Origin of the sequence: Paracoccus niistensis, assembly GCF_042432925.1 — a bacterium.
Taxonomy (GTDB): domain Bacteria; phylum Pseudomonadota; class Alphaproteobacteria; order Rhodobacterales; family Rhodobacteraceae; genus Paracoccus; species Paracoccus niistensis.
The window spans coordinates 53,497-166,307 of record NZ_JBHLWE010000041.1; the positions used below are offsets into that span (position 1 = coordinate 53,497).

Genomic DNA, 112,811 nt, shown 5'->3' on the forward strand with positions numbered 1-112,811 from the left:
ACGGCGATGCCCATGTCGATCCGCGCCAAGAGGTCGAAGCGGTCGTAAAGCCGCAGCACGCCCATGGCGGTCGGCCGCGCGGCCAGCAGGGCGGCGGTCGCCCCCAGGGCCAGCAGCGCCGCCCCGTCGCCCACCGCGCCCATCCAGTGCGCGGCAAGACCCGCAAGCGCCACTCCCACCACCGCCGCCACCAGCCCCAGCGCCAGATCCGTCACCAGCGACAGCCAGACCAGCCGCTCGAAGCGCTCGTGGTCGCCCGCCTCCAGCGCCTCGGCGCCATGCTTGATCACCACCTGCCAAGGCTCGGGGTGCAGCAGGCGGGCGATGCTGCGGGAGTAGGCCTCGACCACGGCCAGCACTCCCAGGCCCGCGGCGCCGAGGGCACGCGCCGTCAGCGCCAGTGACACCAGCCCCAGGACCGCGATCACCGCCTGGGACGAGCCGACCCAGGCCAGGTTGTGCAGCAGCCTGCGGCGCATCCCGGCCGGGGAAGGGGAAGCCGCCCGCGCGCTCATCGGTCGCCCGCAAGTTCGGCAAGCCAGGCCTCGACCGCCGGGATCCCGTCGCCGTCGGGATCGGCCCAGGGGTCGTCGGGCCGGGCAGGGCGCAGACCGGGGTGGCTCTGCTCGAAGGCGTCGGGCAACAGGTCGCCGTCGCGGTCGGGCGGCGGCGCGGCCGAGGCGATGGCGGGCCAGCCTCCGGCCTGGTCGGGCTGGTCGATGACCCGCCCTTCGCAGCGCGCGAGATCGTTCAGGATGCGGCGGTCCAGCGAGTCGCGGTGCCCCCCGCCGGGCAGCACGTCGCCCACCCGTGCGGGCAGGGTGCGTTCAAGCGTGGTCGCCGCCACGGGTCTCATCGTCATGGGCGGGGGCAGGGGCGCGCGATGCACCAGCGCCGGTCCGTCCAGGATCGGGATCGCGCGACGGGGGCCGCAGTCCTTCTGGCGGAAGGCGAGGTTGCCTTCTTCCCAGACCGAGATCGGGTTGCCCCCGATCCGGGCGATCACCTCGACCGCCGTGCCCGCGCGGGGCGTGGTGGACTGGCCCGTCAGCGCGAGGTTGCCCACATAGGCGATCCGCGTTTCGCCCAGCAGGTCGTAGAATTCGCCGAACTGGCTGATGGGATCGTAGAAGATGTTGTTGATGATCTCGACCGGTCCGATCGCCGTCGCCTTGACGTCCGGGTTGCGGTCGCGGTGATGGGCGAACAGGTTGCGGATCAGGCTGATCCGCCCGCACCGGGGATTGCGCCCCTCGTCCGAACAGATCAGCGCGCCCTTGGAATGCGCGCCCTCGGGATGGTTCGCCCGGTCTAGGCTGTAGGCCAGGATGCTGTCGGCCAGGGTGATGTCGCTGGCGGTGGCGCCCGAGACATGGATGTTGAAGGTCTCGTCGCTGGCAAAGGCCATGGACAGGTTGCCCGCATAGACACGGCGGGCGTTTTCCACCGTCAGCGCGTCGATGTTGGCGCTGGTCTTGCCCCCGGTGCCGGGGCGCAGCTTGAGAAAGCGGATCACCACGTCCGTCGCGTCCTTGACGACCAGCGGCCCGTGGTCCGATCGCCCCAGCCGCAACTGGATGCCGCCTCCCGGCGCGGTCTGGCCGGCGACGTAGACGTTCGAGCGGACCATGATTGGCCGGCTCAGCGTGATCGTGCCCGCCACGCGGAAGATGCAGACGCGGGGGCCGCTGGCCTCGGCGCAGGCGCGCAAGGAGCCCGCGCCGCTGTCCGCCAGCGAGGTGACGCCGATCAGCCGCCCGCCGCGCCAGCCGCCCGCCTCGGCGCCATGGCCGACGGCGCCCGGAAAGGCGGGCCGGGCCGCGACGGTGCCGGGCAGCAGCGCAAGCGCCGCCGCGCAGGCAAGGGCCAGGGGGCGCAGCCGGTGCCTGCGCCAGTTACGCGTATTCATAGCCCGCGCCGTGGTTGTGCTGGCGATAGCGGCGCGGCTCGATGTCGTTGACCACGGTGCCGCCCACGACGATGCCCGCGCGCTCGAGCTTCTGGATGGTGGCCTGCAGCGCGCCCTCGGTCGTCTGGCCTGCGCGGACGACCACCAGCGCCTCGTCGGCGATGGTGCCGAAGCGCACGGCATCGGCGCTGGACAGCGCAGGCGGCGTGTCCAGAACAACAAGGTCATAGTCCTCGCGCATGTCGGGCACCACGCGGGCCGCGAAGGCCGAGATCAGGCGGCTGGTCCAGCTTGTGCCCGCCGGAAAGCTCAGGACGTCCAGCCGCTCGAAGTCGGGGACCGGGCGGACCGCCTCGCGCCAGGAAGCCGAGCCGTCCGCCAGCGCGGCCACGGGCAGCCCTTCGGCCTGGACATGCAGGATGTCCGAGGCGCCCGCGTGCTGGCTGTCGAAGTCCAGCAGCAGCACGCGCAGCCCGTCCAGCGCGGCCGACGCCGCAAAGGCCGAGGCGATGGTGGACTTGCCCTCGTCCTGCGCGGCCGAGGTGACCATGACCAGCTTGGGCGCGTCCGAGTCGCGCCGCTGGCTGGACCAGATCGTGAAGAACGAGCGCAGCGACTCGGAGAAGCCCGAGCGCGGAAAGCGCCGCAGGAAGCCGACGGGATCGTGGCGGCGCGCCAGCACGCCCCGGCGGCGGACATGGGGGATCGTCGCCAGGTTGGGCCTGCCGCTGATCTGGGTCGCCTGCGCCCCGTCCTCGACCGTCCGCTTCAGCGCGCCGCGCAGCAGCGCCAGCAGGAAGCCCAGCACCAGCGAGGCCGCCAGCACCACCGCCAGCGTCGCGCCCCGGTTCGGCGCCGCGGGGGCCACCGGGATCTCGGCCTTGGAGATCTGGCGCGCGTCGGCCTGCACGATGTCCTTGCGCGGCTCGATCTCGTTCAGCCGCTCGATGGCGGTCTGGTAGCGGGTCGACAGCAGGTCGAGGTAGCGTTCCAGCCGGTTCTTCGCCAGGTCGTTGCGGGTCCGTTCGTCCAGCTGGGACCCGAGCGCGGCGATCTGGTCGCGGATCTGCCCGGCCTCGGCGCCTTGGCCCTGCCCGTCGGCTTCCAGGTTCGCAAGGACCGATGAAAGGTGGTTCAGCTCGCGGCGCAACTGCACCGGCAGGTCCGCGTCGTCCAGCGCGCTGGTGCGGATCAGCTCGGCCAGCTCGACCTCTTTCTGGGACAGTTCCTCGCCCAGGGCGTTGACCTGTCCGCGCAGGTAGGCGACCGAATTGTCGATGACCTTGGACTGGTCGCGCACCGAGGTTTCCACGAAGTTCCGCACGATGCCGTTGGCCAGCCGGGCTGCCGTCTGGGGGTCCTGCGCCTCGGTCTGGACGGTGATCACGAAGCTCTCGCCCGCGCGGTGCACGCTGTAGGAGGCCAGCAGGTGGTCCACCACCATCCGCTTCCAGGTCTCCTTGTCGGGCGCTGGCTGGTCCTTGGGGCGGGGCAGGAAGGTCTGGTTGTCGAACAGGTCCAGGTTGGTGGCGACCGTCTGGGCGAAGTTGCGCGACCGCAGGACATCCATCACCGTGGCGATCCGGGCGCTGTTCAACTCGTAGCTTTCGAACTGGGCGTCGATCTGGCTCAGCCGGACCTCGGCGTTGGTCAGCTCCATCGCGGCCTGGGCGCGGTAGATGTCGGGCTGGACCGACAGGTAGCTTGCCGTCACCGCCAGCGTCGTCGCGCAGATCGCCACGATCAGCCAGATGTTGCGGCGCAGAAGGTTGAGGATGTCCTCGGCCCGGAAGCCGCCGCCCGGCGGGGCGAACTGGCTCGGGACCGGGCCCTCGCGCATCGGTGCATTCATGCGACGGCCCCTTGTTGGCTGGGTGCGGCGCGACGGATCAGGGCGTCGCGGTAGGCGGTTTCATGCAGGTCGACGTAGTGAGGCATCGACATCAGGGCGATCATGCGATCACGCCCGCGGCGGCCCAGTTCGGCCCGTTCGGACGGGGACAGCGACAGGATCCCCGCCGCGGCTTCGGCCATGGCCGCGCTGTCGCGCGGAGGGCAGATCGCGCCCGCCTCGCCCACCAGCCAGCGGCTGTCGCCCACGTCCGTCACCACCGCCGGCACGCCCGAGGCCACCGCCTCGGCCACGGCCAGCGGCATCGATTCGCCCCAGGCCGAGGACAGGACATAAAGGTCGAACCCCGGCACCAGCGCCGGGATGTCCTGGCGCGGGCCGATGGCGGCCAGCCGGTCGGCGATGCCCTCGGCCGCCGCCTGCCGCGCGGCGGGGCCGCCGGGCTGGCCTTCGCCGATGACGACGCCGTGGACATCAAGGCCCCTGCGGACCAGCGCGGCAATGCAGCGCGCAAAGGCGGCATGGTCCTTCATCGGGTGGTTGCGGCCGACGCTGCCCACGATCAGCCGCCCCGGCGGGATGCCTGCCAGCGCGGCCAGCCGTGCCCGTGCCCCGGGGTCGGGCCGGAACTCGTCGCAGTCGATGGCATTGGGAATCAGCCGGTCGCGCGCGCCCGACAGCCCCTGCGCCCGGTGCTGGTCGCGCGCCACCCTGGAACAGTAGGTGATCACGTCCGCCCGGCCCGCCAGCCGCCTGAGCGCCGCGAAGACCACCCGGGTCATGCGTTTTTCCCGGCGCGGATCGGCCAGCGAATGATGCATCCCCCACAGAAGCCCGATGTCCCCGCGCCGCGCCGCCAGCACCGCCAGCGTGCCGACAAGGCAGCCGTGATACATCCAGCCGTGCAGCACCTGGGGGTCATGCTCGCGAATCAGTCGCGCCAGCCGCATCACGCCCGCGGGCAGTCCCGCCGCGCCTGCGACGTCCAGGGTCCGCACCGGAACCCCAAGCGCCGCGATCTGGGCCGCCAGGGCCCCCGGCGGCATCATCGACACGACCACGTGCCCTGCCCGGGCATCCCCCAGCGCGCGCAGATAGCGCAGCAGCATCATCTCGGCCCCGCCAAGCGCCGTTCCCGTGATGACATGCATGACCCGGGCTTCGGACATCGGCAGTTCTCCGTGCGGCCTAGAAACAGAGTCGTGCCTGCACATTACGCTGTTGCGGTGTTTCGCCAAATACAATTCTTGAAATTGTGCATATCTCTGATCCATGATGATTTGCATGGATGTTCAATCCCTCGAGGGTCAAAGGAAGCCAATCTGTCGGGAATTAAATCCTGAGTTGAACTCCCCTCTTTAGGGAATCTTGGTAATTGAATTGGATGGTGGCGTTTCGCAATGGCGAGATGGCAAGAACTGCTTGTAGCCTGGGCACTGCTGGTACTGACCCTGCCGTTCCGGCTGCTGACGGCCGGGCTTCTGCTGGCGCATCTGGGCCGGCCGCTGATGTTCCGCCAGCCGCGCGTGGGGCAGGGCGGGCGCGCGATCCTTGTTCCCAAGTTCCGCACCATGTCCGAGGCGCGGGGTCCCGACGGCCAGCTTCTGCCCGACGCGCAGCGGCAGACCCCTGTCAGCGGCGTCGTCCGGCGCCTGCGGCTGGACGAGCTGCCGCAGCTGGACCGAATCATCGCGGGCGACATGGCGCTGGTGGGACCGCGCCCGCTGCTCGAATCGACCCTGCGCGGCTTCGGGGCGCTTGGGGTGATTCGCAACTCGGTGCGGCCCGGACTGACCGGCTGGGCGCAGGTCAGCGGCAACACCCGGCTGAATGACGACGAGAAGCTGGCGCTGGACCTGTGGTATGTCGCCCACCGCAGCCCGGGGCTGGACCTGCGCATCCTTTGCGACACCTTGGGCGTTGCCCTGCGCGGCGAGCACCGGCACGAGGAGCGGCTGCGCCGCGCCCAAGCCTGGCTGCGCGACCAGCAGACCGACGGGCCACCTGAAATGGGGATGGCGGGGGCCATGTCGTGATCTCGGTCTTCGTGGGCGCGGTCGAGGGCTCGGCGCTGGCGCTGGCGGCCCTGTGCGAATCGGGCCATGCGCCCGCGCTGGTGGTCACGCTGCCCCTGGAAAGGGCCGGGGCTCACTCGGACTTCGCCGACCTCGGCCCTCTCGCCGCGCGCCACGGGGTGCCGGTCCACCGCACGGCCCGGACTTCGGCCCCCGAAACGCAGGATGCGATCCGCACGCTTTCGCCTGACGTCATCCTGGTCATCGGCTGGTCGCAGCTGGTCGGACCCGAGTTCCGTGCGATTCCCCGGCTGGGCGTCCTGGGCTTTCATCCCGCCGCCCTGCCCCGGATGCGGGGGCGGGCGGTGATCCCCTGGCACATCCTGTCGGGCCAGCGGCAGGGCGGCGCCACGCTGTTCTGGATCGACGAGGGCACCGACAGCGGTCCCATCGCCGCCCAAGCGGTGTTCGACATCGACCCCGACCGCATGACCGCGCGCGAGCTTTACGACCGCAGCGTGGCCGCCATGCTGGCGCTGCTGCCGCCGCTGATGGAGGCGCTGGCGCGGGGAGAGCGTCCCGCCATCCCGCAGGACCACGCCCAGGCCACGATCTGCGCCCGCCGCCGCGCGCAGGACGGGATCATCGACTGGCAGCGTCCCGCGGCCGAGATCGAGCGGCTGGTCCGCGCCGTCGGCCCGCCCTATCCCGGCGCGCTGACCGCAGGCGCGGGCGGCCCGATCACGGTCGCCGCCGCCCGGCTGCACCCGCGCGAGGGCTATTTCATCGGCCTGCCCGGGCAGGTGCAGGACCTTGACGGAAGCGCCCTGACGGTGATGTGCGGCGACGGCCGCTGCCTCGATCTTCTGGAATGGAGCGGCGCGGCGCCGCGGCGGCACGAGGTACTGGGGGGCCCGCACGATGGGATTGCTTGACGACAAGGGTCCGGTGCTGGTCCTCGCCCCGCATCCCGACGACGAGGTCCTGGGCGTCGGCGGCACCATGGCCCGGCTGGCCGAGGCGGGCGCCGAGGTCCATGTGGCCATCGTCACCACCGGCCGCGCGCCCCGCTTTTCGCCCGAGCAGGCCCAGGGCGTGCGGGCCGAGGCCGAGGCGGCGCACCGGGCGCTGGGCGTGGCGCAGACGCATTTCCTTGACTGCCCGGCGGCCGAACTGGGGGAAATGGCCCATGCCGACCTGAATGCCGCGATCGGCGGGCTGGTGCGCGCGGTCGATCCGGTGACGGTCTTTGCCCCGCATCCCGGCGACATCCACCTGGACCACCAGCTCTGCTTCCTGTCGGCACTGGTCGCGGCCCGCCCGCACCAGCACCACTACCCCCGCCGGGTCCTGGCCTATGAGACGCTGTCGGAAACCAACTGGAACGCGCCCTACCTGACCCCGGCCTTCCTGCCCAATCTTTTCGTGGACATCTCGGCCACGCTCGACCGCAAGCTCGACGCCTTCGCCCTGTTCGCCAGCCAGCAGCGCGAGCCGCCCCACGAACGCTCGGTCGCCGCGCTCAGGGCGCTGGCGACCCTGCGCGGCGCGACCGTCCACCGCGCCGCGGCCGAGGCCTTTGTCGCAATCCGTCTGGTGGAGTAAGCCATGCATCGAACCCGCTTCTGGCCCGAATACGACGAGGAACAGGTCGAGGCCGTGGCGGCCGTGCTGCGCTCGGGCAAGGTCAATGCCTGGACCGGCCCCGACGTCGCGGCCTTCGAGCGCGAGTTCGCGGATCACGTCGGCACCGCCCATGCCATCGCCATGGCGAACGGCACGGTGACGCTGGACGCGGCCCTGCGCGCGCTGGACCTGCGCCTCGGCGACGAGGTGATCGTGACGCCCCGCAGCTTCGTCGCCTCGGCCAGCTGCGTGCTGCTGGCGGGGGGCGTGCCGGTCTTCGCCGACGTGGACGCGGACAGCCAGAACATCACGCCCGAAACCATCGCACCCCTGATCACCCCCCGCACGCGCGGCATCATTCCCGTCCATCTGGCCGGCTGGCCCTGCGACATGGAGGGCATCATGGCCTTGGCCGCGCGGCACGGGCTGTGGGTCATCGAGGACTGCGCCCAGGCCCATGGCGCGGCCATCGGCGGGCGGCCCGTGGGCGGCTTCGGCACGCTGGGCTCCTATTCCTTCTGCCAGGACAAGATCATGACCACGGGCGGCGAGGGTGGCATGATCGTCACCGACGACGACGCCCTGTTCGACGAGATCTGGAGCTTCAAGGACCATGGCAAGGACCGCGCCTTGGTGTTCCAGAAGGACCCGGCCCCCGGTTTCCGCTGGCTGCACGCGGCGGGGCCGGGGACCAACCTGCGCATGACGGCGCCCTCGGCCGCGCTGGGCCGGGTCCAGTTGCGGCGGCTGCCCGAATGGCGGGCGGCGCGGGAACGCAATGCCCTGCGGCTGGCGGCGGCGCTGGAGGGCACGGACCTGCTGCGCATCCCCATGCCGCCCGATGGCATGACCCATGCCTGGTACCGCTTCTATGCCTTCGTCCGCCCTGAACGGCTGGCCCCCGGCTGGGACCGCGACCGCATCCTGGCCACCATGGCCGCGCGCGGCCGGCCGGTGCTCACCGGCAGCTGCTCGGAAATCTACCGCGAGGCGATCTTCGCCCCGCCCGGCCTGCATCCGCCCGAACCGCTGCCCGTGGCGCGGGCCTTGGGCGAGACGAGCCTGTGCCTGCTGGTCGATCCCACCTGGACCGAGGACGAGCTGGACGCCGTCGCCTCGGCCCTGGTCGAAACCTGCGCCGAGGCGGCCGCCTGACCGGCCGCCCCGGGACTTTGTCGATCGAGGGCTCGGGCGCATGCTGTCGCCCGGCCCGTCCCGATCTCAACGGGGAGGGAACTGCCGATGACGAGCGAGGTGGTTGACCGGGCATCGGTTGCGGCGCCCGAAGACGAGGCCGAGGTCCGGGGGCATCTGCCCTTGCACGCGCTGTTCTTTTCCCCCGGCCTGATGCTGCCCTTCCTGCTGATCGCGGCGGCGCTGGCGGTGACGGTCTTCGCCTCGGTGCAGCTGTGGCGGATGGAAGCGCGCCCCCTGCGGGACCCGGTGGCCGACATGCCCCGACTTTACGTCCAGGCGGCGGTCGAGGCCCTGCGGCTGAACGAGGTCGCGGAGGACCATGCCCAGAACCCGGCCGCCCGGCAGGAGTTCATCCGCCGGTACCACCTGCTGCTGCGCCGGCTGGACCAGCTGGAGCCCGTGCTGCGGGACCGTTCCGCCGCTGCCGCGGCGCTGGACGACGAGATCGCCGCCGCCATCACCCAGTTGCGGGACCGCGACCCGGCGCGCGTCGTTTACAGCGGCGGCGACCTTGCAGACCTTGCCGCCCGGCTGACGCAACTGGAACGGGCGCTCAGTCGGGCCGGGGCGCGGGTGCAGAGCGCCCACGAGGCGCAGCAGGTCGAAAGGGCGGGGCAGCTTTACCGCATTCTCGTGCTGGGGGCGGCGGCGGTGCTGGCGGGGCTCGTAGGTCTGGCGTGGCTCGTCCTGTGCCTTCTCTGGACACTGCGCCGTGTCCAGGACGACCGCAGGCTTCAGCGGGATCTGCAGCGCGCCTGCGACTCCGCGGCCTATCTGCGCAACATCGCCGCCGTGATCGCGCACCAGATGCGGTCGCCCCTGACGGTGATCGACAGCGCCGCACAGCGGATGCTGTCGCGTGCCGATCTGGCCGAACGCCCCCAGGACAGCGCGGCCCTGCTGCGGATCCGGCGGCAGATCAGCCAGGTGCTGCATTTCATGGATCAGGCCATGCTAGCGGGCGCGGTCGAGGGCGGTGCACCCTCGATCCACCCCCGCCCGGTCCCGTTGCAGCAGCTGATCGCCATGATCCTGGCACACGAGGGGATGGGGGAAGGGCGCCAGCGGCTGGTCCTGCCGACGGACGCGGCAGGGCTGCGCCTCCTCTGCGATCCCGGCCTTGCCTTTCACGCGCTGGCCAACCTGGTCGAGAATGCGCTGAAATACTCGCCCAGCGGCAGCCCGGTCGAACTGCGGGCCGCAGAAGCGCAGGGAATGGCCGTCATCTCGGTCATCGACCAGGGCGCGGGTGTTCCTCCGGCGGACCAGGACGCGATCTTCCAGCGCTTCTGGCGGGGCGAACGCGCAGTGGGTCATCCCGGCAGCGGCGTCGGCCTGTGGCTGGCCCGCAGGCTGGCCGAGATCCAGGGCGGAACGATCCGCGTGGCCAGCGACGGACAGCACGGTGCGCGCTTCGACCTGGTGCTTCCGTTGGCCGAGGCCGGAACGGGAGCCCCGCATGTCAGCCCCGACCGGCCCGTGCGGCCCGGCCCGTCAGAGGTGCGCCGTGGCCGCTCCTGAGCGCCCCGGCCCGGCCAGGGGCGAGGAAGAGCGCGCCCTCATCCTTGTCTGCGAGGACGAGGCGGACCTGCTCGAGGATCTTTCGGCGGTGCTGACCGAGGCGGGCTATGACGTTCTGGCCGAAACCAGCGCCGAGGCCGCGCTGGCCCGGCTGGACAGTGTCCGCGCCGACGTGATCCTGTCGGACATCACCCTGCCCGGCATCGATGGCATGACCTTCCTGCGCCGGGTGCGCCAGACGCGGCCGGACCTGAACGACGTGCCCTTCATCCTGCTGACAGGGTTTGCGGACCGCTCGGACATCCTGGCCGGCAAGCGGGCGGGAGCCGACGACTACCTGGTCAAGCCGGTGGATTACGACCTGCTGGTGGCGGCCGTGGACGCGCAACTGCGGCTGGCGGCGCGGATCGCCACGGTCCACGGGCATCCCCATCAGGACGATGCCGTGGCGGGGCTGGTGCGGGCGGTGAACCGGCTGGACTTCGGGCTGGTGCTGCTGGACATGCGCGGACGCATCTGCTTCTCGAACCGCGCCGCGCGGCGGCTGTCTCAGGAACTTTCCCCGCCGACGCGCAACTGGCTGCGCCATGCCATCGGCGAGGCCGACTACATGCAGTCCATCAACGCGGCCTATGACAGCCTGCGCCAGGGCGGCTGCCATCATTCGGCCGCCGTGATCAGCCAGGATCTTCCGCAGGACAACTGGAGGCTGGTCGTCCTGTCCGACCTGGGCTCGCTGCCGGTCCGGCCGGGCGATCCCATGATGATGGCGCTGATCCTCGGCTTCGACGCGGCGCGGCGGCTGGGCGTCCGCCTTATCGCGCAGGCGGCCGGGCTGACGGCCGGCGAGGCCGCGGTGGCCGAGCTTCTGGCCAGGGGGCTGCGGCTGAAGGACATCGCGGACCAGTTGGCGATCAGTCTGACGACCGTGAACTTCCACCTCCGGAACATCTTCCAGAAGACCATGACATCGCGGCAGGCTGACCTGATGCTGCTGCTGCGCAGCGTGCCCTTGGCTGAATGCCCGCATTGCACCGACCCGAAGGGTCAGGCGGGTCCCCCGTTTCGGCCGACGGCCTGAGGCGCAGGCCTGCAAGGACGCGGTTGTCCTCGCAGGCCGGAAGGACGCTCAGTTCGTCGCGCCGCTGGTCGCGGCAGAGCCGCCGGGGGCCGCGGGATCAGGGCTGACGGTTTGCGTGGCGCCGCCCGTGGGAAGGGCGGGGCAGCCGATGCTGGTCACGGGGTCGCATTGCCCCTCGATCCCCGTATCCTCGCGTTCCGCCGTTTGGCCCTGGCGCTCGGGCAGGGGCGGCACGCCGGCCGGGTTGGCCGTGGGGATCGAGGTCGAGGTGCCGGGCAGGGGGTTGCCGCGCAGCGCGGTCGGCGAGCCGTCGGGACCGCCTGTCAGAGCGGGCAGCATCAGGTGGGGATCGGCAGGCTCGCCCCCGCCCGCTGCGGGCGCGGTCGGAACGGCAACGGCATCGGGCTGATCGGGCGCGGGATTGTCGGCCACGGGCGCGGTTGCGGCGGGCGCGTCGGGTGCGCCGCCGGCAGGTGCCGGAGCGGTCTGCTGCGCAAGGACGGGCGTGGCCAGCAAGGCCGCCATTGCTGCCGGACCCAAGAGACGAGACATGGTGACCATCGCTTCCTTCTCCTTCCCAGAGGTTGTTTTCCGGGCAACGCGCGCCCCTGCCCCCTTGTTCACCGGAACAGGAAAACAGGCAGGATTTCGCGCAAGCCGGACCTGATTCCACAACCAGAGGGCAACCTTCCCCGCCCTGCTGCCTTGATCCAGATCATGGACCGGGGCCGCCGCGTGGGCCCATGTCATGCCGAAAGATGGAATGGAAGGAATCGCCCATGACCGCATGTCAGATCTCGCGCCGCAGCTTCATGCAGGCAGGTGTCGTGGCGGTGGGGGCCCTGGGCGCCGCCCGGCTGATGAACAGTTCGGCCCTTGCTGCGATCGATCCCAACTCGCACGGACAGCGGGTGTTCCACGCCACGCATTTCGGTCCCTTCGAGGCGGTTGTGCGCGACGGGCGCATCACCTCGATCTCTCCGGTGACCGAGCTCGACCACCAGCCCACCGATATGCTGATGCTGGGCACGGTGGATCGCGTTTATGACGAAAGCCGCATCCTTTACCCGATGGTGCGCAAGTCCTACCTGGACGGCTGGCAGACCGGCGACACCAAGCCCGAGTTGCGCGGGCGCGAGGAGTTCGTGCGCGTCGATTGGGACACCGCGCTGGCGCTGGCCGGGAACGCGATCCTCAAGACCATCGAGGAAAACGGCAACGAGGCGATCTTCAGTTCGTCCTACGGAGGCTGGGCCAATGCCGGGTCCTTCCGCCCGAACGTCATGCAGCAGCGCTTCTTCAACCTGATCGGCGGCTGCACCATCACCCAGGGCGACTTCTCGGCCGGGGCGAGCCAGGTCGCGTTGCCGCACATCATCGGCGACATGGAGGTTTATTCGCCCCAGACCGCCTGGGAGGTCGTGCGCGACAACACGCAGGTCTTCGTGCTGGTCGGCTGCGATCCGATCAAGAACAACCGAATCGAGTTCACGGTGGCCGACCACGGCATGTACGGCCCTTGGGCCGAGATCCGCGACGCGGGCTGCCGCTTCATCTCGATCAACCCGCAGCGCACCGCCTCGGACTACTACCTGAACGCGGACTGGGTGCAGATCGTCCCCAACACCGACATCGCGCTGTTCCTCGGGATGGCCCATCACGTTCTGGAAAAGGGGCTGGAGGACAAGGACTACATGGCGAAATACACGGTCGGGGCCGACCGCTGGATCGCCTATGTCCAGGGCCAGGACGACGGCACCCCCAAGACGCCCGACTGGGCCGCCGCCATCACCGGCATCCCGGCCGACAGGATCCGCGAGCTGGCCGAACTGTTCGCCGGTTCGCGCACCCAGTTCGCGGGCGCCTGGTCGCTGCAGCGCGCCCACCACGGCGAGCTGACCCACCACGCGATCATCAACTTCGCCGCACTCGTCGGCAAGATCGGCAAGCCGGGCGAGGGCGTGGGCTTCAGCTGGCATTATGGCAACGGCGGCATGCCCCAGTCGGGCCAGCCCACCCCCACGGGCCTGTCCTCGGGCAAGAACCTCGTGGACAAGCTCTGCCCTGCCAGCCGCATCGTCGAGATGCTGGAGAATCCGGGAAAGGAGTTCTTCTACAACGGGCAGACCCGCACCTATCCCGATGTGAAGATGATCTACAACGCGGGCAACAACTTCGTCTCGCACCAGCAGGACCTGAACCGGCTGCTCAAGGCCTTCGGCAAGCTGCACACGATCGTCAGCCAGGATATCTGGTGGACGGCCGCGGTGCGCTGGGCCGACATCGTCCTGCCCGCCTCGGGCACGATGGAGCGCGACGACATCTCGGTCGGCGGCACCTATTCCAACGACAAGATCTACGCCATGAAGAAGGTGATCGAGCCGCTGGGCGAGTCGAAGAGCGACTACGAGATCTTCGAGGCGCTGGCCGACAAGATGGGTCTTTGGGCGCAGTTCACCGACAGCCTGGACTTCATGGACCACATCCGCGCGGCCTATGAACGCTCGGGCGCGTCCAAGACCACGCCCTTCGATGAGTTCTGGGAAAAGGGCTACGCGCTCCAGCCCGCCCCGCCCGAGGCGCGCAAGTGGGTCCGCCACGGCGCCTTCTACGAGGACCCCGAAAAGAACCCGCTGCACACGGTCTCGGGCAAGATCGAGATGTTCTGCAGCTCGATCGCCGACATGAAGGTGGCCGACAACCCCGGCATGCCCGTCTGGCAGGAGCCGCTGGAATACCTGGGCAATGCCGGGGAAGGCCAGCTGCATGTCGTGAGCCCCCATCCCTGGTACCGGCTGCACAGCCAGATGGACAACTCGGCCCGGCTGCGCGAACTTTACAAGATCGACGGGCGCGAGCCGGTGCGGATCAACCGCCAGGATGCCGAGGCGCGCGGCATCGCCGACGGCGACCTGGTCGAGATCCGCAACGAACGCGGCGCGATCATCGCAGGCGCCGTGCTGTCGGACGACATCATGCCGGGCGTGATGTCGCTGTATGAAGGGGTCTGGCCGGACCTCGACAGCAAGGGGCGCTGCAACTCGGGGCAGATCAACTGGATCACCTCGGAGCGTCCGGCCTCGGGGCTGACGCAGGCGACCATCGCCAACACCTGCGTGGCCTCCGTCGCCAAGTGCGAGGATGCGGAACGTCCCAACCAGGCCTATCAGCCGCCGGCGATCCTGACCGACTACCAGTTCGCCGCCGTGGACGAGGGCGAGCTGGGGCTGGACCGCGTCGCGGGGCTGGTCGAGGCGCTTTACGAGAACATGGAGCCGGGCGAGCGCATCTTCTACCAGCGCTGCACCGTCTGCCACGGGCCCCGCGATCCGAAGGGCTTCACCCAGCTGCAATGGCGCGGCATCACTCCGTCGATGTTCCCGCGCGCGGGCCTCGACGAGGAGGAAGCGGCCCTTGTCACCGACTTCCTGATGCGCAACGCCGCGGACGCCCCCGTGCCTGCCGCCAACTGAGGCGGGCAGCCGACAGGGAAAGGCCGGCCGCACTGGCCGGCCTTTCGCCTGCATCTGACGCTGCGGCAGGCGGGCTGCCCCGGATGAACCAATTCCCTTCCCTGCCGTTGCAGGGAAGCGTCAGGCAAGGTTGACGGCAGCTTCCTGTTTCTTCACCCCTTTCCTGAGACATGCAGCTACCCGGGCACGCCGCCGGGCAGGGGAGAAGGGATTGCCGGGAATCGACCTTCATCACGCCTATCCGCAGCTGTTCTCGCAGTCCGAGGCGGAACTGGTCACCTCCCTTCAGGGGCCTGCGGCGACCGTCCGGCCCCGGCACAAGCTGGCGCAGGCCGGGGTGTCCGTGACCGCCTGCTCGTATCTGCTGGAAGGTTTCGCCGGCCGCTATCGCGCCGACCACCAGGGGCGGCGGCAGCTTCTGGGCCTGCTGATCCCCGGCGACTTCGTCGACCTGCCGACCTGCCGGCTGGGCCACAGCGACCACGAGATCGAGGCCCTCGCCCCCGCCACGGTCAGCGCGCTGCCCCATGCAGCCATCTCGGCGCTGCGGCAGGATGCGCCCGACCTTTACGACAAGCTGTGGCAGGTCACGCTGCTGGACGCGGCGGTCGAGCGCTACTGGACTTTCCGCAACGGGCGGCTCACCGGGCGGGCGAGGATCGCCAGTCTTTTTGCCGAAACGCTGGTCCGGCAATATGCGCGCGGGCTTTGCGGACTGAACGGCTGCCCTCTGCCCATCAGCCAGACCGACCTGGCCGAGGCCTGCGGCATGACCCCGGTCCATGCCAACCGGATGCTGGGCGAGCTGCGGCAGGAACGGATCTGCCTGTTCCTGGATGGCCGGGTCGAGGTCATGGACCTGCCGCGGCTGTTTCGGCAGGCGCAATTCGATTGGGACTACCTTTACCTTCCGCCCGCCACCGCCGAGCGGCTGTCCCAGGTGGCGCAGGGCGGCGCCATGACCGCACCGCAAGGCCGCCTGCGACAGGTGGCCGCCCAGTCCTGATAATTCGCCCTTTGGGGGAACCCCAGGCAAGACCGGGGCCTTCCCTTCCCGCAGGCGCAGCCCGCGCCTGCGGAGCCATAAGGGGGTGCAGCCATGAGCCAGAAGCGAATCGATCCCGAATCGCAGCAGGATCCTGACACGCCTCACTACGGGGGACCTGCCGGCGGCTGGGGTTCGATGGAAGGCATCAGCAAGGTCCTGGTAGGCCAGCCGCCGACCGCCGCCGTGCTGGACACGCTGCGCCGCCAGAACAAGCCCAACGGCCACATGTGCACGTCCTGCGCTTGGGCCAAGCCGGCCAAGCCCCACCTGGCCGAGTTCTGCGAGAACGGCGCCAAGGCCACGATCTGGGACCTGGACCGGCGCACCTGCGACCCGGAGGTCTTCGCCACCCGCACGGTCGAGGAACTGCGCGAACTGTCCGACCACGAGTTGGAGTCGCTCGGCCGCCTGACCCACCCGATGCGCTTCGATCCCGGCGCCCGCCGCTATGTGGAAACCACCTGGGACGAGGCCTTCGCGGGCATCGGCGCCGCCCTGCGCCGGATGGACCCGAAGTCGGTCGTCTTCTACACCTCGGGACGCGCGAGCCTCGAGACATCCTTCATGTGGCAGCTTTTCGCGCGCATGTACGGGCACAACAACCTGCCCGATTCCTCGAATATGTGCCACGAGACGAGCAGCGTGGCACTGAAGAAGTTCATCGGCTCGCCCGTCGGCACCTGCGTGCTGGAGGACTTCGACCATTGCGACCTGATGCTGTTCTTCGGCCAGAACACCGGCTCGAACAGCCCGCGCTTCCTGCACACGCTTCAGCAAGCCAAGCAGCGCGGCTGCACCATCATCACCTTCAACCCCGTGCGCGAGGCGGGCCTGCTGCGCTTCCGCAATCCCCAGCAGATCACCCAGATGCTGGGCGGCTCGACCGAGATCTCGGACCTTTACCTGCAGGTGCGGCCGGGCGGCGACATGGCCGCGATCCTGGGGCTGATCAAGCGGGTGCTTGAACTTGAGGCGGCCGAGGGCGGCATCCTCGACCACGGCTTCATCGCCGAGCACACCACCGGCTACGAGGCGCTGAAGGCCCATGCCGAGGCGACGGGCTGGGACGAGATCGAGGCGCTGTCGGGCCTGTCGCGCGACCACCTGCGCGAGGTCGGCACGGCCTATGCGCGGTCCAAGCGCGTGATCGCGATGTATGGCATGGGCCTGACCCAGCATGTCCGGGGCGGCGAGACGCTGGGAATGCTGGTCAACCTGATGCTTCTGCGCGGGAATCTCGGGCGGCTGGGGGCGGGGATTTCTCCGGTTCGGGGGCATTCCAACGTGCAGGGGCAGCGCACGGTCGGCATCTCGGAAAAGCCGGAACTGGTGCCCTTGGACGAGATGGGGCGGATGTTCGGCTTCACCCCTCCGCGCGAAACGGGCCACACCACCGTCGAGGCGGCCGAGGGCGTCATCGACGGCTCGGTCAGGGGCTTCCTGCAGATGGGCGGCAACTTCGCCATCTCGATCCCGGACTCGGGCCGGGTCAGGAAGCATTGGGCGGAACTGGACCTGATCGTCAACGTGGCCACCAAGCTCAACCGCTCGCATCTGCTGCCGGGGCGGGAAACCTGGCTTCTGCCCTGCCTCGTGCGGTCCGAGGAGGACGAGCAGGTGTCCGGCCCTCAGGTCGTGTCCATCGAGGATTCGCTGTCCCACATCTATGCCTCGCTGGGCCGGAACGAGCCCGCGGCGCGAACGCTGCTGTCCGAGCCCGCGATCGTGGCAGGCATCGCCAAGGCCACGCTCGAACCGAACCCCGACGTCCCTTGGGACGACTGGGTGGCCGACTATTCCCGTGTCCGCGCCTGCATCGAGGCGCTGTGGCCCTATAAGTTCAAGGACTACGAGCGGCGGATGCATGAGCCGGGCGGCTTCTACAAGGGCAATGCCGCGCGGGAACGCCGCTGGCAGACGGAAAGCGGCAAGGCCGAGTTCTCGGTGCCCGATGTCAACTCGGGGCTGAACCGGCCGCTGGGGCAGGGCGAATACACGCTGGTCACGCTGCGCTCGAACGACCAGTTCAACACCACGATCTACGGTTTTTCCGACCGGCTGCGGGGGCTGTCGGGCGACCGCATGATCGTGCTGATGAACCCGGCCGAGATCGCGCGGGCCGGACTGGCCGAGGGGCAGAAGGTGCGTCTGGTCTGCGCCGAGGAGGACGGCCATCCGCGTGGCGTGGCAGGGCTGACGGTGACGGCCTACGACCTGCCCGACCATTGTGTCGCGGCCTATTACCCCGAGGTGAACCCGGTCATTCCCGTGGGCCTGCACGACCGGATGTCCAAGACCCCGGCCTACAAGGGCGTGCCCGTGCGGCTCGAGGCGATGTAAGGCCATCGCGCGCCGGGAGCCTGCCCCGGCGCGCGGGTCGTCACAGCGCCACCAGCAGCAGCAGGCCCACGGCCACGATCCCCGCGATGATCACGATCGAGGCCCGGCCCGGCCCGCGCTTGTCGTTGCCAAAGTCGGGCGCCCGCTGGCCCGCCTGCGCGCCTTGGCCGCGTTCGAGGCTGCGGGCCATGGCCACCTGCTGGGGCGTGTTGGGCGTGCCTGCCGCCTCGTCATCCGTGCCCAGCGGCGAAGCCGCGGGGTCAGGGTAGCTGACCTTGTCCCCGGTCAGCCCCTGGTCGATGTCCTTCTTGAGCAAGCTGGGGTTTCCCCGCTGTTCGCCAGTGTCGTTCACGAGAGCCATCCGATCCTGCTGTCTGTTGCCTGATGCCATGCCGCCCGGCCGACGGCCGGAGGTCCGGTGAAGTCCTGCGCCCGTGGCGCGTTCCCGTGTCAGTCAACGACTTTGCCCCGGCAAACGGTCCCTGCCCGTGCCCGAAAATGAAACGGCCGCCGCGAGGGGGATCGCGGCGGCCTTGGTTCCTGTGGTCGGCAGCGCCTCACCCCGGCGGGCGCAGGCCGAGGGCGCGGCCGAGGCGGGAATGGGCCAGTTCTCCGATCAGCCCGCGGCGGAACAGCATGACGCAGACCATGAAGACCAGCCCCGTGATGATCGTCACCGGGAAGGCCGAGGTCGCCAGCAGGTTCTGCAGCGCGATCACGATGCCTGCGCCCAGGACCGGGCCCAGCAGCGTCCCGATGCCGCCGATCAGCGTCATCAGCACCACCTGCCCCGACATGTGCCAGTCCACGTCGGTCAGCGTGGCGAACTGCATCACCAGCGCCTTCAGGCCCCCGGCCATGCCCGCCAGTGCCGCCGACATCACGAAGGCGCCCAGCTTGTACTGCGCCGTCGCATAACCCAGCGAGATCGCCCGCGGCTCGTTTTCGCGGATCGCCTTCAGGATCATGCCGAAGGGTGAGTTCACGAAGCGCCAGATCAGCACCAGCCCCAGCACGAAGACCGCCAGCACGAAGAAATACATGGTCATCGTGTCGTTCAGGTCGATGAACCCGAACAGATGGCCGCGCGGCACGGCCTGGATGCCGTCCTCGCCGTGGGTGAAGGGCACCTGCAGGCAGAAGAAGAAGAACATCTGCGCCAGCGCGAGCGTGATCATGGCGAAGTAGATGCCCTGCCGGCGGATCGCGATGGCCCCGATCACCACGCCCAAGGCCGTGGCGCCGAGGACACCCAGCGCCAGCGCGAACTCGGGGTTCCAGCCCCAGACCTTGGCGGCGTGGGCCGTGAAATAGGCCGCCCCCCCGAAGAAGGCCGCGTGGCCGAAGGACAGAAGGCCCGTGTAGCCCAGGAGCAGGTTGAAGGCCGCCGCGAAGAGCGCAAAGCACAGCATGGTCATCGCGAAGACGGGATAGACCACAAAGGGCGCCCCGATCAGCACCAGCGCGCCCAGGGCCAGCAGCACCAGCTGCACGCCCCGGCCCATGGTCGGGACCGAGCCGGGTTCGGAGGTCGAGATTTCGGATGTCCTGGCCATCTCAGGCCTCCTTTCCGAACAGGCCCGCGGGGCGCAGGATCAGCACGATCGCCATGATGACGAAGATCACGATGTTGGAAGCCTCGGGGTAGAAGACCTTGGTCAGCCCCTCGGCGATGCCCAGCAGGTAGCCGGTGACGATGGCGCCCATGATCGAGCCCATGCCGCCGACCACGACCACCGCGAAGACCACGATGATGATGTTGGAGCCCATCAGCGGCGAGACCTGGTAGATGGGCGCCGCCAGCACGCCCGCGATGGCGGCAAGCCCCGCCCCCAGCGCATAGGTCAGCGTCAAAAGCATCGGCACGTTGATCCCGAAGCTCTGCACCAGGGTCGGGTTCTCGGTCGCCGCGCGCAGGGTCGCGCCCAGACGCGTCTTCTCGATCAGCGCCCAGACGGCAAGGCAGACGATCAGCGAGGCCAGGATCACCCATCCGCGATAGATCGGCAACACCATGAAGCCCAGGTTGACCGCCCCCGTCAGCGCGGCCGGGGCCGCGTAGGGCTGGCCCGAGGCGCCGAAATACCAGCGCATGGTGCCTTCCAGCGTCAGCGCCAGGCCGAAGGTGAACAGCAGGCCGTAAAGATGGTCGAGCTGATAAAGCCGCGACAGCATCGTGCGTTCGAGGAGCGCGCCGAAGGCGCCCACCACCAGCGGCGCCAGGATCAGCGCGAACCAGTAGTTCAGACCCAGCCAGTTCAGCGCCAGGAGCGCCACAAAGGCGCCCAGCATGTATTGCGCGCCATGGGCGAAGTTGATCACCCGCAGCAGGCCGAAGATCACGGCCAGCCCCAGCGACAGCAGCGCGTAGAAGGACCCGTTGATCAGCCCGATGAGGATCTGGCCCATGAAAGCCTGGATCGGGATTCCGAAGATCATCGTCATCTCAGACCCCCAGCGTTTCGTGCAGCATGTCCATGCGGGCGTCCAGCTCTCCGACAGGGAATTCGTGGGTCATCACGCCGTGGTCCATGACATAGAAGCGGTCCGCGACCCTGGACGCGAAGCGGAAGTTCTGTTCCACCAGCACCACGGTCATGCCGCGCGCCTTGAGCTCGCGCAGCACCGCCCCGATCGCGTCGATGATGACGGGCGCCAGCCCCTCGGTCGGCTCGTCCAGCAGCAGGCAGCGCGCACCGGTGCGCAGGATGCGCGCCATGGCCAGCATCTGCTGCTCGCCCCCCGACAGCTTGGTGCCGGGGCTGTTGCGGCGTTCCTTGAGGTTCGGAAACAGCGCGTAGATCTCGTCCAGCGTCATGCCGCCCGGCGCCACCACGGGGGGCAGCATCAGGTTCTCGTCCACGGACAGGGTGGCGAAGATGCCGCGTTCCTCGGGCACGAAGCCCAGGCCCGCCCGCGCGGTGCGGTGCAGGGCCATCGCCAGCACGTCCTGGCCGGCAAAGGTGATCTGGCCGGTCCGCTTGCGCACGATGCCCATGATCGAGCGCAGCGTCGTGGTCTTGCCCATGCCGTTGCGGCCCAGGATGCAGACCGTCTCGCCCTCGTTCACCTGCATGTTCACACCATGCAGGACGTGGCTTTCGCCATACCAGGCGTTCAGCCCGGCCACGTTCAGAAGCGCGCTCATGCTTCGGTCCCCATGTAGGCGGTGCGCACGCGCGGGTCGGCGGCGACGGTGGCGTAGTCGCCCTCGGCCAGGATCTCGCCCCGCTGCAGCACGGTCACGTGGTGGCAGATGTCGGCCACGACCGACAGGTTGTGCTCGACCATCAGCACCGCGCGGTGGCGGGCGACCTCGCGGATGATCTCGGCCACGGTATGCACGTCCTCGTGCCCCATCCCGGCCATGGGTTCATCCAGCAGCAGCACCTGCGGGTCGAGCGCCAGCGTGGTCGCGATCTCCAGCACCCGCTTGCGGCCATAGGACAGGTCGGCCGCGCGCACGTCGCGCCAGGGCGTCAGGCCCAACTCGTCGATCAGCACCTCGGCGCGGCCATTGAGCACGTCGAGCGCCCCGAGCGAGCGCCAGAACTGCACATGCAGTTCCGCCGGGCGCTGAAGGGCGACGCGCACGTTCTCCAGCACCGTCAGGTGCGGAAAGACGGCCGAGATCTGGAACGAGCGCACCAGCCCCATGCGGGCGACCGCGTCGGGCTTCATCTTCGTGATGTCGGTGCCCAAGAGCGTGATCTGCCCCCGCGTCGGCTGCAGGAACTTGGTCAGCAGGTTGAAGACCGTGGTCTTGCCGGCCCCGTTGGGACCGATCAAGGCGTGGATGCGGGCGTGGTGGACATCCAGGTTCACGTTGTTGACCGCCGTGAACCCCGAAAAGTCCTTGCCCAGACCGCGGGCGGACAGCACCACCCGCGGTTCGTCGTCATGCAGGACGTCCGTCATCCGGTGACCAGCGGGCAACCCGACTCGGCAGGCTTCATGTAGGCCTCGGCACCGGGGATCGTGGCACGAACATGGTAATAGTCCCACTCGCCCTTGCTTTCCTCGGGCGACTTCACCTGCATCAGGAAGACGTCGCTCATGAGGCGGCCGTTCGGGGCGACGGTCGCGTTGCGGGCGAAGGCGTCGTTGATCGTCATGCCCTTCAGCTGCTCGGACACCTTGGCGGCATCGTCGCTGCCTGCGGCCTCGATCGCCTTGAGATAGGACAGCACCGCCGAGTAGGTGCCCGCCTGGACCATGGTCGGCATCGCGCCGGTCCGTTCCTTGTAGCGGTTCCCGAAGTCGCGCGACTGGTCGTCGCGGTCCCAGTAATAGGACTCGGTCAGGTACAGACCCTGCGCGGCCTGCAGCCCGAGGCCGTGGACGTCCGAGATCATCAGCAGCAGCCCGGCCATGTTCTGGCCCGCCTGGGTCAACCCGAACTCGGCCGCCTGCTTGATGGCGTTCTGGGTGTCGGTCCCGGCGCTGGCGAGGCCGACCACCTTGGCGCCCGAAGCCTGGGCCTGCAGCAGGAAGGCCGAGAAGTCGGTCGTGTTCAGGGGGTGGCGCACCGAGCCCAGCACCTTGCCGCCCGCGGCCTCGACGGTCTTGGTGGTGTTTTCCTCGAGCGAATAGCCGAAGGCATAGTCGGCGGTCAGGAAGAACCAGCTGTCGCCGCCCTGCGCCACGACGGCGCTGCCGGTGCCCACGGCCAGCGCATGGGTGTCATAGGCCCAGTGGAAGCTGTAGGGCGTGCAGGCCTTGCCGGTCAGTTCCGTCGTGCCGCCGCCGGTGATCATGGTCACCTTGTTGCGCTCGCCCGCCAGGTTCTGCACGGCCAGCGCCACCGACGAGGTGGTCAGGTCCATGATCGCGTCCACCTGCCCGGCATCCAGCCATTCGCGGGCGATGGACGAGCCCACGTCCGCCTTGTTCTGGTGGTCGGCCGCGACGATCTCGACCGGCATGCCCAGAACGGTCCCGCCGACTTCCTCGACTGCCATCTTCGCGGCCTCGACCGAGCCCAGTCCGCCCAGCGCCGAATAGGCGCCCGACTGGTCGTTCAGGATGCCGATCTTGACCTTGCCGTCCGAGACTTCCTGCGCCGTGGCCGTGCCAGCCAGCAACGCCGCCGTGGCAGCGGTGACATACAGAAACTTCATGTTTTCCTCCCGATTCTCCCCGGGCCGCTGGCTGCGGGGCAGCGCATTCCTTGCGCCCTTTCTGTTCTCTCCGAACCGGATGATTGCCGCAGTTCATGTGCGAAGCAAGACGTTCGGACGATGAATTGTGCGAATGAAACAGGGCCGGGCATACCCGGCCCTGCAGGGTCGTTCTATTGCACCAGCGGGCAGCTCGATTTCGCCGGGTCCAGATAGGCCTGATCGCCCGGAATCGTCGCCTTGACGGTGTAATAGTCCCACTCGCCGCTGCTTTCGGCGGGGGTCTTCACCTCCATCAGGTAGACGTCCGAGATCATGCGACCGTTCGGGCCGACCCGGCCGCTTTCCGCGAAGGCGTCGCTGACGGGCAGTTCGCGCATCTTGGCGGCGACGGCTTCCGTCTCGTCGGTGCCGGCGGCCTCGATGGCCTTGAGGTAATGCAGCACGCCCGAATAGGTGCCTGCCTGCACCATGTTGGGCATCTTGCCCGTGCGCTCCTTGAAGCGGTTGGCGAATTCGCGGCTGGCCTCCGTGCGGTCCCAGTAGAAGCTTTCGGTCAGCGTCAGCCCCTGTGCCGTTTCCAGCCCCAGCCCGTGCACCTCGGCCAGGGTGAACAGCAGCCCCGCCATGCGCTGGCCGCCCTGCACGATGCCGAACTCGGCCGCCTGCTTGATGGCGTTCTGGGTGTCGAGCCCCGCGTTCGCCAGCCCCACAACCTTGGCGCCCGAGCTTTGCGCCTGCAGCAGGAAGGACGAGAAGTCGGTTGCCGCCAGCGGATGACGGACCGAGCCCACCACCGTGCCGCCCTTTTCCTTGACCACGGCGCCGGTGTTTTCTTCCAGCGAATAGCCGAAGGCATAGTCGGCGGTCAGGAAGAACCAGCTGTCGCCCCCGTCCTCGACCAAGGCGCCCCCGGTGCCCACGGCCAGCGCATGGGTGTCATAGGCCCAGTGGAAGCCATAGGGCGAGCAGGCCTTGCCCGTCAGGTCCGCCGTCGCCGCCCCGGTCACGAGGTCGATCTTCTTCTTCTCGGCGCTTAGCGCCTGCACGGCCAGCGCGACCGACGAGGTCGTCAGTTCCATGATCGCGTCCACCTGCTCGGTGTCATACCACTGGCGCGCGATGTTGCTGGCAATGTCCGGCTTGTTCTGGTGGTCGGCCGAGACGATCTCGACGGGCGCGCCCAGGACCGTGCCCCCGAACTCCTCGGCCGCCATCTTCGCGGCCTCGACCGAGCCCAGGCCGCCGAAATCGGCATAAACGCCCGTCTGGTCGTTCAGGATGCCGATCCTGACCTTGTTGTCGGAAACCTCGGCCCAGGCCGGCACGCCCAGCAGGGCCGCGACCGCGACCGATGCGAAAAACCTCGCCATGTTCTTCCTCCCTTGTCTGGGTGTCTTGCGCAGCTATTCCCGCGCAGCCCCGTTCCTCCGCCGCGCAGACTGTCCAATGCGCGTTCCGCTGGCAAGCGCCCGCAAGCAGCCTGGGCAGGATTCCCGCTGCAAGTTTAAGCGTTTGGGAAGGGGATACCCCAGGGTTGCGGGAACCGGATGGCACCTTTGGCCGCTATAATCCTCAGCCGCCCCGGCCAAGGGGCATCAGCTTCGCGCCCGTGCACCGCCCGAGGCGCCACAGGAAAGAAGGGAACCTTCGATGGTCAGGACGATGATTTCCACGGCGCTGGCGGCCGTTCTTCTTGCCGCGCCCGTGCAGGCGCAGGACGTGGGCGAGATCGTGGGCGGCATCGCCCGGCAGTATCTGCAGCAGGAACAGGACCGCGCCGCCTTTGCGCAGGCGCAGCAGACGAACTCGCTGTCGGCGTACCAATCCTACCTGCGCCAGTTCCCCAATGGCGCCTATGCCGAACAGGCGCGCGAGCGCGTGCGGCGGCTGGGCGGGACCGTGGCAACCACCGGCAGCCAGTCGAGTGCGGGCAGTGCCTCGCTGTCGGCCGACCAGCGCGTTGCCATCCAGCGCCGCCTGAACGCGCTCGGCTACAATACCAACGGGCTGGACGGCAGCTTCGGTCCCGGCACGCGCCGTGCCATCTCGCTGTGGCAGCGCGACCGCAACTATCCCCAGACCGGCACCCTGACCTCGGCCCAGGCGACCGAAATCCTGCAAGGGCGCGCGCCCGCTGCAAGCGGCTCGGCGTCGAACACGGGCGCGGCTGCGGACGGGGCCCCCGCGCGGGCCGAGGCGGCGCTGAACCTCAGCCGCCAGCAGCGCGCGGCCGTGCAGGCCGGGCTGACGCGGCGCGGCTTCGACACGCGGGGGGTGGACGGGGTCTTCGGGCGCGGCACCCGCAACGCGATCGCGGCCTGGCAGCGGGCCAATGACCTGAATGCGACGGGCTATCTGACCGGCAACCAGTTCGAGCGCCTGACCGCGCGCTGATCCCCCGGAAGGCAAGGGCCGCCCCGAAGGGCGGCCCTTTCTTTGTTTCAGCCCGCCAGGTCGCCCGACAGCAGGTAGGAGGGCAGGTTCTGGAAGGACACCGGCCGCAGGAAGCGGCGGATCGACAGCGTGCCAACCGAGGTCGCGCCGAAGTTGGTCGAGGCCGGATAGGGTCCGCCATGGACCATCGCGTCGGCGACTTCGACGCCTGTCGGGAAGCCGTTGGCCAGCACACGGCCTGCCTTCTGCGCGAGGATCGGCAGCAGGCGGCGGGCGAGGTCCGCATCCCCGGGATCGGTATGCAGCGTCGCGGTCAGCTGGCCGGGGAAGCCGCGGGCGATCCGCTCCATGTCCTCGGGCGAGCTTGCGCGGACCACCAGACCCAGCGGCCCGAAGACCTCCTCGGCCAGGTCGTCCTCGCCCAGGAAGGCGTCGGCGGTGGTTTCGTAAAGGTTGGGCGAGGCGTTCCGCTCGGCGCTGTCGGTGGTCAGCACCGGCTTCACCGCGTTGGACTTGCCCATGCGGTCCACGCCCTGCCGATAGGCCTGGGCGATGCCGTCGGTCAGCATCGTCTGGGGCGCGACCTGTTCCAGCGCGGTGCGGGCGGCGGCGATGATCCGGTCGGCGTCCGGGCCGTCCATCACCACGGCGATGCCGGGGTTGGTGCAGAACTGGCCCGCGCCCATGGTCAGCGACCCGGCCCAGCCCTTGCCGATCTCCTCGCCCCGCGCGGCGGCTGCCTTGGGCAGCACGAACATCGGGTTCACCGAGCCCAGTTCCCCGAAGAAGGGGATCGGCTCGGGGCGCTGGGCGCAGAGGTCGAACAAGGCCCGGCCGCCCTGCAGCGAGCCGGTGAAGCCCACGGCCTTGATGCGGGGGTCGGTCACCAGCGCCTCGCCCACCTTGCGGTTGCCGCCCTGGATCAGGCTGAAGACGCCCTTGGGCATCCCGGTCTTCTCGACGGCGGCGAGGATCGCCTCGGCCACGATCTCGCCGGTGCCGGGATGGGCGGAATGGCCCTTGACCACGACCGGGCAGCCCGCCGCCAGCGCGGCGGCGGTGTCGCCGCCCGCAGTCGAGAAGGCCAGCGGGAAGTTCGAGGCGCCGAAGACCGCGACCGGGCCGATGGGCATCTGGATCATCCGCAGTTCCGGGCGCGGGGCCGGGGCGCGGTCGGGCAGGGCCGCGTCGAGGCGCCGGTCGAGGTAGTCGCCCTTGCGGATATGTTCGGCAAACAGGCGCAGCTGGCCGGTGGTCCGGCCGCGCTCGCCCTGCAGGCGGCCTTCGGGCAGGCCGGATTCCTGGGTGCCGATCTCGGTGATGGCCTCGGCGCGGGCCTCGATCTCGTCTGCGATGGTTTCAAGGAAGCGGGCGCGTTCCTCGCGCGTGGTCGCCGCATAGGCGTCGAAGGCCCCGGCGGCGGCGGCGCAGGCGCGGGCGACCAGATCGGGGGTGCCCACCGCGAAGTCATGTGCCGGGCCATGCGCGGGGCTCGACCTGAACGTCGCCTCGCCCGCGACCCATTCGCCGCCGACCAGGTGCTTGCCGTGAGGGGTGAAGCCTGACATCCGAGGATCCTTTCGCTTGTGCCGCCAGCTAGGGGGGAACGCCCGGTGCTGGCCGATGCAAGGACACATCCCCCGCCCGCGCCCCGGCTGCAAGGGCAGGGAAGCGGCTTTTTCGACCGGGGCCTTGCGGGCCCCGCGCCTAGATCCCGCGCATCAGGCTCGGCACCTCGCCGGGCAGCTCGCGGGCAAGAAAGCCCATCATCCCCAGCCGCTCGGCCAGCCGCCGTCCCGCCTCGCCATGCAGCCAGACGCCCCAGCAGGTCGCCTCCCAGGCTGGCATCCCGCGCGCGCAGAGGCCCGCGATGATCCCGGTCAGCACGTCGCCCGAGCCGCCTGTCGCCAGCCCCACGCCGCCGCCGCCATAGACGATCAGCTCGCCGTCGGGGCTGGCGATCACGGTGGTCGCGCCCTTGATGAGCACCACCGCCCGCAGCCTCCGGGCCTGTTCCAGCACCACCCTCTCGCGGTCGGTTTCGATTTCCTCGGCGGAAAGGCCGGTCAGCAGCGCCATCTCGCCGACATGAGGGGTCAGGATCGCGCCGCCGGGCAGGGCGGCGATGGCTTCCTGCCGGTCGATCCCGGCGCAGACGGCGGCCGCGTCGATGATGACGGGGGCGCCGCCCGCATGGGGCAGCAGCGCGTCGAGGATCACACCCCCGGCCCCGGTCGTCCCCACGGCAGGGCCCAGGGCCAGGCAGTCGCAGGGGGCGAGCTTGTCCGTGATGGGGCTGCAGTCGGCGATCTCTCCGTCAGGGTCCGTGGGAAGGGCGAAGATACCGGATTCGGGCATGGCCATGCCGGTCGGGATCGCCAGGGGCTCGGGCAGGGCGATCTGCACCTTGCCCGCGCCTGCCCTGAAGGCGGCGGTGGCCGTCAGCGTCAAGCCGCCCGGCACCAGAGCCGAGCCGCCCACCAGCATCACCCGGCCGCGGCTGTTCTTGTCGGTGTCCTCCGGATGGACCGGCAGCGGATGGCGGCGCAGCCAGGCCGAGTCCAGAACCTGCGCCCCGCTCATCCCCGGTGCCCCACGATCGGGTCGGGTTCGCGGGTGACGGGGGTGTGCTCGGCCTCCATCGGCGCGGTCACGTTGTAGCGGACCAGCGCCATGCCGCCGTCGGTGCCCTCCTCGCCGGCTTCCCAGCGGTATTCGGTGATGGAACAGTTGGCCACGTCCCCCTCGCGGTCGATGGCAAGGATCTCCTGCTCCGTCAGCCCCTCGATGACATAGCGCAGGCAGAGGACGACGACCTGGTGCGCCACGATCATCACCCGGCAGCCGCCGTGGTGCAGCCCGACCGTGTCCATCAGGGCCCGCAGGCGGAAGATCACGTCGCACCAGCTCTCGCCTCCCGGCGGGCGGTGGTAGAACTTGCCCAGGCTGGCACGCAGCTCGGCCTGCTGGGGATGTTCCGCGCGGATGCCGAGGCCCGTCAGGCCGTCGAGGATGCCGAATTCCTTTTCCCGCAGCCGCTCGTCCAGGTGGATGCGGGTGCCCTCCGGGCAGCCCCCGGCCTCGCGGAACAGGCGCGCCGTTTCCATCGCCCGGAGATAGGGCGAGGCGAGGACGACGTTCGGCCGCCCTTCCTCCTTCCCCTGCGAGAACCAGTGGCCCAACGCGCGGGCCTGCTGCTCGCCCAGGGGGGAAAGCGGCACGTCCACGTCCCGGCCCGTCAGGTCGATCCGGGGCAGGCCCTGCTGATAGGCGAAGTCGCGCGCCACGTTGCCCGCGCTTTCGCCATGCCGCACGATCCACAGCCGCTCGGGCCATCTTGGCGTCATTGTCGTCCCCCGTATCCGTCTGACGGACAACACGGGCGGGTGCCTTCGGGTTGCGCCATCGTGATGCTTGCGTCGCGGGGCAGGATGGCGCACCAACAGCGCAGAGCCGGACGAACCGGCCAGCAATCCCCTGCGCTTGCCCGCGGCCCAAGGACGAGGAGCAGCGCCAGAACCGACAGGATCAGGACCATGACGCTTTCGTTCTCTGCCCGCGCGCTGCTGCTGGCCTCGGCGCTTGCGCTTGCCCCGGCGGCTTACGCCGAAACCCCGGCCGACACGCTGGTGGTCGCCGCCCAGATCGACGACATCATCAGCCTGGACCCCGCGCAGAGCTTCGAGTTCTCGGGCAACGACGTCACCCAGAACCTTTATGACCGGCTGGTCGATTTCGACGCGCTGAACCTGTCCAAGGGCTATCAGCCCAGTCTCGCCGAAAGCTGGCAGATGAGCGAGGACGGGCTGACCCTGACGCTGACCATGCGCGAGGGCGTGAGTTTCCAGTCGGGCAACCCGGTGCGCGCCGAGGATGCCGCCTGGTCGCTGCAGCGCGTGGTCAAGCTGAACAAGGCTCCCGCCTTCATCCTGACCCAGTTCGGCTTCACGCCGGAGAACGTGGACCAGATGATCACGGCCGAGGGGCGTACGCTGACCATCCGGCTGGACAAGCCCTACGCGCAGTCCTTCGTGCTGAACTGCCTTGCTGCCAGCAATGCCGCCGTCATCGACAAGGAAACGGCGATGGCCAACGCGCAGGGCGACGACCTGGGCAACACCTGGCTGTCCACCAACGGCGCGGGCTCGGGTCCCTACAGCCTAGCCGCCTGGCGCCCGAACGAGGTCGTCCAGCTTGTCGCCAACGAGAACTACTGGGGCGGAGCGCCCGCGATGAAGCGGGTGATCGTGCGCAACGTGCAGGAATCCAGCGCCCAGCGCCTGCAGCTCGAGGCCGGCGACATCGACGTTGCGCGCAACCTGACGCCCACCGACGTGGACGCCCTGGCGGGTAACCCCCAGATCAAGTTCAGCGAGGAGCTGAAGGGCCGCATCCTCTACATGGGGCTGAACCAGAAGGACCCGCTGCTGTCCCAGCCGCCCGTGATCGAGGCCATGAAATACCTGGTCGATTACGCCGGGATGGAGGCCTCGTTCCTGAAGGGGCAGTGGAAGACGCACCAGGCCTTCCTGCCCGAGGGCTACCTTGGCGCGCTGGAAGAGAACCCCTGGACCTATGACATCGAGAAGGCCCGCAAGATCCTGACCGACGCCGGAATCACCAGCGGCACGGTCACCACCAAGGTGCGCGACATCCGCGAATACCTGGACGTGGCGCAAGCCCTGCAGAACGCGATGGCCCAGGTCGGCCTGACACTGGAGATCGAGCAGATGACCGGCGCGCAGGTGCTGGACGCGTATCGCGCGCGGCAGGTGCCGATCTTCCTGGGCGAATGGGGCCCGGACTATGCCGACCCGCAGACCAACGCGGGGACCTTTGCCTATAACCCGAACAACGCGGATGACGCGGGGCTGACCGGCATCCTGGCCTGGCGCAACGCTTACGCGGTGCCGGCCGACATGAACGCCACCGTCGAGGCGGCGGTCGTGGAACAGGACACCGAGAAGCGCCGCCAGATGTATGTGGACCTGCAGAAGCGCTATCAGGCCGAGGCGCCGATCATCCCGCTGTTCCAGCGCGTCGCGCGGGACGGGATGCAGGCCAACGTGCAGAACTGGTCCACCGGCGGCTCTGTCATCAGCGCGCCCTACAAGCAGGTCACCAAGGGCGAGTGATCCGGTGAGCCTGGACACCACCCAAGTGCCGGGGCCGCAGCCCCGTCCCCGCAGCCCCGCCTGGCGGCGGCTGCGCGGGGCGGGCGGCGTGCTTCTGTCGCTGGTCCTGACGATGCTGGGGCTGCTACTGGTGACCTTCATCATCGGTCGGGTCATGCCGATCGACCCGGTGCTGAAGGTCGTGGGCGAACGCGCAACCCAGGCCCAGTACGAGGCGGCGCGCCAGGCCATGGGTCTTGACCAGCCGCTGGTTGTCCAGTTCCTGACCTATATCGGGGATGTGCTGCGGGGCGACTTCGGCCGCTCGATCTCGACCGGGCATCCGGTGGCCGAGGACTTGCGCCGCGTCTTTCCCGCCACGCTGGAACTGGCAAGCCTCGGCACGCTGATCGGTGTCGTCATCGGCGTGCCGCTGGGCGTGGTCGCGGCCGCCAACCGGGGGCGCTGGATCGACCAGGTCGCGCGTGTCGTGGCGCTGGTCGGCTATTCGGTTCCGATCTTCTGGCTGGGGCTGATGGGCCTTCTGGTCTTCTACGGCATCCTGGGCTGGGTCGGCGGGCCGGGGCGGCAGGGCATCCTGTTCGACGGCATGGTGGACACCCGCACCGGCCTGATGCTGCTGGACACGGCGCTTGCGGGCGATTGGCCCGCCTTCCGGGACGCCTTCAGCCACATCATCCTTCCCGCGAGCCTCCTGGGCTACTTCAGCCTTGCCTACATCAGCCGCATGACGCGCAGCTTCATGCTGGAACAGCTGTCGGCGGAATACATCACCACCGCGCGGGTCAAGGGCCTGCCGGAATGGCGAGTCGTCTGGAGCCACGCCTTCCGCAACATCGCCATCCCGCTGATCACCGTCATCGCGCTGAGCTTCGGCTCGCTTCTGGAAGGCTCCGTCCTGACCGAGATCATCTTCAGCTGGCCCGGCATCGGCAGCTACATCACCAAGGCGCTGCTGGCGGGCGACATGAACGCGGTGCTGGGCGGCACGGTCGTCGTCGGAACCTGCTTCGTGGTGCTGAACCTTTTGTCCGACATCCTGTACCGCGTCCTCGACCCGAGGTCGAAATGAGCGACGTTTCCCTGCGCGACTGGCTTCTGACGGAAGCGCCCCAGACCCGGCGGCAGGCGCGGCTGGGGACCTTCTACCAGGGCTGGCTGGTGTTCCGGTCCAACCACCTGGCCCTGCTGGGACTGGTGATCCTGGTCCTGCTGGTGGGCACCGCCCTCTTCGCCCCCTGGATCGCGCCGCAAAGCCCCTTTGCGCAGGACCTGGCCGACCGGCTTCAGCCGCCGTCCGCGGAACATTGGTTGGGCACCGACGCGCTGGGCCGGGACATCCTGTCGCGGCTGATCTGGGGCTCGCGCATCACGCTGTTCATCGTCGGCACGGTCGCGCTGATCTCGCCCCTGATCGGGCTGCTGATCGGAACGATCGCGGGTTTCGCGGGCGGCTGGGTGGACCAGGTCCTGATGCGGATCACCGACATCTTCCTGGCCTTTCCCAAGCTGATCCTCGCGCTGGCCTTCGTGGCGGCCCTCGGCCCCAGCGTCACCAACGCCGTCCTTGCACTGGCCCTGACCGGCTGGCCGCCCTACGCGCGGCTCGCGCGGGCCGAGACGCTGACCATCCGCAACGCCGACTTCATCGCCGCGGCGCGGATGCAGGGCGCGTCCGCCCCGCGCCTGCTGATCCTGCACATCTGGCCCTTGTGCCTGTCCTCGCTGATCGTTCGCGTCGCGCTGGACATGGCGGGGATCATCCTGTCGGCGGCGGGTCTGGGCTTCCTCGGCCTTGGCGCGCAGCCGCCCGCGCCGGAATGGGGAGCCATGATCTCGGACGGGCGGACCTATATCCTCGACCACTGGTGGGTCGCGGCCATGCCGGGGATCGCGATCTTCCTTGTCAGCCTCGCCTTCAACTTCCTGGGCGACGGGTTGCGCGATGTCCTGGACCCCAAGGGGGCGGGCGAATGAGCGCACTGCTGTCCGTCCGCGACCTCCGCGTAAGCTTCCCGTCGAGGCAGGGGGTGTTCGAGGCCGTGCGCGGCGTCTCTTTCGACCTCGGGCGCGAACGCCTGGGCGTGGTGGGCGAAAGCGGCTCGGGCAAGTCCATGACGGGCCGCGCGATCCTGGGCCTTGTCCGCCCGCCAGGGCGGGTGACGGCGCAGGCGCTGACCCTGGGCGGTCAGGACATCCTGAACCTGCCGGAACGCGAGCGGCGCCGTATCCGGGGCCGCCGCATTGCCATGGTGATGCAGGACCCCAAGTTCAGCCTGAATCCTGTCATGCGCGTGGGCGACCAGATCGTCGAGGCCTACCGCCTGCACAGCGGCGCTGGCCGCGCGGCTGCGCGCCTGAAGGCGCTGGAGATGCTGGAGGCCGTCCGCATCCGCGATCGCGAGCGGGTCTTCCAGTCCTATCCGCACGAGGTTTCGGGCGGCATGGGCCAGCGTATCATGATCGCCATGATGCTGGCCGCCGGCCCCGAGATCCTGATCGCGGACGAGCCGACCTCGGCGCTGGACGTGTCCGTGCGGGCCGAGGTGCTGCGGATCATGGACGACCTGGTGCGCGACCGGGGCATGGGGCTGATCTTCATCAGCCACGACCTGAACCTTGTCGCGCAGTTCTGCGACCGGGTGCTGATCATGTATGCGGGCCGGATCGTGGAGACGCTGGCCGCCCGCGACCTGCACGCCGCGCGCCATCCCTATACGCAGGGATTGCTGAACAGCCTGCCCCGGCTGGACGCGCCGGTGGAGCGCCTTCCCGTGCTGGAACGGGCCGAGGAATGGCGCGAGAGGCCGCTGGTCGATGCCTCGATGACCGAGGCTCTGCCCGGGGGTCTGCGTTGAGCGCCCCCATCCTGTCGGTCCAGGGCCTGCGCGTCTGGTTCGGCCATCCGCCCGACCGGGTGGACGCCGTGCGCGGCGTGGACCTTGTGGTGAGCCGCGGCGAAAGCTTCGGGCTGGTGGGTGAGTCCGGGTCGGGCAAGTCCACTGTCCTGCGCGCCACCGCGGGCCTTGCCCCCGACTGGTCGGGCCGGGTCGAGGTCTCGGGCGAGACCCTGTCGGGTGCGCGCCGCAGTCCCGCCTTCCATCGTCGCGTGCAGATGGTCTTCCAGGACCCTTATGCCAGCCTGCACCCCCGCCACACGGTGGACCGGGTACTGGCCGAGACGTTGACGCTGCAGGGCATGGACGACATCGACCGGCGGATCGTGCGCCTGCTGGACGACGTGGGATTGGGGCGCGGCTTCCGCTTCCGCTATCCGCACCAGTTGTCGGGCGGCCAGCGCCAGCGCGTGGCCATCGCCCGGGCGCTGGCCGGAGAGCCCGAGCTTCTGCTGCTGGACGAGCCGACCTCGGCGCTGGACGTGTCGGTGCAGGCCGAGATCCTGAACCTGCTGACCGACCTGCGGGCCGACCGCGGGCTGACCTACCTGATGGTCAGCCACGACCTTGCCGTGATCGGGCATCTCTGCCAGCGGCTGGCGGTGATGCAGGCGGGCGAGATCGTGGACCGGCTGGAGGTCGCGGACCTGCGGGCGGGCCGGGCGCAGAACGCCTATACCCGCCACCTGATCACGGCCTCGCAGTACCAGCGGGCCTGAGCCCTCAATCGCCCCGGCGCAGCGCGGGCAGGCCTACGCCCGTCGCGTCGAAGCCGCCGTCCACGGCGAGGGTCTGGCCCGTGACGAAGCTCGCGTTCTCGGAACACAGGAAGACGATCCCCTCCGCGATCTCGCGCGGCTCGCCATAACGGTTCAGCGGGATGGCGTCGTAATAGGCGGCGATGATCTCGGGCGCATGAACCGCCATCGCCAGCTTGGTGCGGACGGGGCCAGGGGCGATGCAGTTCACGCGGATGCCCATCTCGCCCAGTTCGGCGGCATATTGCTTGGTCAGGTGGATGACGGCGGCCTTGGAGGTGCCATAGGCCACCCGCAGCGTGGACGCCCGCAGCCCCGAGATCGACGCGATGTTGACGATGGCGCCCTTGGTCTCGGCCAGGGCCGGGGTCAGCGCCTGGGTGCACAGGAACACGCCGTCGAGGTTCGTGGCCATCACCTCGCGCCACTGCTCGAAGCTGACCGAGGGCGCGCGGGAAAACAGCGCCACGCCCGCGTTGTTGACCAGCGCGTCGATGCGGCCGAAGCGGGCCAGCGCCTGATTGCGCATCCGGTCCACCTGCTCGGGGATGGAGACGTCGGCCACGATGGGATGGACGCCCTGCAGCGTGCCCGAGGCAGCGGCCAGTTCGTCCCCGTCGCGGTCCACCATCGCGACCTGCCAGCCGCGTTCAAGGAAAAGCTCGGTGGCGGCAAGGCCGATGCCGCGCGCGGCCCCGGTGACGAGGGCAACTTTGGTGGTCATGGTCAGTCCTTGGATGGTTCGATCAGGATTTCCAGCGTCACGCCCACGGGGTTCGCCCCGCGCGCCAGCACGCCGTAAAAAATGGTGCCGTCGATATCCACGACATCGATGGGCAGATGCGCGCGGCTGGCTTCCACCCGCGCACTCGCGAAACGCAGCTCGGTCGCAAGGCAATCGACGCGCGCGCCGTCAGTGAACAGGATATGGTCGATGCTTCCGAGGCCGTGGATGCGGACTTCGGTCCAGCCTGCCTCGGCACAGAGGGCCTCGACGGCGGTCACGACATCCCCGCCCGGCGCGATGCGGGCGATGAGGCCGGGGGCTTCGGGCAGGCCGCCCGAGACTTGGAACAGGGTGAAGTTCGTCTCGGCATCGGGGCGCGAGTCGAACCAGGCGTCCCGCGCCCCGATGCCGGTCACGGGTGCATCCTGCGCGACCACGCTGTCCAGCGGCAGCAGGTGTCCCATGGCCCTTTGTCCGCCCGAGCCCCAGATGCCGTGGCAATGCAGGAACGCCGCGCCGTCGCGCTGGCCGACGCTGGCCGTGGCACTCTCGATCCGCACCGGCCCTGCGGGGGCATAGGTGTCGGAGTACCATGCCGCGTGCGAGGCATCGCGGGACAGCGCCGGCAGGACATAGCGCATGGGATCGCAGGTCACGCCGTCCAGGAAGACCACGCCCCCCGGACAGCCCGCCTCGGCGAACAGCCGCGCGACCCCGGCCATCGCCGTCTCGCCCGTTCGCAGGGTGCCCGCGACCGGCACCAGCCGCGTTCGCGCCGCCTGCACCCGCTCGGGCGCGCGCGGGCCGGGGTGGACCATGCGCGCCACTCCTGTTTTCGGGGACTCCGAGTCCTGCAAGCCCCCGGCCAGTTCCAAGGTCATGCCTGCGCGTCCCCGGACAACTCGCGCCGCTCAAGCTCCTCGCGGATCATCTTCTTGGTGATCTTGCCATAGGCCGATTTCGGCAGCGCGTCCCACATCACGAAGCGGCGCGGCAGCTTGTAGCGCGAGAGCTTGCCGTCGAGATGCGCGGCCAGGTCCTCGGCCGTGACCGATGCGCCCTCGCGCGGGACGCAGACGGCCCAGCCGACCTCGCCCCACAGGGGGTCGGGCATCCCCAGCACGGCGACCTCGCTGATGGCAGGGTGGGTCAGGATCTTCTCCTCGACCTCGCGCGGATAGACGTTCGAGCCGCCCGAGATGAACATGTCCGACCGCCGCCCGGTGATGTAGAAGAAGCCGCGCGTGTCCATGTGGCCGAGATCGCCCGTGCGGAACCAGCCATTGCGGAAGGATTCCGCATTGGCCTTGGGGTTGTTCCAGTAGCCCGCGAAGACGGCGGGGCCTGTCACGCAGATCTCGCCCGTCTCGCCGGGGGCAAGTTCGTTGCCGCTGTCGTCCTGCACCTGCACCTCGACACCCGTGCGGGCAAAGCCGCAGCTGCCGGTCAGGCCGTCGTCACTGGCGCTGTGCAGGTATGTCGGCAGGACGGTGATCGCGCCGGTGACCTCGCCCAAGCCGAAATACTGGACCAGCACCGGCCCCAGCACCTCCAGCGCGCGCTTCTGGTCCTCGCGATACATCGGCGCGCCCGCGTAGATGACATAGCGCAGCGAGGAGCGGTCGGCCGAGGCCGCCACCGGATGCTCGACGATCAGCTTGAGAATCGTGGGCACCGTGAAGATGGTCGAAACGCGCCATTCCGCGATCAGGGCGCAGACGGTCTCCACGTCGAATTTCTCGGACGGCATCAGCACCGTCTTCACCCCGCGTGCGACCTGCGTCAGCTGGTGGACCCCCGCGCCATGCGACAGGGGCGCCACCACCAGCGAGGCGTCCTGCGGCGTCAGTCCCGGCATCAGGTCGGCCAAGTGGTTCGTGACCACAAAGGCCATCTGCCCGTGGGTCAGGACCGAGGCCTTGGGCCGCCCCGTGGTGCCCGAGGTGAAGAAGAACCAGCAGGGATCGTCGCGGTCCACCACCGCCACCTGCGGGCGCTGGCCCATGTACTCCTCGGTCAGCGCCTCGAGAGAGGTGCCGAAGCCGTTCCCGCCGATGGAGAGCGTGAAGCCCAGATCGCCGCAGGCCGCCGCATGGTCAGGGAAGGCCGCGTTGCAGACCATCCCCACCGCGCCCGAGGCCTGCACCTGCCAGGCGACCTCGTCGGGCGTCTGGCGGAAGTTCGCGGGCACCCAGATGCCGCCCGCGCGCCAGACGGCGAACATGGCCTGCATCATCTCGGGGCAGTTCTGCGACTGGCACAGCACCCGGTCTCCCTTCCTCAGCCCCAGCCGGTCCTGAAGGGCAGCGGCCAAGGCATCGGTGCGGGCCTCGAACTCGGCCCAGGTCCAGCGGCGCTCGCCCATGACCAGCGCGATCTCGTCGGGCAGGCGGCGGGCGGACTGCGTCAGGAACGTCGCGAGGTTCATCACCCGCGTGGACACCGGCAAGGCCTTCGCAGCAACGCCCGCAGCGGGCAGGGTCGCGTCGTTCATTTCACCCTCTCGAGGATCGAGCAGTAGTTGGCGACCGCCGCGCCCCCCATGTTGAAGACACCGGCGAGCTTCGCGCCGGGCACCTGCATCCCGCCCGCTTCCCCGGCCAATTGCAGGCAGGCCATGACGTGCTGGCTGACGCCCGTCGCGCCGATCGGATGGCCGCGCGACTTGAGCCCGCCTGAGGGGTTCACCGGCAGCGCGCCATCCATGCGGGTGGTGCCGTCGCGCACGACCTTCCAGCCCTCGCCGGGCTTGGCGAGGCCCATCGCCTCGTATTCGATCATCTCGGCGATGGTGAAGCAGTCATGCGTTTCCACGAGGTCGAGATCCATGATCTGGACCCCCGCCTGATCCAGCGCCTGCGCCCAGGCGCGGTGGGCCCCCTCGAAGGCGATAGGGTCGCGGCGGGACAGGGCCAGCACGTCGCCCGCCTGCGCCCGGGCGCGGAAGCGGATCGCGCGGGACAGTTGTTCCGCCATCTCGGCATCCGCCAGCACGATCGCCGCCGCTCCGTCCGAGATCAGCGAGCAGTCGGTGCGCCGCAGCGGCCCCGCCACGCGGGGGTTCTTGTCGGACGGCGTGTTGCAGAACTCGACCCCGAAGTCCTTCTGCATATGGGCATAAGGGTTGCGGGTGCCGTTCTCGTGGTTCTTGGCGGCGATCATCGCCAGTTCCTCGGACCGGTCGCCGTGGCGCTGGAAATAGGTGTTGGCGATCTGGCCGAAGACGCCCGCGAAGCCGCCTTCCACATCGGCCTCCTCGGGGACATAGCTGGCGGCCAGAAGGATGTCGCCGACCTCGGCCACCGGGGTCGCGGTCATCTTCTCGGCCCCGATCACCAGCGCGATGCGGCCCCGCCCCGAGGCGATGAAGTCGGCGGCGGCATACAGCGCGGCCGAGCCGGTGGCGCAGGCGTTTTCCGTCCGCATGAAAGGCACGCCCGCCAGTTCCGGCGTTCCCATCGCCACCAGCGCGCCCTGGAAGTCCTGCCGCGAGAAGCCGTTGTTCCAGACGCCGACGAAGATGCCGTCCAGTTGCTCGGCGGTGACACCGGCATGGGCGAGCGCCGGGCCCGCGACCTCGGCCATCAGGGCGGTGGTGTCGGGGGCCTCGGACTTGCCGAAGCGGGTGTGGGCCCAGCCCACGATCAGCGGTTCGGTCATGGTTTATCCTCTTGCGGTGCGCAGCGTCGGTTGCGGCGCGGGCGTCGCGCCGGGGGTGAGAGGGCGGGCGAGGCGCGCCTCGATCAGCGCGGCCTCGGTCCGCAGCAAGCGGACCAGTTCCGGCTGACGGGCAGGCCCCATGCGGCTGTCGATGGCGGCAATGGTCAGGGCGGCGGCGGGGCGGCCGTCGGGCCAGAGGACCGGCACCGCCACGCCCCAGCTGCCCGGCACGACCCGGCCGGGGTTCAGCGCGAAGCCGCGTTCCCGCGCCAGCGCCACGTCGGCGGGCAGATATGCCGCCGCCTCGCCCATGCGGGCGAAGGTCGCGGGCGCGATGCGGTCAAGGGTGGCGACGGCCTCGTCGGGCGGCAGGGCGGCGAGCAGGGCGATGCCGCCCGCGCCGACGCCCGCCGGATTGCGGTCGCCCGCCAGCAGGGCATGGGTGCGGATGGGGAAGGCGCCTTCCTCGCGCATCAGGCAAACGACCTCGTCGCCCTGCGACACCAGCAGGAATGCGCTGTCGCCGCTGTCCCGCGCCAGCCGGGCCACGCAATCGGCGGCCTGTTCCGCCATGTCATGCCGCCGCCCGGCCCGGAGGCCCAGAAGAAAGGCGCCTGTGCCCAGGTGATAGGCCCGCGTGCCCGCGTCCTGTTCGACCAGGTGCGCGCCCATCAGCGAGATCAGCAGCCGGCGGGCGGTTGGCTTGGCCACCCCCGCCGCCTGCGCCAGCGCCGCGAGCGACGAGCCCTCGGGCGGGGCGCGGCCCACGGCGGCCAGAAGCGCAAGCGCCCGGTCCACGGCCTGCGCCCCGCCCGAAGGGGCGAGAGAGGCCGCAAAAAAGGACGCCTGCGCCGCCATGTCAGGCCAGCGCCCGGCCGACCGAGCGTTCCAGGATCGCCCAGGCCTCGTCGCCGAACTTGCCCTTCCATTCGGCATAGAAGCCCGCCTCGCGCAGCTTCTGCTCGAAGGGGGCGGGATCGACCTCGTTGATGGTCATGCCCGCCGCTTCCAGATCGTCACGCAGCGACTGGTTCAGCGCCATCACGTCCTGCCGCTGGACCATGGCCGCGTCGTTGAAGTTCTTCGACACGATGGCCTGCAGGTCCTCGGGCAGCGCGCCCCAGGCGCGGCGGTTGCCCAGCATCCAGAAGCCGTCCCACATGTGGTTGGTCAGCGAGCAGAACTTCTGCACCTCGTTGAGCTTCGAGGTCGAGATGATCGCCAGCGGGTTTTCCTGCCCGTCCACGATCCCCGTCTGCAGCGCCGAATAGACCTCGGCGAAGTTGATCGAGGTCGGCGCCGCGCCGAGCGCCGTGAACATCGAGGTCCACAGCGGCGAGACAGGCACGCGGATCTTCATGCCCTCGAAATCGGCGGGCGCGGCGATGGGCCCGCGTGACGAGGTGGTCTGGCGGAAGCCGTTGTCCCAGATCTTCTCCTGCACGATCAGCCCGCCCTTCTCGATCTCGGCGCGCGCATAGGCGCCAAGCTCTCCGTCCATGGCGGACCAGACGGCGTCATAGTTCGGGAAGGCGAAGCCCACGCCGTTGACGGCGGCGTTCGGGATCAGGGTGGACAGGATCAGCGGCGAGAGCAGGAAGAACTCGACCCCGCCCGAGCGCAGCTGCCCCAGCACATCGGTGTCCGCGCCCAGCTGGTTCGAGGGGAACACCTGAATGTCCACGCGCCCGTCCGACTCCTCCATGATCTTCGCCACGGCCTCGGCGGCGCGGACGTTGGTCGGGTGGGTCATCGGCTGGTTGTTGGCCAGCTTCATGGTGAACTCGGCCGCGCGGGCGGCACCGGGACGGATGAAGGGCGCGGCAAGGCCGAGGGCGGCGGCCCCCATCAGCAGGGTGCGGCGGTTGGTTTTCACGGGTTGTCTCCTCCCAGAGAACTGCTTCAGATGAAGGCGGTGGAAATGGCGGGCACGGCGGCGATCACGCCAAGGCCCACCAGCAGCGCGACAAGGTAGGGCCAGATGCGGCCCATCACGGCGTCGGGCGAGATGCCCGCGATCTTGCAGGCGATGTAGAAGCCGATGCCGATGGGCGGCGCCATCAGCCCGATGTTCATCGCGGTCACGATCACCATGGAATAATGGATGTCGTTCAGCCCCAGGGCGCGGGCCAGCGGGAACATGATCGGCGCCAGAAGGACGATGGCAGGCAGCCCTTCCAGCACGCAGCCGAGGATCAGGAAGATCACGATGGACGCGAGCATGAAGATCACCGCCCCGCCCGGCAGGCCGGTCATGATCGCGGTCAGGTCGCGGGCAAAGCCAGACTGCGTCAGCGCCCAGGACATGGCCGAGGCGGTGCCGAGGATCAGCAGGATCGCGCCCGACATGGCGACGGTTTCCACCAGCATTGGCACGATGCGCCGGCGCGGGATGCCGCCGTAAAGGACCACGCCGATCCCGAAGGCATAGACCACGGCGATGGCCGAAACCTCGGTCGCGGTGGCGATGCCGCCGCCGACGAGGCTGCGGATCAGGAAGGGCAGGACCAGCGCGGGCGCCGCGACCAGCAGGGTGCGCCCGATGACGCCGGGGCGGGCGCGGCGGACGCCGGTCATGTCCTCGTCCCGCGCCTTCCAGCGCGCGAGGATCGCCAGCACCAGCAGCAGCACCATGGCGATGACGAAGCCCGCCTTGAACAGGCCCGCGATGGACACGCCCGCCGCCGAGCCCAGCACGATCAGCACAATGGACGGCGGCACCGTGTCGGCCATGGCCGCGCCGGTGGCCAGCAGCGCCGTCATCTCGGCCGGCGAATGGCCCCGCCGGCGCATTTCGGGAAACAGCGCCGGGGCTACCGTTGCCATGTCCGACACCTTCGACCCGGAAATCCCCGAAACGAGGAACATCGAGCCGAGCAGCACATAGCTCATCCCCGCCTTCACATGGCCCAGAAGCGAGGCGAGGAAGTTCACGATGGCCCGGCCCATCCCGGTCTCGTCGAGGATGCAGCCCAAGAGCACGAAGACCGGCACCGACAGCAGGATCAGCGAGGACATCCCCTCGTCGATGCGCCCCATCATCACGAAGACCGGCGCGTTGCTGGCGAAGGTCAGATAGGCGAGCGTCCCCGTGGCGAAGCAGAAGGCGATGGGCACGCCGATGGCCAGAAGAAGTGCCACGACCAGCCCGAGGAAGATCGGCAAGTTCCAGTTGCCGAAGCTGGCAAGAGTGGGTTTCCCCGCCCACAGCAGCCCCGCGAGGGCCCCGACCAGCAGCAGCGAGGACAGGATCGCGCCCCAGTTGCGGGTGCGGACGGTGGCAAGGACCATCAGCAGCGCCATCAGCCCGATCCCGGCGGGCAGGGCCGAGGCGCGCCAGGACATCGGCAGCCCCAGCGCGGGCGAGGTGACGAAGGATTCCTCATAGGCGTAGCTGACCGCCTCGGGCAGCAGGCGCAGCAGCAAGATGCAGGTGACGACCAGCCCCGCGACCTCGACCCACCCCCGGATGCGCGCGGGGATCAGCGGCAGGAAGATCGTCAGGCGCAGATGCTCGTGCCGGTCAACGGCGACGGCCGAGCCCAGCATCGCCATCCAGATGAAGGCCAGCGAGGCGAGTTCGTCGCCCCAGACCAGCGGCTGATGCAGGACATAGCGGCAGACGACATTGGCCAGCACCGTTGCCATCATCACCGCCAAAAGGGCCGCGGCGGCAAGCTCGACCGGCCGCATCCAGGCCTCGGCCTTCTTCGGCTCGGTCAGCGTCTCGATGCCGCCCAGCGCCACCTCGGCGCCGGGCTGTTCGGCCAGTTCCATGCCCTGTCCCCCTCTGCTCCACATGCGTTCCATATGATGGAGCGACAGGTGGTTTTCTTCTGCCCGGCAATGAACACCATCCGCAAAGGACGCGGCAAGCCATAAAATTGCTTGAAGAGGGTCATTCCACGCTATGAAACCTCTGTCGAAGCCAAGTAGGGCTTTCCGATCTTGCGCTGCCTTTCCTCGGCTCTCGCCTGCGGCTGCGCAGGTGGGAAGAAGCGGACAGCTGCCAAGAACCTGTCGGCCCCGGCCTGCACACCTCGGACCAAGGTCGCAGAGGCGGACAGGCCACAGATCTCGTGATATAAATGCAACAAATTCGAAACTGTTAATAAGTGGTTAATGACAATTGAAAACCGAAAGGCTAATTGACCTGCATTCAACGGACCTCGGAGTTTATCCATGATGAAGACCACTTTCCTCGCGGCTCTTATTTCCGGCAGCGCCGCCGCTGCAATGGCCGGTGGCTATGCCGCCCCGGTCGTCGAAGTGGCACCTGCCGCCCCGGTCGTTGTCGCGGCCGAACAGCCCACCGGCGATTGGACCGGTTTCTATGCCGGTCTGCAGTATGGCAAGACCGAAGCCGATATCGACGGCATTGACGTCGATGGCGACAACTACGGCGTCCATGCCGGTTACCTGCGCGACTTCGGCCGCTTCGTCGGCGGCGCCGAGCTGTCCTATGACAAGCTGGACGACTTCGACGTCGCGGGCATCGACGTCGATGGCGACGGCAACCTGCTGCGCGGCAAGCTGCTTGCCGGTTACGACGCGGGCAAGCTGCTGCCCTACGCTGCGATCAGTCTGGGCCGTCTCGAGATCGACCTCGGCGACGACGAGGAAAGCGAAACGGGCGTCGGCTTCGGCCTCGGCGTCAAGTACATGGCGACGCCGCGCTTCATGCTGGGCGCCGAGTGGATGCGCAACAACTTCGAGTTCGACGCTGGCGCGGGCTCGGACATCGACGTTGATCTCGACACGCTCAGCCTCAACGCCGCGTTCCGTTTCTGATCGGCTTCTCTCCTGCCTCTCCTGGGTGCTGCAAATGCGGCACCCTTTTTTATCTTTAATCTCGGATCTGTCTAATTCGACATTTTCCGGTTTCAAGTGAAATTGATCGCACGTAATCTTGATGTATTAACAGATCGACTTTCCGATCTCCCGCTTGATGTACCTGCTTCGGAGGTGCGAATGACCTTGGCCGAGATATTCAGGCGCCAGCATGCAGGCTTCGCGGCAGACCCGCGTCCCGACCTGAAACGGCGGCAGCATGCGCTGGCGCAGCTCGCAGCCGCGGTCCGTGCGCATGAGGCCCGCCTGATCGCCGCCGTGGATGCCGATTTCGGCGGCCGCCCCGCTGCCGAAACGCGCCTGCTGGAACTGCTGCCGCTTTACGACCAGATCGCCCATGCCCGTCGCCACCTGCGCGGCTGGATGCGGCGCCGCCGGGTCGCGGGCTCTCGCTTCCTGTGGCCGGCAAGGGCCTTCTACGAATACCAGCCCTTGGGCGTGGTTGGGGTGATCGGCGCCTGGAACTATCCGGTCCTGCTGACGCTCGGCCCCATGGTCGATGTGCTGGGCGCCGGCAACCGCGTGCTGCTCAAGCCCTCCGAGCTTGCGCCGCATACGGCCGAGGCGCTGGCCGCGCTGCTGGCCGAAGCCTTCCCGCTTGAACAGGTCGCGGTCGTGACCGGCGATGCGGAGGTTGCCCGCGCCCTGACGCGCCTGCCGCTGGATCACCTGGTCTTCACCGGCTCGACCCGCGTGGGGCGCGAGGTGATGCGGGCCGCCGCCGACAACCTCACCCCGGTCACGCTGGAACTGGGCGGCAAGTCGCCCGCCATCCTGCACGACAGCGCCGACCTGAGCCGTGCCCTGCCGCGCCTGATGACGGGCAAGCTGCTGAACGCGGGCCAGACCTGCGTCGCCCCCGACTATGCGCTGGTCCCGCCCGGGCGCATGGAGGACTTCGAAACGCAGGCCCGCCGCGCCGTTGCCGCCATGTTCCCGAACGGGCTGAACGGGGATTATGCCCGGATCATCTCGGACCGGCATCTCGCCCGATTGCAGCGTCTTGTGGCCGAGGCGCGCGAAGGCGGCACCCGCCTCGTTGAACTGGCACCCGTGCCTGCCGGTGCGAACGGCCGCCTCATGCCGCCGACGCTGGTCTTCGACCCGCCCGAGGACAGCGCCCTCATGCACGAGGAGATCTTCGGCCCCGTCCTGCCGGTCATCCCTGCGCCGACACTGGACGATGCGCTGGCCTTCGTGAACGCAAGGCCGAGGCCGCTCGCGCTCTACTACTTCGATGACGACAGGACGCGGCAGGATCGGGTGCTGGCCTCCACCATGTCGGGCGGTGTGACCTTCAACGACTGCATGTTCCACGTGGGCCAGCTGAACCTGCCCTTTGGCGGGGTGGGGGCCAGCGGAACGGGCGAATACCACGGCTTCGACGGTTTCGCGCGCTTCTCGAAGAAGCGCCCGGTGATGGTGCAGCCGCGGCTTGCCACCACGGGCCTTGTCCGGCCGCCTTGGGGCGCACGCCGGCGGCTGATCGGCGCGATGCTGGCCTTCGCGCGCCGCAGCGCCGGGCGCTAGCGCTCCGCCTCGTCCATCAGCCCGCCGACCCAGCGGGCGGCGAGCCATGTCGCGGGGATCGTCAGCGGCACCGCGACGATCAGCGTGGCGACCGGCGACAGGCTGGGCCCGCCGGCCGAGGCCGAGATCAGCCCCAGCATGAACAGGTTGATCGCCACCGCCCCCCAGACGAAGGGCGACAGGATCAGACCCAGCCGCCACAGGTTCCTTTTAGTGGCTGGTTCCGTCCGAGAAGGTGATCTTGTTCCAAACATTGTACTTTCCCGAGGGCTTCCTCATCGGCAGCCGCCGGACCTCCTCCAGCGTCTTCGCATCATAGACGACCACCGCCCCGTCGTCCTCCCAGATCGAGACCAGGGCATACTTGCCGTCCCTGGTGAACTCGGTATGGGCCACGGTCTTGCCGGGGGCGGGGTTGACGGTCTTGACGATCTCCAGCGTCTGCTTGTCGATGATATGGACCTCGTCCTTGTGCGGGCCGAAGAACACATCCGCCCAGACATAGGGCGAGGTCTCGTGGCTGCGCAGGAAGAAGCCAGGGCCACTGGTCTTGATCTGCTTGACCAGAGTCCAGTCGGTCATGTCGATCACCGACAGCACGCCCTCGTCCAGGTGCGGCGTTGCCATGACCTTGTGTCCGTTCCGGTCCCAGGTGATGCCGGACCCGAGATGCGGCATCCCCGGCAGCGGCAGCTCGGCCACCTTGCCGCCGCTGGTCAGGTTGATGACCACGCCCTTGGTGCCCTCGCGGTTGGTGCCGATCAGGTTCTTGTAGCCGGGGTCGAAGAAGAAATCGTCCAGCGGCTCCTCGGTGCGGATGCGGCGGCGGGCGAACAGCCCCTCCTGCGCGCCGAAGGCCTCGGTCGCGTCCTTTTCGAAGCTGTGGACATAGCCGTCGTAGAAGGGCCCGGCCTCGGGGTCGGTCGCCACCTCCCAGATCTCGGGCGCGTCCTTCAGCGCGAGGATGAAGCTTTTCCGCTCGGGCGCCTGGTAGACGGCGCTGACCCGGCTGGGGGTGCCGTCCTTCGCCGCGACGTCGATCACGCGCACGGGCTCCAGCGTTTCGGTGGACAGGATCGTCAGCGTCTGCGGCAGGTAGTTGGCGACGGCGAGCCACTGGCCGTCATGGCTCATGGCGATGTTGCGGCTGTTGAGGCCCGCGCGGACGCGGCCGACCTCCCTGAGCGACCAGATGTCGTATTTCTCGACCCAGCCGTCGCGGGACATGACGAAGACGTAACGTCCGTCAGGCGAGAACTTCGGCCCCCCATGCACCGCATAGGGCGTGCCGAAGCGGTCCAGCACGTCGAAGGTATCGCCGTCCAGCACGCTGACATGATGGTCGCCGGTTTCCACGACCAGCGTGATGTTCATGGGATCGGCGGTGAAGACCGGCTTTTCGGCTGGGGTGTAGTCCGCCACCATCTCGCGGCTGGCCTCGATGTCGGCCACGGTCCAGCTTGGCGTCTCGGCCAGCGGCGCCTTGATGAACTCGACCAGCGCGGCGATGCGCTCGGGCGAAAGCTGGTCGGCGAAGCCCGTCATCTGCGTCGAGGGACGGCCGTGGGCGATCACTTGGTCCAGGTTCTTCGCCCGCGTCAGCGTCTCGGGAATCAGCGCGGGGCCGGTGCCGCCCAGCCGGTTCTCGGCATGGCACGAGGCACAATGCTCGGCGTAATCCGCGGCCGCATCGGCCCAGCCTCCGGTGGGCAGCAGCGCCAGAACAGCAACGATCGCGATGTCTTTCGGCCTCAAGTATCCCCGCCGGAGGCGTCTTTCAGAAGAAACGATGCGCGGGGTCATGGCTCTTTCCACGGAAGGGTCTCACGGTCAGGCGTTCGAGATCGTCCTCGACCCCGATCTCGGCATTGGACAGGTAGCAGGCCGGGTCCTCGGCCCAAGGGTCGCCAGTCAGCTGCAAGGCGCGGATGCGGGTGTTGCCGCCGCAGACGTCCTTGAAGGCGCAGGCACCGCAGCGCCCCTTCAGCGGGCGTGGCCGGGTCCGCAGCGTCGCCAGCATGGGATCGTCGCCCGTCCACCACTCGGTGAACGGCTTTTCCTTGACCGAGCCCACCGTGTAGTCCGACCAGTAGGTGTCCGGATGGACCTTGCCCTGCGGGTCGATGTTGGCGACGCCGAGGCCCGAGGAGTTGCCGCCCCAGGCCACCAGATGCTCGCGCACATGGGCCACGGTGGCGGCGTCGAAGTTCCGCTCGGCCCAGCGCATGAACCAAACGGCGTCGGCGTCGTTGTTGCCGGTCACGATCTCCAGCGGCCGGCCGTTCGAGACCGCGTCCCAGCCGCGCTCTATCAGCAGGTCCATGGCGCGTCGGGTATGGGCGTGCTCCTGGTCCTCGCCCCGGTGCTTGTCGCCGCGGCCGGCATAGACGAGATGCGACAGGTAGAACTTGTCCACGCCCTCGGATTCGCAGAGGTCCAGCATCAGCGGCAGCTGGTCGCCGTTGTCCTTCGTGATGGTGAAGCGCAGGCCCACCTTGACGCCCCGCGCCTTGCAGGCGCGCACGCCCGCCAGCGCATTGGCAAAGGCGCCCTCGACCCCCCGGAACCAGTCGTTCGTGGCCCCGATCCCGTCAAGCGAGATGCCGACGTAATCGAAACCCAGCGCCGCCACGCGGTCCGCCACGCCCGGCTCGCCCAGCTTCGTGCCGTTGGTGGACAGCGACAGGTGGCGGAAGTCGAGTTGCCGCGCGCGTTCCGCCAGTTCCCAGAAGTCGAAGCGGGACAGGGGCTCTCCCCCCGACAGGATCAGCGCGGGGATGCGGAAGGCCGACAGGTCGTCCAGCACGCCCAGCGCCTGCTCATGCGTCAGCTCGCCCGGAAAGACGTGGTCCGAGCTGACCGTGTAGCAGTGGCGGCACTTGAGGTTGCAGGTGCGGGTCAGGTTCCAGATCACCACCGGCTTGACCGAGCCCGGCGTTCCCCGCCGCCGGACGGGCGTGGGTTCCACAAGCTGGTGCATGTACTGGGTCAGGCGGAACATCGGCGGCCCCTTTCATTCATCGCGCAGGCGCAGCCCGGTCTTCTTCAGGATGCGGGTCGAATAGAGGATGTCGTGGCCCCGGCAGGCGTCGCCCAGAATCGCGGCCACCTCGGCGCGCTTCCCCTCGACTTCCGCGCGGCTTTCGCCATGCAGCATGGCGAACAGGTTGTAGGGCCAGTCGGGCAGGGCGCGCGGGCGCTGGTAGCAATGGGTCACATAGGGCAACGCGCCGATCCGGGCGCCCAGTTCCGAGATGCGGTCGTCGGCCACGTCCCAGACGCTCATCCCGTTGGCGGTCATGCCAAGGGCATAATGGTTCGGCGCGACCGCGATGCGGCGGATGATGCCGCGATCCTGCATCGCCTTCATGCGGGCGATCACCTCGGGTTCGGTCAGCCCGACGGCCTTGGCCACCGCCGCGTAAGGCGCAGCGACCAGCGGCAGGCCCGCTTGCGTGGCCCGGATGATGCCGCGGTCGATGGGGTCCAGCGCGGTCATGCCTGCACCCGGAAGCCGATGAAATATTCTTCCAGCTTGGGAAACAGCATCACCTTCAGCCCCGTCTCGCCCTCGATCGCCTGCGCCGTCCGCTCGATCCCCTCGGGCGAGTCGGTCGCCAGCACGAACCACATGTTCAGCGCGTGCGTGCGTTCATAGTTATGCGCGACCTCGGGATGCGCATTGACCTTGGTCAGGACCTCGTCGAAGCGATCCACCGGCACGGCCATTGCGCAAAGACAGAAGGCCCCGCCCATGGCGGCGGCGTCGAAGAAGGGGCCGAAGCGGGTGATGGCGCCGAGATCGCGCAGGCGGGCCAAGCGGGCGATCAGGTCGTCCCCGGTGATGCCCAGCGCCGCGCCTGCGTCGTCATAGGGGCGGGGTGTCAGGGGAAAGCCGTCCTGAAGGGCGTTCAGGATGGCGCGGTCGGTGGGGTCCAGCGCCTCGGGCGGCAGGACGGTGCGGGAGGGACGGGTCATGCGGCCTCGATCAATGCGCCGCGCTGCTTGAAGCAGCGGGTCGAGAACAGGATCTTGTGCGGGACATTTGCCAGTTCCGGCAAGGTCCGGGCGCGGTCCAGAACCTCCATCGCCTCGGGGCGGGACCGTGCGTGGATCATGCAGAAAAGCGGCCAGTCCCAGACACCCGTCACGAGCCGGCGCTGGTAGCAGAGCGTCACGCCCGGCACCTGCGCCAAGGCGCGGCCCGCAGCTTCGATGGCCTGTTCGGGCAACTGCCACACCACCATGGCGTTCGCCGCCCAGCCGAGCGCTCGGTGGCGCACGATCACGCCCACGCGCGTCAGGATGCGGGCCTCGGCCAGCGCCCCGATGCGGGCGATGATCTCGGCTTCCTCGCGGCCCAGCCGTTCGGCCAGCGCTGCAAAGGGGGCGGGCACGAGGTCCAGCCCCTCGGACAGCGCCTGCATCAGCGGGCGGTCGTCCTCGCGCAGCACCTCCATGTCGGGCGCGCGGTCCAGCCCCAGCGGCTGGCGCGGGCCGCGCAGGCGGAAGCCCAGGTCGATGTTGAAGGGCCGCACCAGCGGCAGCGACAGGACCGGCAGGCCGGAGGCCGCCTCGATCCGAGCCAGCGCGGCGGCAAGTTCGGCGTCCGAAGGCGCCGTGGCGACGAACCACAGGTTCCAGTGGTCCTCGCGCAGATAGGAATGGTTCACGCCCGGCTCGGCGCCGACGATGGCCGCGACCTCCTCGATCCGGTCCTCGGGGATCGCCAGCGCGGCCAGCGTCGAGGCGCCCGCCGTGTTCGGCCGGCAGGTCGCGCCCACGCGGCTGATCCGGCCGCAGTCCTGCAACCGTTCCAGCCGCTCCAGCACGTCCGCCTCGGTCGTCCCCAGCGCCTCGGCCATGGCGGCGAAGGGATGGGACACCAGGGGCAGATCGCGCTGGAACTCGTCCAGCAGGCGGGTGTCGAGACAGTCGGGCGAAAGCTCGGTCATAGGCCGGTCCTGTGGGCGCGGGCGGTGAAGAAGATGCCGGACGGGGCCTGGGCCTCGATCTCTCCAAGCTTTTCATAGGTGCGGGCGTCGTGGATCACCACCTTGTTGTCGTCCCGGGCCGACAGCCAGACCTCGCGCCCGCGCGGGGTGAACTCCATGTGCAGGATGCCCTTGCCGGGTTGCAGTGTCTGCCTGACCTCGTGGGTCACGCTGTCGATCACCTGCACGGTGCCGTTGTCAGGGGTGGCGAAGTTCACCCACAGTTCGCGCCCGTCGGGCCGGGCCGTGACGAAGACGGGCTGGCCCGCGACATCGGTGCGGCCGGTTTCCTCGCCGCTGGCCGCGTCCACCCACAGGACCTGGTGCAGCCCCACGGCGGGCAGGGCATAGGTGGACCCGGCCAGCGTCCAGCCCTGCAGATGCGGCATCTTGTAGACGGGCAGGTCGGGCTGGTTCTTGCCATAGTCGGGCAGGATGCGGCGCGGCTGGGGCGGGTCGGCCCACATGTCGATGGTGGTCAGGCCCTTTTCCCCGAAAAGCCCGACGATATAGGTCCGCCCGTCCGCTGTCATCAGCGCGTCATAGGGGTTCGCCCCCACGCCCTCGATCTTCGTGACCTGCGGGTTCGCGGGGTCTTCCGAGTGGTCCAGCACCCAGACCTCGCCCGTGTCCCAGGTCGCCACGACAAAGCGCGAGCCGGGCGCATCCGCCAGCCCCACGGTCTTGGACCCCATGGGCACGTCCGCGACCTGCTCCAGCGTGTCCGCGTCGAAGACCTTGACCCCGCCGGGTTCGTAGTTCGACACCGCGACCAGCCTGCCGTCGTCCGAGATCGCGCCGCCGATGGCGTTGCCGCCCTGCACGATGCGGTTTTCCAGCGTGCAGGTCAGGATGTCCACCTTGGACAGCCCGCCGTCGCGGCCGAAGACATAGGCGAAACGCTCGTCGGGCGAGAAGGTCAGCGAGGCATGGGACAGATCCCCCAGCCCCTCGACCCGGCAGAGCGCGGCGCGGTCCGACTGGTCCACGACCAGGACCGAGCCCGTCGCGCGCTCGATCACCACGCCCAGGTCACCCGTGCCGCGCGGCCCCTCGGCGGGACCGGGCAGGGTCGCCGGCACTGGTGCAGCCGTCTGCGCCAGCGCGGCGGCAGGGGCGATCAGGGCAAGCGCGGCAAGACAGGCGCGGATCATTCGGTCTTCTCCGTCTTCAGGTAGTCGGCGATCCACAGCGCCTCGGCTTCCGAGATCAGGGGCCGCCAGGGCGGCATCGCCGTGCCGGGCACGCCATCGAGAATGATCGCGGCGAGCCCCTCGGGGTCAAAGCCCTTCAGGTCGGCGGGGGTGATGGGCTTGCCCAAGCCTCCCTTCATCGTCAGGCCGTGGCAGGAGCCGCAGTCCTGGACCACCATGTGCTCAAGCTCGGCCTGCCGTTGCGGGGAAATCTCGGACGCCAGCGAAACCGAGGCCACGGCCGCAAGGGCAGCCGCGATCAGGCCGGCGTCAGCCATTTCCGACGACCCGCAGGTGCGCCGCACGCAATTCGCGCGGCAGGGGCAGGGCGGCGGTGTCGTAAAGACCGGCGACCCGGCCGATCATGAAGAGGACCGGCGCCTCCATCGGCGCGCGGGCGAGGTCGGCGCCGATCTGGGTGAGGTTCGACAGCATCCGCGCCTCGCGCGGGGTGGTGGCATGGGCCACGGCCAGCACCGGCAGGTCCACGGGCATTCCCGCGGCAATCAGCCGGGCGGCGATCTCGGCCATGTTCGCGGCGCCCATGTAGACGACCAGCGTGGTGTCGGGGTCGGCGAGGCTTTGCCAGTCGAGGTCCAGCACCTCGTCGCGGGCCCGGTGCCCGGTGACATAACGCACGCCCGTGGCGAGCCCGCGATGGGTCAGCGGCACGCCGGTCGAAGCGGCCGCCCCCTGCGCGGCGGTGATGCCGGGGACATAGGAATAGGTGATGCCGGCGGCGGCGAGTTCCTCGGCTTCTTCCGAGCCGCGGCCGAAGATCAGGGGATCGCCCCCCTTCAGGCGCAGCACGGTGTGGCCCTCGCGGGCGAGGCGCACCAGAAGCTCGTTGATCTGGTCCTGGGGAACGGAATGGAAGCCTGCGGACTTGCCGACGGAAATGCAGCGAGCGGCGGCGGGAATCAGCGCCATGATCTCGGGGCTAACCAGCCGGTCGTGGACGACGACCTCGGCCGATTGCAGCAGGCGCATCGCGCGGACCGTCAACAGTTCGGGGTCGCCCGGTCCTGCGCCGATGAGATAGACCTTGCCCGCCATATGCCTGTTCCCTTGCGGCTTTCTGCTGGGGATGGAGAGGCGCGCAGTCTGCCTGCGCGCCCCTTCTTGCGTTCCGACGATCAGTAGACGTCGTTCTGGGTGTTGTAGACGTTGAACTTGCCGGTCGGCGTCACCAGGCGCTCGTCCTTGATGACCTTCTTCAGTTCCAGGGTCTTGTCGTCGATCACGACGATGGCCGATTCCTGGTCCTTGCCGTTCCAGACCGAGAACCAGATCTCGGTGCCGTCCTTGTTGAACTCGCCCTGCACCACGCGCGGCTGGCCTTCGGTGATCTCGGCCATTTCCGCGATGTTGAGGGTGATGATCTCGGGATCCGAGCCGTCGCCCTTCATCTGCGTGGTGTCGAAGACGGCGACCGAACCGGACACGGCCGCGTCGGGGTTCAGCGTGGCGTCGACATACAGGTATTTCGAGTTCGGGTGCGTCTTCACGAAGAGCGAGCCGCCCCCGAGCGCCGGGAAGCTGTCCACGATCTTCCAGGCGTTGTCCGGGTGGCCTTCGGGATCGGTGCCGATCAGGGCCACCGATTCGTCGCCCAGGTGCGAGGTCGCCCAGACCGGCCCGAAGGTCGGATGGGTGAAGTTCGCGCCCCGGCCCGGGTGCGGGGTCTCGCCTCCGGTGTCCGTGATCGCCGCCAGCTTGCCTTCCTTGGTGTCGATGACCACCAGCTTGCCGCGCGCGTTCGCCGCCGTGATGAAGTAGCGCTTGGTCGAATCCAGGCCGCCATCGTGCAGGAAGCGCTCGGCCTCGATTTCCGTGACCTTGAGGTTCTTCAGGTCGGTATAGTCCACCAGCTGGATCTTGCCGGTTTCCTTGATGTTGACCAGGAACTCGGGCCGGTAGTGCGAGGACAGGATCGCCGCCACGCGGGGTTCCGGGTGGTAGGTCTGCTCGTCATAGATGTTGCCGCGGGTCGAGACGATCTTCAGCGGCTCGAGCGTCTGGCCATCCATGATGACGTACTGGGGCGGCCAGTAGGCGCCGGCGATGGCGTACTTGTCCTCCCAGCCTTCCATCTTCGAGGTCTCGACCGAACGCGCCTCGGCGCCGATCTTGATCGTGGCGACGATCGAGGGATCCTCCATCCACAGGTCGATCATGTCCACCTTGGCATCGCGGCCGATGACCAGCAGATAGCGGCCCGAGGCGGACATCCGGCTGATGTGCACGGCATAGCCCGTGTCCAGGACCTTGCGGACCTCGTAGGTGCCGCCGTCGATCAGGGCGATCTGGCCCGCGTCGCGCAGTGTCACCGAGAACAGGTTTTCCAGGTCCCAGTCGTTCTGCTTCTCGGTCGGACGCTGTTCCGGAGGAACGATGACCTTCCAGCTGTTCCGCATCTCGGGCATCCCGAACTCGGGCGGCGAGGCGGGGTCCAGCAGCAGGTAGTTCGCCATCAGCGTCACCTGCTCGGGCGTCAGCTGGCCCGAGGTGCCCCAGTTCGGCATCCCGGCCGGAGAGCCGTATTCGATGAAGCTGTGCAAGTAGTCGAAGCCCAGCTCGCGCGTCAGGTCGGGCGTCAGCGGCTTGCCGGTCGCGCCCTTGCGCAGCACGCCGTGGCAGCCCGCGCAACGCTCGAAGTAGATGGTGTTCGCCTCGTCGAACTGCGCCTGGGTCAGGGCCGGAATGCCTTCCGGCGCCCCGGGGGCCGGAAGCGATTCCTGCGACAGCGTGGTCAGGGCCGGCTCGTACTGGTCCTGGGGCTTCGAGGTGTGGTCCTGAACCTCCGACTCGACGGCCTTGTGTTCCTCGCTGGGCAGTTGTGCGCCTTCCGAGCGCGGCAGTTCTTCAACCGGTGTGTCGGGGCCGGCGACCGGTCCTTCGACGGTGTTCAACTCGGCTGCGGCTTCCGTGCCGGCCGCCTCGCGGGCGGACTGGGTTCCGGCGGCGGCGTCGGTCGGCGCCTGCGCGTCGGCCGGGGCGGTCTCGGTCGTGGCCGTGGTGGGGGCCGCGCTGTCATTCGCCGGGGCGGTCGCTTCGGCAGGTGCGGCGGGGGCAGGCGCGGCGGTCTGGGCCGCCGCGATGCCCGCGCCGAGCACCATGGCCAGAGCCGCAGACGCCAGAAGCGATGTCCTGGCCGTATGCGCTGGGAACTTCATGAAGATTCTCCATTCTGCTGGTGAGGCGAGGATGACGTTAGCGCCCCTAGATCACAAGTCTTTGACTTCGGTTAAGGCACGCGCTGAAGTTCCGGGCGAGTGTTGTGTTCTTCCTGCGGTTGTGGCGTCTGGCCGCGCCCGCAGGATCGCTGGGTCCATCAGGGAATGTCCATGAACCTGCCCGCGCCCCTTCGCCGCCTTGCCCGCGCCGCCGCGATCCTGTCGCTGGCGGCCCTGTCCCTGGTGCCGGTCCCGGCGACGGCTCAAGCGCCGGCTTCCGGTTCTTCGGCGCCCGCCCAGGCGATCGCGCCCGCAGCCCCCGATGCGGGCCTTGCCGCCGCGCTGTTCCAGCTGCCCCCGGGGCGCCAGCCCACCGTCGCGCGCCAGGAGGCCCCCGTTCCCGGCTGGCGGGTCGAGGCCGACGGCGATCCCTTGGGCCTGATCGGCTCGACCTGGGAGCTGGCGAACTCGACCGGCTATTCGGGGCGTCCGCTGGACGTGCTGGTGGCAGTCACGCCCGACGGGCGGGTGGCAGGCGCGCGGCTGATGCGCCATGCCGAGCCCGTGCTGACGCTGGGCATCTCGGACGCTGACATCGCGGCCTATGTGGACGGGTTCCGCGGCTATGACACGAACCAGTCCGGCGACGGCGCCGAGGGCCTGCCGGACGTGATTTCCCGCGCCACCGTCTCGACCGGGGTGATCCGCGACGGCATCCTGCGGACCGCGCGCATCCTGGGCACGGCGCAGGGCGAGGGCGGGGTGATCGACCGCGTGACCTATGCGCCCGCCGACTGGGCGGCGCTGGAGTCCATGGGCGCGCTGTCCCATGCCCGCGCCAGCATGGCGGATGCCGCGCAGGCCTTTGCCGGGGCGCGGCAGGTGCCGACCCCTTCGGACAAGCCGTTCCTAGAATTCTGGACCGGCATCATCGACACCCCCACGGCGGGCCGCAACCTGCTGGGCCAGCAGCCCTTCAACGCCGTCGCGGGCGCCCGGGCCTCGGGCGAGGCGCTGCTGGCGGTCTTCTCGCGCGGGGCCACCGGCCATCGCGGCACCGGTTGGAAGCGCGCCGGAACCTTCGAGCGGATCGCCGTGACGCAGGGTGAGGTCACCCTGACCCCCACCGCCGAGGGCTATACCCAGGTCAACCGTATCGCCGCCGAGGGCGCGCCGTCCTTCACGGAACGCAGCGTGTTCCGCATCGACGCCGACCCGGAACGCGGCGGCATCGACCTGACGCAGCCCTTCACCGTGACCGTCACCACCACCCGCCCCGCCGCCGACGGCGGCACCCTGTCCCTTCCGCTGTCCGCGCAGGTGAGCGTGCCCGAGGCCTTCCGCCTGTCCCCGCCCGTGCCCGAGATCCCGCTGTGGCAGCAGTTCTGGCAGGCCAAGAAGCCGCAGATCGCCGTGGTGGGCGCGATGCTGGGGGTGCTGGGGCTGATCCTCTTCGGGCAGGAATGGCTGGTGCGCCGCGCGGGGCTGTGGCGGCGCGTGCGGCTGGTCTACCTGTTCGTGACGCTGGTCGTGCTGGGCTGGGGGCTGAACGCGCAGCTGTCCATCGTGCAGGTGGTGGCCTTCCTGCACGCGCTTCTGTCGGGCTTCCGCTGGGAAACCTTCCTGGTGGCCCCACTGATCTTCGTGCTGTGGTCGGCCGTGGCGCTTGGGATGCTGTTCTGGGGACGCGGGGTCTTCTGCGGCTGGCTCTGCCCCTTCGGCGCGCTGCAGGAACTGACCAATGCCGCCGCCCAGCGTCTGGGGGTCCGCCAGATCGCCGTGCCGCAGGCGCTGCATGAACGGCTGTGGGTCATCAAGTACACGCTGTTCGTCGCCATTGTGGCGCTGTCCTTCTATTCGATGGAGCGGTCGCTGGTCCTGGCCGAGGCCGAGCCCTTCAAGACCGCGATCTCGATGTATTTCCTGCGGCCCTGGCCCTTTGTGCTGTATGCGCTGGCGCTGCTGGGCGCGGGGCTCTTCATCGAGCGCTTCTTCTGCCGCTATGTCTGTCCGCTGGGCGCCGGGCTCGCGATCCCGGCCAAGCTGAAGGTCTTCGACTGGCTCAAGCGCCGGCCCCAGTGCGGGCGCGAGTGTCGCCTGTGCGAGACGAAATGCCCGATGGGCGCCATCGACCCGCTGGGGCGCATCAACCCCAACGAATGCGTTCTATGCCTGCGCTGCCAGACGATCATGGACGACGAGAACACCTGTCCCGTCCTCAAGCGCCGGGCGCGGGGCGCAGGCGGCGGATTCAAGGCCCCGCCCATTCCGACCGCCCCGGCGACCGGCCCCGTGCCGCCGCCGCTCGAACCCACCCAGGTGCCTGCGGGCGCCCATGCCGGCGCCGCGGCGCCGGGCTCAGACCAACCGCCGGCCTTCCGGTCCCAGCAGGTGACGTCATGACCATGACCGCTTCCTCCGCCCCAACCCCGTCCTTGCCCATCCTCTTCCGCGACGGCTGGCGCGTCTTCTTCATGGCCGCGGGCCTTTACGCGGTCGCGGCCATCGCCGTCTGGCTGCTGTGGACGAGCGGCGCGGCCGAGTTGCCCTTTTCCCCCGGTCCCATCGCCTGGCACGCGCACGAGATGGTCTTCGGCTTCGCCAGCGCGGCGCTGGGCGGCTTCTTCCTGACCGCCGTGCCGAACTGGACCGGCGCGCCCGCGCCCTCGGACCGCTTCGTGGCGCTGGTCGCGGGGCTGTGGCTGGCGGGGCGGGTCGCGGTCTGGTTCTCGGGCGCGCTGCCCGCCGGACTGGTGGCGCTGGTGGACCTGGCCTTCGTGCCGGTTCTGGGCGCGCGGATGGTGGCAATGCTGATGATCAGGCCCAAGCCCCAGAACCTGATGTTCATCGCCCTGCTGACGCTGTTCTGGACCTCGAACCTCCTGGTCCACCTCGACTGGATCGGCTGGAGCGCGACCGAGGCGCAGGGGATGCGCGGCGGGCTGCTGACGGTTTCGGCCATGATCGCGGTCTTGGGCGGGCGCGTTACCCCGGCCTTCACCCGCAACGCGCTGCTGCGCGCGAACCCCGCCGCCCCTGTCCCGGTGTCGCGCAAGCCCCTTGAAATCGCGGGCGTGGCCCTGCCGATCATGACGGCGCTGCTGGCGCTGGCAGGCGCGCCCGATCCGCTCACGGGCCTTGTCGCCACAGGGGCCGGGATCGCGGCCGGAATGCGGCTGGCGGGCTGGCGCGGGCTGTCCACTCTGGGCGATCCCATCGTCTGGGCGCTGCACGCGGGCTATGCCATGCTGGCTTTGGGGCTGCTGGCCTGGGGGCTGGCGCTGCTGGGCCTGGGCTCCGAGATCGGCGCGCTGCACATCCTGGGCGTCGGCGCCATCGGCGGCATGACGCTGGCGGTGATGAGCCGCGCCAGCATCGGCCATTCGGGCCGCCCCCTGCGCGCGCCCGCGACCGTGGCGCTTGCCTATGGACTGATCCCGCTGGCGACCCTGCTGCGCTGGGCGGCCTCGGCCTGGCCTGGCTCGTTCCACGCGGCGGGAACGCTGGGCGCGGGGGCGCTGTGGATTCTGGCCTTCGTGCTGTATCTTTTGGCGCTGTGGCCCATCTGGACCACGCCGCGCCCGGTCAAGGGAAGCGCCTCATGATCCTGCCCCGCCGCCGTTTCCTTGCCCTGTCGGCCTGCGCGCTGGCCTCGCCCTCTGCCGCTGCGCCCGCCCGCCACCACTGGCGGGGCGTGGCGCTGGGTGCCGATGTCGCGCTGACAGTCGAGGGTGGCACCCCCGCCGCCGCCCGCGCCTTCTTCGCCGAATCTGAGCGCGCGCTGCGCCTGGTCGAGCGGCGGTTCTCGCTTTTCGGCGGGTCCGAGCTGATGCGGCTGAACGCGCTGGGCCGGCTGGCCCATCCGTCCGACGACATGCTGGCGCTGCTGGACCTGGCCGGGCGTGTCAATGCCGCAACCGGGGGCGCCTTCGACCCGACCGTGCAGCCGCTGTGGCAGGCGCGCCGTCTGGGACAGGACGAATCGCCTGCCCGCGCGCTGGTCGGCTGGGAAGGGGTCCGCGCCGATGCGGCCGAGATCCGGCTGGCCCGGCCCGGCATGGCGCTGACCCTGAACGGAATTGCCCAAGGCTTCGCCGCCGACCGGCTGGCCGAGGTGGCGGCCCATCATCGCCTGGGCGACCTTCTGATCGACGCGGGCGAGGTCCGTGCGCTGGGCGCCTCGGGCTGGCAGGCCCGAATCGAGACGCCTGACGGGGGCCTGGTGCGCGAGCTGACGCTGCGGGGCAGGGCGCTGGCGACCTCGGCGCCCTTCGGGACGCGGATCGGCCCTGCCGGGGACCGGGCGCATATCCTCGGGCCGCAGGGCCAGCCGCCGCGCTGGGCGCTGGTTTCGGTCAGCGCCGACAGCGCCGCCCTGGCCGATGCGTTGTCCACCGCCGCCGTGCTGATGGAGCGTCCCGCGATCGACGCCGCGCTGCGGTCCTTCCCCAAGGCCCGGCTTGAGGCGCTGGTGTCGCTCTGACAGTGCAGGAAAAACACGGCCGGGTCACAGTCCGTTGACTTTGGACAAGGCTTGGTCCCACGCTGCCGTTATCCGTATGATTGTGTAAACTGCTCGAAGGGACCGCCGCCATGAGCGACGTCATGACCAAGAGCATGGCCCGCAACGTCTTCTACGGCGGGTCATTGTTCTTCATCGCGATATTCGGCGCGATGTCCGTCCACAGCCACCTTTACGCCGTCAACGTCTCGACGGACAAAGCCGCCCTGACCGAAAGCGTCGTCGCCGGCAAGCTGGTGTGGGAAAACAAGGCCTGCATCAACTGCCACACGCTGCTGGGCGAGGGCGCCTATTTCGCGCCCGAACTGGGCAACGTGATGAAGCGCTGGGGGGTCCAGGACGATCCGGATGCCGCGGTGGAGACGCTGAAGGCCTGGATGGACGCCATGCCGACGGGGATCGAGGGACGGCGGCAGATGCCGCAGTTCAACCTGACGGACGAGGAATACCGCGCGCTTTCCGACTTCCTGCTGTTCGTAGGGTCGGTGAACACCCAGCAATGGCCGCCGAACGACGCGGGCTGAGGCGAGAGGGACAATCATGAGATACGCAACACAGAAGATCGCCTTCGCCTATTTCGGCGTGGCCATGGCGCTGTTCGCGCTGCAGGTCACCTTCGGCCTGCTCATGGGCTATGTCTATGTCCAGCCGAACTTCCTGGCCGAGATCCTGCCCTTCAACATCATCCGGATGCTGCACACCAACGCCCTGGTCGTGTGGCTGCTGCTGGGTTTCTTCGGATCGGCCTATTTCCTGCTTCCCGAGGAAGCCGAGCGCGAGATCCATTCGCCCGCCATCGCCTATCTTCAGCTGCTCATCATGGTGGTGGGCACGCTGGGCGCGGTGCTGACCTACATCTTCAACTGGTTCGCCGGAAACTACTTCATGGGCACCCAGGGGCGCGAGTTCCTGGAACAGCCGACCTGGGTCAAGGTGGGCATCACCGTGGCCGCGCTGCTGTTTCTGTACAACGTCACCATGACGGTGCTGAAAGGCCGCAAGACCGCGATCTCGAACGTGCTGCTGCTGGGCCTCTGGGGTCTGGCGCTGTTGTGGCTGTTCGCCTTCTACAACCCCCACAACATCGTTCTGGACAAGCAGTACTGGTGGTACGTCATCCACCTGTGGGTGGAAGGCGTCTGGGAACTGATCATGGCCTCGGTCCTGGCCTTCCTGATGCTGAAGCTGACGGGCGTTGACCGGGAAGTGGTCGAGAAGTGGCTTTACGTCATCGTCGCCACCGCGCTCTTCTCGGGCATCCTGGGGACCGGGCACCATTACTACTGGATCGGCCTGCCGGCCTACTGGCAGTGGGTGGGGTCGATCTTCTCGTCCTTCGAGATCGTGCCCTTCTTCGCGATGATGTCCTTTGCCTTCATCATGGTCTGGAAGGGCCGCCGCGACCACCCGAACAAGGCCGCGCTGCTGTGGTCGCTGGGCTGCTCGGTCCTGGCCTTCTTCGGCGCGGGCGTCTGGGGCTTCCTGCACACGCTGCACGGGGTGAACTACTACACCCACGGCACGCAGATCACGGCCGCCCACGGGCACCTCGCCTTCTACGGGGCCTATGTCTGCCTGGTGCTGGCGATCATCACCTATGCCGCGCCCATCCTGCGCAACCGCGATCCCTATAACCAGGTGCTGAACATGGCCTCCTTCTGGCTGATGTCGGGCGGGATGCTGTTCATGACCTTCACGCTGACCTTCGCGGGCACGGTGCAGACGCACCTGCAGCGGGTGAACGGCGAGGCCTACATGGACGTGCAGGATCAGCTGGGCATCTTCTACTGGATGCGCTTCGGGTCGGGTATCGCCGTGGTGCTGGGGGCGCTGCTCTTCATCTATTCGATCGTCGTCGTGCGGCGCGAGATCGTCGAGCCCGGACCCGCGCAGGTCCATCGCGACCATCTGGCCCACCGTACCCCGGCGGAGTGAGGACCATGAACGCTCATGCGGAAACGAGGGAGGGGGCGGACGCCCCCTTCTACCTGCCCCAGCGCGACGAGGTCGCGGTCTTCGAGGCGGCGGCCAGGAACGACCTGCCGGTGCTGCTGAAGGGTCCGACCGGCTGCGGCAAGACCCGCTTCGTCACCCACATGGCCGCGCGGCTGGGCCGGCCGCTTTACACGGTCGCCTGCCATGACGACCTGTCGGCATCCGACCTGATCGGGCGCTACCTGCTGAAGGGCGGCGAGACGGTCTGGGTGGATGGCCCCCTGACCCGTGCGGTGCGCGAGGGCGCGATCTGCTACCTCGACGAGGTGGTCGAGGCGCGCAAGGACGTGACGGTCGTGCTGCACCCGCTGACCGACGACCGCCGCATTCTGCCCATCGACCGCACGGGCGAGGAGCTGGAGGCGGCGCCGGGCTTCATGCTGGTCGCCTCCTACAACCCCGGCTACCAGAACATCCTCAAGACGCTGAAGCCCTCCACCCGCCAGCGCTTCGTGGCAATGGAGTTCGACTTCCCGCCGCCCGAGCAGGAGCGCGCGATCGTCGTGCAGGAAAGCGGCATCGACGAGCGCCGCGCCGCGCTGCTGGTGCGGCTGGCGGGCAAGCTGCGGGCGCTGAAGGGACAGGACCTGGAAGAGGGCGTGTCCACCCGGCTGGTCGTCTATGCGGCAACGCTGGTGGCGGGCGGCATGGACCTGAACCGTGCGATTTCGGTCGCGATGATCGAGCCTTTGACGGACGACGCCGACATCAAGCGCGGGCTCGCCGACCTGGTGGTGGCGGTGCTGGGCTGAGGTGTCGGACCGGGGCTCTGCCCCGCTCGGGCTTCGCCCCTTTCTCACTGAAAACGCGCCACTGGCGCGTTTTCCGGGCGCTCGAAAGCCCTGGATATTTTCACGAAGAAGAAAGGCGCAAAACATGGCCGCGCGCGTGGACTGGCACGAGATCGAGCCGTGGGAGCCCGAGGAAAGCATCGGCAAGCTGTGGCACGGGCTGGCCAGCGGCTTTGATACGCTGGCCGTGCACGAGGATGCGCGGGTCAACCTGTCCGAGGTCGCGGGACGTCTCGCGGTGCTGTTCCGGGGCCTCGGCGGGGACCATTCCGTCGAGATGCGGCCTGCCGCTGACCGCGTCAGCCGCCACCGGCTGAGCTGGCGCAGGCGGCTGGGAACCGAGGCCGAGGCGCTGCCGACGCCGGAGTTCGACGGCGGCATCCTGCGCCTGCCCGCGACGCTGGCGATCCTGCCCACGCCCGAGGCGAATGGGGCGCTTTACCTGTGGCTTGCCGCCTTTGCCGCGCATCTGGTGGCGCCCTGCGATGTGGGCGACGATCCCTTGCGCCGCGATCTGGCCCGGCTGGCCGCCGCGCGGGCGAGTGTGGCGCAAGTGGCCGAGGCCGCCCCGGGGCTGATGGGGCTTTATGACGAGTTGCGCGGACTGGTGCTGGCCGCCCGTCCGCGTCCGACCCTGCCGCCCGAGGAGGCGGCGGTCGAGGCGCTTGCGCGCCATCTTCTTGGCGAGGATGCCGCGCTGCCCCCTCGCACTGCCGAGATGCTGGCGGCTCTGGACGGCGATCTTGCGGGCTTCACCGCGCCGCGCCGCTATCAGCCCCTGCGGCCCGTGCCCCTTTGGGTGGTGACGGAAGCGGGCGCGGCCTCGTCGCCCGACCGGGTCGAGACGCGCGAAGCCGAGGGCGAGGCGCTGGAAACCGGCGCGCATCAGGAGCGCACCCTGCGCGCCCGTCGCAAGCAGGCCGACGCAGCCGAGCGCAAGGACAGCCTGATCATCAACAAGTTCGAGGCGATCCTGAGCTGGGCCGAGTTCCTGAATCTCAACCGCCGCGTGGACGACGATGACGACGACTCCGCCCGCAAGGCGCTGGACGACCAGGAGGAACTGAGCCTCGGGCAGGTCAGCAAGGCTCCGGCCACGCGGCTGAAGGTGCATCTGGACCTGTCGCCCGAGGACGTGGACCGCGAGGCGCTGTCGGGCGCCTTCACCTATCCCGAATGGGACGCCAAGACGGGCCGCTACCTGCCCGCCCATGCCCGCGTGCTGGACAGCTATCCCGAGGCCGACCCCACCGCCTCGCACGCCTTCGACGACGCCGCGCGCCGCCGCATCCGCGCCGTGCGCCGCCAGTTCGAGGCGATGCGACCGGGCCGCGTCGTCACCACCGGCCACCGCGACGGGGACGAGCTGGACCTGGACGCCACGGTCCGGTCTCGCGTCGGTCTGAAGGTCGCGGGCGAGGGTTCGGACCGCGTCTGGAAGCAGTCGCGCCCGCAGAATCGCGATCTTGCGGTGTCGATCCTGCTGGACATCTCGCGGTCCACCGAAAGCGCCGTCACCGGCCGCGCGGTGATCGACATCGAGCGCGAGGCGCTGGCGGCCCTGACCTGGGGGCTGGACGCCACCGGCGACCAGGTGGGGGTGCAGGCCTTCTGCTCGCTCAAGCGCGACCGGGTGTTTGTGACGACCTGCAAGCGCTTCGACGAGCCCATGTCGGCAGCAGTGGAATCCCGCATCGCGGCGCTGCGGCCCGCCTTCTACACCCGGCTGGGCGCGGGCATCCGCCACGCCAGCGCCACGCTGGCGGGACAGGGGCGTCGGCGGCGGCTGCTTCTGGTCATCACCGACGGCAAGCCCAACGACCTCGACCATTACGAGGGCCGCCACGGCATCGAGGACAGCGCCATGGCTGTGCGCGAGGCGCGCCGCGCGGGCCATTCGGTCTTCGGCATCACCGTGGACCGCGACGGGAAGTCCTGGTTCCCGCGCATCTTCGGGCAGGGCGGGCACGCGCTGATTCCCCATCCCGACAGGCTGACCGAGGCGCTGCCGCAGATCTATCGCCAGCTCGTCGGCGCATGACCGCAGGCACCCACCCCCGCAGCGGCCTTCCGGGCGAACTGATCATGTGGGTCCTGATCGTCAGCGAGCTTGCCGTCTTCGGCGCGGCGCTGCTGATCTTCCTGGTCCTGCGGCTGGGCGACCCGCAGGGTTTCGCCGCCGCGCAGGACCAGTTGCACCGTCTGTCGGCGGGGTTGAACACGATGGTCCTCGTGACCTCGGGCCTTGCGGCGGCGCTGGCGGTGCGCGCGGCCGAAGAGGCGCGGCGGGCAGCCGCGCGGCGCTGGCTCGCGGCGGCGATCCTGCTGGGCGGCGTCTTCCTCGCGCTCAAGGGCGTCGAATACGCCGATGCCGCCCGGCGCGGCATCGGGCTGGAGACCCATGTCTTCTTCACCTTCTACTGGCTGCTGACGCTGTTTCACGCGGCGCATGTGCTGGCCGGCATGATCCTGCTGGGCATCGTCGCCATCCGCGCCCAAGCTGAAGCCGTCGAGGCTGCGGGCCAGTTCTGGCACATGGTGGACCTCGTCTGGGTCCTGCTGTTCCCCGTGATCTACCTGCTGTGACGACGCGCGATCCCCTGATCCGGGCCTGGCTTGCCCTTGTCGCGCTGTCGGCTGTTGCAACCGCAGTGTCGCTGTTCCGCCCCGCCTCGCCTCCTTGGGCCGCAACGGCAGCGGGGGCGGTGATCCTGGTCCTTGCCTGGCTCAAGGCCCGCGTGATCCTGGACCGCTACCTGGGGCTGGCCGGGGTGCCGAGCGCGCGGCGTGGCTTCGGGGCGGGGCTCGGGGCCTTCGCGCTGGCGGCGCTGGTGCTTTATGCGCTGGGCTGAGGCCTCAGCGCAGCCAGGCCTTGGCGGGGTCCTCCGCCACCAGCTCGCGCAGGCGCTCGACGTCCTCGATATGGGCCATCGCGGCCTCGATCCGCACGCCGTGATCGCGCAGACGGGCAAAGGCGCGCGACAGGGTTTCCGGCTTGATGCCCAGGCGCCCCGCGATCAGCGCCTTGTTGTAGGGCAGGGCGACCGACACCTCGCCCTCGCGCCCCGCCGACAGGTCCAGCAGGAACTCGGCCACCCGCTGCACGCCCGAGCGCGCCTTGAGCCCCTCGATCTGGCCCACGAGATGCTGGAGATGGACGAAGACCGCCGCCAGCATCGAGGTCGCCATGGCCGGGTCAGATTGCAGAAGGTGGCGCAGCCGCGCCGCGTCCAGCCGCAGAAGCCGCGCGGGCGTGATCGCCTCGGCCGAGACCGGATAAGGCAGGCCCCGCAGCGCCACCGCCTCGCCGAAGCTGCGCCCGCGCGTCATGACGCTGACCACCGCCTCGGTCCCGCTGGAGGCCACGCGGTACAGCTTGACCCAGCCGTCCAGCACGATGAACAGCGCGTCGGCGGGTTCGTCCTGCAGGAAGATCGTCTGGCCCGTTTCCACGGACTGCACCTGCGCCCCCTCCATCACGCGGACGCGCTGGGGTTCCGGCAGGGCGGTCAGCAGGGCGGACTGCCGTGCGGTGTCGAGGTCGGCAGGCGTCATGATCTCTCCGGCAGGGAAGGGACGGGGCGGCAGGGGACGACAATACTGGCGCGCATCCGGCGCGGCAACTGCGGGGGCGCCTTGTCCGCCGCGTCAGGCCGCGCCCACGGTCAGGCCGCGCTGGACGGCGGGCCGGGCCAGGAAGCGCTCCATCCAGGCGGCAACATGGGTGAAGCCTGAAAGCCGCACAAGGTCCTGCGCCTCGTAGTTGACAGACAGCGTCCGCACCCAGGGGGCGGTCGCGATGTCGGCGATCGAGTAATCCCCGGTGATCCACTCGCGCCCCTGAAGCTGGCGGTCCAGAACGCCCAGCAGCCGCCGCGCCTCGTTCACGTAGCGGTCGCGCGGACGCTTGTCCTCGATTTCCGAGCCGCGATAGCGATGGAAGAAGCCCAACTGCCCGAACATCGGCCCGACGCCGCCCATCTGGAACATCAGCCACTGGATCGTCTGGTAGCGCGCGGCGCCCCCGGCCGGCAGGAAGCGGCCGGTCTTGTCGCCCAGATAGATCAGGATCGCGCCGGATTCCCACAAGCCCATCGGCCCGCCGTCCGGCCCCTGCGGGTCGATCATCGCGGGGATCTTGTTGTTGGGATTCAGCGACAGGAACTCCGGCGTCATCTGGTCCTCGGGGTCGCCGATGCTGATGCGGTGGGCGTCATAGTCGAGCCCGCATTCCTCCAGCATGATCGAGGCCTTGAACCCGTTGGGCGTGTTCAGCGTGTAAAGCTGGATGGCGTCCGGACGCCGGGGTGCCCAGCGGCTCGTGACGGGAAAGCCACTCAGGTCGAACATTCGGCTGCTCCTCCGTGAAACATTTGTTTGTAAACGGCCCGCATGGCAGTCTGGATCCAGCGATATCCGACCGGGGAAGGACAGGTCATGATCAAGGAGTTTCGCGATTTCATTGCCAAGGGCAATGTCATGGACATGGCCGTGGGCATCATCATCGGCGCGGCCTTCACAGCCATCGTGGCCTCGATGGTGGACGATCTTCTGCAGCCGGTGCTGGGCCTGCTGACCGGGGGCACGGACTTCACCAACTACTTCCTGGCGATGGACGGCGGCGACTATCCCACGCTGCGCGCCGCGCGCGACGCGGGCGCCCCGGTCTTCGCCTACGGCAGCTTCATCACGGCGGTGATCAACTTCCTCATCATCGCCTTCGTGGTCTTCCTGCTGGTCAAGGGCGTCAACCGGATCAAGGACGCGGCCATGCGCAAGCAGGTGGCGGATGCCTCTGCCGCCGGCCCCTCGACCGAGGCGCTGCTGGCCGAGATCCGGGACCTGCTGGCCGCCCGCCCGGAACGCTGACGCGTTTTGCCTCTGGCGAGTGCCGCCGGCGCGGCTAGGCTGCGGGCGACCACGCCGCAGCGAGCCGACGATGAGCCCTGATCTTGACCCGACCGACCGCCGCATCCTGTCGGTCCTGCAGAAGGAAGGACGCATCTCGAACGCCGATCTCGCGGCGCGGATCAACCTGTCGGCCAGCGCCTGCCACCGCCGCGTCCAGCGACTGGAGGAGGCAGGCTTCATCGCCGCCTATGTGGCCCTTCTGGACCCCCGCCGGCTGGGCCGCACCACCACGGTCTTCGTCGAGATCACCCTGTCGGGCCAAGGCGACGCCACGCTGGATGCCTTCGAAAAGGCCGTCCGTGCCATCCCCGAGGTGCTGGAATGCCACCTGATGGCGGGCTCGGCCGACTACCTGCTGAAGGTCCTGGCCGCCGACACCGACGACTTCGCCCGCATCCACCGCCAGCACCTGGCCCGCCTGCCCGGCGTGGCGCAGATGCAATCCTCCTTTGCACTGAGGGTGGTGCTGCAATCGACGGCCTTGCCGGTCTGAGCCGAAACTCTCGGGAAAATCCTTGGATCCGTGGCCCCGGAGGCTGCCCGGACCAACCGGTCAGTGGCGCTTCTTCACGCCGCTTTGGGCACCGGACAGGCTTGCAACCATCCCGCGGGGCGCATTACCCCGCTGCGTCATCTTCCGATAAGGCGCATCATGCCTCCTGCCGCCAGCCATTCCCGACTTCGCGCCCTCGGACCCTCGGTCGCCGCCGTTCCCCTGCGCGAGGCGCTGCGGGCGGGCCTCGGCGCTGCGCTGGGGCTTGCCGTGGCGGCGGGATGCGCGCTGGCCTTCTCGCCCGACCTGTGGCTGGGCATCTACCTGATCGCGCCCTTCGGGGCGTCCTCGGTCCTGCTCTTCGCGGCGCCGAACAGCCCGCTGGCGCAGCCCTGGCCCGCAATCGTCGGCAATACCGTGGCCGCGCTGACGGCGATCCTCGCCTGCCGCTTCGTGGCGGACCCGCTGCTGTGCGTTCCGCTGTCAGTGGGGCTTGCCATCGTGGTCATGGCGCTGTGCCGGGCAACACATCCTCCGGGCGGGGCGGTGGCCATGACCGTGGCGCTGGGGGCCGAGCGGATCGCGCCCTTGGGCCTGAGCTTCGCGCTGGTGCCCGTGGCGGCGGGCACGGCGCTGCTGGTGCTGGTCGCCGCAGTTTACGCCCGTGCCACGGGCCGCCGCTATCCCTTCCGCCAGTTCCACGAGCCGAACCCCAACGGCACCACCGATCCCCCGGCCGTCGAGCGCCTGGGCCTGACCGAGGAGGAACTGTCGGACATCCTCGTCCGCTATCGCCAGTCGCTGAACCTAGGCGTCGAGGATCTGGCGCGCCTGATCGCCGCCGCCGAGATCCAGGCCGCGAGCCACCGCACCGACGTCCAGACCGCCGCCGACATCATGTCGCGCGACCTGGTCACGGTCGGTCCGCGTACGCCCCTGCGCGACGTGGCGGGGCTGTTTGCGCACCACGGCTTCACCTCGCTGCCGGTGGTGGGCGAAGGGGGGCGCTTCCTCGGCATCATCTTCCAGCTGCACCTGATCGCCAGCGACTGGGCGCTGCCGGGCAAGGGGCTGGGGAAGCTGCTGCCGCGCCAGGGGACGGCATCCTGCGCCGCCGACGTGATGCAGGCCGACCTGCCCACGGCCGCCCCGGAGACCCCCATCGCCGCGCTGCTGCCTCATCTGGCGGCCCACCGCACCGACGCGGTGCCGATCCTTGAGGGCGACGGGATCGTGGGCATCGTCACGCAGACCGACCTGATCGCCGCGCTGGCCCGGCAAAGCCTGCGGGCAAAGTAGGGGCAGGGATCACCCGCCCGTCACCGTCAGCGCAATCCCGCGCGGCAGCGAGATTCCGACCATCGAGCCTCGCCTAGCCTCCTCGAGCAGTTCCGAGGCGTCCGAGCCGTCCTCCATCTCGCAGCGTACGCGCATCCCGGCCGAGGTCGCGACCAGGGGATCGCCCTCAATCTCCAGCGTCACCTCGACCGAGAGGGCGGCGATCGGGCGTCCCAGCCGGTGCGAGATGTAGCGCAGGTCGTTGCAGAAGCAGCCGCCGACGGCGAGGGCGAGCAGTTGCGCGCCGTTGAACCCCAGGCCCATGCCGCCGGCCTTGCCCTCGGGGCGATCAGCCATGACCGTGTGGCCGCCGGCCCGGCCCAGAGCGGCCTCGGTTCCCGGAACATTCGCGAAACTGACGCTGACGCTCGGCATCCGCGCACCACCTGCTGCGCCCGGATCCTAGCACGTCCGACCCAGTGCCCAAAGAAAAACCCCCGCGGCCATGGCCACGGGGGTTCCTTGAACCATCCGGTTCGCTTGCGCCTTACAGCGCGCCTTCGCGCTGGGCCTTTTTACGGGCCAGCTTGCGGGCGCGGCGGACGGCCTCGGCCTTTTCACGGGCCTTCTTCACCGACGGCTTCTCGAAATGCTGCTTCAGCTTCATTTCGCGGAAGACCCCTTCGCGCTGAAGTTTCTTCTTCAGGGCACGAAGCGCCTGTTCGACGTTGTTGTCGCGAACGCTTACCTGCATGTGGTTGTCACCACCTTCCTAGGTTAGAGTTGATTTGATTGCAGGACGCAGCCCCTTAGCGCGGCGCGTCCCGTTTGTCCACCCTGACGGAGGTTTTTCGGATGCAAGACGACCGCGACCGGCTGCTCGAGGCCGCGCTGACGCACGTGCCCTTCGAGGGGATGAACGATCGCGCCCTGATGGCGGGCGCCCGCGACCTGGGGATGTCCCCCGACCTGGCGCGCGTCCATTTCCCGCAAGGCGGCGCGAGCCTCGCCGCGGCCTACCACCGGCAGGGCGACGCGGCGCTGGCCCGCGCGCTTGCGGCAGGCCCGCGGACGGGGCGCATCCGCGACCGCATTGCCGACGCGATCTGGCAGCGGCTGGCACTGGCCGACCCCGAGCTTGTCCGCGCGGGCGCGACCGTCATGGCGCTGCCCCAGAACGCGGCGCTGGGCGCGCGGCTGATGTGGGAAACGGCGGACACGATCTGGAACGGCCTTGGCGATACGTCCGAGGACGTGAACTGGTGGACAAAGCGTGGGACGCTGGCGCCGGTCTTCAGCGCGGCGGTGCTCTACTGGCTGGGCGACAGCTCGCCGGGCCACGCCGACACCCGCGCCTTCATCGACCGCCGGATCGGGGACGTGATGCGCATCGAAAGGCTCAAGGCCAGCCTGCGCGACCTGCCGGGCGCGGCACCCCTGACGAAGCTGGCCACAGGCTGGATCCGCAAGCCCCGCCCGACCTCGGCCCCCGGTCACCGGGGGCGCGCCTGATGTCGCTGCCCCACGAGATGAAGGTCGTCGAGATCACCCGTCCCGGCGAGGCCGATGTCCTGCAGCCTGCCCGTCGGCCGCTGCCCGCGCCCGGCGCCGGCCAGATCCTGATCCGCGTGGCCTATGCCGGGGTGAACCGCCCCGACGTGCTGCAGCGGCAGGGAAACTATGCGCCCCCGCCCGGTGCCTCGGACCTGCCGGGGCTGGAATGCGCGGGTCATGTGGCGGCCGTCGGCGCGGGCGTCACCCGCTGGCAGGTGGGCGACGCCGTCTGCGCGCTGCTGCCGGGCGGCGGCTATGCCGAATACGCGCTCACCCCCGCCGAACACGCGCTGGCCGTGCCCGAGGGCCTCAGCCTCGCCGAGGCCGCCTGCCTGCCCGAAACCTGCTTCACGGTCTGGTCCAACATCGTCATGCGCGGCGGGCTGCAGGCGGGCGAGCGGTTTCTGGTCCATGGCGGATCGTCGGGCATCGGCACCACGGCCATCCAGATCGCCCGCGCCTTGGGCGCGCGGGTCTGGGCAACGGCGGGCTCGGACGAGAAATGCGCGGCCTGCGCGCAACTGGGCGCCACGGCGATCAACTACCGCGAGCAGGACTTCGTCGAGGCGCTGCGGGCCGAGGGCGGCGCGGATCTGATCCTGGACATGGTGGGGGGCGACTATGTCTCGCGCAACATCCGGGCGATGGCAGACGATGGGCGGCTGGTCTTCATCGCCTTCCTGGGCGGGCCGAAGGTGACGCTGAACCTTGCCCCCCTGATGATGCGGCGGCTGACGATCACCGGCTCGACCCTCAGGCCGCAGTCCGATCTGGCGAAAGCCCGGATCGCCGGGGAATTGCGCACCCATGTCTGGCCGATGATCGCGGCCGGCAAGCTGCGCCCCGTCATGGACACCGAGTTCGCGCTGGATGAGGCCGCGAGTGCCCATGCCCACATGGAGGCGGGCGATCACATCGGCAAGATCGTGCTGCGGGTGGGGGAGTGAGGCCGCCTCCCTTCCTTGCACCGTCTTGCTAACGTCCCTGCCGGAGCCTCCGGCGGGGATATTTCAGGACAGAAGATTCCGCATGGACAGTCATGCACACACCCCGGCCCGGCGCTCGTCCGACCGGGGTGCGGCATCTCCTGTCGCGGTCATCGGCGTCCCCGCCTGTACCACAGGCGCAGTCTTGCAGAGAAGATCCTAACAGGCGCTTAAGAAAGCATCTTCTGTCTGAAAATATCCTCCGGGGGTGAATGGGGCAGGGGCCCCATTCGCGGGGGTGGAAAACCCCCGCTGCGGTGCCTCAGCCCGGCGCCTCGACCAGCATCGGAGACCGGCAGTCCCGCCGGGCATCGGGGGCGCAGGCGCGGGACTGCAGGTCCCGGGTCAGGCAGATGCGGACCTCGTCCAGCCGTCCGTCGTCACAGGTCACGGTGATGGCCTCGCGGGTCAGGTCGGGGTTCACGTCGATGAAGGCCTTCTCGACCATCGCGGCCTCAACCCGGACGTCGCGCGGCAGCAGACGCAGCACGGGCGGGATCGCGACCGATTGCGCCGCCTCGCGAGTCGCCTGGTAGTAGTCCATCCCCGACAGGCCGGAGCAGCGGCCGTGCTTCTTCCACTGGTACCAGGCGAGCCCCGCCGAGCCCATGATGTCCTCCATCCCCCGGCTTTCGGCGCGAGAGGGGTCGCGCTGGGGCGTCTTGCACCAGTCCGGCCAGCCACGTTCGTGCTGCGGCCAGAGGCCGTGGACGACGAATCCGACGCGCCGGTCGGGCGCGCATTGTGCGGCGTCGCGTCCCTGGCCCTCCGTTGCGCACCAGGTGGGCGACCAGCTGAGCGCAAGGACGTAGTAGTCGAACTCGCCCGGGACGTCCTCGGCGGCAAGCTGCAGGGGCATCAGAAGGGCAACAGAGAGAAGGCGCTTCATGCGTCCGAAGCTAGGGCCCGCGCGTTCCCCGAAAAAGGGGGTTCAAACATCGGGGCTGCGGACGTATATGGGACGGCAATTCCCCCCCGAAATTGTGGACTGGCCCCGCGGCCGACCCCGGTTTCCCGGCCGAGAGAGATATTGCGAAGGAGCAACCGATGAACAAGCCGCTGATGGCCAAGGCCACCGCCGTCTGGCTGGTCGACAATACCACGCTCAGCTTCAAGCAGATCGCGGATTTCTGCGGGATGCACGAGCTTGAGGTGCAGGGCATTGCCGACGGCGATGTGGCGATGGGGGTCAAGGGCTTCGATCCCGTGGCCTCGAACCAGCTTGATCCTGTCGAGATCGAGAAGGGCCAGAAGGATCCGGCCTACAAGCTGAAGCTCAAGCACAACCCCGCCGCCGAGGGCGAGGAACTGCGCCGCGGCCCCCGCTACACGCCCCTGTCGAAGCGCCAGGACCGGCCCGCCGCGATCCTGTGGCTAGTCAAGTTCCACCCCGAACTGGCCGATGCGCAGATCGCCAAGCTGGTGGGGACCACCAAGCCCACCATCGCCTCGATCCGCGACCGGACTCACTGGAACATCCAAAGCATCACGCCGATCGATCCGGTGGCGCTGGGCCTCTGCCGCCAGTCGGAACTGGACGCCGCCGTCCAGAAGGCCGCGAAGTCGAAGGCCGAGGTCATGTCGGACGACGAGCGCCGCAAGCTCGTCTCCACCGAGTCGAGCCTGGCGATGCCGGACGAGCCGCGCCTGCCGTCCTCGATCGCGGGTCTGGAGAACTTCTCGCTGACCCGTGATGAGGAGAAGCCGCAGGCCGACCTCGACGCCGACAGCTTCTTCAACCTGCCCGACAGTGGCGACGAGGACGAGACCGAGGACCGCTGATCGCGGTCCTTCAGCCCCGCGCCAGCGCGACCAGCTCGTAGATCAGGTCCAGCGCCTCGCGCGGGCTGAGGCTGTCGGGCTGGATCCCTTGCAGCCGCTTCTCGGCGGCTGATTCCCGTGCCGTCGGCGCGGGCGCGGGCGGGGCCGAGCGGAACAGCGGCAGGTCGTCGATCAGGGCGGCCGGCCGCGCCGCGCCATCACGGGCGCCCGCTTCCAGCGCGTCGAGGATTTCGCGCGCGCGCTCCACGACCGTATCCGGCAGGCCCGCGAGGCGCGCGACCTGCACGCCATAGCTGCGGTCGGCCGCGCCCTTGCGGACCTCGTGCAGGAAGATCACCTCGCCATTCCATTCGCGCACGGCGACGGTGGCGTTTTCCACGCCCTCCAGCTTGGCGGCAAGCTGGGTCATCTCGTGGTAATGGGTGGCAAACAGCGCCCGGCAGCGGTTCGCCCCGTGCAGATGCTCCAGCACCGCCCAGGCGATGGACAGCCCGTCCCAGGTCGCGGTGCCGCGGCCAATCTCGTCCAGGATCACCAGCGCGCCCGGATCGGCCTGGTTCAGGATCGCGGCGGTTTCGACCATCTCGACCATGAAGGTGGACCGCCCGCGCGCGAGTTCATCCGCCGCCCCCACCCGGCTGAACAGCTGCGAGACCAGCCCGATATGGGCGCGGGCCGCGGGCACGAAGGCCCCCGCCTGCGCCAGCACCGCCATCAGCGCGTTCTGGCGCAGGAAGGTCGATTTCCCGGCCATGTTCGGCCCGGTCAGCAGCCAGATTGCCGGGGTGCGCCCATCGGTCAGGGCGCAGTCGTTGGCGACGAAGGGCTCTCCCTTTCGTTTCAGCGCACGTTCCACGACGGGGTGGCGGCCGCCCTCGATCACGAAGGCGCGGCTGTCGTCCACATGGGGGCGGGTCCAGCCTTCGCCGGTGGCGAGGTCCGCGAAGGCGGCGGCGACGTCGATCTCGGCCAGCGCCCGCGCGGCCTGCCCGATGCGGGCGGACTGGTCCAGCACCGCCCGGACCAGCCGGTCGAAGGTGGCGCGCTCCAGTTCCAGCGCGCGGTCGCGGGCGTTCAGGATGCGGGTTTCCAGTTCGGACAGCTCGACCGTGGTGAAGCGGATCTGGTTCGCCGTCGTCTGGCGGTGGATGAAGCGCGCGTTCAGAGGGGGCGCAAGCATCCGCTCGGCGTGGGTGGTCGTTGTCTCGATGAAATAGCCCAGCACATTGTTGTGCTTGATCTTCAGGCTCTGGACCCCGGTTTCGGCGATATAGTCGCCCTGCATCCGGGCGATCACGCCCCGGCCCTCGTCCCGCAGAGCCCGCGTTTCGTCCAGTTCGGCGTCATGGCCCGGCGCCACGAAGCCGCCGTCGCGGGCGAGCAGCGGGGGTTCCGCCACCAACGCCTCGTCCAGCAGGTCGATCAGGGCGTCATGGCCGACGAGATCGCGGGCGGCCTCGGCCAGCAGCGGACCGTCCCCGCCGATCAGCGCGGCGATCCGCACGGCCGCCGTCAGCCCGTTTCTGACCGCCGCCAGATCGCGCGGCCCGCCCCGTTCCAAGGCCAGCCGCGACAGCGCCCGGTCCATGTCGGGCACCCGCGCCAGCGCGTCCCGCAGATCGGCGGTCAGTCGGGCGTCCTCGACCAGTACCGCCACCGCCGCCTGTCTGCGATGGATCAGCGCGAGATCGCGGCTTGGCGCAGAAATCCGGCGTTCCAGCAGACGTGCCCCCGGCGCCGTCACGGTGCGGTCGATGGCGGCCAGCAACGATCCCTCGCGCCCACCCGACAATGCCTGCGTCAGTTCCAGGTTGCGCCGGGTGGCGGCGTCGATCTGCATCACGCCCGCGCCGCTTTCGCGCACGGGCGGGGACAGGCGCGGCATCCGGCCTCGCTGGGTCAGCATCAGGTAATCCGCGATGGCACCCATGGCCGACAGCTCGGCGCGGGAAAACTGGCCGAAGCCGTCCAGCGTCTCGACCCCGTAAAGCTCGCAAAGGCGGCGGACGGCGGCGGTGGAATCGAAGCTGGCCGCCGAAAGCTCGGTCAGGGCCGCGCCGGCCTCGGCGGCGATGTCGTCAAGGCGCGAACCGTCCGGCACCAGCAACTCGCGCGGGGCATGGCGCGCGAGTTCCGGCCCAAGCCGCACCTGCGGGCAGGGGGCGACCCGCAGCGCGCCGGTCGAAATATCCACCCAGGCCAGCGCGCAGTCGTCGCGCACCGTGGCAAAGGCGGCAAGGAAGTTGTGCCGCCGCGCCTCCAGCAGCGTTTCCTCGGTCAGCGTGCCGGGCGTGACCAACCGCACCACGTCGCGGGCGACGACCGACTTGGAGCCGCGCTTCTTCGCCTCGGCCGGATCTTCCATCTGCTCGGCGATGGCCACGCGGAAGCCCTTGCGGATCAAGGTCAGCAGGTAGCTTTCGGCGGCATGGACCGGGACGCCGCACATGGGGATCGGCTCGCCCATGTGCGTCCCGCGCTTGGTCAGGGCGATGTCCAGCGCGGCGGCGGCGGCCACGGCGTCCTCGAAGAACATTTCGTAGAAGTCCCCCATCCGGTAGAACAGCAGCGCCCCCGGGTTGGCCTCGCGGATCGCGAGATACTGGGCCATCATCGGGGTCGGCTGGTCGGTCATGGGCAGGGGCCTTCGCTCGGAACCCCGCCGTTCTAGTGGGGCCCGCGCGGCTTTGGAACCGGGCTGCCGGATTCCATTGGACAGGGGCCCGGCTCGCTGGCAGCGTCGAGGGGAACGGGAAAGGGGAGGTTCCCATGAAACTGATCGCCGCCGCCTTGGTGCTGGCCGCGGGGCCGGCGCTGGCCGACTGCCCGCCACCCGCACAGATGCAGGACGCCGCGCGTGCCTGGATGGACGGCGAGCGCCTGCCGGACCCCGGCGTCGCTACCGTCGAGGACGCCGCCTGCGCCTATGCCCCTTTCCGAGCGGCGCTTGAATCCGAGATGGGCGCCCCCGTCGGCTGGAAGGTCGGCTTCACCTCGAAGCCCGCGCAGGAACGCTTTGGCGTGACCGCTCCGGTCGCGGGTGCGCTGTTTGCGCCGATGATCCTTCAGGACGGGGCGGAGGTCTCGCTGACCGGCAGCCGCTCGCCCTTCTACGAGGCCGACCTGATCGTGACCGTCAGGGATGCCGCGATCAACGAGGCCACTTCGCGCGAACAGGTCGCGGCAGCGCTGTCGGATGTGCGGCCCTTCATCGAGCTTCCCGACATGGCGCTGGCCGAGGGGGTGAAGCCCACGGGGCCGATCATGGCCTCCTACGGCGTGATCCCGTGGCGCGGGGTGATCGGGCAAGGCGTGGCGATGACCGATCTGGCGGACCCCGTGGCGGATCTTGCCGCGTTGACAGTCGATCTGAAAGCCGAGGGCGCCGAGCCCGTTCAGGGAAAGGGCGAGATGCTGCTGGGCCACCCGCTGGACGTGGTGCTGTGGCTGATCGGCCATGGCGGCGCGCGGCTGGAGCCGGGGCAGGTGATCTCGCTCGGCTCGCTCAGCCCGCTGGTCGAGGCCAGGCCCGGCGTGACGGTAACGGCCGATTACCAGGTCGGCGGCAAGCCGATGACGGTGACGGCGCGGCTGGTGGACTAGGCGCCGGCAAGGGCACCGGGGCGCGTTGCGCGTACCCGGCCATTCTGGCGGGACAGAAACGGGGAAAAACAACCATGACCGACAGCAACCAGCCGCAGCGATCGCGCATCACGCCCGAGGAGGCGCTGGCCTATCACCTCGAGCCTTGCCCCGGAAAGCTCGAGATCGTGCCCTCGACGCCGATGGCGACCCAGCGCGACCTGAGCCTGGCCTATTCCCCCGGCGTGGCGGTCCCGGTCGAGGCGATCGCGGCGCGGCCCGAGACGGCCTATGACTACACCACCAAGGGCAACCTGGTGGCGGTCGTGTCGAACGGGACCGCGATCCTCGGGCTGGGGAACCTGGGCGCGCTGGCATCGAAGCCGGTGATGGAAGGCAAGGCGGTGCTGTTCAAGCGCTTCGCCGACGTGAACGCCATCGACATCGAACTGGACACCGAGGATCCCGAGGAGATCATCCGGGCCGTCCGCCTCATGGGGCCGTCCTTCGGCGGCATCAACCTCGAGGACATCAAGGCGCCCGAGTGCTTCATCATCGAAAGCCGCCTCAAGGAGATGATGGACATCCCCGTCTTCCATGACGACCAGCACGGGACCGCGGTGATCTGCGCGGCCGGGCTGCTGAACGCGCTGGAACTGTCGGGCAAGCGCATCGAGGACGTGAGGATCGTCCTGAACGGCGCGGGCGCGGCGGGGATCGCCTGCCTCGAACTGCTCAAGGCCATGGGCGCGCGGCACGAGAACTGCATCATGGCCGACACCAAGGGCGTCATCTACCAGGGCCGGACCGAGGGGATGAACCAGTGGAAGTCGGCCCATGCCGTCGCCACCGAGGCCCGCACGCTGGCCGACGCCATGGTCGGCTGCGACGTCTTCCTGGGCGTGTCCGCCAAGGGCGCGGTCACGCAGGACATGGTGAAGTCGATGGCGCCGAATCCGGTGATCTTCGCCATGGCGAACCCCGATCCCGAGATCACGCCGGAAGAGGCCCATGCCGTCCGCCCCGACGCCATCGTGGCGACCGGCCGCTCGGACTATCCCAACCAGGTCAACAACGTCCTGGGATTCCCCTATCTGTTCCGCGGCGCGCTCGATATCCACGCCCGCGCGATCGATGACGAGATGAAGATCGCCTGCGCCCGGGCGTTGGCGGAACTCGCGCGCGAGGACGTGCCGGACGAGGTGGCGGTGGCCTATGGCCGCAAGCTCAGCTTCGGGCGCGACTACATCATTCCGACGCCCTTCGACCCGCGGCTGATCCATGTGGTGCCGCCCGCCGTGGCCAGGGCGGGGATGGACACCGGCGCCGCGCGGCGCCCGATCATCGACATGGAGGGTTATGTCCAGTCGCTGCGCCAGCGCATGGACCCGACCGCCTCGATCCTGCAGGGCATCCATGCGCGGGCACGGCAGGCGCAGGCGCGGATGATCTTCGCCGAAGGCGACGACCCGCGCGTCCTGCGTGCCGCCGTCGCCTGGCAGCGCGGGGGCCTGGGCCGGGCGCTGGTCGTGGGGCGCGAGGAGGACGTGGCCGAGAAGCTGGCGGCCGAGGGCATGGCCGATGCCCTGCGCGAGCTTGAAATCGTCAGCGCGCTCACCTCCCCGCATCTGAACGCCTATCACGAGACGCTCTACAAGCGGCTGCAGCGGCAGGGGGTGGACCGCGAGGACGCGCTGAAGCTCGCCCGCCGCGACCGCCATGTCTTCGCCGCCCTGATGCTGGCGCATGGGCATGGCGACGCGCTGGTGACGGGGGCCACGCGCAAGGCCTCGCACGTCCTGTCGCAGGTGGGGCAGGTCTTCGACGTCCGCCCGCAGGACGGGGCGGTGGGCATCACGGGCGTGCTGCACAAGGGCCGCATCGTGCTGGTCGCCGACACGCTGGTCCATGAATGGCCCGAGGCCGAGGACCTGGCCCTGATCGCCACGCGCGGCGCCCATGTCGCCCGCGCCCTGGGGCTGGAACCGCGCGTGGCCTTTCTGTCCTTTTCCACCTTCGGCCACCCGATCAGCGAGCGTGCGATCAAGATGGCCGAGGCGCCGAAGGTGCTGGACCGGCAGGGCGCCGACTTCGAATACGAGGGCGAGATGACCGTGGACGTGGCCCTGAACCCGGAAGCCGCGGCGCGCTATCCCTTCAGTCGCCTGACGGGACCCGCCAACGTCCTCGTGATGCCCGCGCGGCATTCGGCCTCGATCAGCGTCAGGCTGCTGCAGGAAATGGCGGGCGCGACGGTGATCGGCCCGATCCTGACCGGCATCCCCCGGCCGATCCAGATCTGCGGCATCGGCTCCACCGTGAACGACATCCTCAACATGGCGGCCATGGCGGCAGGCCGGGTGGGGCAGGTGGCCTGAGGCGCGGCCCACGTCAGAGAAGGAGGTGATCCGGCGCAAACGGCCCATGATCGGGAAGGAACACCGGCTCCGGGCCGAAGTCGGGGCCGCGATCGGGCAGCGGTTGAAGGATCAGCAGGTCGAACCAGGCTTCTGTCCCCAGCGGTATGGCCGGAGAGCCCGCGCCGTCGGCAGGATCACGGCTGTCCGATGCCGGCAGGAAGATGAAGGCGTCCGCCTGCGCGGCCTGGTCGAGCCAGTCGCGGTCCGACACCTCCGGCAGGTCCTGACGTGCCTGTGCGCAAGGCGACTCGCGGGCGGGCAGGCCGTGCAGCGGCTCGGTGGCGAAGCCGTGCTTGAGCCGGCCCATGCCAGGCGCCTCGGCCCAGGGCAGGGCGCGGGCTGGCATCGCGACCACCGGCATTTCCCCGGCGTCGCGCAACGTCCCGGCTGTTTGGGGATGCGTCCCGAGGCCTGCCTTGGCCCGGACGGGCGCCCCGACGTCCCAGGTCCGACCCGCACCGGAGGGATCGTCATCGTCCCCGAGGGCGAGAAGGGGCGAGGCCGCAAGGAAAGGAAACAGGATCTCGGCACCGTTCGGGCCAAGGCCCGTGCCGCGAGGAAAGGTCGTCATGGTTGCCCCTTGAAGGATATTCCCTTGCTTTACAGGGCAGAGTCTAAGATCCCGTTAAATCAGCTCGCCCCGCTCGGCCTGCCGCTGGCGGTCGCGGAAGCGGGCGCGGTCGGCCTCGCTGTAGTCATCGGCGCAAAGGTGGCAGCGAACGCCTTCCTCGTATTCGGGGCGGGCGGCGTCCCCGGGCGCCAGCGGCCTGCGGCAGGCGTGGCACAGGATGTGGCCGCCGGGCCGAAGACCGTGGGTCAGGCTGACGCGCCGGTCGAAGACGAAGCAGGCGCCGTCCCAGAGGCTTTCGCCCTCGGGCACCTCTTCGAGATATTTCAGGATGCCGCCCTGCAGGTGGACGACCTCGGTCACGCCCTGCCCGACAAGGAAGCTGGTGGATTTTTCGCAGCGGATGCCGCCGGTGCAGAACATCGCCACGCGCTTTCCGGCGAATCGGTCAGCGTTCTCTGCCCACCAGTCCGGAAACTCGCGGAAGCTGCGGGTGCCGGGGTCGATGGCGCCGCGGAAGCTGCCGATGGCGATCTCGTAATCGTTGCGGGTGTCGATCACCACCGTGCCGGGGTCGCCGATGACGGCGTTCCAGTCGGCGGGGGCGACATGGCGGCCGACGCGGGCGACAGGGTCCACCTGCGGCTGGCCCATGGTCACGATCTCGGGCTTCAGCCGGACCTTCATCCGGCCGAAGGGCATCGCCTCGGCGGCGCTTTCCTTCCATTCCAGGCTCTCGAAGCCGGGCCAGGTGCGGACATGCTCCAGCACGGCGTCGATGCCCGGGCGCGGGCCGGCGACCGTGCCGTTGATCCCCTCGGGCGCGAGGATCAGCGTGCCCCGGACGCCCTGCGCCTGGCAGAGCGCCAGCAGGCTCTCGCGCCGCGTATCCGGGTCGGGCAGGGGGGCGAAGTGGTAAAGGGCGGCGACTGTGAACATGGGCGCGGCCTAGTCCAGCCGCGCCCCTGAAGGCAAGCGGGCAGGGATCAGAACGCGACGCCCATCGCGATCCCGCCCAGCAGATACATGATGCCGACGATCAGGAGGACGCCGATGATGTTCATCACGGCCCCGCCCCGGGCCATCTGCGCGATGGTCACCTTGCCGGTGCCGAAGACGATGGCGTTGGGCGGCGTGCCGACCGGCAGCATGAAGGCGCAGGTCGCGGCCAGCGTCGCCGGGATCAGCAGAAGGAAGGGATCGACCCCGATCCCCAGCGCCACCCCGCCCAGGATCGGGATGAAGGTCGCGGCCGTGGCGGTGTTCGAGGTGATCTCGGTCAGCATCAGGACGATCGCGGTGATGGCGGCGACCAGCCCCAGCGTCGGCAGGGTGCCAAGGCCCGTGACCTGCTGGCCGAACCAGGCGTCAAGCCCGGTCGAGCCCACTGCCGAGGCAAGGCTCAGGCCGCCGCCGAACAGCAGCAGCACGCCCCAGGGCAGGCCCTCCTCGGCGTCCTTCCAGTCCAGCACCATCTGCGTCCGGCCGCGTCCCGGCAGGATGAACAGAAGGATCCCCGCCGCGACGGCAACGCCCGTGTCGTCGAAGCTGCCGACCCAGGGCATCGCCGCGCTGACCGCCGGGATCGAGCCCAGGATGCCCGGCACGATCCAGAAGAAGGCCGCGCCCAGGAAGACGTACAGCACCATCTTCTCGCCCTGGCTCAGCGGGCCGAGTTCGCGGATCTGCTGGTCGATCATCTCGCGCCCGCCGGGGATGGCGGGCAGGTCGAAGCGGTACAAAAGCCGCGTCATCAGGAACCAGGCGATGAAGATGAAGGCGAAGGCCAAGGGCATCCCGATCATCATCCAGTTCAGGAAGCCGATCTCGCGGCCCAGTTCGGACGAGGCATAGCCCGCGACGATGGCGTTGGGCGGGCTGCCGATCAGCGTGCCCAGACCCCCGATCGAGGCCGCCCAGCCGACGGCCAGCACAAGGCAGGTGCCGAAGCGCGCGACGTTGGGGTCGTCCACGGCTTCCGTGATGGTTGCGCCCCCTTCCAGCGCCTGCTGCTGGGCGGCGGTGCTAGTGCCGCTGCGGGCCAGGACCAGCGCCAGGACCGAGGTGGCGATGGGCAGCATCATCAGCGCGGTCGCCGTGTTGGACACCCACATCGACAGGAAGGCCGTGGCCAGCATCAGCCCCAGCACGATCCGGCGCGGTGACACCCCCACCCGGCGCAGCGTCAGCAGCGCGATCCGCAGGTGCAGGTTCCATTTCTCCATGGCGATGGCGATCAGGAAGCCGCCGAGGAACAGGAACACGGTCGAGCTGGCATAGGGCGCCGTCGCCTGCGAGATCGTGCGCTCGGTCAGTGCCGGGATCAGCACGATGGGCAGCAGCGAGGTGATGGCCAGCGGGATCGCCTCGGTCATCCACCAGACAGCCATCAGCGCCATGATGGTGGCAACGATGCGGGCGTCATGAGGCAGGTCGGCCTGCGGACCGAGCGCGACATAAACGACTCCGGCGGCGATCAGACCCAGTGCCCGCAGCGTCCAGAGCGTCCTTGCCGAGCGTCCTCCGGGTCCGTCCTCCTCGAAATCGCGGGCTGTTTCCATCCGGCTGTGGTCGGCCATCCCTTTGCTCCCCCTATGGTTCCAATGATTCGCCGATCCGTTAAGCAGCTTTGCATCCAGTTTCTAGCGCAGGCCAGTTATGCATATGGTGCAATACTTGGAGTGCTGTGGCCGATCCGGGCTTCACGTTGACGCAACCCGGCAGGCTTCCTAAGGTTCGGCGTCCATTGCGGGAAATCTCATGCGCGCCCTGATCGTCGTTGATCTTCAAGTCGATTTCTGTCCCGGCGGCGCGCTGGCGGTGGCGGGCGGCGATGAGATCGTGGGCCCCGTGAACGCCCTGATGGCCGATCATGATGCCGTTGTGCTGACCCAGGACTGGCACCCGGCCGATCATTCCAGCTTTGCCGGCAACCATCCCGGCGCGCAGCCCTTCGGGACCATGACCATGTCCTATGGCGAGCAGGTCCTGTGGCCCGACCATTGCGTCATCGGGTCAAAGGGGGCGGCCTTCCATCCCGGCCTGGATCTCGACCGCGCGGACCTGATCCTGCGCAAGGGCTTCCGGCGGGAAATCGACAGCTATTCCGCCTTCTTCGAAAACGACCGTCGCACGTCCACGGGGCTGGCGGGCTACCTGCGCGAGCGCGGGCTGACCGACCTGCATTTCGTGGGCCTCGCCCATGATTTCTGCGTCGCCTGGTCGGCCATCGACGCGGCGCGCCTGGGCTTTTCCGCGACCGTGATCGAGCAGGCGACCCGCGCCATCGACCTCAACGGCTCGCGCGAGGCCGCGCAGGCCGCCATGCGCGAGGCAGGAGTGACACTCGCATGATGACCCCGACCGTCGACATCGCCACGCGCGTCTACAATCACAAGTGGAAGATCGACCCGATCGTCCGGTCGCTGATCGACACGGATTTCTACAAGCTGCTGATGTGCCAGTCGGTCTTCCGTTACCGGCCGGACGTGAACGTCACGTTCAAGCTCATCAACCGCTCGAAGGCGATCCGCTTGGCCGATCTGATCGACGAGGGCGAGCTGCGCGAGCAGCTGGACCATGTCCGCAGCGTCTCGCTGACGCGCGGCGAGTCGACCTGGCTGCGGGGCAACACCTTCTACGGCAAGCGCCAGATGTTCCGCCCCGACTTCATGGAGTTCCTGGAAGGCCTGCGCCTGCCCGCCTATCACCTGGAAAAGCGCGACGGCCAGTACGAGCTGACCTTCGAGGGCCGCTGGCCCGAGGTCATGCTGTGGGAGATCCCGGCGCTCGCCATCATCATGGAGCTGCGCTCGCGCGCGGTGCTGAAGGACCTGGGCCGGTTCGAGCTGCAGGTGCTTTACGCCCGCGCCATGACCCGCATCTGGGAAAAGATAGAGGCGCTGCGCGAGCTTGGTCCCGACCTGCGGATCGCCGATTTCGGCACGCGGCGGCGCCACAGCTTCCTGTGGCAGGACTGGTGCGTGCAAGCCATGATCGAGGGCCTGGGCGAGCGCTTCACCGGCACCTCGAACTGCCTGATCGCCATGCGCCGGGACATCGAGGCCATCGGCACCAACGCCCATGAACTGCCGATGGTCTATGCCGCCCTTGCCGAGACGGACGAGGACCTGCGCCAGGCCCCCTATCGCGTGCTGGCCGACTGGCACGAGGAACATGACGGCAACCTGCGCGTGATCCTGCCCGACACCTATGGCACGCCGGGGTTCCTGCGGAACGCGCCCGACTGGCTGGCGGGCTGGACCGGCATCCGCATCGATTCGGGCGATCCGGTGGCGCTGACCGAATATGCCATCGACTGGTGGACGTCGCGGGGCGAGGACCCCACGCAGAAGCTGGTGATCTTCTCGGACGGGCTGGACGTGGACGAGATCACGACGCTGTTCCGCCGCTTCCACGGCCGGATCAAGGTCAGCTTCGGCTGGGGCACGCTGCTGACGAACGACTTCCGCGGGCTGGTGCCGGGCGACGGGCTCGCGCCCTTCAGCCTGGTCTGCAAGGCCGCCGCCGCGAACGGCCGCCCCACGGTCAAGCTGTCCGATAACCCCGAGAAATCGACCGGTCCTGCCGAGCTGATCCGCCACTACCGGCAGGTCTTCGGCACCACCGAGGGGCAGCGGTTCGACCTGGTGGTATAAGCAGGGGCATGGTGCGTGCAGGGCGCGTGCCCTGCGGGCCCTGATGCACGCAACCGTCGGGTGGTCCCCACGCGCCGCCGCTCCGTCGCCGCCCGGATCACACCATCCGCACCGGCCCGCCATATTCCGCCACCCGGCGGTCGGCGGTCAGAAGCTGCATCCCCTCGGTCATGGCCTGCGCGACCAGCATCCGGTCGAAGGGATCGCCATGCACCGGTGGCAGTGTGGGGAGGGCGAGGCAATGCCGCCCCTCGACCGGCAGCTCAAGATAGCCATTGGCCAGAAGGCCTGCGCGCAGCGTGCCGGGATCGGTGCGGAAGTCGGCGCGGTTCTGCGCCCGCTTGATCGCGACCTCCCAGATCGAGGCGACGCTGAACCAAAGCGTGTTCGCCGGGTCCTTGATGATGCGGTCCGCCTTGGCGGTCATCAGGTCGTCGCGGCCTGCCGACCAGATCAGCAGGTGGGTATCCAGCAGATAGTTCACTGCGACCCGCCGGGCTTGCACTCACCCGGCGGGACGTAAAGCCCGCTGCCGTCGTATTTCCCTTCGAACATCGCCTGGATCTCGTCTTCGAACATCGTGTCGAAGTCGTCGGGCATATCGACCTGCCCCTTGAGGAAGCCGGTGCGCCGCGGCGCAGGCTGCTCGACCAGCGTCACCTTGACCACCGGCTTGCCGGCGCGGGCGATGATGAAGGGTTCTCCCTTTTCCACGCCCTCGACGAGGCGGGACAGGTGGGTCTTGGCCTCGTGCATGTTGACGGTCTTCATGGTAGCTCCCGGTGGTGGACTAACCCAATCTAGTTCACCTGTGCCTTCCGTTCAACCGCCTGCCGGGTCGCGCCACCTGTTGACCAGCGGATAGCGACGGTCGAGCCAGAAGGATCGGGGCGAGACACGCGGCCCCGGCGCTGCCTGGTACCGCTTCCACTCGCTGCCGTAGAGCAGCCGCTCGACCTGCCGCACCGTGTCGCGGTCGAAGCCTCGCGCCACGAGGTCCGCGACCGAGCCGTCCTTTTCGACCAGGCCTTCAAGGATCGCGTCCAGCACCTCGTAGGGCGGCAGGCTGTCCTGGTCCGTCTGGTCCGGGCGCAGCTCGGCCGAGGGCGGCTTCTCGATGATCGCGGGCGGGATCACCTCGCCTGCCGGGCCCTTCATCCAGGGGCGGTGGTTCCCGTTCCGCCAGCGGCAGGTCGTGAAGACGCGCGTCTTGTAGAGGTCCTTGATGGGATTGTAGCCGCCCGCCATGTCGCCGTAGATCGTGGCATAGCCCACGCCGACCTCGGACTTGTTGCCCGTGGTCAGCAGCATCTCGCCGAACTTGTTCGACACGGCCATCAGCAGGACGCCGCGCAGGCGGGACTGGATGTTCTCCTCGGTCAGGTCGGGCGTTGTGCCGGCCATCACCTCGGACAGCGCCTGCGTCACCGCGCCGACCGGCCCGTTGATCGGCAGCGTGTCCAAGCGGATGCCCAGACGCTGCGCCAGGTCCTCGGCATCGTCCAGCGAACCCTGGCTGGAGTATTCGGACGGCAACCGCACGCCGCGCACGTTTTCCGGCCCCAGCGCATCGGCGGCAATGGCCGCGACCAGCGCCGAATCGATGCCGCCCGACAGGCCCAGCAGCACCTTGCGAAAGCCCGACTTGCGCGCGTAGTCCGCCAGCCCCAGGCAGATCGCCCGGTAATCCTGTTCCCATTCGTCGGGCTGGGGGACCATCTCGCCGCGCTCGGCCCGCCAGCCTTCATCGGTGCGGGTGAAGTCGATATGCGCCACCGCCTCCTCGAAGGGGGCAAGCTGGACGACCTTGTGCCCGCCGGGATTCAGCACGAAGGAGCCCCCGTCATAAACCTGGTCGTCCTGCCCGCCGACGAGGTTCAGATAGACCAGCGGCAGGCCCGTCTCGACCACGCGGGAAACCATGTGGCCCATCCGCAGGTCCAGCTTGTTGCGGTGATAGGGGCTGCCATTCGGCACCACCAGGATCTCGGCCCCCGTCTCGGCCAGCGTCTCGGCCACGCCCGGCCACCAGGCGTCCTCGCAGATCGGCGAGCCGATGCGGACACCCTCGACCGCGAAGGGCCCGCTGATCGGGCCTGGATCGAACAGGCGGTATTCGTCGAACAGCTCCTTGTGCGGCAACTCGTGCTTGAACACCCGCGCGGTGATCCGCCCGCCCTGCAGCACCAGCCAGGCATTGTGCAGCTTGCCGTCCAGCCGCCAGGGCGCGCCGATGCCGATGGCGGGGCCGTCCGCGCAGTCGGCGGCCAGCTTGTCCACCACCGCCAGGCAGTCGTCCAGGAACGCGGGCTTCAGCACCAGGTCCTGCGTCTGGTAGCCGGTCAGGAACATCTCGGGCAGCGCCAGCATCTGCGCGCCCGCGGCCTTTGCCTCGTCCCAGGCGGCGCGGGCCTTGGCGGCATTGCCCACCAGGTCGCCCACGGTGGCGTTCAGCTGCGCGATGGTCAGGCGGAAGCGGTCAGTCATCGCGGTGTCTCCGGGCGGTTTTCCGCGACGATAGGGCGGGGGCGGGGCAAGGGGAAGACGCCCGCTCACGGTCTCGGGCTTTGCGCGGGGCGGCCGGCTGCGCTAGACCGGCGCCGAACAGCGGGCGGCAGACCCGCGACCACGAAAGGCTTGAGGCGATGAAACCCGCAGTCCTCCTCGCGGCGCTTGCCGGTCTGGCGATCCCCCTGGGCGTTCCTTCCGCCCATGCGCAGGCGGCCGCCGTGGTGACCAAGCAGTATGACGACGGCGGCGTCTACGAGGGCACCTTCCGCAACGGCCTGCAGCACGGGCGCGGCACCTACACGCTGCCCTCGGGCTATCGCTACGAGGGCGACTGGGTGGATGGCGAGGTGCGGGGCCAGGGCCGTGCGACCTATCCCAACGGCTCGGTCTATGAAGGCCAGTTCGAGAACGGCAAGCCGCATGGCAAGGGCAGGATCACCTATGCCGACGGCGGCACCTATGAGGGTGACTGGGTCGAGGGCGAGATCACCGGCCAGGGCCGCGCCACCTATGCCAACGGCTCGACCTACGAGGGCGGGTTCGAGAAGGCGCTGCACCACGGAAAGGGCCTGCTGAGCCAGCCCGACGGCTACCGCTATGACGGCGACTGGGTGCAGGGCGTGCGCGAAGGGAAGGGGAAGATCACCTATCCCGACGGGTCCGTCTACGAAGGCGGGATGCTTGCGGGGATGCGCGCGGGCCAGGGCAAGCTGACCATGCCGGACGGGCTGTCCTACGAGGGCGTCTGGGCCGCCGGGCAGATGTCGGGGCAGGGGCGGCTCGTCCAGCCTTCGGGCGACATCTACGAGGGCACCATGGTCGCCAACCGGCGCGAAGGCCACGGCCGCGCGACCTATGTGAACGGCGACGTCTACGAGGGCGGCTTCCGCGCCGACAAGCGCCACGGCAAGGGCGTCTTCACCGGCACGGACGGCTACCTTTACGACGGCGACTGGGTGGACGGCCGGATGGAAGGCCAGGGCCGCATCCAGTATCCCGACGGCTCGGTCTACGAGGGCAGCCTCAGGGCCGACCAGCCGGACGGCCGCGGCAAGATCACCTATCCCGACGGCGCATCCTATGAAGGCGACTGGGTCGCGGGCGTGATCGAGGGGCAGGGCAAGGCGGCTTACGCCAACGGCCTCGGCTACGAGGGCGGCTTCAAGGACGCCAAGAACGACGGGCTGGGGACGATGTCGCACCCCGACGGCTATGTCTACACGGGTGCCTGGAAGGACGGCCAGCGCCACGGCGAGGGCGCGGCCACCTATCCCGACGGCACCACCTATCGTGGCGGCTTCGTGAACGGACTGCGCGAAGGCCAGGGCGTGCTGATGACCCCCGACGGCTTCCGCTACGAGGGCGGCTGGAAGGCGGGCGAGATCGACGGCCAGGGCATCGCCACCTATGCCAACGGCGACGTCTACGATGGCAGCTTCGTCGGCGGCAAGCGGCAGGGCATGGGCGTCATGCGCTACGCCAGCGGCCGCGTGGCCGAAGGGGAATGGCAGGACGACCGGCTGGCCTCGGAAGGCGAGGCGGCGGCGCCCTCGGCCGCGCTGCCGGCCGATCCCGCCAGCGAGGGCGCGGCGCAGTCGCCCCCCGCGACGGGCGGACCCGCGGCCGAAGGGGCGGTCCCGGCACCGCCCCCGGACGAGGGCGGGCCGGACGGCGAGGACACGCGCGGCTGAGCGGCCCGCAGCGCCAGGGACAGGCCGGAAGCCCGGCTCGGCCACGACCCCGGCGCGACCACAACCGGCCGGATGATTCGCGGCACGCCCTGCGCAGTGGGACAAGGGCCATAGCCCCGCCTGCGCCCCGCCCTTTCCGGGCCTCCGCGCGATGATCCCCCGACGCTGCGGCAGGCAGGCAGGGCGTCCCCGAGGGTGGCGCCCCCGGCCGGACTCCTGCTACACATCCGCAGTTCCGCAGCAGGGAGTCCGCCATGTCGCGCTGGACCTTGGCGCAGCGTCTGGCCGCCTTTGTCACCCTTCCGGCCATGATCCTTCTGGCTGTGGGATGGTTCTGGCTGGACGATCCCGCGCTGTTTCTCAAGGAAGGCCACACGGTCGAGACCGCCTCGGTCCTGCTGCTGCTCCAGGGCGTCCTCTGCTGGTTCGCCCTCTGCGGCCGCGAGGGCTGGCGCGAGTGGCAGATCCCCGCCCTGCTAGTGCTGTTCGCCGCGCGCGAGATGGATTTCGACAAGCGACTCACCGACGCGGGCCTGCTGAAGCTGCGCACCTACACCGGGGACGCGCCTCTGGACGACAGGCTGCTGGGGGCGGGGGCGATCCTCTTCTCGCTGCTCGTCATCTGGCGCATCCTCAGGCGGAACGCGCCCGGCTGGTGGCGCGCCCTGCGCCGGGGGCAGCCCCATGCGCTGGCGATCCTGCTGGCGGCCGCGCTGACGGTGACGGGCAAGACGCTGGACGGGCTGGGGCGCAAGCTCCTGGATTTCGGGATCACGCTCGCGCCCCACCTGGACGCGCGGGCGGGGCAGGCCGAGGAGTGGCTGGAGCTCGCCGCCTGGTGGCTGCTCGGCCTGTCCATCGCCCTGCTGCCCGCCGCCCGCGCGCAAGGCCCGCGCGCCGCAGCGGCCCGGCCCTGACCGCCCGCGGCACGTCACAAATCGCACACATGCGGCCAAATGCATCAGGCCGGACCCGGCTGGCCGCTGGACGGGCGCAATCCGTCCCGCTAGAACCGCCGCTGCGAGGGCTGTCCCAAGGACGGCCCGACCCGTCGTATCGGCCCGGCCCGCAGGTCGGCCCCGAATTGGAGATTGACCGTGTCCCACGCTGAAGACCACGCAGGAGACCACGGCGCCACCCGGAGGGACTTCCTCTATTACGCGACCGCCGGTGCCGGCGCGGTTGCGGCCGGGGCAGCCGCCTGGACCCTCATCAACCAGATGAACCCCTCGGCCGACGTGCAGGCGCTGTCCTCGATCCAGGTGGACATCAGCGGCGTCGCGGAAGGGACGCAGCTGACCGTGAAATGGCTGGGCAAGCCGGTCTTCATCCGCCACCGGACGGCCGAGGAGATCGAGCGTGCGCGCGCCGACGACGGCGCGACCCTGATCGACCCGCTGTCGCAGAATGCCAACAAGCCCGACGCCAGCGCCGCCGACGCGAACCGCTCGCTGGACGAGGAAGGCCGCTGGCTGGTCCAGATCGGCGTCTGCACCCACCTCGGCTGCGTTCCGATCGGTGACGGCGCGGGCGATTTCGGCGGCTGGTTCTGCCCCTGCCACGGGTCGCATTACGACGCCTCGGGCCGCATCCGCCGCGGCCCCGCACCGCAGAACATGCATATTCCCGTTGCGTCCTTCGTGGACGACACCACCATCAAGCTGGGCTGAGGAGCGCGACGATGTCCGCCGGTATTCCGACCGATGACTACGAACCCAAGACCTCGGCCGAGCGCTGGATCGACCGGCGCCTGCCGATCGTCCGCCTGATCGTCGATTTCACCACCCTTCCCACGCCCAAGAACCTCAACTGGATGTGGATCTGGGGGATCGTGCTGACCTTCTGCCTCGTGGTGCAGATCGTCACCGGCATCGTCCTGGCGATGCACTACACGCCCCATGTGGACATGGCCTTCCGCTCGGTCGAGCACATCATGCGCGACGTGAACGGCGGGCATTTCCTGCGCTACCTGCACGCGAACGGCGCCTCGCTGTTCTTCTTCGCGGTCTACCTGCACATCTTCCGCAACCTTTACTACGGCAGCTACAAGCCGCCGCGCGAGATCACCTACATCGTCGGCATCCTGATCTTCATCCTGATGATGGCGACCGCCTTCATGGGCTACGTGCTGCCCTGGGGCCAGATGTCCTTCTGGGGCGCGACCGTGATCACGGGCCTCTTCGGGGCGATCCCCGGCATCGGCGCGACGATCCAGACCTGGCTGCTGGGCGGTCCGGCCGTGGACAACGCCACGCTGAACCGCTTCTTCTCGCTGCACTACCTGCTGCCGTTCCTGATCGCCGCGCTAGTGGTCGTCCACTTCTGGGCCTTCCACACGACCGGCAACAACAACCCCACGGGGATCGAGGTGCGCCGCACCTCGCGCGAGGAAGCCGACCGCGACACCGTCCCGTTCTGGCCCTACTTCGTGATCAAGGACCTGCTGGCGCTGGCCTTCATCATGATCCTGTTCTTCGCGGTCGTCGGCTTCATGCCGAACTACCTCGGCCACCCCGACAACTACATCGAGGCGAACCCGCTGGCGACGCCCGCGCATATCGTGCCGGAATGGTACTTCCTGCCCTTCTACGCGATCCTGCGCGCCTTCACCGCCGACGTCTGGGTCGTGATGGCCGCCAACTGGCTGTCCTTCGGCATCATCGACGCCAAGTTCTTCGGCGTGCTGGCGATGTTCGGCGCCATCATCGTGATGGCGCTGGTGCCCTGGCTTGACACCAGCCGCGTCCGTTCGGGCCGCTACCGGCCGTCGTTCAAGTGGTGGTTCTGGATCCTGGCCGTGGACTTCGTCGTCCTGACCTGGGCGGGGGCGATGCCGGCCGAGGGGATCTATCCCTATATCGCGCTGGCGGGCTCGGCCTACTGGTTCGCCTACTTCCTGGTGATCCTGCCGCTGCTCGGCGTGATGGAGCGGCCCGCGCCGATCCCGAACACCATCGAAGAAGACTGGAACGCTCATTACGAGCGTCTCACCACCCCCGCCGAGTAAGGAGAGGCGCGAATGTCCCTGAGAAACGTCACGCTCACGGCGGTCGCGGCCCTGTCCCTCGGGATGGCGGCGAATGCCCAGACGACCATGACGGTGCCGCTGAACGAGCCCGGCACCGAAGCTCCGGCCCCCTCGGGGCCGGGCACCACCGTCACCCGGCAGCCCGACGGCACCAGCACGGTCGAATCGACCGGCACCGTGCCGCGGCCCGAAGGCGTCGCCCCGCAGCCGCCCGAGATCGGCTTCACCGGCGCCACCCCGGACCTGCCCAGCACCTCGGCGCCGATGGACACCAGCGGCACCGGCCCCGTGCAGCAGCGCGTGGGCCAGCCCCGCGCGGGCAGCACCGGCCAGATCGGCCAGGGCGAGCTGACCGGCGAGGTCGCCGATACGACCGGCGTCACGCCGGGCGGCGGCGCGCCCTCGGGCGCGGACGTGGGCGACGAGGATGCCGGCGGCGCGACCGACGGCGCGACCTCGACCCCCGCCAACCCCGAGGCGGAGGCCACGGCCGACGAGCGTGCGACGCCCGACCAGCCCGCGCCCGCCGCGGACATCCCCGAGCCGACCGGCGCCGAGCCGGACGTGGTCGAGGACCGCACCACCGACGTCATCACGCCGACCCCCACGGCCGAGCCGGGCGAGCCTCCGGCCGCGCCGAGCTTCGGCCTGCCCGACCAGGCGACCGAGGCGCAGACCACCGCGCCCGTTCCGGCCGCCGAGGGCGCGGCCCAGGTCGACGCGCCGGACACGGACGTCCCCGGCTCGCCGGCCGAGGGCAGCACCGCCGATCCGCAGGCCGAGCCGGCCAGTGAAGCCACCCCCGCGGCCGACGCGGAAGCCGCGGCCGAGCCCGAGGCCGGTGCGGACGCCGGTGCCGATGCCGCGCTGGACGTCGCCCCCGGCGACGAGGCGCCGGCCGCGATCCAGAACCCTGACGAGGCCCAGGCCGAAAGCGCGCCGGTGGATACCGCCGCCGCGACCGAGACCGAGGGCGCTGAAGGGGCCGAGGGCGAGGTTCCTGCCGATCACAGCGTCGCGGCCGATGGCGGCGAGGCGGTGCATCACCAGGAAATCCACGACGTCGCCTTCAGCTTCGAGGGGCCTTTCGGCAAATACGACCAGTTCCAGCTGCAGCGCGGGTTGCAGATCTACACCGAGGTCTGCTCGGGCTGCCACGGGATGAAGCAGGTGCCGCTGCGCACCCTGTCGGACACCAGCGGCCCCGGCCTGCCCGAGGACCAGGTCCGCGCCTATGCCGGCCAGCTCAGTGTCGTCGACGCCGAGACCGGCGAGGAGCGCCCGCGCGTGCCCACCGACCACTTCCCCACCATCGTGGGCGAGGGCATGGGTCCGGACCTGTCGCTGATGGCCAAGGCCCGCGCGGGCTTCCACGGCCCCTACGGCACCGGCATCAGCCAGCTGGTCAACGGCATCGGCGGGCCCGAGTACATCTACTCGATCCTGACCGGCTACACCGGCGAGGAAAAGGAGCAGGCGGGCACCGTCTTCTACGAGAACACCGCCTTCCCCGGCGGCTGGATCTCGATGGCCCCGCCCCTGTCGGACGACGCCGTGACCTTCGAGGACGGCTCTCCCACGGATCTGGACAACCTGGCCAAGGACATCTCGGCCTTCCTGATGTGGACGGCCGAGCCCAAGATGATGCAGCGCAAGCAGGCGGGCCTTGTTTCGGTGCTGTTCCTGGTCGTGCTGACGGTGCTGCTGTACCTGACCAACAAGCGCCTGTGGTGGCCGCTCAAGCACCGCAAGGACGTGCCCGGCGACGGCCTCTGAGAAGGCCCGCATCCGGTGAAATGACAGCGCGCCCCTTCCGGGGCGCGTTTTCGTTTGGTCCCTGTGGGGCTGCGTGATCGGCAGAGCGCCAGAAGGGCGGGGGCCAGCCCCCGCACCCCCGGGATATTTGGACGAAGAAGAGGAGTGCGGGGCTGATCCTGCCCCTCGGGTCGCGGCTTCGGACAGAGAGCGAGGCGAGGGGGGGCAGGCCTTTGCCGCGCAGGGGTCGAAGAGGTGAGCCGGGGGCAGCGTAAGGTCCGAGGGTCAGAAGGTGGGAACCGGGCGCCGTTCACCGACGGATCAGGTCCGCGTTCCGGGGCCTTCGGACTCGATGTTCTGGGGTTGTCGCGGGCAGGGTCAGGTCCGGGATCACCGGGACAGCCATGCAGTCATCGTAGCAGCTGCTCGCGGTTGCCTCAGTGCCGCCCGGCCCGCCGTTCCAGCACGGTCTTGGCGACCAGCACCACCAGGGCGATCAGGGTCAGCACGGTGGCGGCGGCAAAGGCGCCGACCACGTTCAGGTCGTTGAACAGCAGCTCGACCTGCAGGGGCAGGGTGTTGGTCTTGCCCCGGATGCTGCCGGACACGACGGCGACGCCGCCGAACTCGCCCACGGCGCGGGCGGTAGTCAGCACCGCGCCGTAAAGGAGTGCCCAGCGGATGTTGGGAAGGGTGACCCGGCGGAACACCTGCCAGCCTCCTGCGCCCAGCGTGACGGCCGCCTGTTCCTGGTCGGACCCTTGGGCCTGCATCAGCGGCAGCACCTCGCGCACGACGAAGGGGGTCGTGACGAACATCGTCACCATGACGATCCCCGGCAGGGCGAAGAGGATCGTGATGTCGTTCTGCGCGAGCCAGCCGCCCAGGTATCCCTGTCGGCCATAGAGCAGCAGGTAGCAGATCCCTGCGATGATAGGCGAGATCGAGAAGGGCAGCTCGATCAGCGTGACCAGCACCCCCCGCCCCGGAAAGGTGAACTTGGACAGAAGCCAGGCCGCCGCGATGCCGAAGGCGACCGTCACCGGCACCACGATCACCGCCACCAGCGTGGTCAGCCAGATCGCGTGCAGCGTGCCGGGGTCGAGGATATTGGCGACGTAAGCCCCCCATCCCGCCGACAGCGCCTGCACGAAGATGTAGACCAGCGGCACGACGACCAGGATCGCCGTCAGGACGCAGGCCGCGCCGATCAGCAGCGCCCGCGTCATGCCGTCACCGCCCCATGGCGCGCGGCCCGCAGCTGCACCAGGTTCGACAGGAACAGCAGCACCAGCGCCAGCACCATCAGCACCAGCGCGATCGCCGCCGCGCCCTCGTAGTCGTATTCCTCAAGCCGGATATAGGCCAGCAGCGAGGCGATCTCGGTCTTGAAGGGCAGGTTGCCGGCGATGAAGACGACCGCGCCGAACTCGCCCAGCGAGCGCGCGAAGGAGGTCGTGACGCCCCCCAGCCAGGCCGGCATGACCGCCGGGAAGATCACCCGGCGGAAGGTGGTGAAGCCGCGCGAGCCGAGGCTCGCCGCCGCCTGTTCCAGCGCGGGGTCAAGTTCTTCCAGCACCGGCTGGACGGCGCGGACGACAAAGGGGATCGAGGTAAAGGACATCGCCAGCACGATGCCGCCCAGCGTGTAGACGACCTGGATGCCTGCGGGCTCCAGCACCGCCCCGAACCAGCCGTTCGCGGAATAAAGCGCCGTCAGCGACAGGCCCGCGACCGCGGTGGGCAGCGCGAAGGGAATGTCCATCAGCGCGTCCAGCAGCCGCCGCCCCGGAAAGCGGTAGCGCACCAGCACCCAGGCCATCAGCAGCCCGTAGAGGGCGTTGATGACAGTCGCCAGGGCCGCCGCCGTGATGGTGATCCGCAGGGACGCGAGCGTCCGCGGCGCGGTGATGATCGCCCAAAGCCGCCCCGGCCCGATCCCCGCCCCGGTCAGGACCAGGGCGATGATCGGGATCAGCACGATGATCGACAGGTACAGGACCGTCGTGCCAAGCGTCAGGCGAAAGCCGGGAAGGACGGCCCTCGCCCGGACGGCCGGGGCGGATGCGGGGCTCATTGGTTGGTGAACACCTGGTCGAGGATGCCGCCCGAGGCGAGATGCTCGGTCTCGATCTTGTCCCAGCCGCCGAAGACGTCATCCACGGTCAGCAGCTCGACCTGCGGGAACTTGTCGGCGAACTCGGCCGTGACTTCCTCGTTGGCGGTGCGGTTGCCGCCCTCGGCCACGATGCGCTGCGCCTCGGGCGAATACAGCCAGTTCAGGTACTCGGTCGCCAGTTCGGTGGTGCCGTTCTTCTCGGTGTTCTCCTCGACCACCGCGACGGGGAAGGCCGAGAACAGGCTGACCGGCGGCGTGATCGCGACCAGCCCGCGGTCGGCATATTGCGCGGCGATCTGGCGCGTCTCGGCCTCGAAGGTCACCAGCACGTCACCGATGTTGCGTTCCACGAAGGTCTGGGTCGCGGCGCGCCCCCCGGTGTCGAAGACCGGCACGTTGCCCATGATCTTGCGGACGAACTCCTGCGTGGCCGCGTGATCGCCGTTGTTCTCGCGCAACCCGAAGGCATAGGCGGCGAGATAGGTGTAACGCCCGTTACCGGACGTCTTGGGGTTCGGGAAGACCACCTGCACGTCCTCGCGCGCGAGGTCCGACCAGTTCCGGATGTTCTTGGGGTTGCCCTCGCGCACCAGGAAGGCCGGAGCCGAATACCAGGGCGAGGCGCCGTTGGGGAAGGCCTCGCGCCAGTTCTCGGCCACCATGCCGCCCTTGGCCAGCATGTTGACGTCGGTTTCCTGGTTGAAGGTCACCACATCCGCCGGCAGCCCTTCAAGGATGGACCGCGCCTGCTTCGAGGAACCCGCGTGCGACTGCTCGATGGTCACGTCATTGCCGCTCTTGGCCTTCCAGTGCTCGGCAAAGACGGGGTTCAGCGCCTCGAACAGTTCGCGGCTGATGTCATAGCTGACGTTCAGCAGCTTGTCCTGCGCCAGGGCGGGCGTCGCCGCCAGCACCAGCGCGGCGACCGCCGCCTTGATTGCGCTCAGTTTCATCGGAAAACCCTTTCAGGCGGTTTCAGCGGGAAAGACAGAGGCATGTTCCGGGCGCAGGTGCACCCTCATGCCGGGGGCGATCTGGGCCGCGCGCGGGCTGCGCCGGCGCAGGTCGGCGGGGATCTCGGTGCCTGCCCCGTCCGACAGGACCAGCCGCAGATGCGCGCCGGTGTTGGACAGCGAGGCCACGGTCCAGGGCCCGCGGGGATCGGGAACGGGGGTCAGGTCCTCGGGGCGCACGAACAGGCGCGCGGGGCCGTCGGGCAGACGGGCGGGCAGGTGGTCCGCGTCCAGCCCCGGCGCGGCCAGCCGCCCGCCCTGCACCGTCACCGGCAACTGGATCGAGGCGCCCATGAAATCCGCGACAAAGGGCGTAGCGGGGGAATCGTGGATCGTTGCGGCGTCGCCCGTCTGCACGATCCGGCCGTGGTCCATGACAACCACGCGGTCGGCCAGCTCGAAGGCTTCCTCCTGGTCATGGGTCACGAAGATCGTGGTGGTGCCGGTCGCGTCATGGACGCCGCGCAGCCATTGGCGCAGGTCGCGCCGGACGGCCGCGTCCAGCGCCCCGAAGGGCTCGTCCAGCAGCAGCACCGTGGGCTCGATCGCCAGGGCCCGGCCCAGGGCCACCCGCTGGCGCTGGCCGCCCGAAAGCTGCGCCGGATAACGGTCGCCCAGCGCGCCGATCTGCAGGAAGCCCAGCAACTCATCGACCTTGCGGGCGATGTCAGTGCGCGAGGGCCGCTCGGCCCGGGGCCGCACGGTCAGGCCGAAGGCGATGTTGTCGCGCACCGTCATGTGCGGGAACAGCGCGTAGTTCTGGAAGACGAAGCCGATGCGGCGGTCCTGCGCGTCGAGCTTCAGCCAGTCCGTCCCGTCCACCGTCAGCCGACCCGCATCGGGCCAGTCGAGCCCGGCGATGATCTTCAGCAGCGTCGTCTTGCCCGAGCCGGACGGCCCCAGCAGCGCCACCAGCTCGCCGTCGCCCACCGTCAGGTCGATGCCGCGCAGCACGGCGGTCCTGCCGAAGCTTCTGGTCATCTGCGCGATCTCGATGGTCATGCGAGGGGCTTCCGTTCTGGTCCAAGGCGCATCTAATCCGCACCGTTCAGTGCAACAAGGGATTGCCGGGAAACGCGAAATCTCCGCTCTGGAACCGTTTTCTGCGAGCCGCCGGGGCAGTCGCGGATCGGCGTCCGGCTTTTCCCGCGCCCGGGGAAATCATTGTCACAAGTTCCCGGCAGGCGGACTGGTTTCCTTTTCTTCGCCTGTCCGGGTGCCATTCGCGTGACAAATCGTCCGCGCGGCAACGGCAGGCGGGTCCGCGCCGGCCTGCGCGGGGCAGGGGCGGATGGCCGGACCCCCTGGCCGTGCATCCGGCGTGCATCGGATGTGCATTGCCCGTGCATCGGTTGCACGCCGCTTGCCCGGTGGGGATGCAGGGCTTATCTCGGACCCATGCGCATCCCCTTCCTGTCGCCCCGGCGCCCGAGTGTTTCCGTCATCCGACTGCAGGGCGCCATCGGCGTGGCGGCGCGGACGGGCGGCGGCCCCGGGCTTTCGGACGCGGGCCTCGCGCCCCTGCTGACGCGCGCCTTCACTCGGGGCAAGCCGGTCGCGGTGGCCATCTCCCTGAACTCTCCCGGCGGCTCGCCTGTCCAGTCCTCGCTGATCGCCGCCCGCATCCGGCGGCTGGCCGACAAGCACAACATCCCCGTCCATGCCTTTGTCGAGGATGTCGCGGCCTCGGGCGGCTACTGGCTCGCCACCGCCGCCGACACGATCTGGGCGGATGAGTCCTCGGTGCTGGGTTCCATCGGCGTGATCTCGGCGGGCTTCGGCTTTTCGGACCTGATCGCCCGCTACGGGATCGAGCGGCGCGTCCATACTGCCGGCACCGCCAAGTCCTGGCTGGACCCCTTCCGCCCGGAAAAGCCCGAGGACGTGGCCCGCCTGCACCGCCTGCTTGAACCCATCCACGAGGCCTTCAAGGCGCAGGTCCGCGCGCGCCGCGGCGACAAGCTGGATCCCGCGCGCGACTATTTCACCGGCGACGTCTGGGTCGGGCGCGAGGCGGTGTCGCTGGGCCTTGCCGACGGCATCGGCCATCTCGAGCCGGTGATGCGCGATCTTTTCGGCGACAAGGTCCGCTTCCAGACCTATGGTCAGCGGGTGCCTTTCCTGCGCCGCTTCGGCATCTCGGCCGACGACTTCATCGACGCGGCCGCCGAGCGCGCCGCATTCTCGCGGCTGACGCCGGGAGGCTGAGGAATGCTGAAGGTTGTGATCCTGTTCCTGCTGATCATGGTGGCGATGGCGCTGGCCTTTGGCCCCGGCTTCCGCCGCCTGATCGCCCGACTTCTGGGACTGCCCCGTGGCCGCTGAGGGCGCGGCGCTGGTCACCGGCGCCGCGAAGCGGCTGGGCCGGGCCATGGCCTTGGCGCTGGCCGAGCGGGGCCATGACATCGCCATCCACTACAACGGTTCCGCCGAGGAAGCCGAGGCCACCGCCGCCGAGGCCCGCGCCTTCGGCGTCCGGGTGCAGGCCTTCCACGCCGACCTGCTGGACGAGGGCCAGACCGCCGCGCTGATCCCTGCGGTCAACGAGGCGATGGGGCCGCTGACCGTGCTGGTCAACAACGCGTCGATCTTTGAACATGACACGCTGGCAACGGCCACCCGCGACAGCTGGGACCGGCACATCGGCTCGAACCTGCGGGCTCCCTTCGTGCTGACCCAAGCCCTCGCGGCGCAATTGCCGCCCGCGCCCGTGCCGGAAGGCGAGCCGGTGGCGCACGGACTGGTCGTCAACATGGTGGACCAGCGGGTGCTGAAGCCGACGCCGGCCTTCATGACCTATTCGCTGGCCAAGGCGGGTCTCTGGGCGCTGACGCGGACGTCGGCCCAGGCTCTGGCTCCACACATCCGCGTCAATGCCATCGGGCCGGGGCCGACGATGCAGGGCATCCGGCAGAGCGACGAGCATTTCGCCCGCCAGCGCGCCGCCACCATCCTGCAGCGGGGCGCGGATGCGGGGGATATCGTCCGGGCGCTGCTTTACCTGCTCGACGCCAAGGCGGTCACGGGGCAGCTGATCTGCGTGGACGGCGGCCAGCACCTGGCTTGGAAGACTCCCGACATCCTGGGCGCCTGAAGCCCGCCGCGGTGACGCTGCGGCAGGTTGTCCACGCGCCAAAGGGGCGTCACGCTACCTTCATGAATCCTTTCGCTGAATCATGGGCTTGGCCGTGCTGAAGAAAAAACTCAACGAAAACAGTGGTCTGAATATCTGCCTAATTTTTGTGCAAAAGTGGAAATCCCTTGGGATTCCTGCTTGGGCGCATCCTCGTCCGCAGCCGATCCACAAACTTGTCCACAGATTCCGTGGACACAAATCGGGTTGCGCCCCACCCGCACTTGCGGGCTGAGACAGGAATCACTTTCTAGGCTCCATGGACGACACCGCACCCCCTGTTGACGCCCCGCTGACCGGCCACCGGCTGATCGCGGATTACTGCCGCAGACTCGATTCCAGCCCCGGCGTCTACCGGATGCTCGATGCCCAGGGGGCGGTGCTTTACGTCGGCAAGGCGCGGAACCTGAAGGCGCGGGTGTCGAACTATGCGCGCCCTTCGGGCCATTCAGGGCGCATCGCGCGGATGATCCGCGAGACGGCCTCCATGATGTTCCTGACCACGCGCACGGAAACCGAGGCGCTGCTGCTGGAACAGAACCTCATCAAGCAGCTCAAGCCGCGCTACAACGTGCTGCTGCGGGACGACAAGTCCTTCCCGAACATCCTCGTGTCCAAGTCCCATGCCTTTCCGCAGATCAAGAAGCACCGCGGGGCCAAGTCCGAGAAGGGCGACTATTACGGCCCCTTCGCCAGCGCGGGGGCGGTGAACCGGACGCTGAACCAGTTGCAGCGGGTGTTCCTGCTGCGATCCTGCACGGACGCGACCTTTTCATCCCGCACGCGGCCTTGTCTCTTGCACCAGATCAAGCGCTGCAGCGCGCCCTGCGTGGGCCGCATCGATCAGGACGCTTATGCGGATCTGGTCGCGGATGCGGAACGCTTCCTGCAGGGGCGGTCCACCTCGGTCCAGGCGCGGCTGGCGGGTGAGATGGCGGAAGCCGCCGAGGCGATGGAATACGAACGCGCCGCCGCCCTGCGCGACCGGATCAAGGCGCTGACCGCCGTTCAGTCGGTGCAGGCCATCAACCCCAAGGGCGTGGCCGAGGCCGATGTCGTGGCGCTGCACATGGAAGCCGGCCAGGCCTGCGTGCAGGTCTTCTTCATCCGCGGCAACCAGAGCTGGGGGAACCGCGACTTCTACCCCCGCACCGGCGGGTCCGAGTCGGCCGAGGAGATCATGCAGGCCTTCCTCGCGCAGTTCTACGACGACAAGGTGCCGCCGCGGCTGATCCTGCTGAGCCACGGGACCGAGGACGCCGACCTGATGGCGCGGCTGCTGTCCGACCGCGCGGGCCGCCGCGTGGCGGTGGGCGTGCCGCAGCGGGGGGAAAAGGCGGCGCTGGTGGCGAACGCCCTGCGAAACGCGCGGGAAAGCCTCGCACGGCGCTTGGCGGAAAGCGCCACGCAAAGGCGGCTGCTGGAGGGTCTGGCCGAGGCCTTCGACCTGCCGGTCGTGCCGCGCCGGATCGAGGTCTACGACAACAGCCACATCCAGGGTGCGGCCCCGGTCGGGGGCATGATCGTCGCGGGCCCCGAGGGCTGGATGAAAAGCCAGTACCGCAAGTTCAACATCAAGGGCACCGAGATCACGCCCGGCGACGACTTCGGCATGATGCGCGAGGTCCTGACGCGCCGCTTCTCGCGCCTGCTGAAGGAGGACCCCGATCGCCAGTCCGACGCCTGGCCCGACCTGCTGCTGATCGACGGCGGCGCGGGGCAGGTGTCCGCCGTGGCCGGCATCATGGCCGAGATGGGGGTCGAGGACATCCCGATGATCGGCGTGGCGAAAGGCGAGGACCGCGACCACGGCAAGGAGGAGTTCCACCGCCCCGGCCAGCGGCCCAAGGCGCTGCCGATGAACGATCCCGTCCTGTATTTCATCCAGCGCCTGCGGGACGAGGCCCACCGCTGGGCCATCGGCACCCACCGAGCTCGGCGCACGAAGCAGGCGATGGCGAACCCGCTCGACGAGATCGCGGGGGTGGGCGCGGCCCGCAAGCGGGCGCTGCTGGCGCATTTCGGCAGCGCCAAGGCGGTGGCGCGCGCGGGGCTCGAGGATCTTCAGGCCGCGCCGGGCATCTCGGCCACGATGGCGAAGACGATCCACGACCATTTCCACCCCGAGGGGTAGGCGTCAGGCCACGTCGGCGGCCGCGCTGTCGGCGTCCCCGCCCGGCACCGGCATATCGCCATCGTCGCTGCGCGGGATGTTGAAGCACAGGACGTTGCGGCTCAGCTCGCGGTAATGGAACAGCGAGCGGGTGAGGTCACGGATGATGACCCAGCCGAAGCCGCCCGCCCGCAGCGCCGACAGCTCGGGCGAGGGAAGATGCTCGGGTTCCACCAGGCAGCCGGGCGGAAGGGGCGGCCCGTCGTCGGTGACGGCGCAGGCGAGGCCCCCCGCGTGGCGGGTCACGGTCAGATGGATCGTGACGGCCCGGCGGGGCGGCGCGCCGGGCAGGGGCTCCTTCCCCGCGCCGGTGCCATGCTGGGCGATGTTGTTCAGGACCTCGGCCATGACCAGTTCCATCCGCGCCAGGGCGTCGTCCGGGACCGTGCCCTCGAAACGCGCGCGGACGTCCATGAGTGCTTGCTGGACCGCGGTGGTGTCGGCGTCCAGGATGCGGTGGAACATCGGCTCTCCGCGCGAGGAAGGGGAGCGGTTCGGCGGAAGGGCGGCGCGGCTCATGCCCCGGCCTCCGTTTCGGCAGCCGCGGCGGCGCTGCCGTGGATGGTGAAGATCATGTCCATCCGCGTCAGCCGGAAGACCCGGTCCACGTTGGGCGTGAGCCCCGCCAGCTCGATCCGCTGGCCCGGTGGCAGGGCGCGCCGGATGGCCAGGATCGCGCCCAGGCCCGAGCTGTCCATGAAGCCCACGTCGGACAGGTCCAGCAGGATCAGCGGCCCGTGCCCGCCCACCACCTCGCGCAGCCGGTCCTTGAAGCGGATCGCCAGCGCAGCGTCCAGCCGCGGCTCGGCCACGCGGACGCGGACGCCGCCTTCAATCTCCTCGATCGTGATGTTCATGCCTGCCCCTTGCAGCGAATCCGTCCTTCCCGGCATGGTTACCGAAGATTCCTTGCCAAACCGTAAGCACGCGAGATCCCCATGACCGCCGTCTATGTCCATGCCGCCGTCCGCACCCCCATGGGGGGCATGCAGGGCGCGCTGTCGCCCCTGACCGCCCCGGAACTCGGCGCCGCCGCCATCGCCGAGGCGCTGTCGCGCGCGGGCCTGGACGGCGCGCAGGTGGACGAGGTGCTGATGGGCTGCGTCCTGCCCGCGGGCCAGGGCCAGGCGCCCGCGCGCCAGGCCGCGCTGGGCGCAGGGCTGCCGCAGTCGGTGCCCGCCGTCACGCTGAACAAGATGTGCGGCTCGGGGATGCAGGCGCTGATGCAGGCCTCGGATTCCATCCGCGCGGGGTCCGCCCGCACGGTCGTCGCGGGGGGGATGGAGAGCATGACCAACGCCCCCTACCTTCTGCCCAAGATGCGCGGCGGCGCGCGGCTGGGGCACGGGCAGGTCATCGATTCCATGTTCCTCGACGGGCTCGAGGACGCCTATGACAAGGGCCGCCTGATGGGCACCTTCGCCGAGGATTGTGCCGAGGAATTCCAGTTCACCCGGCAGGCACAGGACGAATACGCCCTGCGCTCGCTGACCCGCGCGCAGGCGGCGATCACCGAGGGACGCTTCGCCGACGAGGTCGTGGGCGTGAAGATCGCGACCCGCGGCGGCGAGACGGTGGTGGATACCGACGAGCAGCCGGGCAACGCGCGCCCCGACAAGATCCCGTCGCTGAAGCCCGCCTTCCGCAAGGACGGCACGGTGACGGCGGCGAACTCGTCGTCGATTTCGGACGGGGCGGCGGCGCTGGTGCTGTCGGACAACCCCGAGGGCGCGATCGCCCGGATCGTGGGCTACGCCGGTCACGCCCAGGCACCCTCGGACTTCCCGACGGCGCCGGTGCCCGCGGCGGAAAAGCTGCTGGCGAAGCTGGGCTGGTCCAAGGACGACGTGGACCTGTGGGAGGTGAACGAGGCCTTTGCCGTCGTTCCCATGGCCTTCATGCAGAAGATGGGGCTGTCCCCCGATGTGGTGAACGTCAATGGCGGCGCCTGTGCGCTGGGCCATCCCATCGGCGCCTCGGGCGCGCGCATCGTCGTCACGCTGATCAACGCGCTGCGGCAGGCGGGCAAGACGCGCGGCGTTGCTGCCATCTGCATCGGCGGAGGCGAGGGCACGGCGCTGGCGGTCGAGCTGATGTGACCTGTCCGGAAAGACAGGCAGGCCCCTGGTGGCTTTGATTGCCCGGTTTTGCGGCAAGGGATAAAACGAGAAATGTCGGCCGCAGGATATTGACGCGGTTTGCCAGTATCATTTTACCCGGAGCTCCGTCATGACTGCAGCATTCCCCCGGGGCCGAGCGCCCGCCCTCTTGGACCATGATCCCCTTTATGCCACCATTTCCGAGGGCGCCGATGCGCCGGCGAACAGCGGCACCCGCTACCGCATCGCGCCGGACGACGTGTTCCGGGGCAGCATCGGCGTTTCGGGCGACGCGGACTGGATCGCGGTCAACTTGACGGCCGGTGAATCCTATACCTTCGAGATGGACGGGGTCTCGCTGTCGGACACCGTCCTCACCCTGGTGGATGCCTCGGGCAATACGCTGGGCTCCAACGACGACAGCGGGTCCTGGGACCATTCGGAATTCACCTACACCGCCGGCGCAACCGGGACCTATTACCTGATTGCCACCGGCTATGGCTCCTCGAGGGGCACCTACCAGGTCACCTATTCCGAGGACCAGCCGAACCCCGGACCCGGTTCGGACATCCTGACGATGACCGAGATCGCCGACTACCTGACCGACGGTTTCTGGGAGGACAACGGCCAGACCCGGCGCAGCTTCGCCGCAACCCAGGGGTCCACGCTGACCTGCGACATCTCGGACCTGGGCGCGGCCGAGCAGCGCGTCGCGCGCATGGCGCTGAATGCCTGGAGCGAACTGACCGGCATCCGCTTCGACACGAGTTCGCGCGCGGGCGCCTCGGCCAACATCCAGTTCGTCAACGACGAGTTCGGCAGCGCCTATGCCGTGCCCACGTCCTGGACGGGATCGACCCTGCAGTCGGTCCGCATCAACATCGATGCCAACTGGTCCGAGGGCCCCTCGGCCGGCTTCGACACCTATTTCTACCAGACCTACCTGCACGAGATCGGCCATGCGCTGGGCCTGGGCCATGCCGGGCCCTACAACGGCAGCGCCACCTATGGCATCCACAACGGCTATGCCAACGACAGCTGGCAGGCGACGCTGATGTCCTATTTCAGCCAGATCGACAACACGGTCGTCGATGCCAGCTACGCCTATGCGGTGACGCCGATGATCGCGGACATCATCGCGATCCAGGACCTTTACGGCGCGCCGCGCAACGTGAACGGCAGCAATTCCGTCTGGGGCGAAGGCAGCAACGTCACCGGCGCCTTCGGCATGGCCAACGGGTTGATGGTGTCGCGCGCGGCCATCACGATGACGATCTTCGACCAGGGCGGGACCGACTGGCTGAAGCTGGGCTCGGACACGACCGCGCAGCACATCGATCTTGCGGGCGGGGCGGTTTCCAGCGTCTACGGGCTGGTCGGCAACCTGTCGATCGCGGAAGGCACGGTGATCGAGAACGTCATCGCCGGGCGCGGCAACGACATGATCCGGGGCAACGCGGCCGCGAACCTGATCGCGGGCCGGGCCGGGGCGGACACGATCCAGGGCCAGGGCGGCAACGACACGCTGGAAGGCGGCGCGGGCGCCGACCGGCTGCTGGGCGGGCTGGGCGACGACCTTTATGTCATCGACGCGTTGGACACGCTGGTTGAACTGGCCGGGCAGGGCATCGACCGGGTGCGGGCGACATTCAACTTCACCCTGGCCGAGCATTTCGAGGCGCTGCTGCTGATCCAGTCCTTCGCGAAATACGGCACGGGCAATACGGTCGCCAACACGGTCGTCGGTAACAGCCAGGTGAACTACCTGTCCGGCGGGGCGGGCAACGACACGCTGTTCGGGATGGCGGGCGACGACACGCTGGCGGGCAACTCGGGCGCGGACCGGCTGGTCGGCGGCGACGGCAACGACACCTATCTTCGCGACACCTTCGACACGATCGTCGAGGCCGCGAACGGCGGCTTCGACACCATCGTCACTTCGCGCGATATCGTGCTGGGCGCCCATGTCGAGCGGGTCCTGGTCGAAGGCACCGCGGCCGTGCAGGTGATCGGCAACGCGCAGGACAACATCCTGGTCGGCAACGGCGCCCGCAATGTCCTGGTCGGCGGCGGCGGCAATGACGAGCTGACCGGCGGGGACGGCGACGACGTCTTTGTCTTCGCGGCCGGGCAGGGCGGCCGGGTCACGGACTTCCAGGATGACATCGACCTGATCCGCATCGACGCGCGCACGGCCGGCGGGCTGACGGCCGCCGCGCTGATCGCGGACGCGGCCGAGCGTGATGGCGGCGTGGACCTGCGCCTCGCGGGCGGGCTGGTGCGGATCGACGGCATCACCCTTGACGCGCTGCAGGACGACCTGCTGGTCGCCTGAGGTAGCCGGCGCGGGTGCCCAGCCCTGGTCCCGAGGCAAGTTCATTTCTGAAAATGCGAAACCGCCCGGGTCTCCCTCGGGCGGTTTCTGTATTCTCGGAAGCTTCAAGGCCACGGGCGGAAGGGGCGGGCCCCTTCCGCCGCCGCTGCCGCCGCTGTCAGATCGACAGGCAGACGTATTTCATTTCCAGGTAGTCCTCGATCCCGTGGCGGCTGCCTTCGCGGCCCAGGCCCGACTGCTTGACGCCGCCGAAGGGGGCGACCTCGGTCGAGATGATGCCGGTGTTCACGCCGACGATCCCGTATTCCAGCGTTTCCTGCACGCGGGTGATGCGGCCGATGTCGCGGGCATAGAAATAGGCGGCAAGTCCGAAGATCGTGTCATTGGCCTTGGCGACCACCTCGTCCTCGGTCTCGAAGCGGAACAAGGGCGCGAGCGGGCCAAAGGTTTCCTCGGTGGACACCTTGGCGTCCGCGGGCACGTTCGTCACCACCGTCGGCTGGAAGAACGAGCCGCCGAGGTCGTGGCGCTTGCCGCCGGTGACGACCTGAGCGCCGCGCCCCAGCGCGTCGGCGATATGCTCCTCGACCTTTTCCACGGCGTCGGCGTTGATCAGCGGGCCGGTGGTGGTGCCGTCCTTGAGCCCGTCGCCCACGGTCAGCTTGTCCACGGCGCGTGCAAGGCGCTTGGCGAACTCGTCATAGACGCCCGCCTGCACGTAGATGCGGTTGGCGCAGACGCAGGTCTGGCCGTTGTTGCGGAACTTGGAGGCCATCGCCCCTTCCACCGCCGCATCGAGGTCGGCGTCGTCGAAGACGATGAAGGGCGCGTTGCCCCCCAGTTCCATCGAGCATTTCAGCACCTGGTCGGCCGCCTGCCGCAGAAGGATGCGGCCCACCTCGGTCGAGCCGGTGAAGGTCAGCTTGCGGATCAGGGGGTTCTCGCAGAACTCCTTGCCGATGTCCGAGGAGCGCGACGAGGTCACGACCGACAGGATGCCCTTGGGCAGGCCCGCGCGTTCGCCCAGCACGGCCAGCGCAAGCGCCGACAGGGGCGTCTCGGCGGCGGGACGCGCGACGAAGCCGCAGCCCACGGCCAGCGCCGGGCCGCATTTGCGGGTGATCATGGCATTGGGGAAGTTCCAGGGCGTGATCGAGGCCACCACCCCGATCGGCTGGCGCAGCACGGTGATGCGCTTGTCGGCCATGTGGCCGGGGATCGTCTCGCCATAGACGCGCTTGGCCTCCTCGCCGAACCACTCGATGAAGCTGGCGCCATAGGCGATCTCGCCCCTGGCCTCGGGCAGGGGCTTGCCCTGCTCGGCGGTCAGGATGGTGCCGAGGTCGTCCTGGTTTTCCATCATCAGCTCGAACCAGCGGCGCATCACCTTGGCGCGGTCCTTTGCGGTGCGGGCGGCCCAGTCCTTCATGGCGGCCTGCGCGGCCTCGATGGCGCGCTTCACCTCGGCGCGCGACAGGTCGGCCACGCGGGCGATCACGTCGCCGCGGGCGGGGTTTTTCACCTCGAAGGTCTTGCCGTCGTCGGCATCCACCCACTCGCCTGCCACGAATGCGCGGGTTTCCAGCAGCGAGGGGTCCTTGAGCAGCATCTTCAGGTCGGTCGAATGGGCGGTCATGGCGTCCTCCGGTCGGTCGCGCGTGTGTTGCGGTCGGCCGAGAGGTCAGCACCAGCGGGGGCGGATGTCCAGCGCAAGTCTACGGGATCGTGAGCGTCCGTCATCGGACGCGGATGAACCCCGCCGCCTCGGCAGACATTGTGCCCCATGACGGGCCCCGGCCCGAGCAACGACGGAGACTACCCATGCGCAAGCTGCTTGCGACCACTACCCTTGCCGCCCTGACGCTGGCGGGTGCCGCCTCGGCCCAGACCGCCGCCGCTCCTGCGGCCCCCGCTGCCGATCCCGCGGCCCCGGCCGTCACCGCGACGGGTGCGCCGACCACGGCGACGGCCGCGACCGACCTGAACCTGCGTTCGGCCCCCCAATCGACGGCCTCGATCCTGGGCGTCATCGCCAATGGTGACGAGGTGTCGGTCGCGGGCTGCCTTGAATCCGCCAACTGGTGCCAGGTCACATACAAGGACCAGCAGGGCTGGGCCTATGGCGACTACCTGACCGCGCAGGTCGGCGAGCAGCCGCAGCCGCTTTACCCGAACCGCCAGGCTGTCGGCGTGACCGTGATCGAGACGCCCGCGACGAACCCGGCCGAGGCCCCGAACACCGCCGTCGGCGCGGCGGGCGGCGCGGCGATGGGCGCGGTCGTGGGCGGCCCGGTGGGGGCGCTGGTCGGCGCCGCGATCGGGGGCGCCACGGGCAATGCCGCGACGCCCGAGCCGCCGCCCGAGGTGCGCACCTACATCACCGCGAACCCGCAGCAGCCGGTGGTTCTGGAGGGCGAGGTCGTGGTCGGCGCGGGCATTCCCGAGTCGGTCACCTTGTATGAAGTCCCCGGCCAGCCGGACTATCGCTATGTGGTCGTGAACGACCTGCCGGTGCTGGTGAACCAGGACCGCCGCATCGTCTACGTTTACCGCTGATCGCCTGAAGCTTCCCTCTTCAGGCGCAACCGGGGCGGGGCCAGTGGCCTCGCCCCCTTGTCATGTCCGGTCGCGCCAGCAGGGCTGGAGGTCGCCGGGCAAGGGCGTCGCCTCGAAGACCGCCCGCGCCACGGCCCGCGCCAGCACGCAGGCCGCCGCATGGCCCAGCCGGAAGGGATCGGCCGCCCGCTGCCCCGTGGACAGCGCGAAGACCAGATCCCCGTCAAGGGGCGTGTGCGAGGGCAGGATCGCGCGGGCGAATCCGTCGTGCGCCGCCACCGCCATCCGCGTCAGCCCCGCCTTGTCCAGGCTCGCATCCGTCGCGACAATGGCGATGGTCGTGGCCTCGCCCTGCCGCTTCTGCGGCACGGGCTCATATCCCGGATCAAAGGGGCCGCCCAGGCCGAGGCCCCCGAACTCGGCCCCCATCTCCCAGGGCGCGGCCCAGAACTGCCCCGAGGGCGCCGTCACGGACCCCAGCGCATTGACCGCCACCAGCGCACCAACGGTCGTCCCGTCCTCCAGCACCGCCGAGGCCGAGCCGAGGCCGCCCTTCCACCACGCCGTCATGGCCCCTGTGCCCGCCCCGGCCGTGCCCAGGGCAAACTGCGTCCCGGCGGCTTCGAAGGCCTGCCGCCCCAGCGCCGGATAGGGGCTTCCGTCCCAGTCCTTGTCGCCCCCGTTCAGCAGGTCGAACAGGATCGCCGCCGGCACGATCGGCACCCGCGCCTCGCCCACGGCAAAGCCCCGGCCGGCCGCGCGCAGCCCTGCCATCACCCCTTCAGCCGCGCCAAGGCCAAAGGCCGAGCCGCCCGACAGCACCAGCGCATCCACCGCCTGCACCAGCCGGTCGGGCGCCAGCAGGTCGGTTTCCCGCGTCCCCGGCGCGCCGCCCATCACATGGACGCCGCAGGCAAAGGGCGCGTCCGCCGTCAGGACCGTCACGCCCGACTTCAGCCGTGCGTCCTGGGCATTGCCCACCCGCAACCCCGCGACGTCCGAGATCAGGTTCAGCGGTCCGGGACGCATCTTCATTCTCCTTTGTCCAGATTTTCCGGGGTCGTCGTAGACGCCGATGGTGCAGCGCCCCGCTGTGGCAGCGCAACTTCGCGCCGAACCGCCTGCCCGCGCAAGCCGTTGTGCAGGACCGTCCCGCACCCTAGATCATCCCGCAAAGCGACAGGAGCACGCCATGCCCACCCCCACCCACGCCATCTACAACCGCCCGCTCGACACCCCTACCCCTCCGGGCTTCGAGGAGATCGTCCTCGGGATGGGCTGCTACTGGGGCGTCGAGCGGCTGTTCTGGCAGCAGCCGGGCGTCTTCCTGACCGAGGTCGGATTTGCCGGTGGCACCGTCCAGAACCCCACCTACAAGCAGGTCTGCGGCGGAAACACCGGCCATGCCGAGGTCGTGCGCGTGGTCTATGACCCCAGCCGCATCAGCACGGAACAGATCCTCAAGCTTTTCTGGGAAAACCACGACCCGACCCAGGGCAACCGGCAGGGCAACGACATCGGGGACCAGTACCGCTCGGTGATCTTCACGACCAACGACAGCCAGGCCGCCGCCGCCGAGACAACGAAGATCGACTATGGCAACCGCCTGGCCGTCGAGGGCTATGGCCGCATCACCACCCAGATCGCGCCGCTGGATCACTTCTGGCGCGCGCCCGAGGAACTGCACCAGCAGTATCTGCACAAGGTGCCGGACGGCTATTGCGCCCTGCGCGGCACGGGCGTCCAGGCCTCCAGCGCGAGCGCCCTGCATGACGCGGCCACCGGCGGGATCGACGGCAACCCCGAGCCCTCGCCCTCTTCCACCGGCGGCAGCTCGGTCGTGGCCGGCGGGGCGGCCTGATGGCGACCTGGACCGCGCTGACCCACCTGCAGGGCCGCGAGGCCGCCGAGGCGCTGGCCGAGGACTGCGAGGACCTGACCCCCGAGCCCGTCGGCAGCGGCGTCTTCGAGATCGAGGACGGCTCGGATCGCTGGGAGGTCGGCGTTTATTTCACCGACCCGCCCGACGAGATCGCGCTGGCGCTGCTGGCGGCCGCCCATGGCGCCCAACCCTTCGCCATCTCGGAACTGCCCGAGGTGGACTGGGTCGCCCATGTCCGGCGCGAGTTGTCCCCGGTCGAGGCCGGGCGCTTCTTCGTCCACGGCGCCCATGACGCCGACAAGGTCCCCGATGGGTCCGAGGCGCTTTGCATCGAGGCGGCGATGGCCTTCGGCACGGGTCACCACAACACGACGCGCGGCTGCCTGCTGGCGCTGGACCGCATGATCGCCGCGGGCGAGACGCCGCATCGCATCGCCGACATCGGCTGCGGGACGGCCGTCCTGGCGATGGCGGCGGCCAAGGTGCTGCCCGGGGTCATCCTTGCCTCGGACATCGACCCCGTCGCGGTCGAGACGGCGCAGGCCAACGTGATCGCCAACGGCCTGGAGGGGCGGGTGGAATGCGTGATGGCCGAGGGTTTCGGCCACCCCCTGCTGCATGACGCCGGGCCCTATGACCTCGTCTTCGCCAATATCCTCAAGCAGCCGCTGATAGAGCTTGCGCCCGACATGGCCCGCCATCTCGCGCCGGGCGGCAAGGCCATCCTGTCGGGCATCCTGGTGGAGCAGGCCGACGCCGTGGCCGAGGCCTATGCCGAGGCCAAGGTCCCGGTCCTGCGCCGCGACGACCTTGGGGAATGGACCACGCTGGTCGTGGGCAAGCCCGCCGAGGGCTGAGCCGGACTGCGGGCGCAGGGTCCGGCGCGCCCGTGCCTATTCCTCGGGCCGGGCGCGGGGGCGGCGGATGCCGTCGGGTTCCGGCTCGGCATCCTCGGGAAGCATCGGTCCTTGAAAGAGGGGCGGCGGAACCGGCGTCGTCAGGCGCGCGCCGTCGCGCGTGATCGTCTCGGGGCGGATCGAGATCCCCTCGGAGGCCGCGACCTCGTCGGGCGTGGGTTCTTGCTCGGTCGCGTCCTCGGGCACCCCTTCCGGCACCGGCAGGGCGGGCGCCATCCCGGCCGGGGCAGGGCCGCCGGTCACGCCGCGGGTGAGCGTGGGCGTGGCGGGCCGTTCGTTCACCGGATGGGGCGAGATCAGGCGGAACTCGATCCGGCGGTTGGCCTCGCGGCCCGCTTCGGTGTCGTTGGGGGCCAAGGGACGCGTTTCGCCATAACCCACGGCGGCCAGGTTGGCGGTGTCGATCCCCCCTTCGCCCATGGCGGCAAGGACTGCGCGGGCGCGGGCGGCGGAAAGCTCGCGGTTGATGTTGTCGGCGCCCTGCGAATCGGTATGCCCGCCGATCTCGATGCGGAAGCCCGCGCAGCGCTGCATGGTGGCGGCCAGCGCCTCGATCACCGGCGCCGCGTCGCCCGCGATCACGTCGCGGTTCGGCTCGAATCCGATGGCGGATTGCTGCATGGTGGCGTTCAGCGCGTCCACGCAATCCTCGCCCGAGGGCAGGTCCACCGCCGGGTCAAGCCGGGGATCGTAGATCAGCGCCAGCTCATAAGGCACCCCGTTGCCCAGCCGCGTGCCCAGGCGCTCGGCAATGGCCTGCGCGGCCGTGGGGCTGCCGGTCGTGCCGCCGATGCGGATGAGGTCGGGCGTGACGGCCGCTGCGCCCTCCTGCAGGCCGTCCATCGCCTCGAGTGCCGCCATGACCCGCGCGGTCCAGCCCGGGGGCGTGTCGCCGCGCAGGTCGAGGTCGCTTTCCACCGTGCCGAAGCGGGCGGTGGCCAGGCTTTCCAGCGCCGCGCCCATGCTGTCGTCCGGAATGGCGCCCTGCAGCCGGACACCCCCGTGCGTCATTGACGCCTCGAAGCGCAGGGGCTGGTCGTCTGCCTCCTCGGGCGCGGGGTCCAGCATCGCCGCCAGCGTGAAGGCGCGCGGCAGTTCCCGTGTCAGCCGGTCGCGGGCGCCATCGAAATCGGTCTGCGGCACGTCATGGGGCGCGGTCAGCGTGACCCGCGTACCGCTGATCTCGAGCCGTCCGGCGGGTAGGGCGTCCACCGCCCCGATCCCGGCCAACGCGGCCTTTTCCCACTCGGGCGAGGGGGCACCGAGGCCCAGGTCGCAGCCCGCCGTGTCGGCCCCCGCTTGGGCTGCCGCGGCAAGGATGCGGTCCCGTGCGGTCTCGCCGTCGGCGGCGCAGCGGGTCAGCCGCGTGCCTTCGGGCGTCCGCACCAGTTCCAGCGCGAAGGGGGCAATGACCGGGCGCGGCGCGGTGATGTTCGTCACCAGCGCCACACCCTCTGGCACCGTGTCGGCCAGGGCCTGTTCCAGCCGCGCCTTCTCGGCCTGCCCGTCGGTCACGGCGTCGATGCGGACCTGTCCCGGCGTGACCGAGACCTTGGCGC

General features: G+C 69.3%; 102 protein-coding genes (2 of these 102 only partly in view). 49 read left to right on the forward strand and 53 right to left on the reverse strand.

All coding sequences use genetic code 11. The annotated features are described in order from the left end of the window. The 4 genes in view from ACFFII_RS13455 to ACFFII_RS13470 are tightly spaced (at most 32 nt apart) and all read right to left on the reverse strand, a layout consistent with a single transcriptional unit that may run on beyond the window. Nucleotides 1-479 carry the 5' portion of a lipopolysaccharide biosynthesis protein gene (locus ACFFII_RS13455; RefSeq protein WP_377699387.1) on the reverse strand. It extends 820 nt beyond the left edge of the window, so only the first 479 of its 1,299 coding nucleotides appear in the window; it begins with the start codon at nt 477-479; the stop codon falls past the left edge of the window. A gap of 32 nt (nt 480-511) precedes the next feature. Beyond that, entirely contained in the window at nt 512-1,909 is a 1,398-nt protein-coding gene (locus tag ACFFII_RS13460; protein ID WP_377699388.1) for a hypothetical protein, read from the reverse strand. Next, nucleotides 1,896-3,761 carry a GumC family protein gene (locus tag ACFFII_RS13465; RefSeq protein ID WP_377699389.1) on the reverse strand — a complete coding sequence of 622 codons (1,866 nt, stop codon included), beginning with the start codon at nt 3,759-3,761 and terminating at the stop codon, nt 1,896-1,898. The genes ACFFII_RS13460 and ACFFII_RS13465 overlap by 14 nt, the downstream gene beginning before the upstream one ends. Next, nucleotides 3,758-4,930, reverse strand: coding sequence for a glycosyltransferase (locus tag ACFFII_RS13470; RefSeq protein ID WP_377699390.1), 1,173 nt, complete (start codon nt 4,928-4,930; stop codon nt 3,758-3,760). The genes ACFFII_RS13465 and ACFFII_RS13470 overlap by 4 nt, the downstream gene beginning before the upstream one ends. A 231-nt stretch (nt 4,931-5,161) precedes the next feature. On the opposite strand from ACFFII_RS13470, the gene ACFFII_RS13475 reads away from it, so the two are divergent. From ACFFII_RS13475 to ACFFII_RS13500, 6 genes are all read left to right on the forward strand, one after another. After that, the gene (locus ACFFII_RS13475) at nt 5,162-5,797 is read left to right on the forward strand and encodes a sugar transferase (RefSeq protein WP_377699391.1); all 636 of its coding nucleotides are present in this window, start codon (nt 5,162-5,164) and stop codon (nt 5,795-5,797) included. Then, on the forward strand, nt 5,794-6,711 hold the full coding sequence (locus tag ACFFII_RS13480; protein WP_377699392.1) for a methionyl-tRNA formyltransferase: 918 nt from the start codon (nt 5,794-5,796) through the stop codon (nt 6,709-6,711). Before ACFFII_RS13475 ends, ACFFII_RS13480 begins: the two co-directional genes overlap by 4 nt. Beyond that, entirely contained in the window at nt 6,698-7,381 is a 684-nt protein-coding gene (locus ACFFII_RS13485; RefSeq protein WP_377699393.1) for a PIG-L deacetylase family protein, read from the forward strand. The genes ACFFII_RS13480 and ACFFII_RS13485 overlap by 14 nt, the downstream gene beginning before the upstream one ends. Before the next feature lie 3 nt (nt 7,382-7,384). Beyond that, nucleotides 7,385-8,557: a DegT/DnrJ/EryC1/StrS family aminotransferase gene (locus ACFFII_RS13490; RefSeq protein ID WP_377699394.1), complete on the forward strand. Its 1,173-nt coding sequence runs from the start codon at nt 7,385-7,387 to the stop codon at nt 8,555-8,557. Nucleotides 8,558-8,644: 87 nt separating this feature from the next. Further along, on the forward strand, nt 8,645-10,120 hold the full coding sequence (locus ACFFII_RS13495; RefSeq protein ID WP_377699395.1) for a sensor histidine kinase: 1,476 nt from the start codon (nt 8,645-8,647) through the stop codon (nt 10,118-10,120). After that, on the forward strand, nt 10,107-11,201 hold the full coding sequence (locus tag ACFFII_RS13500; RefSeq protein WP_377699396.1) for a response regulator: 1,095 nt from the start codon (nt 10,107-10,109) through the stop codon (nt 11,199-11,201). The genes ACFFII_RS13495 and ACFFII_RS13500 overlap by 14 nt, the downstream gene beginning before the upstream one ends. 48 nt (nt 11,202-11,249) lie before the next feature. On the opposite strand, the gene ACFFII_RS13505 is transcribed toward ACFFII_RS13500, so the two are convergent. Continuing rightward, entirely contained in the window at nt 11,250-11,762 is a 513-nt protein-coding gene (locus ACFFII_RS13505; RefSeq protein WP_377699397.1) for a hypothetical protein, read from the reverse strand. 218 nt (nt 11,763-11,980) lie between these two features. Here ACFFII_RS13505 and ACFFII_RS13510 point away from each other — a divergent pair, with 218 nt between their 5' ends. From ACFFII_RS13510 to ACFFII_RS13520, 3 genes are all read left to right on the forward strand, one after another. After that, nucleotides 11,981-14,674, forward strand: a complete 2,694-nt coding sequence (locus tag ACFFII_RS13510; protein ID WP_377699398.1) for a molybdopterin-dependent oxidoreductase — start codon at nt 11,981-11,983, stop codon at nt 14,672-14,674. Between the two features lie 211 nt (nt 14,675-14,885). Next, complete coding sequence (locus ACFFII_RS13515; RefSeq protein ID WP_377699399.1) at nt 14,886-15,680, forward strand: Crp/Fnr family transcriptional regulator; 795 nt, start codon at nt 14,886-14,888, stop codon at nt 15,678-15,680. A 93-nt stretch (nt 15,681-15,773) separates the two neighbouring features. Next, nucleotides 15,774-18,062 carry an FdhF/YdeP family oxidoreductase gene (locus ACFFII_RS13520; RefSeq protein WP_377699400.1) on the forward strand — a complete coding sequence of 763 codons (2,289 nt, stop codon included), beginning with the start codon at nt 15,774-15,776 and terminating at the stop codon, nt 18,060-18,062. A 40-nt stretch (nt 18,063-18,102) separates the two neighbouring features. On the opposite strand, the gene ACFFII_RS13525 is transcribed toward ACFFII_RS13520, so the two are convergent. The 7 genes from ACFFII_RS13525 to ACFFII_RS13555 all read right to left on the reverse strand — a co-directional run bounded on the left by ACFFII_RS13525 (nt 18,103) and on the right by ACFFII_RS13555 (nt 24,555). After that, nucleotides 18,103-18,423 carry a hypothetical protein gene (locus ACFFII_RS13525; RefSeq protein WP_217629664.1) on the reverse strand — a complete coding sequence of 107 codons (321 nt, stop codon included), beginning with the start codon at nt 18,421-18,423 and terminating at the stop codon, nt 18,103-18,105. 196 nt (nt 18,424-18,619) lie between these two features. Beyond that, entirely contained in the window at nt 18,620-19,618 is a 999-nt protein-coding gene (locus tag ACFFII_RS13530; RefSeq protein ID WP_377699401.1) for a branched-chain amino acid ABC transporter permease, read from the reverse strand. A gap of 1 nt (nt 19,619) precedes the next feature. Then, the gene (locus tag ACFFII_RS13535) at nt 19,620-20,507 is read right to left on the reverse strand and encodes a branched-chain amino acid ABC transporter permease (RefSeq protein WP_090753952.1); all 888 of its coding nucleotides are present in this window, start codon (nt 20,505-20,507) and stop codon (nt 19,620-19,622) included. Nucleotide 20,508: 1 nt separating this feature from the next. Further along, complete coding sequence (locus tag ACFFII_RS13540) at nt 20,509-21,210, reverse strand: ABC transporter ATP-binding protein (RefSeq protein WP_377699402.1); 702 nt, start codon at nt 21,208-21,210, stop codon at nt 20,509-20,511. Next, nucleotides 21,207-21,980, reverse strand: coding sequence for an ABC transporter ATP-binding protein (locus ACFFII_RS13545; RefSeq protein ID WP_377699403.1), 774 nt, complete (start codon nt 21,978-21,980; stop codon nt 21,207-21,209). Before ACFFII_RS13545 ends, ACFFII_RS13540 begins: the two co-directional genes overlap by 4 nt. Beyond that, on the reverse strand, nt 21,977-23,182 hold the full coding sequence (locus ACFFII_RS13550; RefSeq protein ID WP_377699404.1) for an ABC transporter substrate-binding protein: 1,206 nt from the start codon (nt 23,180-23,182) through the stop codon (nt 21,977-21,979). Before ACFFII_RS13550 ends, ACFFII_RS13545 begins: the two co-directional genes overlap by 4 nt. Nucleotides 23,183-23,355: 173 nt before the next feature. Continuing rightward, nucleotides 23,356-24,555 carry an ABC transporter substrate-binding protein gene (locus ACFFII_RS13555; RefSeq protein WP_377699405.1) on the reverse strand — a complete coding sequence of 400 codons (1,200 nt, stop codon included), beginning with the start codon at nt 24,553-24,555 and terminating at the stop codon, nt 23,356-23,358. A gap of 280 nt (nt 24,556-24,835) precedes the next feature. Between ACFFII_RS13555 and ACFFII_RS13560 the strand changes: the two genes are divergently transcribed. Continuing rightward, nucleotides 24,836-25,579: a peptidoglycan-binding domain-containing protein gene (locus ACFFII_RS13560; protein ID WP_377699406.1), complete on the forward strand. Its 744-nt coding sequence runs from the start codon at nt 24,836-24,838 to the stop codon at nt 25,577-25,579. A gap of 47 nt (nt 25,580-25,626) precedes the next feature. On the opposite strand, the gene ACFFII_RS13565 is transcribed toward ACFFII_RS13560, so the two are convergent. The 3 genes from ACFFII_RS13565 to ACFFII_RS13575 form a co-directional block, all read right to left on the reverse strand. Beyond that, the gene (locus ACFFII_RS13565; protein ID WP_377699407.1) at nt 25,627-27,147 is read right to left on the reverse strand and encodes an aldehyde dehydrogenase (NADP(+)); all 1,521 of its coding nucleotides are present in this window, start codon (nt 27,145-27,147) and stop codon (nt 25,627-25,629) included. Nucleotides 27,148-27,286: 139 nt separating this feature from the next. Further along, entirely contained in the window at nt 27,287-28,162 is an 876-nt protein-coding gene (locus tag ACFFII_RS13570) for an NAD(P)H-hydrate dehydratase (RefSeq protein ID WP_377699408.1), read from the reverse strand. Continuing rightward, on the reverse strand, nt 28,159-28,926 hold the full coding sequence (locus ACFFII_RS13575) for a histidine phosphatase family protein (RefSeq protein WP_377699409.1): 768 nt from the start codon (nt 28,924-28,926) through the stop codon (nt 28,159-28,161). The genes ACFFII_RS13570 and ACFFII_RS13575 overlap by 4 nt, the downstream gene beginning before the upstream one ends. 189 nt (nt 28,927-29,115) lie before the next feature. On the opposite strand from ACFFII_RS13575, the gene ACFFII_RS13580 reads away from it, so the two are divergent. From ACFFII_RS13580 to ACFFII_RS13600, 5 genes are read left to right on the forward strand one after another with little or no spacing between them, the layout of a single operon-like run. Next, entirely contained in the window at nt 29,116-30,714 is a 1,599-nt protein-coding gene (locus ACFFII_RS13580; protein ID WP_377699410.1) for an ABC transporter substrate-binding protein, read from the forward strand. Nucleotides 30,715-30,718: 4 nt separating this feature from the next. Then, a complete protein-coding gene (locus ACFFII_RS13585; protein ID WP_377699411.1) occupies nt 30,719-31,786 on the forward strand; it encodes an ABC transporter permease in 1,068 nt (355 codons plus the stop codon). After that, nucleotides 31,783-32,691 (forward strand): nickel transporter permease, encoded by a 909-nt coding sequence (gene nikC / locus ACFFII_RS13590; RefSeq protein WP_377699412.1) that lies wholly within the window; start codon nt 31,783-31,785, stop codon nt 32,689-32,691. Before ACFFII_RS13585 ends, nikC begins: the two co-directional genes overlap by 4 nt. Next, entirely contained in the window at nt 32,688-33,572 is an 885-nt protein-coding gene (locus ACFFII_RS13595) for an ABC transporter ATP-binding protein (RefSeq protein WP_377699413.1), read from the forward strand. The genes nikC and ACFFII_RS13595 overlap by 4 nt, the downstream gene beginning before the upstream one ends. Then, nucleotides 33,569-34,330: an ABC transporter ATP-binding protein gene (locus tag ACFFII_RS13600; RefSeq protein ID WP_377699414.1), complete on the forward strand. Its 762-nt coding sequence runs from the start codon at nt 33,569-33,571 to the stop codon at nt 34,328-34,330. The genes ACFFII_RS13595 and ACFFII_RS13600 overlap by 4 nt, the downstream gene beginning before the upstream one ends. 4 nt (nt 34,331-34,334) lie before the next feature. Here ACFFII_RS13600 and ACFFII_RS13605 read toward each other — a convergent pair whose 3' ends face one another. The 7 genes from ACFFII_RS13605 to ACFFII_RS13635 are packed head-to-tail and all read right to left on the reverse strand — an operon-like array spanning nt 34,335 to nt 42,533. After that, nucleotides 34,335-35,093, reverse strand: a complete 759-nt coding sequence (locus ACFFII_RS13605) for an SDR family NAD(P)-dependent oxidoreductase (protein ID WP_377699415.1) — start codon at nt 35,091-35,093, stop codon at nt 34,335-34,337. Between the two features lie 2 nt (nt 35,094-35,095). After that, entirely contained in the window at nt 35,096-35,914 is an 819-nt protein-coding gene (locus tag ACFFII_RS13610) for a PPC domain-containing DNA-binding protein (protein ID WP_377699416.1), read from the reverse strand. 59 nt (nt 35,915-35,973) lie between these two features. Then, nucleotides 35,974-37,590 (reverse strand): acyl-CoA synthetase, encoded by a 1,617-nt coding sequence (locus tag ACFFII_RS13615; protein WP_377699417.1) that lies wholly within the window; start codon nt 37,588-37,590, stop codon nt 35,974-35,976. Beyond that, nucleotides 37,587-38,756, reverse strand: coding sequence for an acetyl-CoA acetyltransferase (locus ACFFII_RS13620; protein ID WP_377699418.1), 1,170 nt, complete (start codon nt 38,754-38,756; stop codon nt 37,587-37,589). Before ACFFII_RS13620 ends, ACFFII_RS13615 begins: the two co-directional genes overlap by 4 nt. A 3-nt stretch (nt 38,757-38,759) precedes the next feature. Then, the gene (locus ACFFII_RS13625; protein ID WP_377699419.1) at nt 38,760-39,614 is read right to left on the reverse strand and encodes an IclR family transcriptional regulator; all 855 of its coding nucleotides are present in this window, start codon (nt 39,612-39,614) and stop codon (nt 38,760-38,762) included. A gap of 1 nt (nt 39,615) precedes the next feature. Then, the gene (locus tag ACFFII_RS13630) at nt 39,616-40,632 is read right to left on the reverse strand and encodes a TRAP transporter substrate-binding protein (protein WP_377699420.1); all 1,017 of its coding nucleotides are present in this window, start codon (nt 40,630-40,632) and stop codon (nt 39,616-39,618) included. Nucleotides 40,633-40,658: 26 nt separating this feature from the next. Further along, on the reverse strand, nt 40,659-42,533 hold the full coding sequence (locus ACFFII_RS13635; protein WP_377699421.1) for a TRAP transporter large permease: 1,875 nt from the start codon (nt 42,531-42,533) through the stop codon (nt 40,659-40,661). A 408-nt stretch (nt 42,534-42,941) separates the two neighbouring features. On the opposite strand from ACFFII_RS13635, the gene ACFFII_RS13640 reads away from it, so the two are divergent. Together ACFFII_RS13640 and ACFFII_RS13645 are read left to right on the forward strand one after the other, a co-directional pair. Further along, nucleotides 42,942-43,547, forward strand: a complete 606-nt coding sequence (locus tag ACFFII_RS13640) for an outer membrane protein (RefSeq protein WP_377699422.1) — start codon at nt 42,942-42,944, stop codon at nt 43,545-43,547. Nucleotides 43,548-43,733: 186 nt separating this feature from the next. Continuing rightward, on the forward strand, nt 43,734-45,137 hold the full coding sequence (locus ACFFII_RS13645) for a coniferyl aldehyde dehydrogenase (RefSeq protein WP_377699423.1): 1,404 nt from the start codon (nt 43,734-43,736) through the stop codon (nt 45,135-45,137). Here ACFFII_RS13645 and ACFFII_RS13650 read toward each other — a convergent pair. The 10 genes from ACFFII_RS13650 to ACFFII_RS13695 all read right to left on the reverse strand — a co-directional run bounded on the left by ACFFII_RS13650 (nt 45,134) and on the right by ACFFII_RS13695 (nt 54,500). Next, nucleotides 45,134-45,295 carry a hypothetical protein gene (locus tag ACFFII_RS13650; RefSeq protein WP_377699424.1) on the reverse strand — a complete coding sequence of 54 codons (162 nt, stop codon included), beginning with the start codon at nt 45,293-45,295 and terminating at the stop codon, nt 45,134-45,136. The two genes, ACFFII_RS13645 and ACFFII_RS13650, sit on opposite strands and share 4 nt — an antisense overlap. A 52-nt stretch (nt 45,296-45,347) precedes the next feature. Then, nucleotides 45,348-46,940, reverse strand: coding sequence for a cytochrome D1 domain-containing protein (locus tag ACFFII_RS13655; protein ID WP_377699425.1), 1,593 nt, complete (start codon nt 46,938-46,940; stop codon nt 45,348-45,350). Next, nucleotides 46,915-48,138: a heme d1 biosynthesis radical SAM protein NirJ gene (nirJ, locus tag ACFFII_RS13660; RefSeq protein ID WP_377699426.1), complete on the reverse strand. Its 1,224-nt coding sequence runs from the start codon at nt 48,136-48,138 to the stop codon at nt 46,915-46,917. The genes ACFFII_RS13655 and nirJ overlap by 26 nt, the downstream gene beginning before the upstream one ends. A 12-nt stretch (nt 48,139-48,150) precedes the next feature. Further along, nucleotides 48,151-48,636, reverse strand: a complete 486-nt coding sequence (ahbB, locus tag ACFFII_RS13665; protein WP_377699427.1) for a siroheme decarboxylase subunit beta — start codon at nt 48,634-48,636, stop codon at nt 48,151-48,153. Beyond that, nucleotides 48,633-49,115, reverse strand: a complete 483-nt coding sequence (locus tag ACFFII_RS13670) for an Lrp/AsnC family transcriptional regulator (RefSeq protein WP_377699428.1) — start codon at nt 49,113-49,115, stop codon at nt 48,633-48,635. Before ACFFII_RS13670 ends, ahbB (ACFFII_RS13665) begins: the two co-directional genes overlap by 4 nt. Further along, on the reverse strand, nt 49,112-50,092 hold the full coding sequence (gene ahbB / locus ACFFII_RS13675; protein ID WP_377699429.1) for a siroheme decarboxylase subunit beta: 981 nt from the start codon (nt 50,090-50,092) through the stop codon (nt 49,112-49,114). Before ahbB (ACFFII_RS13675) ends, ACFFII_RS13670 begins: the two co-directional genes overlap by 4 nt. After that, a complete protein-coding gene (locus tag ACFFII_RS13680) occupies nt 50,089-51,285 on the reverse strand; it encodes a cytochrome D1 domain-containing protein (protein ID WP_377699430.1) in 1,197 nt (398 codons plus the stop codon). Before ACFFII_RS13680 ends, ahbB (ACFFII_RS13675) begins: the two co-directional genes overlap by 4 nt. Next, nucleotides 51,282-51,602, reverse strand: coding sequence for a c-type cytochrome (locus ACFFII_RS13685; protein ID WP_377699431.1), 321 nt, complete (start codon nt 51,600-51,602; stop codon nt 51,282-51,284). Before ACFFII_RS13685 ends, ACFFII_RS13680 begins: the two co-directional genes overlap by 4 nt. Then, nucleotides 51,595-52,380: a uroporphyrinogen-III C-methyltransferase gene (gene cobA / locus ACFFII_RS13690; RefSeq protein WP_377699432.1), complete on the reverse strand. Its 786-nt coding sequence runs from the start codon at nt 52,378-52,380 to the stop codon at nt 51,595-51,597. Before cobA ends, ACFFII_RS13685 begins: the two co-directional genes overlap by 8 nt. A gap of 80 nt (nt 52,381-52,460) precedes the next feature. Next, complete coding sequence (locus ACFFII_RS13695; protein WP_377699433.1) at nt 52,461-54,500, reverse strand: cytochrome D1 domain-containing protein; 2,040 nt, start codon at nt 54,498-54,500, stop codon at nt 52,461-52,463. A gap of 165 nt (nt 54,501-54,665) precedes the next feature. Between ACFFII_RS13695 and ACFFII_RS13700 the strand changes: the two genes are divergently transcribed. The 9 genes from ACFFII_RS13700 to ACFFII_RS13740 all read left to right on the forward strand — a co-directional run bounded on the left by ACFFII_RS13700 (nt 54,666) and on the right by ACFFII_RS13740 (nt 64,660). After that, a complete protein-coding gene (locus ACFFII_RS13700; protein WP_377699434.1) occupies nt 54,666-56,903 on the forward strand; it encodes a 4Fe-4S binding protein in 2,238 nt (745 codons plus the stop codon). A 32-nt stretch (nt 56,904-56,935) separates the two neighbouring features. Then, complete coding sequence (locus tag ACFFII_RS13705; RefSeq protein WP_377699435.1) at nt 56,936-58,105, forward strand: NnrS family protein; 1,170 nt, start codon at nt 56,936-56,938, stop codon at nt 58,103-58,105. Next, nucleotides 58,102-58,983, forward strand: coding sequence for an FAD:protein FMN transferase (locus ACFFII_RS13710; protein WP_377699436.1), 882 nt, complete (start codon nt 58,102-58,104; stop codon nt 58,981-58,983). Before ACFFII_RS13705 ends, ACFFII_RS13710 begins: the two co-directional genes overlap by 4 nt. A 110-nt stretch (nt 58,984-59,093) precedes the next feature. Then, nucleotides 59,094-59,546 carry a c-type cytochrome gene (locus ACFFII_RS13715; RefSeq protein ID WP_377699437.1) on the forward strand — a complete coding sequence of 151 codons (453 nt, stop codon included), beginning with the start codon at nt 59,094-59,096 and terminating at the stop codon, nt 59,544-59,546. 16 nt (nt 59,547-59,562) lie between these two features. Next, nucleotides 59,563-60,957 carry a cbb3-type cytochrome c oxidase subunit I gene (locus ACFFII_RS13720; RefSeq protein ID WP_377699438.1) on the forward strand — a complete coding sequence of 465 codons (1,395 nt, stop codon included), beginning with the start codon at nt 59,563-59,565 and terminating at the stop codon, nt 60,955-60,957. 5 nt (nt 60,958-60,962) lie between these two features. Beyond that, nucleotides 60,963-61,769 (forward strand): CbbQ/NirQ/NorQ/GpvN family protein, encoded by an 807-nt coding sequence (locus tag ACFFII_RS13725; RefSeq protein ID WP_377699439.1) that lies wholly within the window; start codon nt 60,963-60,965, stop codon nt 61,767-61,769. Nucleotides 61,770-61,893: 124 nt separating this feature from the next. Then, entirely contained in the window at nt 61,894-63,849 is a 1,956-nt protein-coding gene (locus ACFFII_RS13730; RefSeq protein ID WP_377699440.1) for a nitric oxide reductase activation protein NorD, read from the forward strand. Next, a complete protein-coding gene (locus ACFFII_RS13735) occupies nt 63,846-64,394 on the forward strand; it encodes a cytochrome c oxidase subunit 3 (RefSeq protein ID WP_377699441.1) in 549 nt (182 codons plus the stop codon). Before ACFFII_RS13730 ends, ACFFII_RS13735 begins: the two co-directional genes overlap by 4 nt. Further along, entirely contained in the window at nt 64,391-64,660 is a 270-nt protein-coding gene (locus ACFFII_RS13740; protein ID WP_377699442.1) for a cytochrome C oxidase subunit IV family protein, read from the forward strand. The genes ACFFII_RS13735 and ACFFII_RS13740 overlap by 4 nt, the downstream gene beginning before the upstream one ends. A 4-nt stretch (nt 64,661-64,664) precedes the next feature. Here the strand turns inward: ACFFII_RS13740 and ACFFII_RS13745 are convergent, their stop codons facing one another. Then, nucleotides 64,665-65,363 carry a Crp/Fnr family transcriptional regulator gene (locus tag ACFFII_RS13745; RefSeq protein WP_377699443.1) on the reverse strand — a complete coding sequence of 233 codons (699 nt, stop codon included), beginning with the start codon at nt 65,361-65,363 and terminating at the stop codon, nt 64,665-64,667. A 93-nt stretch (nt 65,364-65,456) separates the two neighbouring features. Further along, nucleotides 65,457-66,158, reverse strand: coding sequence for a glutathione binding-like protein (locus tag ACFFII_RS13750; RefSeq protein WP_377699444.1), 702 nt, complete (start codon nt 66,156-66,158; stop codon nt 65,457-65,459). 87 nt (nt 66,159-66,245) lie between these two features. Here ACFFII_RS13750 and mscL point away from each other — a divergent pair, with 87 nt between their 5' ends. The 3 genes from mscL (at nt 66,246) to ACFFII_RS13765 (ending at nt 68,511) form a co-directional block, all read left to right on the forward strand. After that, a complete protein-coding gene (gene mscL / locus ACFFII_RS13755) occupies nt 66,246-66,677 on the forward strand; it encodes a large conductance mechanosensitive channel protein MscL (protein WP_377699445.1) in 432 nt (143 codons plus the stop codon). A gap of 70 nt (nt 66,678-66,747) precedes the next feature. Beyond that, the gene (locus ACFFII_RS13760) at nt 66,748-67,212 is read left to right on the forward strand and encodes an Lrp/AsnC family transcriptional regulator (protein WP_090753887.1); all 465 of its coding nucleotides are present in this window, start codon (nt 66,748-66,750) and stop codon (nt 67,210-67,212) included. A 159-nt stretch (nt 67,213-67,371) separates the two neighbouring features. Continuing rightward, entirely contained in the window at nt 67,372-68,511 is a 1,140-nt protein-coding gene (locus ACFFII_RS13765) for an HPP family protein (RefSeq protein WP_377699446.1), read from the forward strand. A gap of 9 nt (nt 68,512-68,520) precedes the next feature. Here ACFFII_RS13765 and ACFFII_RS13770 read toward each other — a convergent pair whose 3' ends face one another. Both ACFFII_RS13770 and rpsU read right to left on the reverse strand, forming a co-directional pair. Further along, entirely contained in the window at nt 68,521-68,925 is a 405-nt protein-coding gene (locus ACFFII_RS13770) for an OsmC family protein (protein WP_377699447.1), read from the reverse strand. Between the two features lie 112 nt (nt 68,926-69,037). Beyond that, nucleotides 69,038-69,244, reverse strand: a complete 207-nt coding sequence (rpsU, locus tag ACFFII_RS13775; RefSeq protein ID WP_011748553.1) for a 30S ribosomal protein S21 — start codon at nt 69,242-69,244, stop codon at nt 69,038-69,040. A gap of 101 nt (nt 69,245-69,345) precedes the next feature. Here rpsU and ACFFII_RS13780 point away from each other — a divergent pair, with 101 nt between their 5' ends. Continuing rightward, complete coding sequence (locus ACFFII_RS13780; RefSeq protein ID WP_377699448.1) at nt 69,346-70,002, forward strand: COQ9 family protein; 657 nt, start codon at nt 69,346-69,348, stop codon at nt 70,000-70,002. After that, nucleotides 70,002-70,991: an NAD(P)H-quinone oxidoreductase gene (locus tag ACFFII_RS13785; protein ID WP_377699449.1), complete on the forward strand. Its 990-nt coding sequence runs from the start codon at nt 70,002-70,004 to the stop codon at nt 70,989-70,991. The genes ACFFII_RS13780 and ACFFII_RS13785 overlap by 1 nt, the downstream gene beginning before the upstream one ends. Before the next feature lie 301 nt (nt 70,992-71,292). On the opposite strand, the gene ACFFII_RS13790 is transcribed toward ACFFII_RS13785, so the two are convergent. Then, complete coding sequence (locus tag ACFFII_RS13790) at nt 71,293-71,919, reverse strand: ribonuclease T2 family protein (RefSeq protein WP_377699450.1); 627 nt, start codon at nt 71,917-71,919, stop codon at nt 71,293-71,295. A 158-nt stretch (nt 71,920-72,077) separates the two neighbouring features. On the opposite strand from ACFFII_RS13790, the gene ACFFII_RS13795 reads away from it, so the two are divergent. Beyond that, complete coding sequence (locus tag ACFFII_RS13795; RefSeq protein WP_377699451.1) at nt 72,078-72,812, forward strand: DUF1013 domain-containing protein; 735 nt, start codon at nt 72,078-72,080, stop codon at nt 72,810-72,812. A 10-nt stretch (nt 72,813-72,822) separates the two neighbouring features. On the opposite strand, the gene mutS is transcribed toward ACFFII_RS13795, so the two are convergent. Then, complete coding sequence (gene mutS, locus ACFFII_RS13800) at nt 72,823-75,447, reverse strand: DNA mismatch repair protein MutS (RefSeq protein WP_377699452.1); 2,625 nt, start codon at nt 75,445-75,447, stop codon at nt 72,823-72,825. A gap of 134 nt (nt 75,448-75,581) precedes the next feature. Between mutS and ACFFII_RS13805 the strand changes: the two genes are divergently transcribed. Both ACFFII_RS13805 and ACFFII_RS13810 read left to right on the forward strand, forming a co-directional pair. Then, a complete protein-coding gene (locus ACFFII_RS13805) occupies nt 75,582-76,415 on the forward strand; it encodes a 2-keto-4-pentenoate hydratase (protein ID WP_377699453.1) in 834 nt (277 codons plus the stop codon). A 74-nt stretch (nt 76,416-76,489) separates the two neighbouring features. After that, nucleotides 76,490-78,772, forward strand: a complete 2,283-nt coding sequence (locus ACFFII_RS13810) for an NADP-dependent malic enzyme (protein ID WP_377699454.1) — start codon at nt 76,490-76,492, stop codon at nt 78,770-78,772. 13 nt (nt 78,773-78,785) lie between these two features. Here the strand turns inward: ACFFII_RS13810 and ACFFII_RS13815 are convergent, their stop codons facing one another. From ACFFII_RS13815 to ACFFII_RS13825, 3 genes are read right to left on the reverse strand one after another with little or no spacing between them, the layout of a single operon-like run. Next, nucleotides 78,786-79,385 (reverse strand): hypothetical protein, encoded by a 600-nt coding sequence (locus ACFFII_RS13815; protein WP_377699455.1) that lies wholly within the window; start codon nt 79,383-79,385, stop codon nt 78,786-78,788. A 54-nt stretch (nt 79,386-79,439) separates the two neighbouring features. Beyond that, nucleotides 79,440-80,321: an oxygen-dependent tRNA uridine(34) hydroxylase TrhO gene (gene trhO, locus ACFFII_RS13820; RefSeq protein WP_377699456.1), complete on the reverse strand. Its 882-nt coding sequence runs from the start codon at nt 80,319-80,321 to the stop codon at nt 79,440-79,442. A gap of 47 nt (nt 80,322-80,368) precedes the next feature. Further along, nucleotides 80,369-81,961 (reverse strand): SLC13 family permease, encoded by a 1,593-nt coding sequence (locus tag ACFFII_RS13825; protein WP_377699457.1) that lies wholly within the window; start codon nt 81,959-81,961, stop codon nt 80,369-80,371. Between the two features lie 181 nt (nt 81,962-82,142). On the opposite strand from ACFFII_RS13825, the gene pncA reads away from it, so the two are divergent. Then, nucleotides 82,143-82,736, forward strand: a complete 594-nt coding sequence (gene pncA, locus ACFFII_RS13830) for a bifunctional nicotinamidase/pyrazinamidase (RefSeq protein WP_377699458.1) — start codon at nt 82,143-82,145, stop codon at nt 82,734-82,736. Beyond that, entirely contained in the window at nt 82,733-84,040 is a 1,308-nt protein-coding gene (gene pncB / locus ACFFII_RS13835) for a nicotinate phosphoribosyltransferase (protein ID WP_377699459.1), read from the forward strand. The genes pncA and pncB overlap by 4 nt, the downstream gene beginning before the upstream one ends. 97 nt (nt 84,041-84,137) lie before the next feature. On the opposite strand, the gene ACFFII_RS13840 is transcribed toward pncB, so the two are convergent. From ACFFII_RS13840 to ACFFII_RS13850, 3 genes are read right to left on the reverse strand one after another with little or no spacing between them, the layout of a single operon-like run. Then, a complete protein-coding gene (locus ACFFII_RS13840) occupies nt 84,138-84,524 on the reverse strand; it encodes a type II toxin-antitoxin system VapC family toxin (RefSeq protein WP_377699460.1) in 387 nt (128 codons plus the stop codon). After that, the gene (locus tag ACFFII_RS13845) at nt 84,521-84,811 is read right to left on the reverse strand and encodes a type II toxin-antitoxin system Phd/YefM family antitoxin (protein WP_377699461.1); all 291 of its coding nucleotides are present in this window, start codon (nt 84,809-84,811) and stop codon (nt 84,521-84,523) included. Before ACFFII_RS13845 ends, ACFFII_RS13840 begins: the two co-directional genes overlap by 4 nt. A gap of 51 nt (nt 84,812-84,862) precedes the next feature. Then, complete coding sequence (locus ACFFII_RS13850; protein WP_377699462.1) at nt 84,863-86,527, reverse strand: NAD+ synthase; 1,665 nt, start codon at nt 86,525-86,527, stop codon at nt 84,863-84,865. A 158-nt stretch (nt 86,528-86,685) separates the two neighbouring features. On the opposite strand from ACFFII_RS13850, the gene ACFFII_RS13855 reads away from it, so the two are divergent. From ACFFII_RS13855 to ACFFII_RS13875, 5 genes are all read left to right on the forward strand, one after another. Continuing rightward, complete coding sequence (locus ACFFII_RS13855) at nt 86,686-88,242, forward strand: MORN repeat-containing protein (protein ID WP_377699463.1); 1,557 nt, start codon at nt 86,686-86,688, stop codon at nt 88,240-88,242. A 254-nt stretch (nt 88,243-88,496) separates the two neighbouring features. Further along, on the forward strand, nt 88,497-89,159 hold the full coding sequence (locus tag ACFFII_RS13860; protein ID WP_377699464.1) for a hypothetical protein: 663 nt from the start codon (nt 88,497-88,499) through the stop codon (nt 89,157-89,159). Nucleotides 89,160-89,339: 180 nt separating this feature from the next. Further along, nucleotides 89,340-89,912 (forward strand): ubiquinol-cytochrome c reductase iron-sulfur subunit, encoded by a 573-nt coding sequence (petA, locus tag ACFFII_RS13865; protein ID WP_377699465.1) that lies wholly within the window; start codon nt 89,340-89,342, stop codon nt 89,910-89,912. An 11-nt stretch (nt 89,913-89,923) separates the two neighbouring features. Then, nucleotides 89,924-91,249, forward strand: a complete 1,326-nt coding sequence (locus tag ACFFII_RS13870) for a cytochrome b (RefSeq protein ID WP_377699466.1) — start codon at nt 89,924-89,926, stop codon at nt 91,247-91,249. A gap of 963 nt (nt 91,250-92,212) precedes the next feature. Then, the gene (locus tag ACFFII_RS13875; RefSeq protein WP_377699558.1) at nt 92,213-93,046 is read left to right on the forward strand and encodes a cytochrome c1; all 834 of its coding nucleotides are present in this window, start codon (nt 92,213-92,215) and stop codon (nt 93,044-93,046) included. A gap of 416 nt (nt 93,047-93,462) precedes the next feature. On the opposite strand, the gene cysW is transcribed toward ACFFII_RS13875, so the two are convergent. The 4 genes from cysW to ACFFII_RS13895 are packed head-to-tail and all read right to left on the reverse strand — an operon-like array spanning nt 93,463 to nt 97,159. Further along, nucleotides 93,463-94,254: a sulfate ABC transporter permease subunit CysW gene (gene cysW / locus ACFFII_RS13880; RefSeq protein WP_377699467.1), complete on the reverse strand. Its 792-nt coding sequence runs from the start codon at nt 94,252-94,254 to the stop codon at nt 93,463-93,465. Continuing rightward, entirely contained in the window at nt 94,251-95,102 is an 852-nt protein-coding gene (gene cysT / locus ACFFII_RS13885) for a sulfate ABC transporter permease subunit CysT (protein ID WP_377699468.1), read from the reverse strand. Before cysT ends, cysW begins: the two co-directional genes overlap by 4 nt. Further along, a complete protein-coding gene (gene cysP, locus ACFFII_RS13890) occupies nt 95,099-96,097 on the reverse strand; it encodes a thiosulfate ABC transporter substrate-binding protein CysP (protein WP_377699469.1) in 999 nt (332 codons plus the stop codon). The genes cysT and cysP overlap by 4 nt, the downstream gene beginning before the upstream one ends. 12 nt (nt 96,098-96,109) lie before the next feature. Further along, nucleotides 96,110-97,159 (reverse strand): sulfate/molybdate ABC transporter ATP-binding protein, encoded by a 1,050-nt coding sequence (locus ACFFII_RS13895; protein WP_377699470.1) that lies wholly within the window; start codon nt 97,157-97,159, stop codon nt 96,110-96,112. Between the two features lie 396 nt (nt 97,160-97,555). On the opposite strand from ACFFII_RS13895, the gene ACFFII_RS13900 reads away from it, so the two are divergent. The 3 genes from ACFFII_RS13900 to uvrC all read left to right on the forward strand — a co-directional run bounded on the left by ACFFII_RS13900 (nt 97,556) and on the right by uvrC (nt 101,424). After that, entirely contained in the window at nt 97,556-98,365 is an 810-nt protein-coding gene (locus tag ACFFII_RS13900) for a S49 family peptidase (RefSeq protein WP_377699471.1), read from the forward strand. Nucleotides 98,366-98,471: 106 nt separating this feature from the next. Continuing rightward, complete coding sequence (locus tag ACFFII_RS13905; protein WP_377699472.1) at nt 98,472-99,251, forward strand: SDR family oxidoreductase; 780 nt, start codon at nt 98,472-98,474, stop codon at nt 99,249-99,251. Between the two features lie 298 nt (nt 99,252-99,549). Continuing rightward, the gene (gene uvrC / locus ACFFII_RS13910) at nt 99,550-101,424 is read left to right on the forward strand and encodes an excinuclease ABC subunit UvrC (protein ID WP_377699473.1); all 1,875 of its coding nucleotides are present in this window, start codon (nt 99,550-99,552) and stop codon (nt 101,422-101,424) included. A gap of 3 nt (nt 101,425-101,427) precedes the next feature. On the opposite strand, the gene ACFFII_RS13915 is transcribed toward uvrC, so the two are convergent. Together ACFFII_RS13915 and ACFFII_RS13920 are read right to left on the reverse strand one after the other, a co-directional pair. Then, on the reverse strand, nt 101,428-101,982 hold the full coding sequence (locus ACFFII_RS13915; protein WP_377699474.1) for an ATP-binding protein: 555 nt from the start codon (nt 101,980-101,982) through the stop codon (nt 101,428-101,430). Next, nucleotides 101,979-102,320 (reverse strand): STAS domain-containing protein, encoded by a 342-nt coding sequence (locus tag ACFFII_RS13920; protein WP_377699475.1) that lies wholly within the window; start codon nt 102,318-102,320, stop codon nt 101,979-101,981. Before ACFFII_RS13920 ends, ACFFII_RS13915 begins: the two co-directional genes overlap by 4 nt. An 81-nt stretch (nt 102,321-102,401) precedes the next feature. Here ACFFII_RS13920 and ACFFII_RS13925 point away from each other — a divergent pair, with 81 nt between their 5' ends. Then, complete coding sequence (locus ACFFII_RS13925) at nt 102,402-103,562, forward strand: thiolase family protein (protein WP_377699476.1); 1,161 nt, start codon at nt 102,402-102,404, stop codon at nt 103,560-103,562. Between the two features lie 169 nt (nt 103,563-103,731). Then, nucleotides 103,732-105,897 carry a M10 family metallopeptidase C-terminal domain-containing protein gene (locus tag ACFFII_RS13930; protein ID WP_377699477.1) on the forward strand — a complete coding sequence of 722 codons (2,166 nt, stop codon included), beginning with the start codon at nt 103,732-103,734 and terminating at the stop codon, nt 105,895-105,897. Nucleotides 105,898-106,054: 157 nt separating this feature from the next. Here the strand turns inward: ACFFII_RS13930 and ACFFII_RS13935 are convergent, their stop codons facing one another. Further along, complete coding sequence (locus tag ACFFII_RS13935; protein ID WP_377699478.1) at nt 106,055-107,533, reverse strand: NAD-dependent succinate-semialdehyde dehydrogenase; 1,479 nt, start codon at nt 107,531-107,533, stop codon at nt 106,055-106,057. Between the two features lie 185 nt (nt 107,534-107,718). On the opposite strand from ACFFII_RS13935, the gene ACFFII_RS13940 reads away from it, so the two are divergent. After that, the gene (locus ACFFII_RS13940) at nt 107,719-108,453 is read left to right on the forward strand and encodes a DUF1236 domain-containing protein (RefSeq protein WP_377699479.1); all 735 of its coding nucleotides are present in this window, start codon (nt 107,719-107,721) and stop codon (nt 108,451-108,453) included. Nucleotides 108,454-108,513: 60 nt separating this feature from the next. On the opposite strand, the gene ACFFII_RS13945 is transcribed toward ACFFII_RS13940, so the two are convergent. Continuing rightward, nucleotides 108,514-109,482, reverse strand: coding sequence for a P1 family peptidase (locus ACFFII_RS13945; protein WP_377699480.1), 969 nt, complete (start codon nt 109,480-109,482; stop codon nt 108,514-108,516). A 163-nt stretch (nt 109,483-109,645) separates the two neighbouring features. Between ACFFII_RS13945 and msrA the strand changes: the two genes are divergently transcribed. Both msrA and ACFFII_RS13955 read left to right on the forward strand, forming a co-directional pair. Then, nucleotides 109,646-110,314, forward strand: a complete 669-nt coding sequence (gene msrA / locus ACFFII_RS13950; protein WP_377699481.1) for a peptide-methionine (S)-S-oxide reductase MsrA — start codon at nt 109,646-109,648, stop codon at nt 110,312-110,314. After that, the gene (locus ACFFII_RS13955; protein WP_377699482.1) at nt 110,314-111,192 is read left to right on the forward strand and encodes a 50S ribosomal protein L11 methyltransferase; all 879 of its coding nucleotides are present in this window, start codon (nt 110,314-110,316) and stop codon (nt 111,190-111,192) included. The genes msrA and ACFFII_RS13955 overlap by 1 nt, the downstream gene beginning before the upstream one ends. Nucleotides 111,193-111,228: 36 nt before the next feature. Here the strand turns inward: ACFFII_RS13955 and ACFFII_RS13960 are convergent, their stop codons facing one another. Continuing rightward, nucleotides 111,229-112,811, reverse strand: partial view of an OmpA family protein gene (locus tag ACFFII_RS13960; RefSeq protein WP_377699483.1) — the 3' portion only. Its footprint extends 541 nt past the window's final position; only the last 1,583 of its 2,124 coding nucleotides appear in the window; its start codon lies off the right edge, out of view — the gene reads right to left on this strand; it ends in the stop codon at nt 111,229-111,231.

Bases quoted from the DNA above. Each gene is read 5' to 3' on its own strand.
- ACFFII_RS13460 (WP_377699388.1), bottom strand. From the start codon at position 1,909: ATGAATACGCGTAACTGGCGCAGGCACCGGCTGCGCCCCCTGGCCCTT.
- ACFFII_RS13465 (WP_377699389.1), bottom strand. From the start codon at position 3,761: ATGAATGCACCGATGCGCGAGGGCCCGGTCCCGAGCCAGTTCGCCCCG.
- ACFFII_RS13470 (WP_377699390.1), bottom strand. From the start codon at position 4,930: ATGTCCGAAGCCCGGGTCATGCATGTCATCACGGGAACGGCGCTTGGC.
- ACFFII_RS13475 (WP_377699391.1), top strand. From the start codon at position 5,162: ATGGCGAGATGGCAAGAACTGCTTGTAGCCTGGGCACTGCTGGTACTG.
- ACFFII_RS13485 (WP_377699393.1), top strand. From the start codon at position 6,698: ATGGGATTGCTTGACGACAAGGGTCCGGTGCTGGTCCTCGCCCCGCAT.
- ACFFII_RS13490 (WP_377699394.1), top strand. From the start codon at position 7,385: ATGCATCGAACCCGCTTCTGGCCCGAATACGACGAGGAACAGGTCGAG.
- ACFFII_RS13495 (WP_377699395.1), top strand. From the start codon at position 8,645: ATGACGAGCGAGGTGGTTGACCGGGCATCGGTTGCGGCGCCCGAAGAC.
- ACFFII_RS13505 (WP_377699397.1), bottom strand. From the start codon at position 11,762: ATGGTCACCATGTCTCGTCTCTTGGGTCCGGCAGCAATGGCGGCCTTG.
- ACFFII_RS13510 (WP_377699398.1), top strand. From the start codon at position 11,981: ATGACCGCATGTCAGATCTCGCGCCGCAGCTTCATGCAGGCAGGTGTC.
- ACFFII_RS13520 (WP_377699400.1), top strand. From the start codon at position 15,774: ATGAGCCAGAAGCGAATCGATCCCGAATCGCAGCAGGATCCTGACACG.
- ACFFII_RS13525 (WP_217629664.1), bottom strand. From the start codon at position 18,423: ATGGCTCTCGTGAACGACACTGGCGAACAGCGGGGAAACCCCAGCTTG.
- ACFFII_RS13530 (WP_377699401.1), bottom strand. From the start codon at position 19,618: ATGGCCAGGACATCCGAAATCTCGACCTCCGAACCCGGCTCGGTCCCG.
- ACFFII_RS13535 (WP_090753952.1), bottom strand. From the start codon at position 20,507: ATGACGATGATCTTCGGAATCCCGATCCAGGCTTTCATGGGCCAGATC.
- ACFFII_RS13540 (WP_377699402.1), bottom strand. From the start codon at position 21,210: ATGAGCGCGCTTCTGAACGTGGCCGGGCTGAACGCCTGGTATGGCGAA.
- ACFFII_RS13545 (WP_377699403.1), bottom strand. From the start codon at position 21,980: ATGACGGACGTCCTGCATGACGACGAACCGCGGGTGGTGCTGTCCGCC.
- ACFFII_RS13550 (WP_377699404.1), bottom strand. From the start codon at position 23,182: ATGAAGTTTCTGTATGTCACCGCTGCCACGGCGGCGTTGCTGGCTGGC.
- ACFFII_RS13555 (WP_377699405.1), bottom strand. From the start codon at position 24,555: ATGGCGAGGTTTTTCGCATCGGTCGCGGTCGCGGCCCTGCTGGGCGTG.
- ACFFII_RS13560 (WP_377699406.1), top strand. From the start codon at position 24,836: ATGGTCAGGACGATGATTTCCACGGCGCTGGCGGCCGTTCTTCTTGCC.
- ACFFII_RS13565 (WP_377699407.1), bottom strand. From the start codon at position 27,147: ATGTCAGGCTTCACCCCTCACGGCAAGCACCTGGTCGGCGGCGAATGG.
- ACFFII_RS13570 (WP_377699408.1), bottom strand. From the start codon at position 28,162: ATGAGCGGGGCGCAGGTTCTGGACTCGGCCTGGCTGCGCCGCCATCCG.
- ACFFII_RS13575 (WP_377699409.1), bottom strand. From the start codon at position 28,926: ATGACGCCAAGATGGCCCGAGCGGCTGTGGATCGTGCGGCATGGCGAA.
- ACFFII_RS13580 (WP_377699410.1), top strand. From the start codon at position 29,116: ATGACGCTTTCGTTCTCTGCCCGCGCGCTGCTGCTGGCCTCGGCGCTT.
- nikC (WP_377699412.1), top strand. From the start codon at position 31,783: ATGAGCGACGTTTCCCTGCGCGACTGGCTTCTGACGGAAGCGCCCCAG.
- ACFFII_RS13595 (WP_377699413.1), top strand. From the start codon at position 32,688: ATGAGCGCACTGCTGTCCGTCCGCGACCTCCGCGTAAGCTTCCCGTCG.
- ACFFII_RS13605 (WP_377699415.1), bottom strand. From the start codon at position 35,093: ATGACCACCAAAGTTGCCCTCGTCACCGGGGCCGCGCGCGGCATCGGC.
- ACFFII_RS13610 (WP_377699416.1), bottom strand. From the start codon at position 35,914: ATGGTCCACCCCGGCCCGCGCGCGCCCGAGCGGGTGCAGGCGGCGCGA.
- ACFFII_RS13615 (WP_377699417.1), bottom strand. From the start codon at position 37,590: ATGAACGACGCGACCCTGCCCGCTGCGGGCGTTGCTGCGAAGGCCTTG.
- ACFFII_RS13620 (WP_377699418.1), bottom strand. From the start codon at position 38,756: ATGACCGAACCGCTGATCGTGGGCTGGGCCCACACCCGCTTCGGCAAG.
- ACFFII_RS13625 (WP_377699419.1), bottom strand. From the start codon at position 39,614: ATGGCGGCGCAGGCGTCCTTTTTTGCGGCCTCTCTCGCCCCTTCGGGC.
- ACFFII_RS13635 (WP_377699421.1), bottom strand. From the start codon at position 42,533: ATGGAACTGGCCGAACAGCCCGGCGCCGAGGTGGCGCTGGGCGGCATC.
- ACFFII_RS13640 (WP_377699422.1), top strand. From the start codon at position 42,942: ATGAAGACCACTTTCCTCGCGGCTCTTATTTCCGGCAGCGCCGCCGCT.
- ACFFII_RS13655 (WP_377699425.1), bottom strand. From the start codon at position 46,940: ATGACCCCGCGCATCGTTTCTTCTGAAAGACGCCTCCGGCGGGGATAC.
- nirJ (WP_377699426.1), bottom strand. From the start codon at position 48,138: ATGTTCCGCCTGACCCAGTACATGCACCAGCTTGTGGAACCCACGCCC.
- ahbB (WP_377699427.1), bottom strand. From the start codon at position 48,636: ATGACCGCGCTGGACCCCATCGACCGCGGCATCATCCGGGCCACGCAA.
- ACFFII_RS13670 (WP_377699428.1), bottom strand. From the start codon at position 49,115: ATGACCCGTCCCTCCCGCACCGTCCTGCCGCCCGAGGCGCTGGACCCC.
- ahbB (WP_377699429.1), bottom strand. From the start codon at position 50,092: ATGACCGAGCTTTCGCCCGACTGTCTCGACACCCGCCTGCTGGACGAG.
- ACFFII_RS13680 (WP_377699430.1), bottom strand. From the start codon at position 51,285: ATGATCCGCGCCTGTCTTGCCGCGCTTGCCCTGATCGCCCCTGCCGCC.
- ACFFII_RS13685 (WP_377699431.1), bottom strand. From the start codon at position 51,602: ATGGCTGACGCCGGCCTGATCGCGGCTGCCCTTGCGGCCGTGGCCTCG.
- cobA (WP_377699432.1), bottom strand. From the start codon at position 52,380: ATGGCGGGCAAGGTCTATCTCATCGGCGCAGGACCGGGCGACCCCGAA.
- ACFFII_RS13695 (WP_377699433.1), bottom strand. From the start codon at position 54,500: ATGAAGTTCCCAGCGCATACGGCCAGGACATCGCTTCTGGCGTCTGCG.
- ACFFII_RS13700 (WP_377699434.1), top strand. From the start codon at position 54,666: ATGTCCATGAACCTGCCCGCGCCCCTTCGCCGCCTTGCCCGCGCCGCC.
- ACFFII_RS13710 (WP_377699436.1), top strand. From the start codon at position 58,102: ATGATCCTGCCCCGCCGCCGTTTCCTTGCCCTGTCGGCCTGCGCGCTG.
- ACFFII_RS13715 (WP_377699437.1), top strand. From the start codon at position 59,094: ATGAGCGACGTCATGACCAAGAGCATGGCCCGCAACGTCTTCTACGGC.
- ACFFII_RS13720 (WP_377699438.1), top strand. From the start codon at position 59,563: ATGAGATACGCAACACAGAAGATCGCCTTCGCCTATTTCGGCGTGGCC.
- ACFFII_RS13725 (WP_377699439.1), top strand. From the start codon at position 60,963: ATGAACGCTCATGCGGAAACGAGGGAGGGGGCGGACGCCCCCTTCTAC.
- ACFFII_RS13730 (WP_377699440.1), top strand. From the start codon at position 61,894: ATGGCCGCGCGCGTGGACTGGCACGAGATCGAGCCGTGGGAGCCCGAG.
- ACFFII_RS13735 (WP_377699441.1), top strand. From the start codon at position 63,846: ATGACCGCAGGCACCCACCCCCGCAGCGGCCTTCCGGGCGAACTGATC.
- ACFFII_RS13745 (WP_377699443.1), bottom strand. From the start codon at position 65,363: ATGACGCCTGCCGACCTCGACACCGCACGGCAGTCCGCCCTGCTGACC.
- ACFFII_RS13750 (WP_377699444.1), bottom strand. From the start codon at position 66,158: ATGTTCGACCTGAGTGGCTTTCCCGTCACGAGCCGCTGGGCACCCCGG.
- mscL (WP_377699445.1), top strand. From the start codon at position 66,246: ATGATCAAGGAGTTTCGCGATTTCATTGCCAAGGGCAATGTCATGGAC.
- ACFFII_RS13760 (WP_090753887.1), top strand. From the start codon at position 66,748: ATGAGCCCTGATCTTGACCCGACCGACCGCCGCATCCTGTCGGTCCTG.
- ACFFII_RS13765 (WP_377699446.1), top strand. From the start codon at position 67,372: ATGCCTCCTGCCGCCAGCCATTCCCGACTTCGCGCCCTCGGACCCTCG.
- ACFFII_RS13770 (WP_377699447.1), bottom strand. From the start codon at position 68,925: ATGCCGAGCGTCAGCGTCAGTTTCGCGAATGTTCCGGGAACCGAGGCC.
- rpsU (WP_011748553.1), bottom strand. From the start codon at position 69,244: ATGCAGGTAAGCGTTCGCGACAACAACGTCGAACAGGCGCTTCGTGCC.
- ACFFII_RS13780 (WP_377699448.1), top strand. From the start codon at position 69,346: ATGCAAGACGACCGCGACCGGCTGCTCGAGGCCGCGCTGACGCACGTG.
- ACFFII_RS13785 (WP_377699449.1), top strand. From the start codon at position 70,002: ATGTCGCTGCCCCACGAGATGAAGGTCGTCGAGATCACCCGTCCCGGC.
- ACFFII_RS13790 (WP_377699450.1), bottom strand. From the start codon at position 71,919: ATGAAGCGCCTTCTCTCTGTTGCCCTTCTGATGCCCCTGCAGCTTGCC.
- ACFFII_RS13795 (WP_377699451.1), top strand. From the start codon at position 72,078: ATGAACAAGCCGCTGATGGCCAAGGCCACCGCCGTCTGGCTGGTCGAC.
- mutS (WP_377699452.1), bottom strand. From the start codon at position 75,447: ATGACCGACCAGCCGACCCCGATGATGGCCCAGTATCTCGCGATCCGC.
- ACFFII_RS13805 (WP_377699453.1), top strand. From the start codon at position 75,582: ATGAAACTGATCGCCGCCGCCTTGGTGCTGGCCGCGGGGCCGGCGCTG.
- ACFFII_RS13810 (WP_377699454.1), top strand. From the start codon at position 76,490: ATGACCGACAGCAACCAGCCGCAGCGATCGCGCATCACGCCCGAGGAG.
- ACFFII_RS13815 (WP_377699455.1), bottom strand. From the start codon at position 79,385: ATGACGACCTTTCCTCGCGGCACGGGCCTTGGCCCGAACGGTGCCGAG.
- trhO (WP_377699456.1), bottom strand. From the start codon at position 80,321: ATGTTCACAGTCGCCGCCCTTTACCACTTCGCCCCCCTGCCCGACCCG.
- ACFFII_RS13825 (WP_377699457.1), bottom strand. From the start codon at position 81,961: ATGGCCGACCACAGCCGGATGGAAACAGCCCGCGATTTCGAGGAGGAC.
- pncA (WP_377699458.1), top strand. From the start codon at position 82,143: ATGCGCGCCCTGATCGTCGTTGATCTTCAAGTCGATTTCTGTCCCGGC.
- pncB (WP_377699459.1), top strand. From the start codon at position 82,733: ATGATGACCCCGACCGTCGACATCGCCACGCGCGTCTACAATCACAAG.
- ACFFII_RS13845 (WP_377699461.1), bottom strand. From the start codon at position 84,811: ATGAAGACCGTCAACATGCACGAGGCCAAGACCCACCTGTCCCGCCTC.
- ACFFII_RS13850 (WP_377699462.1), bottom strand. From the start codon at position 86,527: ATGACTGACCGCTTCCGCCTGACCATCGCGCAGCTGAACGCCACCGTG.
- ACFFII_RS13855 (WP_377699463.1), top strand. From the start codon at position 86,686: ATGAAACCCGCAGTCCTCCTCGCGGCGCTTGCCGGTCTGGCGATCCCC.
- ACFFII_RS13860 (WP_377699464.1), top strand. From the start codon at position 88,497: ATGTCGCGCTGGACCTTGGCGCAGCGTCTGGCCGCCTTTGTCACCCTT.
- ACFFII_RS13870 (WP_377699466.1), top strand. From the start codon at position 89,924: ATGTCCGCCGGTATTCCGACCGATGACTACGAACCCAAGACCTCGGCC.
- cysW (WP_377699467.1), bottom strand. From the start codon at position 94,254: ATGACGCGGGCGCTGCTGATCGGCGCGGCCTGCGTCCTGACGGCGATC.
- cysT (WP_377699468.1), bottom strand. From the start codon at position 95,102: ATGAGCCCCGCATCCGCCCCGGCCGTCCGGGCGAGGGCCGTCCTTCCC.
- cysP (WP_377699469.1), bottom strand. From the start codon at position 96,097: ATGAAACTGAGCGCAATCAAGGCGGCGGTCGCCGCGCTGGTGCTGGCG.
- ACFFII_RS13895 (WP_377699470.1), bottom strand. From the start codon at position 97,159: ATGACCATCGAGATCGCGCAGATGACCAGAAGCTTCGGCAGGACCGCC.
- ACFFII_RS13900 (WP_377699471.1), top strand. From the start codon at position 97,556: ATGCGCATCCCCTTCCTGTCGCCCCGGCGCCCGAGTGTTTCCGTCATC.
- uvrC (WP_377699473.1), top strand. From the start codon at position 99,550: ATGGACGACACCGCACCCCCTGTTGACGCCCCGCTGACCGGCCACCGG.
- ACFFII_RS13915 (WP_377699474.1), bottom strand. From the start codon at position 101,982: ATGAGCCGCGCCGCCCTTCCGCCGAACCGCTCCCCTTCCTCGCGCGGA.
- ACFFII_RS13920 (WP_377699475.1), bottom strand. From the start codon at position 102,320: ATGAACATCACGATCGAGGAGATTGAAGGCGGCGTCCGCGTCCGCGTG.
- ACFFII_RS13925 (WP_377699476.1), top strand. From the start codon at position 102,402: ATGACCGCCGTCTATGTCCATGCCGCCGTCCGCACCCCCATGGGGGGC.
- ACFFII_RS13935 (WP_377699478.1), bottom strand. From the start codon at position 107,533: ATGACCGCCCATTCGACCGACCTGAAGATGCTGCTCAAGGACCCCTCG.
- ACFFII_RS13940 (WP_377699479.1), top strand. From the start codon at position 107,719: ATGCGCAAGCTGCTTGCGACCACTACCCTTGCCGCCCTGACGCTGGCG.
- ACFFII_RS13945 (WP_377699480.1), bottom strand. From the start codon at position 109,482: ATGCGTCCCGGACCGCTGAACCTGATCTCGGACGTCGCGGGGTTGCGG.
- msrA (WP_377699481.1), top strand. From the start codon at position 109,646: ATGCCCACCCCCACCCACGCCATCTACAACCGCCCGCTCGACACCCCT.
- ACFFII_RS13955 (WP_377699482.1), top strand. From the start codon at position 110,314: ATGGCGACCTGGACCGCGCTGACCCACCTGCAGGGCCGCGAGGCCGCC.